Annotated in this window: 92 protein-coding genes, 6 tRNA genes and 2 pseudogenes (1 of these 100 only partly in view); 39 read left to right on the forward strand and 61 right to left on the reverse strand. The window is 65.8% G+C overall.

Annotated elements, in window-relative coordinates:
* The 13 genes from gyrA to ACS5PK_RS15625 form a co-directional block, all read left to right on the forward strand.
* Positions 1 to 1,071 carry the final stretch of a DNA gyrase subunit A gene (gene gyrA, locus ACS5PK_RS15565; RefSeq protein WP_439441171.1) on the forward strand. The gene continues 1,596 nt to the left of window position 1, outside the view, so the window shows 1,071 of its 2,667 coding nt (coding positions 1,597–2,667); the start codon falls outside the window, past its left edge; the stop codon is at positions 1,069 to 1,071.
* 17 nt (positions 1,072 to 1,088) lie between these two features.
* A complete protein-coding gene (locus tag ACS5PK_RS15570; RefSeq protein WP_439441172.1) occupies positions 1,089 to 1,688 on the forward strand; it encodes a DUF2059 domain-containing protein in 600 nt (199 codons plus the stop codon).
* Between the two features lie 36 nt (positions 1,689 to 1,724).
* A complete protein-coding gene (gene serC / locus ACS5PK_RS15575; protein WP_439441173.1) occupies positions 1,725 to 2,846 on the forward strand; it encodes a 3-phosphoserine/phosphohydroxythreonine transaminase in 1,122 nt (373 codons plus the stop codon).
* Positions 2,839 to 3,951: a prephenate dehydratase gene (pheA, locus tag ACS5PK_RS15580; protein ID WP_439441174.1), complete on the forward strand. Its 1,113-nt coding sequence runs from the start codon at positions 2,839 to 2,841 to the stop codon at positions 3,949 to 3,951. The genes serC and pheA overlap by 8 nt, the downstream gene beginning before the upstream one ends.
* A 17-nt stretch (positions 3,952 to 3,968) precedes the next feature.
* Positions 3,969 to 4,853, forward strand: coding sequence for a prephenate dehydrogenase (locus ACS5PK_RS15585; protein ID WP_439441175.1), 885 nt, complete (start codon positions 3,969 to 3,971; stop codon positions 4,851 to 4,853).
* A gap of 50 nt (positions 4,854 to 4,903) precedes the next feature.
* On the forward strand, positions 4,904 to 6,916 hold the full coding sequence (locus ACS5PK_RS15590) for a bifunctional 3-phosphoshikimate 1-carboxyvinyltransferase/cytidylate kinase (RefSeq protein WP_439441176.1): 2,013 nt from the start codon (positions 4,904 to 4,906) through the stop codon (positions 6,914 to 6,916).
* A gap of 254 nt (positions 6,917 to 7,170) precedes the next feature.
* Positions 7,171 to 8,880, forward strand: a complete 1,710-nt coding sequence (gene rpsA / locus ACS5PK_RS15595; RefSeq protein WP_183104340.1) for a 30S ribosomal protein S1 — start codon at positions 7,171 to 7,173, stop codon at positions 8,878 to 8,880.
* 117 nt (positions 8,881 to 8,997) lie between these two features.
* The gene (locus ACS5PK_RS15600; protein WP_439441177.1) at positions 8,998 to 9,303 is read left to right on the forward strand and encodes an integration host factor subunit beta; all 306 of its coding nucleotides are present in this window, start codon (positions 8,998 to 9,000) and stop codon (positions 9,301 to 9,303) included.
* Between the two features lie 138 nt (positions 9,304 to 9,441).
* Entirely contained in the window at positions 9,442 to 9,735 is a 294-nt protein-coding gene (locus tag ACS5PK_RS15605) for a LapA family protein (RefSeq protein WP_439441178.1), read from the forward strand.
* Positions 9,725 to 10,873 carry a lipopolysaccharide assembly protein LapB gene (gene lapB, locus ACS5PK_RS15610; RefSeq protein WP_439441179.1) on the forward strand — a complete coding sequence of 383 codons (1,149 nt, stop codon included), beginning with the start codon at positions 9,725 to 9,727 and terminating at the stop codon, positions 10,871 to 10,873. The genes ACS5PK_RS15605 and lapB overlap by 11 nt, the downstream gene beginning before the upstream one ends.
* Positions 10,873 to 11,619 (forward strand): glycosyltransferase, encoded by a 747-nt coding sequence (locus ACS5PK_RS15615; protein WP_439441180.1) that lies wholly within the window; start codon positions 10,873 to 10,875, stop codon positions 11,617 to 11,619. The genes lapB and ACS5PK_RS15615 overlap by 1 nt, the downstream gene beginning before the upstream one ends.
* Positions 11,616 to 12,590 (forward strand): glycosyltransferase family 32 protein, encoded by a 975-nt coding sequence (locus ACS5PK_RS15620; protein WP_439441181.1) that lies wholly within the window; start codon positions 11,616 to 11,618, stop codon positions 12,588 to 12,590. The genes ACS5PK_RS15615 and ACS5PK_RS15620 overlap by 4 nt, the downstream gene beginning before the upstream one ends.
* A gap of 7 nt (positions 12,591 to 12,597) precedes the next feature.
* Complete coding sequence (locus tag ACS5PK_RS15625) at positions 12,598 to 13,614, forward strand: glycosyltransferase family 2 protein (RefSeq protein WP_439441182.1); 1,017 nt, start codon at positions 12,598 to 12,600, stop codon at positions 13,612 to 13,614.
* 70 nt (positions 13,615 to 13,684) lie between these two features.
* Here the strand turns inward: ACS5PK_RS15625 and ACS5PK_RS15630 are convergent, their stop codons facing one another.
* On the reverse strand, positions 13,685 to 14,827 hold the full coding sequence (locus ACS5PK_RS15630) for a glycosyltransferase (protein WP_439441183.1): 1,143 nt from the start codon (positions 14,825 to 14,827) through the stop codon (positions 13,685 to 13,687).
* A 112-nt stretch (positions 14,828 to 14,939) separates the two neighbouring features.
* On the opposite strand from ACS5PK_RS15630, the gene msbA reads away from it, so the two are divergent.
* Both msbA and ACS5PK_RS15640 read left to right on the forward strand, forming a co-directional pair.
* A complete protein-coding gene (gene msbA / locus ACS5PK_RS15635; protein ID WP_439441184.1) occupies positions 14,940 to 16,706 on the forward strand; it encodes a lipid A export permease/ATP-binding protein MsbA in 1,767 nt (588 codons plus the stop codon).
* Between the two features lie 58 nt (positions 16,707 to 16,764).
* Entirely contained in the window at positions 16,765 to 17,061 is a 297-nt protein-coding gene (locus tag ACS5PK_RS15640) for a ComEA family DNA-binding protein (protein WP_439441185.1), read from the forward strand.
* Here the strand turns inward: ACS5PK_RS15640 and ACS5PK_RS15645 are convergent.
* Together ACS5PK_RS15645 and dnaE are read right to left on the reverse strand one after the other, a co-directional pair.
* The gene (locus ACS5PK_RS15645) at positions 17,033 to 18,292 is read right to left on the reverse strand and encodes a patatin-like phospholipase family protein (RefSeq protein WP_439441260.1); all 1,260 of its coding nucleotides are present in this window, start codon (positions 18,290 to 18,292) and stop codon (positions 17,033 to 17,035) included. The genes ACS5PK_RS15640 and ACS5PK_RS15645 overlap by 29 nt on opposite strands.
* 220 nt (positions 18,293 to 18,512) lie before the next feature.
* Positions 18,513 to 22,022 (reverse strand): DNA polymerase III subunit alpha, encoded by a 3,510-nt coding sequence (gene dnaE / locus ACS5PK_RS15650; RefSeq protein ID WP_439441186.1) that lies wholly within the window; start codon positions 22,020 to 22,022, stop codon positions 18,513 to 18,515.
* 170 nt (positions 22,023 to 22,192) lie between these two features.
* Here dnaE and ACS5PK_RS15655 point away from each other — a divergent pair, with 170 nt between their 5' ends.
* The 10 genes from ACS5PK_RS15655 to ACS5PK_RS15700 all read left to right on the forward strand — a co-directional run bounded on the left by ACS5PK_RS15655 (position 22,193) and on the right by ACS5PK_RS15700 (position 30,798).
* Positions 22,193 to 22,567 carry a VOC family protein gene (locus tag ACS5PK_RS15655; protein ID WP_439441187.1) on the forward strand — a complete coding sequence of 125 codons (375 nt, stop codon included), beginning with the start codon at positions 22,193 to 22,195 and terminating at the stop codon, positions 22,565 to 22,567.
* A gap of 140 nt (positions 22,568 to 22,707) precedes the next feature.
* Positions 22,708 to 23,694 carry a peptidylprolyl isomerase gene (locus tag ACS5PK_RS15660; protein WP_439441188.1) on the forward strand — a complete coding sequence of 329 codons (987 nt, stop codon included), beginning with the start codon at positions 22,708 to 22,710 and terminating at the stop codon, positions 23,692 to 23,694.
* Between the two features lie 8 nt (positions 23,695 to 23,702).
* Complete coding sequence (locus ACS5PK_RS15665; RefSeq protein ID WP_439441189.1) at positions 23,703 to 24,674, forward strand: hypothetical protein; 972 nt, start codon at positions 23,703 to 23,705, stop codon at positions 24,672 to 24,674.
* A 49-nt stretch (positions 24,675 to 24,723) separates the two neighbouring features.
* Positions 24,724 to 25,497 carry a sulfurtransferase gene (locus ACS5PK_RS15670; RefSeq protein ID WP_439441190.1) on the forward strand — a complete coding sequence of 258 codons (774 nt, stop codon included), beginning with the start codon at positions 24,724 to 24,726 and terminating at the stop codon, positions 25,495 to 25,497.
* Positions 25,498 to 25,501: 4 nt separating this feature from the next.
* Positions 25,502 to 26,470, forward strand: coding sequence for an alpha/beta fold hydrolase (locus tag ACS5PK_RS15675; protein WP_439441191.1), 969 nt, complete (start codon positions 25,502 to 25,504; stop codon positions 26,468 to 26,470).
* A gap of 72 nt (positions 26,471 to 26,542) precedes the next feature.
* Complete coding sequence (locus tag ACS5PK_RS15680; RefSeq protein WP_439441192.1) at positions 26,543 to 27,334, forward strand: ABC transporter substrate-binding protein; 792 nt, start codon at positions 26,543 to 26,545, stop codon at positions 27,332 to 27,334.
* 128 nt (positions 27,335 to 27,462) lie between these two features.
* On the forward strand, positions 27,463 to 28,155 hold the full coding sequence (locus ACS5PK_RS15685) for an ABC transporter permease (RefSeq protein WP_439441193.1): 693 nt from the start codon (positions 27,463 to 27,465) through the stop codon (positions 28,153 to 28,155).
* A 12-nt stretch (positions 28,156 to 28,167) separates the two neighbouring features.
* Positions 28,168 to 28,854 (forward strand): ABC transporter permease, encoded by a 687-nt coding sequence (locus ACS5PK_RS15690; RefSeq protein ID WP_439441194.1) that lies wholly within the window; start codon positions 28,168 to 28,170, stop codon positions 28,852 to 28,854.
* Between the two features lie 53 nt (positions 28,855 to 28,907).
* Entirely contained in the window at positions 28,908 to 30,026 is a 1,119-nt protein-coding gene (locus tag ACS5PK_RS15695; protein WP_439441195.1) for a succinylglutamate desuccinylase/aspartoacylase family protein, read from the forward strand.
* Between the two features lie 4 nt (positions 30,027 to 30,030).
* Positions 30,031 to 30,798, forward strand: a complete 768-nt coding sequence (locus ACS5PK_RS15700; RefSeq protein WP_439441196.1) for an ABC transporter ATP-binding protein — start codon at positions 30,031 to 30,033, stop codon at positions 30,796 to 30,798.
* 629 nt (positions 30,799 to 31,427) lie between these two features.
* On the opposite strand, the gene ACS5PK_RS15705 is transcribed toward ACS5PK_RS15700, so the two are convergent.
* Positions 31,428 to 31,679: a hypothetical protein gene (locus ACS5PK_RS15705; RefSeq protein WP_439441197.1), complete on the reverse strand. Its 252-nt coding sequence runs from the start codon at positions 31,677 to 31,679 to the stop codon at positions 31,428 to 31,430.
* Positions 31,680 to 31,895: 216 nt separating this feature from the next.
* Between ACS5PK_RS15705 and ACS5PK_RS15710 the strand changes: the two genes are divergently transcribed.
* From ACS5PK_RS15710 to ACS5PK_RS15720, 3 genes are read left to right on the forward strand one after another with little or no spacing between them, the layout of a single operon-like run.
* Positions 31,896 to 33,770 (forward strand): S8 family peptidase, encoded by a 1,875-nt coding sequence (locus ACS5PK_RS15710; protein WP_439441198.1) that lies wholly within the window; start codon positions 31,896 to 31,898, stop codon positions 33,768 to 33,770.
* Entirely contained in the window at positions 33,751 to 34,629 is an 879-nt protein-coding gene (locus ACS5PK_RS15715; protein WP_439441199.1) for a hypothetical protein, read from the forward strand. The genes ACS5PK_RS15710 and ACS5PK_RS15715 overlap by 20 nt, the downstream gene beginning before the upstream one ends.
* Positions 34,626 to 35,543, forward strand: a complete 918-nt coding sequence (locus ACS5PK_RS15720) for an ATP-grasp domain-containing protein (RefSeq protein WP_439441200.1) — start codon at positions 34,626 to 34,628, stop codon at positions 35,541 to 35,543. The genes ACS5PK_RS15715 and ACS5PK_RS15720 overlap by 4 nt, the downstream gene beginning before the upstream one ends.
* Before the next feature lie 107 nt (positions 35,544 to 35,650).
* On the opposite strand, the gene ACS5PK_RS15725 is transcribed toward ACS5PK_RS15720, so the two are convergent.
* On the reverse strand, positions 35,651 to 36,370 hold the full coding sequence (locus ACS5PK_RS15725) for a DUF599 domain-containing protein (RefSeq protein ID WP_439441201.1): 720 nt from the start codon (positions 36,368 to 36,370) through the stop codon (positions 35,651 to 35,653).
* 52 nt (positions 36,371 to 36,422) lie between these two features.
* Positions 36,423 to 37,160: a pirin family protein gene (locus ACS5PK_RS15730; protein ID WP_439441202.1), complete on the reverse strand. Its 738-nt coding sequence runs from the start codon at positions 37,158 to 37,160 to the stop codon at positions 36,423 to 36,425.
* Positions 37,161 to 37,348: 188 nt separating this feature from the next.
* On the opposite strand from ACS5PK_RS15730, the gene ACS5PK_RS15735 reads away from it, so the two are divergent.
* From ACS5PK_RS15735 to ACS5PK_RS15750, 4 genes and pseudogenes are all read left to right on the forward strand, one after another.
* Positions 37,349 to 38,260, forward strand: a complete 912-nt coding sequence (locus ACS5PK_RS15735) for a LysR family transcriptional regulator (protein ID WP_439441261.1) — start codon at positions 37,349 to 37,351, stop codon at positions 38,258 to 38,260.
* Entirely contained in the window at positions 38,257 to 39,198 is a 942-nt protein-coding gene (gluQRS, locus tag ACS5PK_RS15740) for a tRNA glutamyl-Q(34) synthetase GluQRS (RefSeq protein ID WP_439441203.1), read from the forward strand. The genes ACS5PK_RS15735 and gluQRS overlap by 4 nt, the downstream gene beginning before the upstream one ends.
* A gap of 44 nt (positions 39,199 to 39,242) precedes the next feature.
* A pseudogene (locus tag ACS5PK_RS15745) lies at positions 39,243 to 39,587 on the forward strand (FKBP-type peptidyl-prolyl cis-trans isomerase); the annotation flags it as partial.
* A gap of 24 nt (positions 39,588 to 39,611) precedes the next feature.
* On the forward strand, positions 39,612 to 39,965 hold the full coding sequence (locus tag ACS5PK_RS15750; RefSeq protein WP_439441262.1) for an FKBP-type peptidyl-prolyl cis-trans isomerase: 354 nt from the start codon (positions 39,612 to 39,614) through the stop codon (positions 39,963 to 39,965).
* Positions 39,966 to 39,984: 19 nt separating this feature from the next.
* Here the strand turns inward: ACS5PK_RS15750 and ACS5PK_RS15755 are convergent, their stop codons facing one another.
* Positions 39,985 to 41,064 (reverse strand): GNAT family N-acetyltransferase, encoded by a 1,080-nt coding sequence (locus tag ACS5PK_RS15755; protein WP_439441204.1) that lies wholly within the window; start codon positions 41,062 to 41,064, stop codon positions 39,985 to 39,987.
* Between the two features lie 114 nt (positions 41,065 to 41,178).
* Between ACS5PK_RS15755 and ACS5PK_RS15760 the strand changes: the two genes are divergently transcribed.
* Positions 41,179 to 42,492: a hypothetical protein gene (locus ACS5PK_RS15760; RefSeq protein ID WP_439441205.1), complete on the forward strand. Its 1,314-nt coding sequence runs from the start codon at positions 41,179 to 41,181 to the stop codon at positions 42,490 to 42,492.
* An 81-nt stretch (positions 42,493 to 42,573) separates the two neighbouring features.
* Here ACS5PK_RS15760 and ACS5PK_RS15765 read toward each other — a convergent pair whose 3' ends face one another.
* The 17 genes from ACS5PK_RS15765 to ACS5PK_RS15845 all read right to left on the reverse strand — a co-directional run bounded on the left by ACS5PK_RS15765 (position 42,574) and on the right by ACS5PK_RS15845 (position 65,801).
* A complete protein-coding gene (locus ACS5PK_RS15765) occupies positions 42,574 to 44,811 on the reverse strand; it encodes a polysaccharide deacetylase family protein (RefSeq protein ID WP_439441206.1) in 2,238 nt (745 codons plus the stop codon).
* A gap of 20 nt (positions 44,812 to 44,831) precedes the next feature.
* Positions 44,832 to 46,145 (reverse strand): putative O-glycosylation ligase, exosortase A system-associated, encoded by a 1,314-nt coding sequence (locus ACS5PK_RS15770; protein ID WP_439441207.1) that lies wholly within the window; start codon positions 46,143 to 46,145, stop codon positions 44,832 to 44,834.
* 234 nt (positions 46,146 to 46,379) lie between these two features.
* Positions 46,380 to 47,546 carry a TIGR03088 family PEP-CTERM/XrtA system glycosyltransferase gene (locus tag ACS5PK_RS15775; protein ID WP_439441208.1) on the reverse strand — a complete coding sequence of 389 codons (1,167 nt, stop codon included), beginning with the start codon at positions 47,544 to 47,546 and terminating at the stop codon, positions 46,380 to 46,382.
* A gap of 42 nt (positions 47,547 to 47,588) precedes the next feature.
* Positions 47,589 to 48,911, reverse strand: a complete 1,323-nt coding sequence (locus ACS5PK_RS15780) for a UDP-glucose dehydrogenase family protein (protein WP_439441209.1) — start codon at positions 48,909 to 48,911, stop codon at positions 47,589 to 47,591.
* Positions 48,908 to 50,137, reverse strand: coding sequence for a glycosyltransferase family 4 protein (locus ACS5PK_RS15785; protein ID WP_439441210.1), 1,230 nt, complete (start codon positions 50,135 to 50,137; stop codon positions 48,908 to 48,910). Before ACS5PK_RS15785 ends, ACS5PK_RS15780 begins: the two co-directional genes overlap by 4 nt.
* 56 nt (positions 50,138 to 50,193) lie before the next feature.
* On the reverse strand, positions 50,194 to 51,423 hold the full coding sequence (locus tag ACS5PK_RS15790; RefSeq protein ID WP_439441211.1) for a TIGR04063 family PEP-CTERM/XrtA system glycosyltransferase: 1,230 nt from the start codon (positions 51,421 to 51,423) through the stop codon (positions 50,194 to 50,196).
* Position 51,424: 1 nt separating this feature from the next.
* The gene (locus ACS5PK_RS15795) at positions 51,425 to 53,404 is read right to left on the reverse strand and encodes an XrtA/PEP-CTERM system amidotransferase (protein WP_439441212.1); all 1,980 of its coding nucleotides are present in this window, start codon (positions 53,402 to 53,404) and stop codon (positions 51,425 to 51,427) included.
* Between the two features lie 174 nt (positions 53,405 to 53,578).
* Positions 53,579 to 54,859 carry a nucleotide sugar dehydrogenase gene (locus ACS5PK_RS15800; protein ID WP_439441213.1) on the reverse strand — a complete coding sequence of 427 codons (1,281 nt, stop codon included), beginning with the start codon at positions 54,857 to 54,859 and terminating at the stop codon, positions 53,579 to 53,581.
* Between the two features lie 40 nt (positions 54,860 to 54,899).
* Positions 54,900 to 56,480 carry an exosortase A gene (xrtA, locus tag ACS5PK_RS15805; RefSeq protein ID WP_439441214.1) on the reverse strand — a complete coding sequence of 527 codons (1,581 nt, stop codon included), beginning with the start codon at positions 56,478 to 56,480 and terminating at the stop codon, positions 54,900 to 54,902.
* Entirely contained in the window at positions 56,474 to 57,682 is a 1,209-nt protein-coding gene (locus ACS5PK_RS15810; protein WP_439441215.1) for a TIGR03087 family PEP-CTERM/XrtA system glycosyltransferase, read from the reverse strand. The genes xrtA and ACS5PK_RS15810 overlap by 7 nt, the downstream gene beginning before the upstream one ends.
* Before the next feature lie 160 nt (positions 57,683 to 57,842).
* Complete coding sequence (locus ACS5PK_RS15815) at positions 57,843 to 58,706, reverse strand: XrtA system polysaccharide deacetylase (protein WP_439441216.1); 864 nt, start codon at positions 58,704 to 58,706, stop codon at positions 57,843 to 57,845.
* Positions 58,703 to 59,809, reverse strand: coding sequence for an XrtA/PEP-CTERM system-associated ATPase (locus ACS5PK_RS15820; protein WP_439441217.1), 1,107 nt, complete (start codon positions 59,807 to 59,809; stop codon positions 58,703 to 58,705). The genes ACS5PK_RS15815 and ACS5PK_RS15820 overlap by 4 nt, the downstream gene beginning before the upstream one ends.
* A gap of 4 nt (positions 59,810 to 59,813) precedes the next feature.
* Entirely contained in the window at positions 59,814 to 61,364 is a 1,551-nt protein-coding gene (locus ACS5PK_RS15825; protein ID WP_439441218.1) for a TIGR03016 family PEP-CTERM system-associated outer membrane protein, read from the reverse strand.
* A complete protein-coding gene (locus ACS5PK_RS15830) occupies positions 61,354 to 62,385 on the reverse strand; it encodes an XrtA-associated tyrosine autokinase (RefSeq protein ID WP_439441219.1) in 1,032 nt (343 codons plus the stop codon). Before ACS5PK_RS15830 ends, ACS5PK_RS15825 begins: the two co-directional genes overlap by 11 nt.
* A gap of 2 nt (positions 62,386 to 62,387) precedes the next feature.
* Entirely contained in the window at positions 62,388 to 63,959 is a 1,572-nt protein-coding gene (locus ACS5PK_RS15835; protein WP_439441220.1) for an XrtA system polysaccharide chain length determinant, read from the reverse strand.
* A gap of 101 nt (positions 63,960 to 64,060) precedes the next feature.
* Complete coding sequence (locus tag ACS5PK_RS15840) at positions 64,061 to 64,687, reverse strand: XrtA/PEP-CTERM system exopolysaccharide export protein (protein ID WP_439441221.1); 627 nt, start codon at positions 64,685 to 64,687, stop codon at positions 64,061 to 64,063.
* 238 nt (positions 64,688 to 64,925) lie between these two features.
* The gene (locus ACS5PK_RS15845) at positions 64,926 to 65,801 is read right to left on the reverse strand and encodes a ThiF family adenylyltransferase (protein ID WP_439441222.1); all 876 of its coding nucleotides are present in this window, start codon (positions 65,799 to 65,801) and stop codon (positions 64,926 to 64,928) included.
* Positions 65,802 to 65,957: 156 nt separating this feature from the next.
* On the opposite strand from ACS5PK_RS15845, the gene ACS5PK_RS15850 reads away from it, so the two are divergent.
* Both ACS5PK_RS15850 and ACS5PK_RS15855 read left to right on the forward strand, forming a co-directional pair.
* Positions 65,958 to 67,028, forward strand: a complete 1,071-nt coding sequence (locus tag ACS5PK_RS15850; RefSeq protein WP_439441223.1) for a nitroreductase family protein — start codon at positions 65,958 to 65,960, stop codon at positions 67,026 to 67,028.
* A 192-nt stretch (positions 67,029 to 67,220) separates the two neighbouring features.
* Positions 67,221 to 68,033: a PEP-CTERM sorting domain-containing protein gene (locus ACS5PK_RS15855; RefSeq protein WP_439441224.1), complete on the forward strand. Its 813-nt coding sequence runs from the start codon at positions 67,221 to 67,223 to the stop codon at positions 68,031 to 68,033.
* A gap of 365 nt (positions 68,034 to 68,398) precedes the next feature.
* Here ACS5PK_RS15855 and ACS5PK_RS15860 read toward each other — a convergent pair whose 3' ends face one another.
* The 28 genes from ACS5PK_RS15860 to ACS5PK_RS15995 form a co-directional block, all read right to left on the reverse strand.
* Positions 68,399 to 69,688, reverse strand: a complete 1,290-nt coding sequence (locus ACS5PK_RS15860; RefSeq protein ID WP_439441225.1) for a GNAT family N-acetyltransferase — start codon at positions 69,686 to 69,688, stop codon at positions 68,399 to 68,401.
* A 110-nt stretch (positions 69,689 to 69,798) separates the two neighbouring features.
* Positions 69,799 to 72,573, reverse strand: coding sequence for an XrtA/PEP-CTERM system TPR-repeat protein PrsT (prsT, locus tag ACS5PK_RS15865; protein ID WP_439441226.1), 2,775 nt, complete (start codon positions 72,571 to 72,573; stop codon positions 69,799 to 69,801).
* 31 nt (positions 72,574 to 72,604) lie between these two features.
* On the reverse strand, positions 72,605 to 73,972 hold the full coding sequence (prsR, locus tag ACS5PK_RS15870) for a PEP-CTERM-box response regulator transcription factor (protein WP_439441227.1): 1,368 nt from the start codon (positions 73,970 to 73,972) through the stop codon (positions 72,605 to 72,607).
* Positions 73,969 to 76,086, reverse strand: coding sequence for an XrtA/PEP-CTERM system histidine kinase PrsK (gene prsK / locus ACS5PK_RS15875; protein WP_439441228.1), 2,118 nt, complete (start codon positions 76,084 to 76,086; stop codon positions 73,969 to 73,971). The genes prsR and prsK overlap by 4 nt, the downstream gene beginning before the upstream one ends.
* Before the next feature lie 67 nt (positions 76,087 to 76,153).
* The gene (locus ACS5PK_RS15880; protein WP_439441229.1) at positions 76,154 to 77,536 is read right to left on the reverse strand and encodes a TIGR03013 family XrtA/PEP-CTERM system glycosyltransferase; all 1,383 of its coding nucleotides are present in this window, start codon (positions 77,534 to 77,536) and stop codon (positions 76,154 to 76,156) included.
* 543 nt (positions 77,537 to 78,079) lie between these two features.
* A tRNA-Asp gene (locus ACS5PK_RS15885) sits at positions 78,080 to 78,156 on the reverse strand.
* A 67-nt stretch (positions 78,157 to 78,223) separates the two neighbouring features.
* Positions 78,224 to 78,299, reverse strand: a tRNA-Glu gene (locus tag ACS5PK_RS15890).
* Positions 78,300 to 78,343: 44 nt separating this feature from the next.
* Positions 78,344 to 78,419, reverse strand: a tRNA-Ala gene (locus ACS5PK_RS15895).
* Positions 78,420 to 78,498: 79 nt separating this feature from the next.
* Positions 78,499 to 78,575, reverse strand: a tRNA-Asp gene (locus ACS5PK_RS15900).
* A gap of 81 nt (positions 78,576 to 78,656) precedes the next feature.
* Positions 78,657 to 78,732, reverse strand: a tRNA-Glu gene (locus ACS5PK_RS15905).
* Between the two features lie 44 nt (positions 78,733 to 78,776).
* Positions 78,777 to 78,852: transfer RNA gene (locus ACS5PK_RS15910), tRNA-Ala, on the reverse strand.
* A gap of 114 nt (positions 78,853 to 78,966) precedes the next feature.
* Positions 78,967 to 80,373 (reverse strand): glutamate--tRNA ligase, encoded by a 1,407-nt coding sequence (gene gltX, locus ACS5PK_RS15915; RefSeq protein WP_439441230.1) that lies wholly within the window; start codon positions 80,371 to 80,373, stop codon positions 78,967 to 78,969.
* Positions 80,373 to 81,614 carry an O-succinylhomoserine sulfhydrylase gene (locus tag ACS5PK_RS15920; protein WP_439441231.1) on the reverse strand — a complete coding sequence of 414 codons (1,242 nt, stop codon included), beginning with the start codon at positions 81,612 to 81,614 and terminating at the stop codon, positions 80,373 to 80,375. Before ACS5PK_RS15920 ends, gltX begins: the two co-directional genes overlap by 1 nt.
* Positions 81,611 to 83,125, reverse strand: coding sequence for an amidophosphoribosyltransferase (gene purF, locus ACS5PK_RS15925; RefSeq protein ID WP_439441232.1), 1,515 nt, complete (start codon positions 83,123 to 83,125; stop codon positions 81,611 to 81,613). The genes ACS5PK_RS15920 and purF overlap by 4 nt, the downstream gene beginning before the upstream one ends.
* A gap of 77 nt (positions 83,126 to 83,202) precedes the next feature.
* On the reverse strand, positions 83,203 to 83,691 hold the full coding sequence (locus ACS5PK_RS15930; RefSeq protein WP_439441233.1) for a CvpA family protein: 489 nt from the start codon (positions 83,689 to 83,691) through the stop codon (positions 83,203 to 83,205).
* 4 nt (positions 83,692 to 83,695) lie between these two features.
* On the reverse strand, positions 83,696 to 84,592 hold the full coding sequence (locus ACS5PK_RS15935; protein ID WP_439441234.1) for an SPOR domain-containing protein: 897 nt from the start codon (positions 84,590 to 84,592) through the stop codon (positions 83,696 to 83,698).
* A 99-nt stretch (positions 84,593 to 84,691) separates the two neighbouring features.
* The gene (gene folC / locus ACS5PK_RS15940; RefSeq protein WP_439441235.1) at positions 84,692 to 86,041 is read right to left on the reverse strand and encodes a bifunctional tetrahydrofolate synthase/dihydrofolate synthase; all 1,350 of its coding nucleotides are present in this window, start codon (positions 86,039 to 86,041) and stop codon (positions 84,692 to 84,694) included.
* Positions 86,042 to 86,110: 69 nt separating this feature from the next.
* Complete coding sequence (gene accD, locus ACS5PK_RS15945) at positions 86,111 to 86,983, reverse strand: acetyl-CoA carboxylase, carboxyltransferase subunit beta (protein WP_439441236.1); 873 nt, start codon at positions 86,981 to 86,983, stop codon at positions 86,111 to 86,113.
* Positions 86,984 to 87,076: 93 nt separating this feature from the next.
* Positions 87,077 to 87,886, reverse strand: coding sequence for a tryptophan synthase subunit alpha (gene trpA / locus ACS5PK_RS15950; RefSeq protein WP_439441237.1), 810 nt, complete (start codon positions 87,884 to 87,886; stop codon positions 87,077 to 87,079).
* Positions 87,883 to 89,181 carry a tryptophan synthase subunit beta gene (gene trpB, locus ACS5PK_RS15955; protein ID WP_439441238.1) on the reverse strand — a complete coding sequence of 433 codons (1,299 nt, stop codon included), beginning with the start codon at positions 89,179 to 89,181 and terminating at the stop codon, positions 87,883 to 87,885. The genes trpA and trpB overlap by 4 nt, the downstream gene beginning before the upstream one ends.
* 44 nt (positions 89,182 to 89,225) lie before the next feature.
* A complete protein-coding gene (locus ACS5PK_RS15960; protein ID WP_439441239.1) occupies positions 89,226 to 89,954 on the reverse strand; it encodes a phosphoribosylanthranilate isomerase in 729 nt (242 codons plus the stop codon).
* On the reverse strand, positions 89,902 to 90,690 hold the full coding sequence (gene truA, locus ACS5PK_RS15965) for a tRNA pseudouridine(38-40) synthase TruA (RefSeq protein WP_439441240.1): 789 nt from the start codon (positions 90,688 to 90,690) through the stop codon (positions 89,902 to 89,904). The genes ACS5PK_RS15960 and truA overlap by 53 nt, the downstream gene beginning before the upstream one ends.
* A 168-nt stretch (positions 90,691 to 90,858) precedes the next feature.
* The gene (locus ACS5PK_RS15970) at positions 90,859 to 93,399 is read right to left on the reverse strand and encodes a FimV/HubP family polar landmark protein (protein ID WP_439441241.1); all 2,541 of its coding nucleotides are present in this window, start codon (positions 93,397 to 93,399) and stop codon (positions 90,859 to 90,861) included.
* A gap of 250 nt (positions 93,400 to 93,649) precedes the next feature.
* Entirely contained in the window at positions 93,650 to 94,780 is a 1,131-nt protein-coding gene (gene asd, locus ACS5PK_RS15975; protein WP_439441242.1) for an aspartate-semialdehyde dehydrogenase, read from the reverse strand.
* Positions 94,781 to 94,873: 93 nt separating this feature from the next.
* Positions 94,874 to 95,974, reverse strand: a complete 1,101-nt coding sequence (gene leuB / locus ACS5PK_RS15980) for a 3-isopropylmalate dehydrogenase (protein ID WP_439441243.1) — start codon at positions 95,972 to 95,974, stop codon at positions 94,874 to 94,876.
* A 34-nt stretch (positions 95,975 to 96,008) separates the two neighbouring features.
* Positions 96,009 to 96,659 carry a 3-isopropylmalate dehydratase small subunit gene (gene leuD / locus ACS5PK_RS15985; RefSeq protein ID WP_439441244.1) on the reverse strand — a complete coding sequence of 217 codons (651 nt, stop codon included), beginning with the start codon at positions 96,657 to 96,659 and terminating at the stop codon, positions 96,009 to 96,011.
* Between the two features lie 10 nt (positions 96,660 to 96,669).
* The gene (gene leuC, locus ACS5PK_RS15990; RefSeq protein WP_439441245.1) at positions 96,670 to 98,082 is read right to left on the reverse strand and encodes a 3-isopropylmalate dehydratase large subunit; all 1,413 of its coding nucleotides are present in this window, start codon (positions 98,080 to 98,082) and stop codon (positions 96,670 to 96,672) included.
* A 31-nt stretch (positions 98,083 to 98,113) separates the two neighbouring features.
* Complete coding sequence (locus ACS5PK_RS15995; RefSeq protein ID WP_439441246.1) at positions 98,114 to 99,049, reverse strand: LysR family transcriptional regulator; 936 nt, start codon at positions 99,047 to 99,049, stop codon at positions 98,114 to 98,116.
* A gap of 189 nt (positions 99,050 to 99,238) precedes the next feature.
* Between ACS5PK_RS15995 and ACS5PK_RS16000 the strand changes: the two genes are divergently transcribed.
* The gene (locus ACS5PK_RS16000) at positions 99,239 to 99,982 is read left to right on the forward strand and encodes a hypothetical protein (protein ID WP_439441247.1); all 744 of its coding nucleotides are present in this window, start codon (positions 99,239 to 99,241) and stop codon (positions 99,980 to 99,982) included.
* 22 nt (positions 99,983 to 100,004) lie between these two features.
* Here the strand turns inward: ACS5PK_RS16000 and ACS5PK_RS16005 are convergent, their stop codons facing one another.
* The 7 genes from ACS5PK_RS16005 to scpA are packed head-to-tail and all read right to left on the reverse strand — an operon-like array spanning position 100,005 to position 108,448.
* The gene (locus tag ACS5PK_RS16005; RefSeq protein ID WP_439441248.1) at positions 100,005 to 100,469 is read right to left on the reverse strand and encodes a VOC family protein; all 465 of its coding nucleotides are present in this window, start codon (positions 100,467 to 100,469) and stop codon (positions 100,005 to 100,007) included.
* 8 nt (positions 100,470 to 100,477) lie between these two features.
* Positions 100,478 to 102,553, reverse strand: coding sequence for an acetyl-CoA carboxylase biotin carboxylase subunit (locus ACS5PK_RS16010; RefSeq protein WP_439441249.1), 2,076 nt, complete (start codon positions 102,551 to 102,553; stop codon positions 100,478 to 100,480).
* 54 nt (positions 102,554 to 102,607) lie between these two features.
* Entirely contained in the window at positions 102,608 to 103,171 is a 564-nt protein-coding gene (locus ACS5PK_RS16015; RefSeq protein WP_439441250.1) for a hypothetical protein, read from the reverse strand.
* A gap of 40 nt (positions 103,172 to 103,211) precedes the next feature.
* Complete coding sequence (locus ACS5PK_RS16020; RefSeq protein WP_439441251.1) at positions 103,212 to 104,744, reverse strand: acyl-CoA carboxylase subunit beta; 1,533 nt, start codon at positions 104,742 to 104,744, stop codon at positions 103,212 to 103,214.
* 10 nt (positions 104,745 to 104,754) lie between these two features.
* Entirely contained in the window at positions 104,755 to 105,849 is a 1,095-nt protein-coding gene (meaB, locus tag ACS5PK_RS16025) for a methylmalonyl Co-A mutase-associated GTPase MeaB (protein WP_439441252.1), read from the reverse strand.
* Positions 105,846 to 106,277, reverse strand: coding sequence for a GNAT family N-acetyltransferase (locus ACS5PK_RS16030; RefSeq protein WP_439441253.1), 432 nt, complete (start codon positions 106,275 to 106,277; stop codon positions 105,846 to 105,848). Before ACS5PK_RS16030 ends, meaB begins: the two co-directional genes overlap by 4 nt.
* Positions 106,277 to 108,448, reverse strand: a complete 2,172-nt coding sequence (gene scpA / locus ACS5PK_RS16035) for a methylmalonyl-CoA mutase (protein WP_439441254.1) — start codon at positions 108,446 to 108,448, stop codon at positions 106,277 to 106,279. The genes ACS5PK_RS16030 and scpA overlap by 1 nt, the downstream gene beginning before the upstream one ends.
* Positions 108,449 to 108,590: 142 nt before the next feature.
* Between scpA and ACS5PK_RS16040 the strand changes: the two genes are divergently transcribed.
* Positions 108,591 to 109,241 carry a GntR family transcriptional regulator gene (locus tag ACS5PK_RS16040; RefSeq protein WP_439441255.1) on the forward strand — a complete coding sequence of 217 codons (651 nt, stop codon included), beginning with the start codon at positions 108,591 to 108,593 and terminating at the stop codon, positions 109,239 to 109,241.
* 383 nt (positions 109,242 to 109,624) lie between these two features.
* On the forward strand, positions 109,625 to 110,587 hold the full coding sequence (locus ACS5PK_RS16045) for a class I SAM-dependent methyltransferase (RefSeq protein WP_439441256.1): 963 nt from the start codon (positions 109,625 to 109,627) through the stop codon (positions 110,585 to 110,587).
* Between the two features lie 67 nt (positions 110,588 to 110,654).
* Here ACS5PK_RS16045 and ACS5PK_RS16050 read toward each other — a convergent pair whose 3' ends face one another.
* A complete protein-coding gene (locus ACS5PK_RS16050) occupies positions 110,655 to 111,299 on the reverse strand; it encodes an acyltransferase (RefSeq protein ID WP_439441257.1) in 645 nt (214 codons plus the stop codon).
* A gap of 1 nt (position 111,300) precedes the next feature.
* Positions 111,301 to 112,260, reverse strand: coding sequence for a glycosyltransferase family A protein (locus tag ACS5PK_RS16055; RefSeq protein WP_439441258.1), 960 nt, complete (start codon positions 112,258 to 112,260; stop codon positions 111,301 to 111,303).
* Positions 112,261 to 112,709: 449 nt separating this feature from the next.
* On the opposite strand from ACS5PK_RS16055, the pseudogene ACS5PK_RS16060 reads away from it, so the two are divergent.
* Positions 112,710 to 113,930 (forward strand): annotated as a pseudogene (locus tag ACS5PK_RS16060) (heme utilization protein); the annotation flags it as partial.

Consider the following 113,930-nt stretch of genomic DNA (forward strand, 5'->3'; position numbering starts at 1 on the left):
GAGCGCAATGCCCAGGAGCTGGGGACTGAAGACCTGATCACCCCGACCGACATGGTCGTGACGCTCTCGCACACCGGCTACATCAAGAGCCAGGCCCTCAGCGAGTACCGCGCCCAGCGCCGGGGAGGCCGCGGCAAGCAGGCTGCAGCGACCAAGGACGACGACTGGATCGATCAGCTCTTCATCGCCAACACCCACGACTGGATCCTGTGCTTCTCCAACCGCGGCCGCGTCTACTGGCTCAAGGTCTGGGAAGTGCCGCAGGGCTCGCGCAACTCGCGCGGCAAGCCCATCGTGAACATGTTCCCGCTGCAGCAGGACGAAAAGATCACCGTGGTGCTGCCGCTGACCGGCGAGTTCCGCAGCTTCCCTGAAGATCACTTCATCTTCATGGCTACCGCCCTGGGCACCGTCAAGAAGACCTCGCTGAAGGATTTCAGCAACCCGCGCAAGGCCGGCATCATCGCTGTGGACCTGGACGAAGGGGACTTCCTCATCGGCGCAGCCCTCACCGACGGCAAGCACGACGTCATGCTGTTCAGCGATGGCGGCAAGGCGGTGCGTTTCGACGAAGACGACGTCCGCCCCATGGGCCGGCAAGCGCGTGGCGTGCGCGGGATGATGCTGGAGCCCGAACAGCGCCTGATCGCAATGCTGGTGGCTGAGGACGAAAGCCAGAGCGTGCTGACCGCCACCGAGAACGGCTACGGCAAGCGCACTTCCATCATTGAGTACACCCGCCATGGCCGCGGCACCAAGGGCATGATCGCCATCCAGCAGAGCGAGCGCAATGGCCGAGTGGTGGCTGCCACGCTGGTGCGCCCGGAGGACGAGATCATGCTGATCACCGACAAGGGCGTGCTGGTACGCACCCGCGTCGCCGAGATCCGCGAGCTGGGCCGCGCCACGCAGGGCGTCACCCTCATCGCTCTGGACGATGGCGCCAAGCTGTCGGGCCTGCAACGCATCGTCGAGAACGATGCCAACGAAGCCAGCATCGATATGGGCGATGAGGCCGGCAATGACGTCAGCGCCAACCCGGCCGACGACCAAGACTCCAACAAGGAATGAACGTGAAGGCACCTCGCATGAATGCATTGAAGCTGCTCGTGGCCGCAAGCACCCTGGCCTGCGCCAGCGTTGCGATGGCACAGGGCCCCGCCGCCCCCGCCAGCTCGGCAGCCAAGAAGGAACTGGTCGCCAAGGTCCTGCAGCATCAGCAGCAGGGCGTGGAAATCATGGCCCGCAACATGCTGCAGGCCCCCGTGGCCCAGCTGATGCAGGGCGCCGGCGGCATGCTGCAGCAGATGCCCGCCGACAAGCGCGAGGCCGCAGCCAAGGCCATCGAGGCGGACGTGAAGAAGTTCGTCGAGGAGAACAGTCCCTTCCTGCGCGACAAGGCGCAGAAGCTGGCACCCAGCACCGTAGGCGCCATCCTGGAAGAGAAGTTCACCGAGGACGAGCTGAAGCAGATCCTGGCCTGGCTGGATTCGCCAGTGAGCAAGAAATTCGGCCAGCTGGGCGGCGAGATGCAAAAGGCCCTGGGCGACAAACTGCTGGCTGAGAACGGCGCCGTCCTGGATGCGCGCTTCAAGACGCTGCAGCAGAACGTGGCCAAGCACCTGGGCGTGCCCATGCCCGGCGCAGCGAGCAGTCCTGCCGCCAACAAGAACTCACCCAAGAAGTAAGCCGGCCCCATCACCATTCGCCCAGCCCATCACGCCATGAACCGACGCCCGTTCAATTTCTCCGCCGGACCCGCCGCCCTGCCTGAAGAGGTGCTGCAGCAAGTCGCCCAGGAGATGCTGGACTGGCACGGTTCGGGCATGAGCGTGATGGAGATGAGCCACCGCGGCAAGGAGTTCGTCTCCATCTGTGAACGAGCCGAGGCCGACCTGCGCGAGCTGCTGGCTGTGCCCAGCCAGTTCCGCATCCTCTTCATGCAGGGCGGCGGCTTGGCCGAGAACGCCATCGTGCCGCTGAACCTGTCGAGAGGCGGCAATGTGGATGTGGTGGTGAGCGGATCCTGGTCCCGCAAGAGCGCCCAGGAGGCACGCCGTTATGCAGACGTCCACATTGCCGCAGATGCCAAGGCCCATGGCCAGCGCGCCATCCCGGCGCCGGGCGAGTGGCAGCTGCGACGTGACACCGCCTATGTGCACCTGTGCAGCAACGAGACCATCGACGGCCTTGAGTTCCACGACCTGCCGGACCTGAAGTCCCTGGGCTGCGACGCCCCCCTGGTCATCGACTTTTCCTCCCATGTGCTGTCGCGCCCGGTGGACTGGTCCCGCGTGGGCCTTGCCTTTGGTGGCGCGCAGAAGAACATCGGCCCTGCTGGCCTGACCCTGGTCGTCATCCGGGAAGACCTGCTAGGCCATGCCCTGCCCATTTGCCCCTCGGCCTTTGACTACAAGACCGTGGCCGAAGCGCAGTCCATGTACAACACGCCGCCCACGTTCTCCATCTACGTGGCCAGCCTGGTGTTCCAGTGGCTCAAGCGCTTCGAGTACGGCGGCAAGACCGGGCTGGCCGCCATCGAGCAGCGCAATATCGACAAGGCTGCACTGCTCTACCAGGCCCTGGACCACAGCGTCCTGTTCGAGAACCGCATTGCACCCCAATGCCGTTCCCGCATGAACGTGCCCTTCTATCTGCGCGGGGCCCACGACACCCCCGAACTCAACCAAGCCTTCCTGGACGAAGCCCGGGAAAGGCAACTGCTGCAACTCAAAGGCCACAAGTCGGTGGGCGGCATGCGTGCTTCCATCTACAACGCGATGAGCCTCGAAGGCGTGCATGCCCTCGTGGACTTCCTGAAGGACTTTGAGACCCGTCATGGCTGAGGACAAGCCCCCCGCCCCCATTGCGAACCCCGCCCTGCTGGCCCTGCGCGACCAGATCGACGCCCTGGATGGACAACTGCTGCGCCTGCTCAACGAACGCGCCCATGTGGCCGAGCAGGTGGGTGAACTCAAGCGGCGAGACGGCACGCCCTTCTTCCGCCCCGACCGCGTCGCCCAGGTCATCCACAAGATCCAGGCGGCCAATGCCGGTCCGCTGAAGAACGAGCACGTGGCGGCCATCTGGCGCGAGATCATGTCGGCCTGCCTGGCACTGGAATCCCCGCAGCGAGTGGCGGTGCTGGGCCCCATGGGCACCTTTTGCGAGCAGGCTGCCATCGAGTACTTCGGCGGTGCTGCGGACCTGATCTACTGCAGCAGCTTCGACGAGGTCTTCCACGCCACCGCCAGCGGCAGCGCCCAGTATGGCGTGGTGGGCGTGGAGAACATGACCGAGGGGGTGGTCACCCGCTCTCTGGACCTCTTCCTGCACACCCCCACGCATGTGGTGGGCGAGGTCAGCCTGCTGATCCGCCACAACCTGCTGCGCAAGGACAACAGCCTCAACGGTGTCAAGGCCGTTCTTGCCCACCCGCAGGCCCTGGCCCAGTGCCAGAACTGGCTCAGCAAGCACCTGCCGGACGCCGAGCGCCGCGCCGTGTCCAGCAATGCCGAGGGCGCCCGCCTGGCTGCCGAGAACCCCGATTTCTGCGCCATTGCCAGCGAGCGCGCGGCCACCCTCTTCGGCCTGCACATCGTGGCCCACGCCATCCAGGACGAGGCCTACAACCGCACGCGCTTCGCCGTGATCACGCTGCCGCAGACCATGGCAACGCCGCCGGCCACCGGCCGCGACTGCACGAGTCTCGTGGTCTCCGTGCCCAACAAGCCCGGCGCCATGCACGACATGCTGGTGCCGCTGAAGAAGCATGGCGTGTCCATGACCCGTCTGGAGTCCCGCCCGGCTCGCACCGGTCAGTGGGAGTACTACTTCTACATCGACCTCGACGGCCACCCCAGCGAACCGAACGTCGCCGCCGCCCTGGACGAGTTGCGCGCCCTGTGCGCGTTCTACAAGGTCATCGGCGCCTATCCCCGCAAGGGCTGAGTCAAGCAAAGGACACAATGTTCAATCAACTGGGTGTGATCGGCTGTGGATTGATGGGCGGCTCCTTCGCGCTGGCCCTGAAGAAGGCTGGCCTGGTCAAGCGGGTCGTCGGCTACAGCAAGTCCCCATCCACCACCGAGACCGCCAAGCGCCTGGGGGTGATCGACATCGCGGCCGAGTCCGCCTTGCTGGCAGTGGCCAGTTCAGACATCGTGCTGCTGGCCGTGCCCGTAGCCGCCACCGAAGCCACCTTCCGTGCCGTCAAGCACCTGGTCGACCCCAAGGTCTTGATGATGGACGTCGGCTCGACCAAGTGCGATGTGGTGGATGCCGCGCAGCGTGTGCTGGGCAAGCAGATCGGCTCCTTCGTGCCCTGTCATCCCATTGCGGGCAAGGAGCAGTCGGGCGTGCAGGCCGCCGATGCCGCGCTCTACCAGGGCCGCCAGGTCATCCTCACGCCCCTGCCCCAGACCGACGCCACGCTGATCCAGAAGGCGACCGATGTCTGGTCCGCCCTGGGCTGCCAGGTCCTGAAGATGACGCCTCAGAATCATGACGCGGCCTTTGCCGCCGTCAGCCACCTGCCGCATCTGCTGGCCTATGCCTACTTCAGCACCATTGCCAATCAGGCCGCCGGGCGTGACTACCTCAGCCTGGCGGGACCGGGGTTCCGCGATTTCACCCGCATCGCGGCCAGCGACCCGGCCATCTGGCGCGACATTCTCCTCGCCAACAAGCAGGAGGTGCTTGCCCAGTCCCAGCGCTTCCGCGACATGCTCGCGCGCTTCGAGCTGCTCCTCCAGCAGGACAACGCCCAGGCCCTCGAGGCGCTTCTTCAGCAAGCCTCGGACGGACGCTCGCAATGGCAGATGGGCCAGATGCCCGGCAGCCGTCCCCGCTGAGATGTCGCGCCGCATGCGCTGAGTCCGACCTCCGTCTTTCCGGTCCTCCCATGTACAAGATCCCCTTCCTCGACCTGCCTCCGCTGCAGGCCGCAGCCGGCAGCGTGCGTCTGCCAGGCTCCAAAAGCATCTCCAATCGCGTCCTGCTGCTGGCCGGCCTGGCCGAGGGCGAGACACTGATCCACGACCTGCTGGCCTCCGACGACACCGCCGTGATGCTGGAGGCACTGCGCCAGCTCGGTTGCACCATCACCCAGGACGGCCCGCTGCTGCGCGTGCGCGGCATTGGCGGCCAGCTGTCGGCACCGGTGCGCGAAGCCGGACTCAAGCTCTTCCTGGGCAACGCCGGCACGGCCATGCGCCCCTTGGCCGCGGCCCTGGCCCTGCTGGCGTCCACACAGGGCGGGCAGTTCGAGCTCAGCGGCGTGCCGCGCATGCACGAGCGTCCCATCGGCGATCTGGTGGACGCCCTGCGCGATCTGGGCTGCGACATCGCCTGCCTGGGCCATGAGGGATACCCCCCGCTGCGCCTGAGCGGCCCGACACCCTTGCGCCTCGCTGAGCCGGTTCGTGTGCGCGGCGACGTCTCCAGTCAGTTTCTCACCGCCCTGCTCCTGGCGCTGCCGTTGGTAGCCAGGCAGGACGTGGTCATCGAAGTGGTGGGCGAGCTCATCTCCAAGCCCTACATCCACATCACGCTGGCGCTGCTACAGCGTTTCGGCATCGAGGTGCGCCGCGAGGGCTGGGAGCGCTTCACCATTCCTGCGGGCAGCCGCTACCGCTCGCCGGGCGAAGTGCATGTGGAGGGCGACGCCTCGTCCGCCTCCTATTTCGTCGCACTAGGCGCGCTGGCCGGCATCGAGGCCCCAGTGCGCATCGAGGGCGTGGGATCGGCTTCCCTGCAGGGCGACGTGCGCTTTGTCGAGGCCGCCGCGCTGATGGGCGCCCGCATCGAGCAGGGAGCGAACTGGGTTGAGGTCCGCCGCGGCGCATGGCCGCTCAAAGCCCTGGATCTGGATTGCAACCACATCCCGGACGCCGCCATGACCCTGGCCGTGATGGCGCTCTACGCCGACGGCCCGAGCACCCTGCGCAACATCGCCAGTTGGCGGGTCAAGGAGACCGACCGCATCGCCGCCATGGCCACCGAGCTGAAGAAGCTGGGCGCTCAGGTCGACGAAGGCCCGGACTGGCTGCGCATCCACCCGCTGCGCGACTGGCGCGCCGCCAGCATCCACACCTATGACGACCACCGCGTGGCCATGTGCTTCTCGCTGGCCGCGCTGAACCCACTCATCACCGGACGGCCGGTGCCCGTGCGCATCCAGGATCCCGCCTGCGTTGCCAAGACCTTCCCGGACTACTTCGAGACCCTCTTCGAGGTGGTGCAGGCCCGCCGCGCCGACATCCCCGTGATCACCATCGATGGCCCCACGGCCTCGGGCAAGGGCACGCTGGCCGACGAGGTGGCGCACCAACTGGGCTACATCGTGCTGGACTCCGGCGCCCTGTACCGCACGGCAGGGCTGGCAGCCTTCCGCGCCGGCATCACCCTGGATGACGGTCCTGCCGTGGCTCGCATCGCCGCCGGCCTGGACCTCCATTTCCGCAAGGGCCGGGCCATCCTTCAGGGCGAGGACATCAGCGATCTGCTGCGCGAGGAAGCCACCGGCCTGATGGCCTCCCAGGTAGCCGCACACCCCGAAGTCCGTCAGGCATTGCACCAGCTCCAGCTGGATTTCCGCCGCCTGCCCGGTCTGGTGGCCGACGGGCGCGACATGGGCACCGCCGTATTTCCCGATGCCGGCCTCAAGGTCTTCCTCACGGCCAGCGCCCAGACACGCGCCGAACGCCGCTATAAGCAATTGATTGGCAAGGGAATTTCCGCTAATATGGAGAGCTTGCGTGCGGATTTGGAAGCGCGCGATGCGCGCGACAAGGGTCGCGCCGCCTCGCCACTGAAGCCCGCGCAGGATGCGCAGCTGCTGGACAACTCCGGCCAGACCATCGAGGAATCGAAGGATCTGGTGCTGGGATGGTGGCAGGAGCGCCAGCCCTTCTGAGGCAGGACCGGGGGACGAACCCGGACCCACTCCAGCAGGGCCGGGACGGATCCCCCGGCGATGACAGTTCGCAAAAGGATCCCCGGGATGAGGCTCGCAAGGCCGTCATTCCCCAAAGCGGGCGCACCTGCCCTTCGGACGACAGTCCACCGGGTGCGCTTTGTCTGCAACCTAACCCGCAAGGCAACTTGCACTCACCGTCGGCGCTTTCCAGAGTTTCTTCCTACGCTGTGCGCGCCGATTCAGGAATCAACATGTCCCAAACCCAAACCGCCACCGGCGGCGAATCCTTCGCCGCTCTCTTCGAAGAATCGCTGCAACGCGCTGACATGCGCTCCGGCGAGGTCATCTCGGCCGAAGTCGTCCGTGTTGACTACAACTTCGTGGTGGTGAACGCCGGCCTCAAGTCCGAAGCCTACGTGCCCATCGAAGAGTTCAAGAACGATCAGGGCGAACTCGAAGTCAACGTCGGTGACTTCGTCTCGGTGGCCATCGACGCCATCGAAAACGGCTACGGCGACACCATCCTGTCGCGCGACAAGGCCAAGCGTCTGGCTTCCTGGCTGAGCCTGGAAACCGCTCTGGAGTCCGGCGACTTCGTGACCGGCACCGTCTCCGGCAAGGTCAAGGGCGGCCTGACCGTCCTGGTCAACGGCATCCGCGCCTTCCTGCCCGGTTCGCTGCTGGACACCCGCCCGGTGAAGGACATGAGCCCGTTCGAGGGCAAGACCATGGAATTCAAGGTCATCAAGCTGGACCGCAAGCGCAACAACGTTGTGCTGTCGCGTCGCGCTGTGGTGGAAGCCTCCATGGGCGAAGAACGCGCCAAGCTGCTGGAAACGCTGTCGGAAGGCGCGATCGTCCAGGGCGTGGTCAAGAACATCACCGAGTACGGTGCCTTCGTGGACCTGGGCGGCATCGACGGCCTGCTGCACATCACCGACATGGCATGGCGCCGTGTCCGTCACCCGAGCGAAGTCGTTCAGGTCGGCCAGGAACTGACCGCCAAGGTCCTGAAGTTCGACGCCGAGAAGAACCGCGTCTCGCTGGGCCTGAAGCAGCTGGGCGACGACCCCTGGTTCGGTGTGTCGCGCCGCTACCCGGCCAACACCCGCCTGTTCGGCAAGGTCACCAACATCGCTGACTACGGCGCTTTCGTCGAGATCGAGCCGGGCATCGAAGGCCTGGTGCACGTCTCCGAAATGGACTGGACCAACAAGAACGTGGCACCTTCCAAGATCGTCTCCCTGGGCGACGAAGTGGAAGTCATGGTCCTGGAAATCGACGAAGACAAGCGTCGCATCTCCCTGGGCATGAAGCAGTGCAAGGCCAATCCCTGGGAAGAGTTCGCCGAGAACGTCAAGCGCGGCGACAAGGTCAAGGGCCCCGTCAAGAGCATCACCGACTTCGGCGTGTTCGTGGGCCTGGCACAAGGCATCGATGGCCTGGTGCACCTGTCCGACCTGTCGTGGAACGAGCCGGGCGAAACCGCCGTTCGCAACTACAAGAAGGGCCAGGAAGTCGAAGCCGTGGTCCTGGCCGTGGACGTCGAGCGCGAGCGCATCTCCCTGGGCATCAAGCAACTGGACGCTGACCCGTTCACCAGCTACACCTCGATCAACGATCGCGGCATGACCGTGACCGGCAAGGTGAAGACCGTCGACGCCCGTGGCGCCGAGATCGAGCTGGCTGAGGACGTGCTGGGCTACCTGCGCGCTTCGGAAATCTCCCGCGACCGCGTGGAAGACGCCCGCAACGTGCTGAAGGAAGGCGACGAAGTGACGACCCTGATCGTCAACATCGACCGCAAGACCCGCAACATCCAGCTGTCCATCAAGGCCAAGGACAGCGCTGACCAGCAAGAAGCCATGCAGCGTCTGTCGGCAACGTCCGAGCGTGAGAACGCCGGCACGACCAGCCTGGGCGCCCTGCTGCGTGCCAAGCTGGACAACCAGAACAGCTAATCCCTGTTCCGCAAAGGCCCGGGCTCTGCTAGCCTGGGCCCCAGCCGCCAAGACGCAGGCTCGCTTCTCTCAACGGGGGCGAGCCTGTTTTTCTCCCCAGCCTGGAATTCCATCGTCATGACTCGTTCCGATCTCGTCGCGCACCTGGCAGACCGCTTTGGCCAGCTCACGCAGCGCGACACCGAATTCGCCGTCAAGACGATCCTGGACGCCATGTCCGACGCCCTGGCTCGCGGCCATCGCATCGAGATCCGTGGTTTCGGCAGCTTCTCCATCAACCGTCGCCCGCCCCGCATGGGCCGCAATCCCCGCAGCGGCGAGCAGGTCCTGATTCCGGAAAAGCTGGTTCCGCACTTCAAGCCGGGCAAGGCCCTGCGTGAAGCCGTCGATGCCCAGTTGCCCGTCGAAGAGCCCATGGCCTGAGGGCCGGCTGCGCCTCGAGCGCCCGTACCCCAAATCCCCACATCCCCAGGCCTCCTCGCCCTGGCGTCCCCACACTTTGTGAGCACCCGCTGCGGCCAAGGCTGACGCCCTCGCCACGGCCCCTTAGAATCCGCCACGATGCAATTCATCGTCCGGCTCTTCTGGGCCTTCATCTTCTTCGCCCTGTTTTCCTTCGCGCTGAACAACAGCCAGGAGGTGGCCGTGCATTGGTTCTTCGGCCACGCCTGGCACTCGCCTTTGGTCATCGTGGTACTGCTGAGCTTTGGCCTGGGCTGTGCCTTCGGCGTGCTGGCCATGGTGCCCGCCTGGTGGCGTCACCGTCGCGCCGCCACGCGCCAGATCGAAGCGCAGCAGAGCACGCAGGCAACACCTGACCCCCTGGCCAATCCGGGCGTACACGATGGGCTTTGAACTCAGTGCCCTGCTCATCGCCCTGCCCCTGGTCTTTGCCGTAGGCTGGCTGGCCTCCAAGCTGGACTCGCGCCAGTGGAAGCGCGAGCAGCGCGACGCGCCCAAGGCCTACTTCAAGGGACTGAACCTGCTGCTCAACGAACAGCAGGACAAGGCCATCGACGCCTTCATCGAGGCAGTGCAGGCGGACCCCGACACCTCCGAGCTGCATTTCGCCCTGGGCAATCTCTTCCGCCGCCGCGGCGAGTATGAGCGCGCCGTGCGCGTGCACCAGCACCTGCTGCAGCGCGGAGATCTCCCCAAGTCCGAGCGCGACCGCGCCCAGCATGCACTGGCCCAGGACTTCTTCAAGGCCGGCCTCTTCGACCGTGCCGAGGAAGCATTTGCCGCCCTGCGCGGCACGCGCTTCGAGAGCGAGGCCGAGCTGGCCCTGCTTTCGCTCTATGAACGCTCGCGCGAATGGCGCAAGGCCGCCGAGGTGGCGCGCCATCTGGAGCAAGGCGGCACCGGGTCCTTTGCTTCCCGCATTGCGCACTACCTCTGCGAGCAGGCGCTGGAAGCCCAGGCCCGCAATCAGGACACCGAGGCCCACGCCCTCCTGGCCGAGGCCCGCAAGGCCTCGCCTCAGTCGGCCCGAGCCCATGTATTGGCCGGCCAGCTGCTGAGCCGCCGCGAGCAGCCCGAGCAGGCCATGGCCGCCTATGCCGAGCTGCTGGCGGCCAATCCGGAAGCCTTCAACCTCGTGGCGCGCGACTACGCCCAGGCCGCCCTCCAGACCGGCAAGCAGGCCGAGGCCCTGGGCGCCCTGCAGGCGCAGTACCAGCGCCATCCCAGCATGCACCTGCTGCTGGCCCTGGCCCTGCTGGAGCCCGAGGGCGAAGCCCAGCGCCATCGCCTGCGCCAGCACCTGCAGGCGGAGCCGGCCCTGTCGGCCGCGCGCGCCTTGCTCGTGCAATCGCAGTCGCGCCTCAGCGAAGAGGAAGCCCCGCTGGTTGCAGCCGCCCTGGACAAGGCCGTGCGCCCCCTGCAGCGATACCGCTGCGCCGCCTGCGGCTTCGAAGCCCAGCACTATTTCTGGCAGTGTCCCGGTTGCCTCAACTGGGACACCTACCCACCTCGCCACGTCGAGGAACTCTGATGAGCCCATCCCAAGCCGCGAGCGATCGCATCATCCTGTGCATGAAGTGGGGCACGAAGTACGGCCCCGAGTACGTGAACCGCCTCTATGGCATGGTGGCGCGGCATCTGCGCGGCCCGTTCAAGTTCGTCTGCCTCACCGACCGCAGCGAGGGTATCCGCCCGAAAGTGCAGTGCCTGCCCATCCCCGAGCTGAAACTGCCGGTGGGCATCCCTGAGCGAGGCTGGACCAAGCTCACCACCTTCGAGGCCGACCTGCACGGCCTGCAGGGCACCGCCCTGTTCCTGGACCTGGACGTAGTGATCGTCGATGACATCACGCCCTTCTTCGAGGTGCCGGGCGAGTTCCTGATCATCCACGACTGGAAGCGCCCCTGGCGCATCACCGGCAACTCCTCGGTCTACCGCTTCAAGCTGGGCGCCCATGCCGATGTGCTGGCCAAATTCCGGCGCGAGCACGAGGCCATCCGCGCCAAATTCCGCAACGAGCAGGCCTACCTCTCCGACGAGATCCACCAGCAGGGCAAGCTGCAGTACTGGGATGCCGCCTGGTGCGCCAGCTACAAGTACCACTGCATCCCGACCTGGCCCAGCAACTACTGGAAGCCTCCCCACATTCCCCAGGGTGCGCGCATTCTTATCTTCCATGGCGTGATGAACCCGCCCGACGCCCTGGCCGGCCGCAGCAACGGCAATTGGCGCAAGGCCAGACCCGCCCCCTGGATCGCCGAGCACTGGCGCGAATGAGCCTCCTAGCCTGGCTGGCCCTACTGCCGCTGCTCCTGCTGGCGCTGCTGGGCTGGGAGTTGCTGCGGCTGCTGCGAGCGCAGGCTCCGGCCCAGATCCGCAGCAGGCAGCTGGGAACGGCCGCGCCCTTGTCGGGCGGGGCCCGAATTCCCCGCCTGATCTGGAGCTACTGGAACAGCGAATCCCTGCCTCCGCTGATCCAAGCTTGCGCTGACAACTGGCGGGCCCAGGCGCCCGACCACGAGCTGCGCTTCCTGACGCCAGGCACCGTGCGGCAATGGCTGCCCGCCGGCACGGACCTGAGTCTGCTCGACAGGCTGCCGCCTTTCCGGCAGGCGGACTGGCTGCGCCTGCAACTGCTGCAGACCCATGGCGGGCTGTGGATCGATGCGTCCACCCTGCTAACACGCAACCTGGATTGGGTGCATCAACAGCAGGCCGGCACCGGAGCCGAGTTCGTCGGCTTCTACATCGACCGCCTCAGCAATCGCCCCGAGCTGCCCCTGGTCGAGAACTGGTTCATGGCGGCCGTTCCGGGCAGCCGCTTCGTGGCCGAGCTCAATGCCGAGTTCGTCCGCGCCCTGGCCATGGGCGAGGCGGCCTATCTGCAGACCCTGCGCGACGCCGGACGTTTTGAGCGGGTGATCCAGGCCATAGACCCCAGCCTGCACGAGTACCTGGTCATGCACGCGGCCGCCTCCTCGCTGCTGGATGCCGACGCCAGCCACTACCGCCTGGCCCTGCAGCGCGCCGAGGACAGCGCCTTCGCCCTGCAGCAGGCCCTGGCCTGGAAGAAGCGGCATCTGTACGTCCGGCTGGCGCTGATGGGGGAGCCCCGGCGCGTGCCGGCACTCGTGAAGCTGCGCGGCAATGATCGCCGCACGCTGGAGTCCCAACTGCGCAAGCGCCCGCTGCGCCCGGGCAGCCTTCTGGCCCGCTACCTCCCCACCCTGCCCCGACAGCTGAACTGACCCCGACATGAGCGCTGCCCCCGCCCCCTGGCTGAGCCTTCTGGTGCCGGTCTACAACGTCGCCGAATGGCTCCCTGCCTGCCTGGACTCCATTGGCAGCCAGGACCTGAGCGGCGTCCAGCTGCTGCTGATGGACGACAGCGCCACCGACGCCTCGCCGGCCCTGGCGCAGGACTGGCTGCAGCGCCATCCCGAGCTGGACGCCCGTCTGCTGCGCCATGAACACAACCAGGGCCTCAGCGCTGCACGCAACCATCTCCTGGAGGCCGCGCGGGGCGACTACGTCTGGTTCCTGGACTCCGACGACGTGCTCACCCCCGGCGCCATCGCCTCGCTCCGGCGAACGCTCGACCGCCAGCTGGTGGATCTGGTGCTGTGCGACTTCGCCTATTTGCGCGCGCGGCCCAAGCTGAAGCACCGCCTGCGCGGCGAGCAGCACGTCCGCACCTTCGCCGGGCCCTCGAACTCACCTCTCACTGACACCCCTGGCCTGCTGACCGGCCTGCTTGAGCTGGGCTATCTGCACAGCTGGAGCAAGGTCGCCCGCCGCTCACTTTGGAGCGACGACCTGCGCTTCCCCGTCGGCCATACCTTCGAGGACATGGCAACCACGCCGGACCTCGCGATGCGCGCCCTCAGCTATATCCATGTGCCGGAAGTCTGGATCGGCTATCGGCAGCGCGCCGGCAGCATCCTGGCAGGCGCCTCGCTGAACAAGACCGATGACATGATGCGGGCGCTGCATGACCTGCCGCAGCGGCTGCACCCTTACAGCGAGTTGGAGGCCGGCGTGCGCTTCGCCGCCTCCCATTTCGCGGCACGCAGTTTCATCGGCGCCGTCCGTTTTGCGAACCGCCAGAGCGATGCCGTGCGGATGGGGCACTACCGCCAGGCCTTCCTCGCCGCGCTGTGCATGCCCCTGGATGAACTGATGGCCCAGTACCTGTGGCGTGGATGGTGGTGGCGGGCGCTGCGTCTACGTCACTGGCTGGGGCGCAGCGCAGCGACGCCAATGCCCGGCTGACGAGCCCCGGAGCCCTTGATGGGCCAGGAGGCCCCCTGTAAACGGCCCGCAGCCGCGGCCCGCTGAGCCTTCAGATCGAGGCCAGCAGCGCCTGGTAGCGCAGGCGCATCAGGTCCAGGCCATGAGCCTGCAAGGCCTGCTTGCGGGCCGCCTCGGAGAGCTGCTGGCCGAGACCGGGCTCGCTGAACACGCGTTCCAGCGCCATGGCCAGCGAAGCCGGGTCGGACTCCGGCACCAGCAGGCCCGTGCGCCCGTGCTCGATCACGCCCTCCACGCCGGGCACGTCCGACGCAATGCAGGCACAGCCCGCCGCCATGGCCTCTACCAAGGCCAGTGGCATGCCCTCCCAGTGCGTGGACAGCACGAAGACTGCGGAATTCATCAGCAGCTTGGGCATCTCGGCATGGTGGCCCAGGAACTGCACCTGCTTCTGCAGGCCCATGCGATGCACCTCAGCCTCGCAATCCTTGCGGTAGCTGTCCTTGCCCGCACCAGCCAGCAGCAGGGGCAGCTTGAGCCCGCGCTGGTTGAGGATGGCCAGCGCGCGGATCAGGGTCTTCTGGTCCTTCTGGCGGGCGAAGCGGGCCGACATGACGATGCAGGCCTGCCGCTCCGCGAAGCCGCGGATCTTCGCCTCGGGGAATTTGGAGAGATCAATGCCGTTGGGAATGGCATAGCTGCGATCCTCCGGGAAGCCCAGCTCCACCAGGCGCCGCCGCACGCCTTCCGACACGCCAATGAAGCGCGCCGTGTGCTTGGCCAACCAGCGGGATTGCATCAGGCGCCAGCGGCTGTAGCGCTCACGGGTGTTGTGCTCCACATGCACCAGCGTAGGCACGCCGGCCAGCCAGCCAGCCAGCCGGCCCCAGATGTGGTCGCTGAAGCCATGGGCCACCAGCACGTCCGGTTTCAACTGCTTGCAAAGCCGATAAAGTGACCAGACCGTCAGCAAATGAGACCAGCCTGGCACCACATGGACATCCAGCCCCCGGTCCTGCAGATCCTGCAGGCGGTGGGCATCGGTGTTGCGTTTGCGGCGCAGCACCAGCACGGCTCGCATGCCACTGCCAGGTGACTTGGCGGCATTGCAAAGATCGACGGCAACCTGCGTCGCCCCCGAGAAGCCGCCAGTGACGAAGTGCATCACCACCTGCCCCTGGATGGGCAGGGACCGGGTGAAGGGCTTGGATGGGGAGATGGAAGCATCCGACATGCGAACAGTATAGGCAGGGGCGTCAAGCGGAATCGATCGGTATTCGCAGCGACAATGCAAGCACATGCAAGCAAGCCCGCCCTCAGACCCCCAAGCCTCAGACCCCCAAGCCTTGGACGCGCAGCCCCTGGCGTCCCCGCCCCTGCCGGCGGTCACGTCAACGCCGGGCCTGCGCCAGACCGCACGCCGGCTGCTGCCCTTCTTCTGGCCCCAGCGCTGGGGCCTGGTCTTCACCATGGTGGCGTATCTCGGGGCCGCCGCCACCGAACCGATGATCCCGGCCTTGATCCAGAAGGTCTTCGGGGAAGGATTCCGCGCCGATGCCTTTGCCGTTTGGTGGGTGCCCGTGGTGCTGATCGGCCTGTTCGTGCTGCGCGGGGTCTTCAGCTTCCTGGGCCAATACCTGCTCAACTGGACCAGCTCGCGCACCGTGATGCGCCTGCGCCTGGCCCTGGTGGATGCCCTGCTGCAGGCCGATGCAGCCGTCTACACCAGCTTGCAGCCGGGTGTGGCCGTGTCCAAGGCCGTCAATGATCCGCAGCAGATCATGGAGCGGCTCTCCACCAGCGTGATCACCCTGCTGCGTGATGGCCTGCCGGCCCTGGCCATGCTGGGCTACCTCTTCTACCTGAACTGGCAGCTGACCCTTCTCTCCATGGTGACCACGCCGGTGATGGGTTTGGTGGTGAGCAAGGTCAACAAGCGGGTGCGCGCCATGGGCAGCGCGGCCTACGACGCACAGCTGAGCCTGGTCGGCAAGGTCGAGGACATCAGCCGCGCCTGGCGCGTGGTGCGCAGCTTCGATGCCGCCGAGCACGAGCGCCAGCGCTTCGAGCAGTTGGCCCGCGAGGCCCAGCGCGCGGCACTCAAGACGGCGGCAGCCAATGCCTCGGCCCAGCCGCTGTCGCAATTCGTGGCCAGCATCGGGCTCTCGGTCATCGTCAGCCTGGCCTTGCTGCAGGCCCGCGGCGCGCACACGGGCGTGGGCGAGTTCAGCGCCTTCATCACCGCCCTGTTGCTGCTGACCTCGCGGCTGCGCCATCTCACGGAAGTCAGCCAGCCCATCATCAACGGCCTGGTGGTGGCTCAGGGCTGCCTGCAGCTGTTGGACACGCCTCGCGAGCTGGACAGCGGCAGCGCGACCTTCGAGCATTGCCAGGGCGAGCTTCGCCTGGAAGCCGTCACCCTGCGCTACCCCAATGCCGACAAGCCGGCCCTGGATGCACTGGAGCTCCACATCCCCAGCGGCCGGACCACGGCCCTGGTGGGATCCTCCGGTGCGGGCAAGAGTTCGGTGATTCAGCTGCTGCTGGGCTTTGCCCGGCCGCAGGGCGGTCGCATCCTGCTGGATGGCGGGGACATCGCCGTGCACACCCGCGCCAGCCTGCGACGGCAGTTTGCGGTGGTATCGCAGGACATCGTGCTCTTCGACGGCAGCATCGCCGACAACATCGCCTATGCCCAGTCCCGCGACGACGCCCGCCTGGAGCAGGTGCTGCGCGCAGCGCACCTGTGGGACTTCGTCAGCCAGCAGCCGCAAGGCCTGGACAGCCCGGTGGGGGCCAACGGCAGCCTGCTCTCCGGCGGCCAGCGACAGCGCCTGGCCATCGCCCGGGCCCTGTACAAGGAAGCGCCGATCTGGGTCTTCGACGAAGCCACCTCGGCCCTGGACACCGAGAGCGAACGTGCCGTGCAGCAGGCCCTGGAGCAGTGGCAGGGCAAGAAGACGCTCATCGTGATCGCCCACCGCCTCTCCACCATCCGCCATGCCGACTGCATCCATGTGATGAGCCAGGGCCGCGTGATCGAGAGCGGCACGCACGAGGCCTTGCTGGCCCGGGAAGGCGTTTATGCCGGCATGGTGCGCGCCCAGCACTGAGCGACCGGGCAGAGTCCGGCGTCGGCTCCTGGGCGCCGGAGCTGGACTGGCTCTGTGCGTGGCCTGGACTGCAGCGGGCGGGCAAGACCTGACCCCAACACCGCTCGATCTGAACCGGGCCAGCCGTGCCGAGCTGGAGTCCCTGCCCGGCCTGGGCCCTTCCCTGGTAGGGCGGATGCTGGCCGCCCGTGAGCAGGCCCCCTTCCAGGACTGGCAAGACCTGGCACGGCGCGTGAAGGGCATGGGGCCCAGGATGATGGACCGCCTGTCGGCGGCAGGTCTGCGTATCCAGGGGCAGGCGTTGGGGCTCGCCGCGCAGGACCGACTCAGGCCAGCGTCGTCGCCCCGGCCTTGACGGGCGGCTCGCGCTCGCCGCGGCGCATTCTCGCCGGATCGGGCCGACTACCGTGCGCCGGCCAGCCGAAGAAACGCAGCACATCGCCACGCCTCGCCAGCGTGTCTGCCATGCCCAGGTTGATCAGGTCCATGGTGAAGGACGGCTCGAAGAGCAGGTAGCTGGTCAGTGCCGAGCCGGTCGCGCCCTTGCCCTCGCCGGACACGCCCACGCTGCGCAGCATGGCGCGGATGGGCGGCGGCAGGCTGCCCTGGTGCTCGGCCGCGAGGTCGTCAAGACGACGGCTGGGCGCGATCACCAGCACGTCGATGGGGCGAAGCGGCGTACCCTCGCGCGCGGCGGGCGGCAGCAGGGACAGGGTCTTGTTGATGCGCTGCAGCCGCTCCACATCCACCGCCAGGGCGTCCAGAAAGATGTTGGACAGCGCATGCCCCGCAATCTGTGCCATGGACGGGTGACCTTCCACCAACGTCACCCGACGGCCCGGCGGCTCGTGCATGCGGCCCGCACCGATGACCAGCACGCGCTCGGCGCCCAGATGCACCGCTGGCGAGACCGGCGCGCTCTGGCGCATGGAGCCGTCGCCGAACCATTCCAACTGGCCGTCGAGTTCCAACTGCTGAGCCGGGAAGATGAAGGGAATGGCCGAGGAGGCCAGCAGGTGCTCGATGCCCAGCTTGGCGCGCACGGCGATGCGCTGCGAGCGCAGCCAGGGTTGGTAGGGCTTGTGGGTCTGGTAGAAGGTGACGTGCTGGCCCGATGTGTAGCTGGAGCCGCTGATGGCCAGGGCTTCGAGGTGCTCGCTGTCCAGCATGGCATCCAGCCGGTCGAAGCGGATCCAGCGCTGCAGCAGGTGGGACAGCGGGTCGTTGTCCAGCAGGCTGCGCGGCTTGCTGCGGCGCCAGCGGGCCAGGGCCCAGCCCAGGCTCATCATGGTCATCCAGCGTGCGCCGGTGCGGATCACGCCCAGCGAGTCGGCCGCGTAGACCTGCTCCACATGGATGTTGCGCCAGATGTGGACGAGGCCATCGACGGCCGCATCGAACTCATCGGCCTGGCAGGCCAGCGTGGCCGCATTGATGGCACCGGCCGAGGTGCCAGCGATGACCGGAAAAGGGTTGGGGCCCTGCACGCCCGCGTCGCGCCGCAGCTGCGCGATCGCGGCCAGCACTCCGACCTGATAGGCCGCACGCGCACCGCCCCCGGTGAGGATGAGCCCGGTGCAGGGCATGTGGGCAGTCGCGCTCAAGAAAGCACCTCCGCGAGGCGGGTCCGCAAAAGACACGCCGGGAATACGCCCGGCGCCCCTGCTAAGCCGATCATCGCAGCAAGCCTGCCCGGCTCGGCGAAAAAGAATACCGCGGAATACCCCCAGTCCCGGGGACAGTGGCCTGCGGGCCTCCAGACCTGCGTATCAGTTCAGCGGCAGCCCCCGCTGCGCGCTGAAGGCCTCACTCGTAGCTGATCTGCGCGGGTTCCCCCTTGGGCCCGGCAAACTTCGCAAGGGCCTCGTCGCAAGGCCAGAACTTGCCGGCATCGCCCAGTTCCAGCTCCGCCACCGCGCCTTCGCGCTGCAGACTCAGGCGCAGGCTCAGCCCGTGCGTGAGCCTGCCCTGCTCCGTCTCGACCACCTTGGGGGGCCAGGTCTTGACCACCTCCTGCACCGGCGGCACCGCACCGTTCACCGCCAGGCGAAGGAACTTGCCGAAGCGGGCGCGGGCGCCGGCCAGGTCCCAGACGGCCTGGATGTTCATGCGCAGGCCGCCGGAGAAACGGTCGTTCTGGACCTTGCCGGAAACGATGATGAGCTCGTCATCGGCCAGGATGCCCTTGGCACTGTTGATCAGCTCCTCGTTGGCCACGGACTCGATCACATCGGTCTTGTCGTCCAGCTTGAAGATGGCGACCTTGCCACGGTTGCCGTTGATGATGCGCATGTCGGACACGATGCCCGCCACCAGCACCGGCTCGCGGCTGTCCTGCAGGTCGGCGATGCGCCGGCGCACCATGCGGCGCACTTCCTCGCCGGACTGGTCGAAGAGATGGCCGGAGAGGTAGTAGCCGATGGCCGTCTTCTCCAGGCTCAGCTTCTCCTTGATGCTCCAGGGGGGCACGTTGACCAGGTCCGGCTCGGCGGTGGAAGAGCCGTGGGTGTCGTCGAAGTCGAAGAGCCCGCCCTGGTCGGCATTGGCTGCCAGGTTCTCGCCATAGGTGTAGCCCAGGGCCACGCTGGCCAGCAGGCGGGCGCGGTCGGCCTCCAGGGTGTCGAAGGCACCGGCCTTGATCAGGGCCTCCACCACGCGCTTGTTGACGGCCTTGCGGTCCACGCGGGCGCAGAAGTCGAAGAAGCTCTTGAAGGGACCGCCTTCCTTGCGCGCACGCAGGATGGCCTCGATGGCGCCCTGACCCGTGCCCTTGACGGCGCCGAGGCCGTAGTTGACGAGCTTGTCGTGGATGGGCTCGAAGCGGTAGACGCCGCGGTTGACACAGGGCGGCTGGAACTCGATGCCGAACAGCTTGGCGTCCTCCAGCAGGACCTTGAGCTTGTCGGTGTCGTCCATTTCAATGGTCATGTTCGCGGCGAAGAACTCCGCCGTGAAATGCACCTTGAGCCAGCCCGTGTGATAGGCCAGCAGGGAGTAGGCGGCCGCGTGCGACTTGTTGAAGCCGTAGCCTGCGAACTTCTCCATCAGGTCGAAGACTTCGTCGGCCTTGACCTGGTCGATGCCCTTCTCCGCCGCGCCCTTTCGGAACAGGTCGCGGTGCATGGCCATTTCCTCGGCCTTCTTCTTGCCCATGGCCCGGCGCAGCATGTCGGCGCCGCCGAGGCTGTAACCGCCCAGCACCTGGGCCGTCTGCATCACCTGTTCCTGGTAGACCATGATGCCGTAGGTCTCGGCCAGCACGGGCTCGGTCAGCGGGTGCGGGTACTCCACCGTTTCCTTGCCGTGCTTGCGCGCGACGAAGGTGGGGATCAGGTCCATGGGGCCCGGGCGATACAGCGCGTTCAGGGCAATGAGGTCTTCCAGGCGGGAGGGCTTGGCGTCTCGCAGCATGCCCTGCATGCCGCGGGATTCAAACTGGAACACCGATTCCGTGAGGCCATCGGAGAACAGCTTGTAGACCTTCTTGTCGTCCAGCGGGATGGTCTCGAAGGCGAAGTCCTTCTGGTCCGGGTGCCGGGCCACGATGAACTCCTTGGCCAGCTCCAGGATGGTCAGCGTGGCCAGGCCCAAAAAGTCGAACTTCACCAGGCCAATGGCCTCGACGTCGTCCTTGTCGTACATGCTCACCGCGCTCGTGGAGCCCGGCTGCTGGTACATGGGGCAGAAGTCGGTGATCTTGCCCGGGGCGATCAGCACGCCCCCGGCATGCATGCCGATGTTGCGCACCATGCCCTCGACGCGCGCTGCGAGCTTCAGCAGCTCGGCCACTTCCTCTTCCTGCTGCTCGCGCTCCTCGATCTCCGGCGCCTCGTGGCGGGCGTAGATGACCTTGGACTTCTCGGGGTCGAAGTCCGGCGGAATCTTGGCCAGCGTCACCGTCTTGCCCGGCGGAGCGGGGATCAGCTTGGCGATGGAGTCCACGTGGCCGAAGCCCATGCCCAGCACCCGGCCGATGTCGCGCAGCGCGGCCTTGGCGGCCATGGTGCCGAAGGTAGCAATTTGGCTCACCGCGGGACGGCCGTACTTGTCCTTGACGTACTCGATGACGCGGTCGCGGTTGCCCTGGCAGAAGTCGATGTCAAAGTCAGGCATCGAGACCCGCTCGGGGTTCAGGAAGCGCTCGAACAGCAGGTTGTACTGCAGCGGGTCGAGGTCGGTGATCAGCAGCACGTAGGCGACGAGCGAGCCGGCACCCGAGCCCCGGCCTGGGCCCACGGGGCAGCCGTTCTGCTTGGCCCAGCGGATGAAGTCACCCACGATGAGGAAGTAGCCCGGGAAGCCCATCTTGATGATGGTCTCCAGCTCGAACTCCAGGCGCTCGACATAGCGCGGGCGCTGGGCCTCGCGCTTGGCCTCGTCCGGAAAGAGCTGCTTCAGGCGCGCATCCAGGCCTTCGTAGCTGAGTTCCCGGAAGTAGCGGTCCATGGGCATGGGCTGGCCATCGTCCAGGATGGGCGTGGGGAAGTTGGGCAGCTGCGGCTTGCCCAGCACCAGGGACAGGCTGCAGCGGCGGGCGATCTCCACGGTATTGGCCAGGGCCGTGGGGATGTCGGCGAAGAGCGCCTCCATGTCGGCCTGCGGACGGAAGTACTGGCCCGGCAGGAAGCGCTTGACGCGCTTGGGGTTGGCCAGGGTCTCACCGTCGGCGATGCAGACGCGGGCCTCGTGGGCGTCGTAGTCCTCCTCGGTCAGGAACTGCACCGGGTGAGTGGCCACCACGGGCAGGCCCAGCTCGGCGGCCAAGGGCACGGAGGCCGCCACCACGGCTTCCTGGCCCGGCAGGCCGGCGCGCTGCAACTCCAGGTAGAAGCGGTTCGGGTAGATGGCGGAGAGCTTGCCGGCCCAGTCTCGCGCCCGGGCCTGGTCACCGACCAAAAGCGCCTGCCCAATGGCACCCATCTGTGCGCCGGAGAGACAGATCAGGCCCTCATTGAGCTCCTGCATCCACTCCGGCTTCAGGCAGGCCTGGGTGCGCTGCACGCCCTGGATCCAGGCCCGCGACAGCAACTCGGACAGGTTCAGGTAGCCCTTCTTGTTCTGCACCAGCAGCAGCAGGCGGTGCGGCGGCTTGTCAGCCACTTCGGCCTCGACCCAGCAGTCCGCGCCCAGGATGGGCTTGACACCCTTCTTGCGGCAGGCGTTGTAGTGCTTGACCGCACCGAACATATTGGCGAGGTCGGTGACGGCCAGGGCCACCTGGCCATCCTTGGCAGCGGCGGCGGCGGCATCGTCGATCAGCAGGGTGCCATCGACGACGGAGAACTCGGTGTGGGTGCGCAGGTGAACAAAAGCCATGCCGGATTGTAGAGAGCCGCGCGAGCCGCCCGGGCGCATACGACCCGCCCGCAAGACTGCTGACAAATGCTGTCACCAGCGCCACCTAGCATGGCGGCAGCTCCAACGAGGGAGCCCCAACCACCCGGCGACGCCGTCATTGAGCAACGCCACACACCCAGGAAAATTGCATGAACCTCAGCCCCAGCCTCCAGATCCTTTTCGTGGATCAGCCCGAGCGCAGCGCAGCCTTCTACAGCGAGCATTTCGGCGCCCGCGTGCTGGAGTCGTCCCCCACCTTCGCGATGCTGGCCCTGGGCGACAGCGCCCGCCTGGGCCTGTGGTCCCGCCATACGGCCGAGCCCGGCCCGACGGCGGCTGGCGGTGGCACCGAGCTGGCTTTCGCCCAGCCCGACCGCGGTGCCGTGGACAGCCTGCACGCCGCCTGGACCGCCGCCGGCATCCCCATGGCCCAGGCGCCAGTGGCCATGGACTTCGGCTACACCTTCGTCGCGACAGACCCTGACGGCCATCGTCTGCGCGTCTTTCACCCCGAAGGCAACTGAGCCCTGAATGGCAGGGCGCGCGGGGCGGCTGGTGGGCGCTCAGCGCCCTGCCAGGAGGAACTCAGGGATCATGCGGGGACGCCACAACCGGCGGCCTGCCGTATGCTGCGCCGCCACCCCTGCTGACGCCGAGACTCCCCATGCAAGAACGCCGCCCCTCTCACCGCACCCTGGCCCTGGCGCTCTGCGCCTGTGCCGGCCTGCTGACGCCCACCCTGGCCCTTGCGCAGGCCGCAGCCCCGGCCCCAGCGGCCTCCCAGCCAGCGTCCGCCAAGCCGGCCGGTCCAGCCCCCGGCAAGAAGCCCTCCAGCGCCGACATCCTGGCTGCCTCCAAACCCACAGACTGGCGCACCGTGGACCCTGAGCTGGCCCTCCAGATGGAGCTGCCCGCCGGCAAGGTCATCATCGAGCTGGCCAGTGCCTTCGCGCCGGTCCATGCGGCCAACATCGTCAAGCTGACCCGTGCCGGCTACTTCGACGGCCTTGCCGTCATCCGATCCCAGGAAAACTACGTCACGCAGTGGGGCGACGCCGAAGAGGACGACGCCAAGGCCCGCAGGAAGCCGGACACCCTGGCCAAGGCGCCGGTCGAGTTCTCCCGCCCGCTCAAGGGCCTGAAGCTCAGCGCCCTGCCCGAGCGCGATACCTGGGCCGCCAAGGTCGGCTTCGTGGACGGCTGGCCGGTGGCGGTGGACCCAAAGAAAGGCCGCGCCTGGCTCACCCACTGCAACAGCATCGTGGGCGCCGCCCGCGGCAACGAACCTGACTCCAGCGACGGCAGCGGCCTCTACGCCATCATCGGCCACGCCCCACGCGCCCTGGACCTCAACATCACCACCGTGGGCCGCGTGCTGCAAGGCATGGACAAGCTCAGCAGCCTGCCCCGGGGCACCGGCGCCCTGGGCTTCTACGAGAAGGCCGAGGAGCGCACGCCCATCACCCGTGTCCGCGTGCTGGCCGACATTCCCGAGGCCGAGCGCCCGCGCCTGCAGGTGCTGCGCACCGACACCGCCACCTGGCAAGCCTGGCTCAACAGCCGGCGCTTCCGAGGCGGCGGCTGGTTCGTGCATGAGCCGTCCAAGGTGGAACTGTGCGGCGCGCTGCCCCCGGTGCGCAGCGCGCCCTGAGCCTTCACATGGACCGTAGAACGGCCCTGGGCCTGTTGGTTGCGCTCGACCCGCTGTCAGCCCTTGCGCAAGACCTGACCCCGGCACGCCCCCTGCCCTGGCGGCTGCGCAGCCGCTTCTGGATGAACCTGCACCATGTGCTGGCCGAGCTCGTGCAGGCGGACAGCGAGCTGGCCGCATGGCGCCAGCCGCAGGGGTGGTCCGACGCCGAAGGCCGGGCCTGGCAGGCCGCGCAGCACCGCTACCGCGAGGCCTTTGCCGAGGCCGACATTCCTTTCGACGAGCGCTTCCAGGCCCTGCGCCTGGCTTTGCTGGGGATCGCCGATGCTCAGCCCCTGCCGACACTGGCGCCAGCGCTGCATCCCTTCGGCCAGGCGCTGGAGGAGGCGGCAGGGCCCTATCGCCGCCATCTGTGGAGCGGCCATGCAGTGCTCAACGAGGCCTGGATCCAGCAAGCGCAGCCCTTGCTCAACAGGCATGGCCTGTTGCTGCGCGAGCGCCTGGAGGCCGTGCTCCAGCCTGCCCTGCCTGAGTACATCCCCGTGGACGTGGTGGCCTACGCAGCCAACTTTTCCGGCGCCTACACCCATCCAGGCCCAGCCCACACCATCATGCCCAGCACCCGCAAGAGCTACCAAGGGGCCGCCAGCCTGGAGATGCTGTTCCACGAGGCCTGCCACACAGGCATGGACAGCCGGCTGATCAGCGACATCAATGCCCTGCTTGCCCCACGCGGACTGAGGGACCAGCGAGGTCTCTGGCACGCCACGCAGTTCTTCACCGTCGGTCACCTCGCCCAGCGCGTGCTGGCCGAGGCCGGCCGAGCCTACGTGCCCTACGGCCAGCGCTGGCGCGTGCTGCAACGCGCCTGGCCCTTCGCCATCGCCCCGCTGGAGGCGCACTGGCTGCCTTATCTCGAAGGCCGGAATTCCCGGGATGAGGCCCTTGCAGCGCTGGTCGAGGCCAGCTATCCCGCATGAGGACCCGCCAGGCCGGCCCCTGCGAGGCCACGGCCTAGAATCCGGCGCCATGTCGTCCGCCGCGCCCATTCTCAATATCTCCTGCTACCTCTTCGTCGGCCTGCCCGATGCGGCCGCGCTGCGCGAACGCCTGCACGCCGAGGCCCTGGCCCGCGGGCTCAAGGGCACGGTGCTGCTGGCCGAGGAAGGCATCAACCTCTTCCTGGCCGGCTCCCCCGAAGGCGTGCGAGGCTGGGTGGACCTGCTCAAGGCCGATGCACGCTTTGCGGCCCTGGCGCCCAAGGAAAGCTGGAGCCAGTCCATCCCCTTCCGCAAGCTGCTGGTGAAGGTCAAGCCCGAGATCATCCGCATGAACATGCCCGCGATCCGGCCCGATCAGCTACCGCGGGCGCCCGCCCTGCCAGCCGTCACCTTGCGCCGCTGGCTGGATCAGGGCCATGACGATGAAGGCCGCCCTGTCGTGACCCTGGACACCCGCAACGCCTTCGAGGTGGACTACGGCAGCTTTGACGGCGCCATCGACTGGCGCATCAGCAAGTTCACCGAGTTTCCCGCCGCGCTGGCTGCCCGCAAGGACGAGCTGAAGGGCAAGACCGTGGTGAGCTTCTGCACCGGCGGCATCCGCTGTGAGAAGGCGGCCATCGTGCTGCAGCAGCAAGGGCTGGACGGGCCCGTCTACCAGCTCGAAGGCGGCATCCTGAAGTACTTCGAGGAGACCGACGGCGCGCACTATCACGGCAGCTGCTTCGTCTTCGACCAGCGCGAGGCCCTGGACGCCGGGCTGGCGCCCTCCTCCGAAATCAAGCCGGCAGGCAAGGCCTGACCCCATGAAGACCCTGGGCGCCTGGCTGCTGCGTGGACTGGGGCTGCTGATCCTGCTGCTGGCCGTGTCCGCCGCGGCCTTCAAGGCGCCCGAACGCTCGCTGGAGTCTCTGGTCGCACGCTGGGCGCCGCCCCCCTCCGATTTCATCGAGCTGCCCTGGCAGGGCCGGCGCCAGCTCGTGCATCTGCGAGACCAGGGCCCGCGCGGCCCGGAGGCGCCCCTGGTGCTGCTGCACGGCACCTCGGCCAGCCTGCACACCTGGGAGCCCTGGGTGCGGGCGCTGAGCCAGCAGCGTCGCGTCATCACCCTGGACCTTCCCGGCTTCGGCCTCACAGGGCCCAGCGTACTGGGCGACTACCGCGACGCCAGCTATGTCGACTTCCTGCACGCCCTGCTGACCCACCTGAAGCTGGAGCGCGTGGTCCTGGGGGGCAATTCCCTGGGCGGGCAGATCGCCTGGGAGTACGCCGCCCAGCATGGCGAGCGCGTCCAGGCCCTGGTGCTGGTGGATGCCGGCGGCCTGGCGTTCGAGTCCGAATCCGTGCCCCTGGCCTTCCGCGTGGCACGCCTGCCCGGCCTGCGCAAGATGGCCTCGCAGCTGCTGCCCCGCCAGATGGTGGAGCGCAGTGTGCGCAATGTCTTCGGCGATCCCGCCCGCGTCAGCGAAGCCCTGGTGGACCGCTACTTCGAGCTGACCCTGCGCGAAGGCAACCGTGCGGCCCTGGTGCAACGATTTGAGCAACTGGAGCCCGGGCGTTATGCGAACATGCTGTCCCAGATCCGACAGCCGACGCTCATCCTCTGGGGCGGGCGCGACCGCCTGATCCCGCTGACCTATGGCAGGCAGCTGAAACAAAGCATTGCAAATAGCAGGCTGGTGGTCTTTGATACCCTGGGGCATGTGCCGCAGGAGGAAGACCCGCAGCAGACGCTTGTGCCGGTGCAGGACTTCCTGCACTCGCTCAAACCCTGATGCCAGTGCTGTCTGCGGCCATGCAAGATCGAGTTTTTCTAACCCAGCCTCGCAAGACGAGCAGGAGACCCCATGAAGAAACGCCATCTGATCGCACTGGCCGCCATGGCCACCCTGGGCTTCAGCGCCATCAGCGCCTCGGCCCAGGCCCCCGATTGGAAGAAGATCCGCATCGGCGTCGAGGGCGCCTACCCTCCGTTCTCGGAAGTCGGTGCTGACGGCAAGCTCAAGGGCTTCGAGATCGACCTGGCCATGGCCCTGTGCGCCGAGATGAAGGCCGAGTGCACCTTGGTGCAGCAGGACTTCGACGGCCTCATCCCCGCCCTGCAGGCCAAGAAGATCGACGCCATCATCGCCTCCATGTCCATCACGGACGAGCGCAAGAAGGCCATCGCCTTTTCCAACCCCTACTACAACACCCCGGCCCGCTTCGCCGCCAAGGCCGACGCCAAGTTCGACTTCAGCCCCGCCGGACTGAAGGGCAAGAAGATCGGCGTGCAGCGCGCCACCATCCACGAGAAGTTCGTGGCCGAGACCTTCAAGCAGAGCAACATCGTGCGCTACGCCACCCAGGACCAGGCCTTCCTGGACCTGAAGTCCGGCCGCATCGATCTGACCATCGCCGACCTGGTGGCCGTGGACCAGGGCTTCCTGAAGACCCCGGCCGGCAAGGGCTTCGCCTTCCAGGGCCCCAGCTATGACGACGTGAAGTACTTCGGCATCGGCTCCGGCGTAGGCATGCGCAAGGCAGACGAGAAGTCCCTGGCCAAGAAGTTCAACGACGCCATCGCCGCCGTCAAGGCCAATGGCACCTTCAAGAAGCTGAACGACAAGTACTTCGAGTACGACATCTCGGCCAAGTAAGGCCGGAACGGGGCCTGGGGCCCCAGGGTCCGGATGCGCAGATAATGCGCCCGGACCTCGATTTCCAGGAGGCGCCCGCCGTGATCCCCGGGGGCGCCTCGGTTTTTCTATCTGCAGCAGTTCCAGCGATGTTCTTGCACGGTTTCCTGCCCAGCCTGCTCCAAGGCTCGGTGATCACGCTCAGCGTGGCCCTCGCCTCCATGGCCCTGGCCATGGTGCTGGGCCTGCTCGGTGCCATGGCCAAGCTGTCCCGCTGGCGCTGGGCCAAGACCCTGGCCTACATCTACACCACCCTGATTCGCGGCGTGCCGGACCTGGTGCTGATGCTGCTGATCTTCTTCGGCGGGCAGGTGGCGGTGAACTCGATTGCCCAGTCCTTGGGCCACGAGGACTACATCGACATCGACCCCTATGTGGCCGGCGTGCTGACCATCGGCTTCATCTTTGGCGCCTACCTCACCGAGGCCTTCCGCGGCGCCTTCCTGGCCGTGCCGCCCGGGCAGCGCGAGGCGGGCCTGGCCTATGGCATGTCGTCGGCGCAGATCGCCTGGCGCATCACCTTCCCGCAGATGTTCCGCCACGTGCTCCCCGGGCTCTCCAACAATTGGCTGGTGCTGATCAAGAGCACGGCCATTGTCTCCGTGATCGGCCTGCATGACCTGATGACCCGCGGCTCGCAGGCCGCCGGCACCACGCGCGAACCCTTCGTGTTCTACGCCGCGGTGGCGGTGATCTACCTGGGCTTCACTACGCTCTCCGAGCTGCTGTTCAACTGGCTGCAGAAGCGCCTGTCGATCGGCGTGCGTCAGAGCCATTTCTGAGCGGAGCGCCTCATGAACTTCGAAGCCATCCTCGAGAACTGGCCCCACTACCTCGAAGGCGCCTGGGTCACGCTGCAGTTGCTGGCCATCTCCCTGGTCCTGGGCCTGAGCGCCGCCATCCCCCTGGCCGTGCTGCGGGTGAGCCGCAGGAAGTGGATCTCGGGCCCGGTCTGGTTCTACACCTACGTCTTCCGCGGCACGCCCATGCTGGTGCAGCTCTTCCTCATCTACTACGGCCTGGGCCAGTTCGAGTGGATGCAGCAGAGCTGGGCCTGGACGTACTTCAGTTCCGCCTGGTTCTGCGCCTGCCTGAGCTTCGTGCTCAACACCTGTGCCTACACGGTGGAGATCATCGCGGGTTCCATCCGCGCCCTCCCGGCCGGCGAAGTCGAGGCCGCGCGTGCCCTGGGCATGAGCCCCTGGGTGATGTTCCGCCGCATCGTGCTGCCCTCGGCCCTGCGCCGTGCTCTGCCGGCCTACAGCAACGAAGCCATCTTCATGCTGCATGGCACCTCGCTGGCCAGCATCGTGACCCTGATGGACCTTACCGGCGTGGCCCGGGAAGTGAACTCGACCTACTACATCCCCTTCGAGGCCTTCATCACCGCCGCAGTCTTCTACTTCCTGATGACGCTCACCCTGGTCGGCCTCTTCCACAAGGCCGAGGCCCGCTGGCTCAAGCCCCTGATGCCGCGCTGACCCTGCGCTGAACGCCGGGCGCGCCCGTGGCGCGCTCCGCTGGAGCCCTCACCATGCAGATCCAGACCCATTCCCTTCTCTCTCCCGCCCCGGGCACTCAGCGCGAGCTGGTCTCCCTGCACTATGGCCAGCCCGGCGCCGGGCCCAAGGTCTACATCCAGGCCTCGCTGCACGCCGACGAACTGCCCGGCATGCTGACCGCCTGGCACCTGCGCCGCCACCTCGATGCGCTGGACGCCGCCGGCCAGGTCAAGGGCGAAATCGTGCTCGTGCCCATGGCCAACCCCGTCGGCCTCTCGCAATGGCTTCTTCAGGGCCATCTGGGGCGTTTTGAGCTGCTCTCGGGCGAGAACTTCAACCGCCACTACCCTGACCAGATCGAGGCCGCGGCGCGCGCCGCCGAACCCGAGCTGGGCCCGGATCCTGCCCGCAACGTGGCAGTGCTGCGCCGCGAGCTGAAGAAGGCAGTGCTGGCCCAGCCCGTGGACACCGAGCTGCAAAGCCTGCGCCGCACCCTGATGGGCCTGTCCTGCGATGCCGATGTGGTGCTAGACCTGCACTGCGACGCCCAGGCCGTGCTGCACCTCTACTGCGAGACGCCTGCGGCCGAGCTGTGCGACCCCCTCGCCCGCTTCCTGGGCTCGCGCGTCACCCTGCTGGCCACGGACTCGGGCGACAACCCCTTCGATGAAGCCTGCTCGCAGGTGTGGTGGAAGTGGCAGCGGCATTTCGGCGATCGCTTCCCCCTGCCTCAGGCCTGCCTGTCGGTCACCGTGGAGCTGCGCGGCCAGCAGGACGTGGAGCATGCGCTGGCCGGACAGGACGCCGCCAACATCATCGACTACCTGCGCTGGCGGGGTGTCCTGGCCGGCGAGGCCAAGCCCGTGCCGCCTGCCCAGGGCGATGCCCGCCCGCTGGCAGGCTCCATGCCCATCAAGACGCCCGTGGGCGGTGTACTGACCTTCCTGAGGCAGCCCGGCGAGGAGGTCCGCGAGGGCGATGTGCTGGCTCACGTGATCGACCCCGTGACCGCCGAGCTGACCGAGCTCAAGAGCCCGGTGGACGGTCTTCTCTTTGCGCGGGACAACCTGCGCTTCGTCACCGCTGGTGCACGCATCGCCAAGGTGGCCGGATTGAATGCATTGCGCAGCGGCAAGCTGCTGGGAGCCTGACGAGATGAGTGCCAGCCTGAAAGTCGAGAACCTGCACAAGCGCTACGGCGATCGCGAGGTGCTCAAGGGCGTTTCGCTGACGGCCAACAAGGGCGACGTCATCACGCTGATCGGCTCCAGCGGCTCCGGCAAGAGCACCTTCCTGCGTTGCCTGAACCTGCTGGAGCAACCCTTCGAGGGCCAGCTGTGGCTGCATGACGAGGAACTGAAGCTGGTGCGTGACCGTGACGGCAGCCTCAAGGCGGCCGACGCGAAGCAGCTTCAGCACTGGCGCTCGCGCCTGGCCATGGTGTTCCAGAACTTCAATCTATGGGCTCACCGCACCGTGATCGAGAACGTCATCGAGGCGCCGGTGCATGTGCTGGGCGTGCCCAAGGCCCAGGCCCTGGAGAAGGCCGAGGCCCTGCTGGCCCGTGTAGGGGTGGCGCATCGCAAGGACGTCTATCCGGCCCAGCTGTCGGGCGGCGAGCAGCAGCGGGTGGCCATTGCACGCGCCCTGGCGGTCGAGCCAGAGGTGATGCTCTTCGACGAACCCACCTCGGCCCTCGACCCCGAGCTGGTGGGCGAAGTCCTGAAGGTGATGCGGGACTTGGCCGCCGAAGGCCGCACCATGATCGTCGTGACCCACGAGATGGGCTTTGCCCGCGAGGTGTCCAATCACACCCTGTTCCTGCACCAGGGCCGTGTGGAGGAACAGGGGCACCCCAAGGAGATCCTCGTCAATCCGCAATGCGAGCGGCTCAAGGCCTTCCTCAGTGGTGGATTGAAGTAGCCCCCCCCTACCGGCTGCGCCGGCCCCCCCAGGGGGGCGAGCCCGTAGGACCGGCGGAGCCGGATCCTCGGGCTCCGTGCAGGGCAAAACGGGACCTTGGACGGGTCCCGTTTTGCCTTCTGGGAGTGGCGTGTGTTCGACGGACAGATCGCCCGCGGGCTTGCGCCGTCGGAACCACGGGGGCAGATCATCGGGCCCCGTGCGGGGCAAAACGGAACCTTGGACGGGTCCCGTTTTGCTTTCTGAGAGTGGCGTGCTTTCGGCGGACGGATCGCCCGCGGGCTTGCGCCGTCGGAACCACGGGGGCGGATCATCGGGCCCCGTGCAGGGCAAAACGGGACCTTGGACGGGTGCCGTTTTGCTTTCCGGGAGTGGCGTGTGTTCGGCGGACAGATCGCCCGCGGGCTTGCGCCGTCGGAACCACGGAGGCGGATCATCGGGCCCCGTGTAGGGCAAAACGGGACCTTGGACGGGTGCCGTTTTGCTTTCCGGGAGTGGCGTGTGTTCGGCGGACGGATCGCCCGCGGGCTTTGCGCCGTCAGGACCACGGAGGCGGATCCTCGGGCTCCGCGCTGGGCAAAAGGGGTCCTTGGATGGTTCCCGTTTTGCCTTCAAGGCTTGTCGCGCGCTCAGCCGGGAGGCTCACCTTCAGGCTTGCGGTAGGCACCGTCAACCCCAGGGGCCTGCTGCAGGCGAGCCAGGGCAGCATCAAGGTCGCCGGAGCCTGAATGACTGAGGGTGTACCAGCCTTCCAGCGTGGGGTCGGTACTGCCCGGATGCATGGGACTCGCGTCCAGGCCCAGTTGCTTCAGCAAGGAATGCAGCGGGGCCAAGGCAGCGCCCGGCTGCAGCAGAAGGACGGCTTGTGCCGGTGTGTCCATACAAGTCTCCTGAATCGTCAATGGCACAGCATCGGTGCCGCATCCCCCGAAAGAGCCCCCTAGCCTTGGGGCCCCTCCCCGCGAATGCCGGGCCTATGCCTTAGGGGTTTGGGTCCTGGGCGTCCTCAAGCTTAAGGACTGAAGGGACTTGAGAGCAGCCTCACTGCTTTTGACACTGAGCCTATGCCGGCGCCTGCCGGTCTACAAGGAGGCTCAATGAAAGACACCTACTCCGCCCCCGAGATCATCGTGGTGGCCAAGACATCCGCCGCGCTGCGATCCCCCAAGGGCATGCCCGCAGTCAGTGCCGGGCCGGGCGCCAAGGTCAGCGGGCTCAACAGCCTGCTCAAGAGCAGCAAGCTCAGCCTGGAGCCTCTGTTCGGCGACAACGAGGCCGCCGTCCGCGCGGTCATGAGCGAGCCCATGATGAAGCACGCTGGCGGCGAGACGCCCGACCCAGGCAGCTACTACGTGGTCAGCGGCGAGGTGAAGAACCCGAAGAAGCTCATCGCCGACCTGCTGAACGAAGAAACCATCGAAGGCGCCTACCTCAAGCCAGGCGGCGAGCCGCCGGTCTATCGCGAGGAAGGCGAGGCAGACGGCATGCCCGCGCCCACGGACGGTGCCCCTGCGCCCACGCCCGACTTCAATGCACGGCAGATCTACCTTGGCGCCGCGCCAGCCGGCATCGACGCCCGCTTCGCCTGGACCAAGCCCGGCGGTCGCGGCGACGGCGGCCGCGTCATTGACCTCGAATGGGGTTGGAACTTCAGCCACGAGGACCTGCTGGCCAATTCCGGCGGCCTGCTGGACGGCACCAACTCAAGCAACAACCACCATGGCACCGCCGTGCTTGGGGAGATCGGCGGGGACCACAACAGCCTGGGCGTCATGGGCATTGCCCCCAATGCCAAGCTCTCCACCATTTCTTTCGTGACCAACCCCTCCGCCGCCGCCATCCGCAAGGCAGCCGACCGCCTGGGGCCGGGTGACATCATCCTGCTGGAGATCCACCGGGCGGGGCCGCGCCACAACTTCCAGGCCCGCGACGACCAACTCGGCTACATCGGCATCGAATGGTGGCCCGATGACTTCGCCGCTATCCTCTATGCCACCTCCAAGGGCATCCTGGTGGTAGAGGCGGCCGGCAACGGCGCGGAGAACCTGGATGACGCGCTCTACAGCGTGCGTCCCAATGGCTTCCCGCAGAGCTGGCGCAATCCCTTCAACCGCAACAACCCGCAGTGTGGCGCCATCCTGGTCGGGGCCGGTGCTCCGCCCCCGGGGACCCATGGCCGCAACCATGGCGCCGACCGCTCACGCCTGGGCTTCTCCAACTACGGTTCGGCCGTCGACTGCCAGGGCTGGGGCCGCGAGGTGACCACGACCGGCTATGGCGACCTGCAGAACAACAGCAGCAATACCCAGTACACCGATACCTTCTCAGGAACCTCCAGTGCCTCGCCCATCGTCGTGGGCGCCCTGGGCTGCGCCCAGGGTTGGCTGCGCGCCGCCGGCAAGCCCCTGATGACGCCCGCCAGCGCACGCCAGATGCTGCGCAACACCGGATCCCCCCAGCAGGACGAACCCGGCCGCCCGGTCAGCCAGCGCATCGGCAAACGACCCAATCTGCGTGAGATCCACGGCAAGCTTTTCCCCAAGCCCATCCTCAAGGAGACGCTCAAGGAGATCAAGGACAAGGACCTGAAGGAAAAGGACCTCAAGGACCACCTCAAGGACCACAAGGAGAAGGACAAGGACATCAAGGAAATCAAGGACAAGGACCTCAAGGACAAGGACATCAAGGAAATCAAGGAGAAGGATCTCAAGGACGTCAAGGAGATCGAGAAGCCCATCAAGGAGAAGGACAAGGACAAGGATGTCTTCGAAGGCGGCTTTGACGGCGGTGTGATCCGCACGCCTGCGGAAGCCAGCGGCAGCGAGGCACGCCTGGCAGCCCTGGAAGCCACGGTGCAGAGCCTGGCCCAGATGCTTCAGCTGCAAGGCCTGGGCAGCCAGGAGCACTTCATTCCTGAATCCCTGCGGCCCCTGGTGGGCGGTGGAACGGACGATGGCAGCCAGGACCAGTGAGGACGCCCCTGCCGCCGCAGACATGCCGAGCGATGCGCCACTGTGGCTGCTGCTGCACGAGCTGGACGATGCCAGCGCCGAGCCCCTGCGGCGCTGCCTGGCACCGGCCGCCCTCGCGCTGGGCGGCCAGCTGCTGTGCGTACCTGCCCCCGCACTGCTGCAGGCGAGGCGATGGTCGCTGCGCATGGACAGCGCGGGCCGGACCCAGACCTCGCTGCAGCTGGGTCCGCACTGCATCGAGGGCCCTCGCGTGCGCGCAGTGCTGAATCGCCTGGCCTCACCGCAGTTGGCGGGACGCCATGCGGATGCGGACTACCAGCAGCAGGAATGGCAGGCCATCCTGTCCTTCTGGTTGGCCAGTCTGCCCTGCCCGGTCCTCAACGCCGCGCATCCCACCGGGCTCAGCGGACCGCAGGCCTCGCCGAGCTGGTGGCGTCTGCAAGCCAGTCGCGCCGGCTTGCCCGCCCGGCCCGAGGATGGGCGCATGCCGGCACGACAGGAGCAGCGGCGCCTTCTGGTGATGGGCCGGCGCTGCCTGCCTGATGCTCAGGACCGCGCAGGCGCCGACCCCGACCTGCGCCTGTGGATGGAGGCTCTGCCAGCCTTTGCAGCAAGGCTGGGCCTGGCCATGCTGGAAGTACGACTGTGCCGGGACAACGGCAGCGGCTGGGTGCTGGACCATGCCGATCCCCGGCCAGACCTGCGCCAGTTGGACGCCCCCATGCAATCCGCTCTGCTGGCCTGCATGGGACTGGCCCCCGACTACAGGGGTCAGTCCTTGCCAGCCTCGTCAGGTGCCGAGGCCGGCGCCTGGCTGCACCCGCCACCCACCCTGCCTGCCCAGGAGTTGCACCCATGAGCCACGACCACGTGCTGATCATCGGTTCCGACAGTCCTTGCGAACTGCTGGCACGCTCGCTGCGGCACCAGGGCGTCCAGCCTCTGTGGCTGCGACCAGCCGCCGAGGCGCAACAGCTGCCCGCTCACGCCCTCGTCGCCGGACGGTTGAGGGGGCACTTCGTCCATGAGGGTCAAGCCCATGCGCTTGACACCGTCCAGGGCCTGTACCTGCGCCCCTTTGGCCGTCCGGCCAACGACAGCGAGGCCGCATGCCGGCAGTACCTTCAGTGGTGCCAGGCCTGGACCGAGCTGGGTGAGCTGTTCCAGGGCATGGTGGTCAACCGCGTCTCAGCAATGGGCTCCAATGCCTCCAAGCCCTTCCAGCTGCGCCTGCTCGCGGAGCTGGGCTTCGCGGTACCGCCCAGCCTGGTCAGCAACGACCCGGCAGAGGTACTGGCCTTCGAGGCAGCGCAGGGGCCGCTGATCTACAAGTCCGCCAGCGGGGTGCGCTCCATCGTTCGAGAGCTGGATGCGCAGGCCAGGTCCCGGCTGGACCGTCTGAGGCACTGCCCCACGCTCTTCCAGAAGCGGCTACGCGGCAGCAATGTACGGGTGCATGTGGTGGGCCAGGAGGTCCATGCCACCGAGATCGACGCGGACGTGGTCGACTATCGCTACGCGTCGCGCCAGGGCGGGGACGCCCACCTGAGGCCTACCACGCTGGAGCCCCGCACGCACGAGCGCTGCCTGCGGGCTTCCCAGGTACTGGGCCTGCCCTTCGTGGGCCTGGACCTGATGCTGGCGGATGATGGGCAGACTTACTGCTTCGAAGCCAACCCCAGCCCCGGATACAGCTTCTTCGAGGACGCCACCGGGCAGGACATTTCCGGCTCTCTGGCCCGTCTGCTGCGCGGCGCTGAGCCCCTGCATTGAGGCGCCCCTCGTGGTACACCCCGGCGGCAGCGCCCCCTGCAACAGGCCGCCGGCATTCACGGCCGGGCAATCACTACCGGGCGTTCACTCCCCAGCTCGCGACAGGCTCAGTGCCGTACCGCCTCACGCAGCACGCCCAGCACCTCGGAGTGGAACTCCCGCTGGTAGAGGATGTAGATCACGCCCACCGTCGCGGCCAACATGGCCCAGGGCGAGAAGAACCAGGCAATGGCGGCAAAGGCCAGGTAGTAGGCCCGCAGGCCATCGTTGAAGGTCTCGGCAGCCATGCCGACCACGCGGCCCGCCCGGTCCGCGAAGGCATCGCGGTCCAGCCCCTCGCTGAGGTACTGCTCGGACTCCGGCGCCGAAGCCACGAGCAGCGCGCCGAAGGTGTACTGGCGCATGCTCCACGTGAAGCGGAAAAAGGCGTAGATGAAGATGGCCGTCAGCAGCACCAGCTTCAGGTCGAAGACCAGATTGCTGGTGGTAGCGGCAAAGGGCAGCTCCTTGACCAGCTCGCTGGCCTTGTCGCTGGCCCCCAGGGCCGCCAGCAGGCCGCCCAGGATCAGGATGGTGGTCGAGGCGAAGAAGGAGGGGCTGGAGGCCAGGCTCTGCACCACCACACCGTCGATCACCCGCACCTCACGGTAGGTGACCTGCATCATCCAACGACGCCTGACCTGGTTGGTGATGGCCAGCAGCGAGCCCTTCTGCTGGGCCCTGCGCTTGGCGAACTGGGCATAGCCCACCCAGGCCACGAAGAAGCCGACGAGTGCCAGCCAGTCGGCCAGGGGTAGCAGGCCCAGATGCGAGAACAGCTTGTGCATGGCGGCAGTGTAGCGAGGGCTCAACAGGCTGGGCTGGCACCCAGCCGGCCATTCAAGGCGCCAGGTCGAAGACCAGCACCTCGGCGTCCTCGCCCTCGGCCAGATGCAACTGCGCAGCGTCCTTCAGCTGCAGGGCATCGCCGGCGGCCAGACGCTGGCCATTGGCGCTGAGCTTGCCGCGGATCAGGTGCACATAGGTCAGTCGGCCAGCGGGCAGGGGCAGGATCTCGCTTTCCGCACCATCGAACAGGCCGGCATAGACCCGGGCGTTGGCGTGGATCATCACGGCATCCGCCGCGCTGGCCTCGCCGGCCGGAGCTGCGATCAGGGTCAGGCGACCGCGCTTGCGCTGCGCTTCGATGTGCTTCTGCTCGTAGCCCGGCGCCACGCCGCGCTGGTTCGGCTGGATCCAGATCTGCAGGAAGTGGGTGGCCCGGTCCTTGGCGTGGTTGAACTCGCTGTGCAGCACGCCAGTGCCGGCACTCATGCGCTGCACATCGCCGGGGCGGATCACGCCCTCATTGGCGGCGCCGGCATCGCCGTTGCCCATGCTGTCGCGGTGAGCCAGCTCGCCGTCCAGGACATAGCTGATGATCTCCATGTCGCGATGGCCATGGGTGCCGAAGCCGGTGCCTGGGGCGATGCGGTCCTCGTTGATCACCCGCAGCGCACCGAAACCCATGCGGGCCGGATCGTAGTAATCGGCAAAGGAAAAGCTGTGGAAGCTCTTCAGCCAGCCGTGGTCGGCATAGCCTCGGTCGCAGGAACGGATCAGCTGGGTCTGGGACATGGTGCGGTTTCTCCTGGCCTCACTTTACGGATCCCTGCCCCTGCCTGGGGCGAGCAAGCTTGAAGCCATCATTCAAATAAGATGAAGCCATGTCGCAGAAAGAACCCGCCAGCCCCTATGCCCTTGGCACGCTGTCCTTGGAGGCCCACCAGACCAGCCGGCGGGTGCTGACACCCGAGGCGCTGTCCATGATGGACTGCATCGCGCGCACCGGCAGCTTCGCCGCCGCCGCGCGCGAAATGGGCAAGGTGCCCTCCGCCCTGACCTACAGCGTGCGCCAGCTGGAAGAGGCCCTGGATGTACTGCTCTTCGACCGCAGCTCGCGCCAGGCTGTGCTGACGGCCGCGGGCCATGAGTTGCTGGCCGAGGGTCGACGCCTGCTCCAGGAAATGGATGCCGTGGCTAACCGCGTGCGCCGCGTGGCCACGGGCTGGGAAAGCACGCTGACGGTGGCCATCGACGACGCCATTGCTCGCCGGGCGGTCTACGACCTCATGGAAGCCTTCTTCCAGCTGCGCGAGAATGGCCAGCCCCCACCCACCCGGTTGAAGCTTCGCACCGAGGTGCTGGCCGGTACCTGGGAGGCCCTGAGCTCGGGCCAGGCCGATCTCGCGATCGGGACCACCACCCAACCCCCAGGCAGCAGCTTCCACTGCGAGCCCATGGGCGAGATGGAGATGATCTTCGTCGTGGCGCCGCATCACCCGCTGGCCGACCATGACGGTCCTCTGGACCCAGGCACCATCGCCCAGCACCGCATCATCGCGGTGGCCGATACCGCCCGCCAACTGCTGCCCATGACCGTGGGCGTCATGCCAGGCCAGGAGGTGCTGACCATGCCCTCCATGGCCGCCAAGCTGGAGGCCCTGCTGCGCGGCCTGGGCTGCGGCTCCCTGCCCCGCTCCATGGTTCGACGCCACGTGGAGGCCGGTCGGCTGGTCCACAAGGCCTATGCCCAGGTGCGTCCGCCTGTGCCCTTGAACTACGCCTGGCGCGCTGGCCCGCAGCCAGCGCGAGCGCTGGCCTGGTGGCTGCAGCAGCTACGCAGTCCGGTCACACGGCTGGCCCTGCTCGAGCAGCATGAAGGTTTGCTGCTGTGAGCCTGCGCACTGGAGCTTGCCGTGTCTACCGCGGCCGTTTCGCACCGTCGCCGACCGGCCTGCTGCATGCGGGCTCCCTTGTGGCTGCACTGGCCAGTTGGCTGGACGCGCGCGCCCATGGCGGGCAATGGCTGGTACGCATCGAGGACCACGACCAGGGGCGCTGCGTCAGCGGCGCCGGTCAGGCCATCCTGGGCCAGCTGCAGGCGCTGGGACTGCAAGCTGACGAAGCCCCGAGCTGGCAGTCACAACGGCAGGCGCTGTACACCGACGCCCTGCAGCGGCTGGTCGAAAGCGGCTGGGCCTATGGCTGCGACTGCACGCGCAAGTCCATTGCAGACGCCCTGGCCGCACAGGCGCTGGAGAAGCCAAGGCATGGCGAGCTGGTCTATCCCGGCACCTGCCGGCAGCGCCATCTGCTCCCGTCGCAGGCGCGGGCGTGGCGCCTGCGCAGTAGCGCTGACCTCAGCGGGACGCAAGACCTGACCCTCAGTTGGCAGGACCGCCGTCTGGGCGCTCAGCAGCAGAACGTCACCCAGGCCGTGGGAGACTTTGTGCTGCGGCGTGCCGATGGGCTCTGGGCCTACCAGCTCTGTGTGGTGGTGGACGATGCCGAGCAGGGCATCACAGACGTTGTCCGCGGCGAGGACCTTGCGGACAACACGCCGCGCCAGATCCGTCTCCAGCAGCTCCTGGGCCTGCCCGGCTTGCGCTACCTGCACACGCCGCTGGTGATGGGCCCCAACGGCGAAAAGCTCTCCAAGCAGAACGGCGCAAGAGCGCTGGAGCTGGAGGATCCGCTGATGGCTCTGCAGCGTGCAGGCGCGCTCCTGGGGCTGCCTCGACTGCCGGGCACCACGACGGCTGACTGGCTCGCCGCCGCAGTGACTGCCTGGACCGAACTGCAGCTGCGCAGGCCCGGCGGCGCACCTCTTTGATGGCATGATCCCGGGATTCGCATTTCTCCCACGAGGCAATATCCATGATCACCACCTCCACCGGCCTGCAGTACGAAGACACCCAGGTCGGCGACGGCGCCGAAGCCAAGTCCGGCCATGACGTGCGCGTGCACTACACCGGCTGGCTCTACCAGGACGGCGTGAAGGGCGCCAAGTTCGATTCCAGCAAGGACCGCGGCCAGCCCTTCGAGTTCGAGCTCGACGGCGGCATGGTGATCAAGGGCTGGGATGAAGGCGTGCAGGGCATGAAGATTGGCGGCACCCGCGTTCTGGTGATTCCGCCGCAGCTGGGTTATGGCGCCCGCGGCGCCGGCGGCGTGATCCCGCCCAATGCCACGCTGATGTTCGAGGTAGAGCTCTTGGGCCTGTCCGGCGGCTCAGAGCCCCTGGACTTGACACTGCAGACCACCGCCAGCGGTCTGCAGTTCGAAGACGTGATCGTGGGTGACGGCAGCGAGGCCGTCTCCGGCAAGCGTGTCACCGTGCACTACACCGGTTGGCTCTACAAGAACGGCCAGCGCGGCAAGAAGTTCGACTCCAGCAAGGACCGCAACGACCCGTTCAAGTTCCACCTGGACGCCGGTCAGGTGATCAAGGGCTGGGACGAAGGCGTGCAGGGCATGAAGGTCGGCGGCAAGCGCATGCTGGTGATCCCCTCGGACCTGGGCTACGGCCCCTACGGCGCAGGCGGCGTGATTCCGCCCAATGCGACGCTGCTGTTCGAAGTGGAGCTGCTGGCCGTCTGAAGCCCTGGTCAAGCCGGGCTCAGGCAGCGTCCTGGGCCGTGTCGACCGCGCCTGCGCCCGCCCTGTGCGGGCGCAGGCGTTTCAGCAGGAACTTGGGCAAGCGCTTGAGCGCACGGCCACCGAAATGCCGCAGCGCGGGCATCCATGCCTCGGGACACCGCAGGTCCAGGGCCAGCAGCCCCACGAACTCACGCCGTTCGCTGACCCAGTCGCGCTTGTAGGGTTCGGAGCCATTGAGGTAATCGATGAGATGCACCTCGCCGCTGTCCAGGGCATCCTGGAACAAGGCGGCCGACAGCACCGTTCCCACGCCCAGCTTTGCTGCGCTGTCACGGTAGGCCAGCTTGTAGATGCTGGCCACACCCTCGTGCACCCACCACAGCTGGGCCGCCTGCGCCACGCCCTGCAGGCGGAGCACGCCCAGGCGCAGGCGCCCGTCGGCCGCCAACAGACGGATCAGCTCGCGGATGAATTCCGGCCGGGCCTCACCCAGCTTCCAGCTGTCCTGGTAAACCGACTCGAAATCCTGCAGCGCCTGCTCCAGCGCCGGGCCGGGCATTCTCACGATCTCTATGCTCAGCGCGTGCTCGGCAAGCAGGCGTTTGCGGGCCCGGCGCTCCGTGTTGCGCAGCTTCGTGGGGCGCGCAGCCCAATAGGCCTCGAAGCCCAGGCCTTCGCAGGGCAGCACCCAGTTCTCGAAACAGTGGTAGAGGTCAGTGCAATAGCCCGCTGACTTCAGCCCGCTCTGCAGCAGGCGCAAGACGGCGCTCCCGGCCTCCAGGGGCTGCAGGCTCAGCACCGCGCCTTGAGGATCCGCCCGCAATTGCCGCCCCAGAGACGCGGCAGCGCTCACGGCCTCGGATGAGTCCCAAGGGGGGGACAGCGCATCCGCCAGCGGCCCGAAGCGGGGGCTGTAGTAGTTGCCCAGCGCCGTGAGCCGTGCCCCCGCTGGCGCAACGGGGCCGGCGTGCCGGCACAACCACAGTGACAGCTGCCTCCCCGGCCCGGCTTCGGCGCTGAACAGGACGGGCTCGCCCTCCCCCCCCAGACCACGGGAGGCCATGAGGCGAAACCAGGGCTCGGTTTGGAACAAGGACATCAGAGAATCAGAGGTTGTAGCCGGCTGCCATCAGCCGCATCGCTGTGCCTGCTTGTTGTCGGGGCACGGGCGCCTTCACCAGATCGCAATGCCATCATCGCCCCGTCCATGTCCATGAAAGCCCGACGACTGTCCCTCATTGCTGCGGCGCTGCTGCTGCTCGTGCTCATTGTCTCGTTCAAGCTGGTCTATGCGGACCTGGATAGGCTGGGCGGCACGCCCTGGACCTCCAAGCGCGGCAACGACTACGCACGCTACCTGCTCAAGCGCCTGGAAGGCCACCCGAAGCTGGAGGCGGTCTTCCAGCCCATGCTGCTGGGCTGGCAATCATGGCTGGAACCGGAGGTGGACCTGAGCCAGCATCCGGACCACGGACGTGGCGCACGCGCTGAAAGCGCCCGCAGTGTAAGACAGCAGGCCCTGGCCGCGCGCGGCAAGATCGACGAGAACCTGGGCCGGCGCATCCGCAGCGTGGACAGCCCGGCCGCCCTGGAGCTCAGCCTGCAGGAGGCCCGCGCGGGCGATGTCATCGAGCTGGCTGACGGCCGCTACCCCATCACCCGATCACTGTGGACACGTGCCTCGGGCACGGCCGAGCAGCCCATCACGCTGCGCGCAGCCCATCCGCGCGGCGCGGTGCTGGTCGTGCAGACCGCCATCCTGTTCGAGGTCACGGAACCCCACTGGCATTTCGAGGACCTGGACATCGAAGGTCACTGCCGCCCGCCCGGCTGCGAGCACGCCCTTCATGTAACGGGCAAGGCCAGCCACTTCCGGGCCGAAAACAATGTCATCAGTGACTTCGATTCGCACATCAAGGTAAACGGCAGCAAGGGGCTGTTCCCCGACCACGGCCGCCTCACGCACAACACGCTGCGCAATCAAGGAGACCGCGTGAGCGCAAGACCTGCCAACCCGGTCGACATCGTGGCGGCCAGCCACTGGGTGGTCGACGAAAACATCGTGCGTCACTTCGTGCACCCCGATGACAAGACCAGCAGCTACGGCATTTTCATGAAGGGCGGCGGCAGCGGCGGGCGCATCGAACGAAATCTGGTCATCTGCGCTGCCCAGGGCGTCTCCGCGCGCGGCACGCGACTGGGAATTTCCTTCGGCGGTGGCCTGACAGGCCCCAGCTACTGCCGGGACCAGCTCTGCCGCACCGAGCATGAGAACGGTCTTGCACGTGCCAATATCGTGGCCAACTGCAACGACGCCGGCCTCGACATCAATCACTCCACCAGCATCACGCTGGAGGGCAATGTGCTGGTCAACACCGCCGGCATCAATGTGCGCGGCGTCAGCCCGGCGGCTCGGCTGATCAGCAACCAGGGCGACGGCTCTGTGCGCACCTTCGCCAACAAGGACGTCAGCAGCGATGGCCTGGGCCCTGCGCCGCTGGACTCCCAACTGAGAATCAAGCCCTGAGTCCGCCACGCCGGGGCGCGAGCCCCGGGCTGTGACGTCGCCCCATCAGCTCGGCGTCCTGGCCGCGCGCTGCCCAGGTGCTCAGCCCCGCAGGGGCGCATCATTGCTGCGGGCATCAATGGAGATCATCAGCTGCGCCAGCTGCCAGGCTCCATGCTGGCGGGAGGTGTGCGACACCGTCTCCAGCGCGCGCACCGGCTGGCGGTAGGCCTCCGGATCTGCCACGAAGGCATCGTAGGACTGCAGCAGGGCCGCCTCGATGGCCTGTTCGTCCAGCACGTCGGCATTGCGCACGCCCTCGAACTGCGACAGGCGCTGCGCGGTGATGCCCTCGCAGTCCACCAGGGCCAGGATGGGACGCAGCGCACGCAGGTACTCGTAGATCTTGGCCGGAATCTGGTTGTTGAAGGCTGAGCCCTGGAACACCAGCAGCAGGTCCGCGCCCATCATCTCCTGCAGGGCCTGGCGGTATGGCACGGGGCCGGCCACGTCGACCATGTCCTCCACGCCGAACTTCTGGGCCAGCTCGCGGATGGCCTGATCGGCGCCGGGTGCACGGAAGCGCACGCACAGCCGCGAGGCCTCGATGCGACCGCTGTCACGCAGGCGGGCCATCACCCGGAACAGATTGCTGGGATCGCGCTCCTTGGGGTAGATGGCGCCGCTGTGCAGCATCAGCAGACGCTCTGGCGGCATGTCGATGCGCTGGGCCTCGGCGCCCACGAAGGACCCTTCGTCGTAGCCGTTCTCGATCACATGGACCCGGCCGCGGGCCTCGGGGTAGCGCCGCTCGAAGAGCTGGCGCGCCCCGTCGGTCGTCACGACGCAGCAAGTGGAGCGCCGCACAACCCATCCCTCCAGCCGCGGCAGCAGCCAGCGCTTGAGGCGGCTGGCGTCCCAGTCCTCGTGGTAGACGGGATCGCGGAACTCGGCGATCCAGGGGCGCCCCGTCCAGCGGGCCACCATGCCGCCGATCAGGTGGGCAGACAGGATGGGATAGGTGCTCCAGACCAGCTGTGCCTTGCGGCTGCGCACCAGGCGGATGCCGCGTCGCACGCCACCAAAGAACCAGCTGGACCAGCGGTCGGGCATCGCCAGCAGCTCAGGGTACTTGCCCCGGATGGACAGGTCACGCCGCACATCCAGCGCCAACGCACGCTCCAGGCGGATGTCCGGCGGCACCTGCGCCATGAGGTCGACGCTGGTGCGTTCGTAGGCGCTGGCACTGGCCGACAGCAGGCTGACGTCCCAGCCCGCCTCCGGCAGGACCTTGGCGAAATTGAGGCTGCGCAGCACACCACTGGAGCCAGCCTGTGGCGGGAAGTGAAAGGCCACCATCAAGGCGGCGTGGGGCCGTGCCGGGCGGGCCAGATCCGGCTCCGGCTGCCGCAGCAGATTGCCCAGGAGCTGAAAGGCGCGTGAGCTGGCCGTGGCCCCCCAAGGCGTGAAACGACGCAATTGCAGGAAACAGTTCTCCAGCGTGGCATAGCCCTTCTGCGTGCTCACCCCGCAGGCATAGCCGGCGCGGCGCACCATCTCCACATGGCGGCTGGTGTAGTCCTTGCCCGGCTCGCCATTGGGATACGCGAAGGGCATGCGCTGAGGACCGAGCACCGCCTCGATGTCGGCACGACTTTCGCGGATCTCCCGCTCGGCCTCGTCCTCGCTGCAGCAGGACAGGATGGGATGGTTGACCGAATGGGCGCCGATCTCCATGCCCATGGCCTGCAAGGCCTTCAGGTCCTCTGCGCCAAAGCAAGGCGGCCCGGCGTAGTCCGGCCCGCACAGGCGCTCCAGCTCGGCCATGGCCCCGCGGCGTTGGTCCTGGGGCTGGTACTTCAGCGCGGCGGTCACGAGCCGCACGGCATCAATGCGGCGTTCACGGCTGCTGACATCCAGCCCCGGCGTGGCGCCCGGGACGCCGGTCAGCATCTGCAGATCGGCAGGCAGATGGTGGATCGCATGCTCGATGCGCTCGTTCCACAAGGGCTGGCCGCGCAACTGCGCCGTGGTGATGAAGAAAGTGCCGCGCAGTCCTTGAGACTGCAACCAGGGCGCCACATGCTCGATCCAGCTCTTGTAGCCGTCATCGAAGGTCAGCACGACCGACGGTTCCTTCAGCAGGCCAGCGCGCAGCAAGTCCACGGCTTCGGTCAGCGCGAGGATGCGGAAGGAAGCGCGCAGCTCGCCGACCAGGTCCTTGAAGCGCTCGAAGGAGTACTCGTGCGGATCAAGCCGCTGAGCCTCGCAGGGCAGGCGATGGAAGGAAAGGATGGTCAGCTTGCCGCGGCCAAAGCTGCGTGTGAGAGATAGCATCATGGGCATGGCGCGGGCTCGGCTCAGGGCCGCAGCGCCGCCGTGGATTTCCGGGGATTGACCTGCTGGCGCACATGGCGGCGCACACAGTCCGCCAGCGCCACCAGCATGTAGTGGAAGTCGTAGAAGGCGGCGCTCAAGGCAGCACCGGTGATCAGGAAGATGAACATGGCACCGGCCAGCGCATTGACCATGTCGGCCGCCCAGAGCAGATCGTCGCGCCCGGACTTCTTCACCAGGCTCTGCACCTCGCCTCGCGCACTGAAGGTGGTCCACATCAGGGCCACGAAGATGAGCAGGCCTACGAAGCCCATGTCACCCAGCACCTCGAAGTAGATGCTGTGGGCGGCCGCCGGGTAGTTCACGTTGGGCGTCTCGACAAAGCCAAGCAGGCCCTGCTTGTAGCGGAACTGCTCGAAGATCACCGGCGCCTGCACGGCACGGAAGCCGCCGCCGAAGACCGGGTTCTCCACGGCGATGGCACTGGCACGCTTCCAGGCGGTCACGCGCCCCATGAAGGAGGCATCCTCATTGGCCGATTGCAGCGTCTCCATGCGCTCGAACCAGCTTGCCGGGGCCGCCGCATAGATGGCCAGGCCGATGGCCAGGAAGATCATCAGGCCCTTGAACTTCTGCCGCCCCATCAGGACCATCCAGACCCCGAAGCAGACAAAGCCGATCAACCCCCCGCGCGACTTGGTGGCAATCACGGCCATGGCCACAAGGAACATGAAGCCCAGCAGGGCATATCGCCAGGCCCTGGACTTGCTGTACTGCCACAGGTAGAAGGCCAGCGGCACGGACAACAGGACCGACTGCGCGAAATGGTTGTTGTCCCCCAGCTTGGCATTGCCCAGCACGATGTGGGCGCCGCCGGAGGCCAGGAACTTCAGGCCCTCCACCACGCCGTGTCCGCCCAGGCCCAATGCCATGATGATCACCATGGCCACCAGGCGCGTCCGGTTGACGACCAGCAAAGGCATCAGCAGGCACAGCAGGATGTTCTTCAGCAGATTGGTCGCGATCTCCCAGTTCCGCTCAATGCCGCCGTAGGCGAGACTGGCCACGAACAGGGCATGCAGCGAGAACAACAGGAACAGGATCTGCGGCCCGCCCAGCTCCCAGGGCCCGACGATCTGCTTGCGCTGCGTCATCATCAGCACCAACGTCGAGATGGCGAAGAGCATCACGTAGGGCACGCCTGCCATGAAACCGTACATGTAGAAGCCCAGGGCCGAAAGATTCGCCCAGGACCACATCAGCAAGGATGCGAAGGCGCTGCGGACCACCAGCGGCGCCAGCCCCATCATGAAGAGCAGGGTGATGATGTCACGCATGCGGCCCCCTCCCCTCGCTGGAGCGCGCCCCGGCAGCAGGCTTGGGATGCGGGGGGGGAGTCATCCGGGGCCCCTGTGGGGGTTTGGGTGCCTTGGGCACTTTGGGCGCCTTGCCTCCCAGGCGGATGTCGAACCAGCCCAGTTCCTCATCATCCAGTCTGCCGCGTGCCTTGGACATGGTGCGCAAGAGCCAGCCCACGCAAAGCAGCTGCGCAAAGATGACCAGATACTCCTTCATTGCACGACCTGCCCTTTCCGGCTGGCAAACAGGCGCTCATAACGGGCCAGCATGGCCTGCAGAGAGTAGGCGTTCATGGCCCTCTCACGCGCGGCTTCCTGCTGGGCCTGACGCGCAACGGGATCCAGCCGCTGTGCCAGGGCTTGCCGCAGCCCCTGGGTCAGCGCCATTGTGTCCGAGGGAGGCACCAGATGGCCGGCTGAGCCTTGGCCCAGCACGGCGGCATTGCCGCCCACGGTCGTCGCGACAATGCCCATGCCCGTTGCCAAGGCCTCCTGCAGCGCGCAGGAGGTGCCCTCGGTCACCGAGTTCAGCACGAAGACATCCAGCGCGCGCAGCACGGCCGGCACGTCCTGCCGCTGACCGGCGAAGTACACGCGGTCCTGCAGGCCCAGCTGTGCCACCTGCTCGCCCAACGCCTGGCGCAAGGGACCTTCGCCCACCAGCACAAGGCGGGCACGACGGCAGGCCTCCTCGCCCAGCGCCTGCAGCCGGGCGAAGGCGTCGATCAGCCGTGCCTGGTCCTTGACCGGGTCCAGCCGCCCGACAGTGCCTACAAGCAGATGCTCCCCACGCTGGAAAGGCAGGCCGGCGGGCCAGGCGTCGCTGGTCTGCATCGGGCGGAAGCGCGCTGTGTCCACGCCGTTGGTGATGAGCTGTATGCGCGCAGGCGGCACCTGGATGATGTCGCGGAGGTAGTCCCGCACCTGGTCTGAAACGGCCACGAAGTCCTGCACGAAAGGCGCCATCAGGCGCCTGTTGCGGCGGTTCTTGAGATTGCTGCCACCCGGATCGCTGACGTCCCAGCCGTGCTCGGCATGGATGCGGCGCGGCACAGCGGCCAGGGCCGCCATGGGCAGGAAATCCATCGCGGCCAGATTGCAGCTGTGCAGCACGTCCGGCGCCTGCTCACGGAAAAGGCGCCAGGCCCTCGGCCAGTAAGGCAAGGGACCGCCGGGCTGCTTGTCCAGGGCGATGCACTGCACGTCCGGCGTCTCGATGCGGCTGCGGTAGACAGGGTCGACCTCGGTGAGCGCGACCAGGGTGTGGCGAAAACGATCCCGCGGCAGGCCATTGATCAGCTGGGTGACGACATTCTCCAGGCCACCGCTGGAGAAGCGGTAGACCAGGTGCATGACGTGCAGACGGGAATCGGTCTTCATGAACGGGCGAGGAAGCCTGGGGCGGTGAGAAAGCCGGACCGCTCAGCGGCCGATGGGGAAGTACTCGAGCCCGAGCAGGCGCACCAACTGGGGGTCGTAGAGGTTGCGACCGTCGACGATGACGGGGTGGCGCAGCGCCGTGCGCAGGGTGTCGAAATCCGGACTGCGGAACTCTTTCCATTCGGTGGCGATCAGCAGTGCATCGGCCCCCTCCACCGCCTGCATGGCGCTGGCCGCGAAGTGCAGGCCTGGCGTGGGACCGAAGACCCGGCGGGCCTCGTCCATGGCCACGGGATCGTAGGCCACGATCTCGGCGCCGGCGGCCAGCAGGTCAGCCACGAGCACACGGCTGGGCGCCTCGCGCATGTCATCGGTATTGGGTTTGAAGGCCAAGCCCCACAGCGCAAAGCGCAGGCCACGGAGGTCCTCCCCGAAACGGCGGCGAACCTTGGCCGCCAGCACATGCTTCTGCGCCTCGTTGGCCGACTCGACGGCCTTGAGCACCTGCATCTGCAAGCCTGCCTCGACATCCGCGGTGCGGATCAGGGCCTTGACATCCTTGGGGAAGCAGGAGCCGCCGTAGCCGCAGCCGGGATAGAGAAAGTCGTAGCCGATGCGCGGATCGGAGCCAATGCCCCGGCGCACCATCTCGATGTCGGCGCCCAGGCGCTCGGCAAGGTTGGCCATCTCGTTCATGAAGCTGATGCGTGTGGCCAGCATGGCATTGGCGGCGTACTTGATCAGCTCGGCGCTGCGCACGTCGGTCAGCACCAGGCGCTCGTGGTTGCGCTGGAAGGGAGCGTACAAGGCACGCATCAGTGCGATGGCCTGTTCATTGGAGGCGCCGACGATGATGCGGTCAGGCCGCATGAAATCCTCGACGGCAGCTCCTTCCTTCAGGAATTCGGGATTGGACACCACCGCGAAGGGATGCGTGGCGCCCTGAGCCTTCAAGGTGGCGGCGATCTCGGCCTGGACCTTGTCGGCCGTCCCCACGGGCACGGTGCTCTTGTCCACGATCACCCGGAAGCCCGTCATGTGGCGGGCAATGCCACGGGCGGCGGCCAGCACGTACTGCAGGTCCGCGGACCCGTCTTCGTCGGGCGGCGTGCCGACGGCGATGAACTGCATGGTCGCGTACTCGGCCGCTGCCTGAACGTCCGTGGTGAAGCTCAGGCGGCCGGCCGCCATATTGCGCCGGACCATGGCCTCCAGCCCTGGCTCGTAGATGGGCACCTCGCCGCGCTGCAGCCGGGCGATTTTGTCGGCATCGGTGTCGAGGCACAGCACGTGGTTGCCGACTTCAGCCAGGCAGGTGCCGCTCACCAGGCCAACATAGCCCGTGCCAATCATCGTGACTTTCATGACTTGCTCCGTGCAGGGGACCTGGCCGCGTGAGCCTCCACCAGGCGACGGAACAGCTGGTACTGCTGCTCGCTGGTGGCGTCCCAGGAAAAGTCCTCAGCATAGCGGCGTACGGCCGCGCGGCCGGGATGGGCTTGCCACAGGGATGCCACCGCCTCGGCAATGCCGGCGCCGTCGCGCGAGGGGATGAGCCGCCCGGCGACGTCGCTCCGCACCACCTCGGGCGAACCACCCACTGGCGTCGCGGCCACGGGCGCGCCGCAGGCCATGGCCTCCAGCAGCACATTGGCCCAGCCCTCGCGGCTGGAGGCCAGCAGCAGCATGTCTGCAGCGCTGTACCAGCGCAGCAGCTCGGTGTTGGGCAGCGCGCCGGTCATGCGAACCTTGCCCTGCAGTCCCAGGCGCTGGATGGTGGCCTCGATGCGGGGTCGGTCCGCGCCCTCCCCGATGATCACCAGCCGTGCCTGCGGGAAACGTGGCAACAGCAGCGCCAGGGCCTCGACGCACAGATCGTGGCCCTTGAGCGGCACCAGATGCCCCACCGACACCATCAACGGTGCGCCCTCCAGTCCCAGCTCGCTGCGCATCTGCGCCTGGTCCAGGGGCTGGAAGCGCTGCAGGTCCACGCCGTTTCGGAAGACATGGAGCTTCTCGCGCGGTTCACCGAGCTCGTGCAGGCGCTCCATCAGGTCGGCACACACGCCGATGGACGCGTCGGCCTGCCTGGCAGCGCCCTGGATGAGGCGGCGCGGCCAGCGGAAGGTGGGGAACAGGTTGAGGTCGGAGCCGCGCGCCGTGATGGTCAGGGGCTTATCGAAATAGCGAGCCAGCCAGGCTGCGGCCACGCCATCGGGGTAGTAGTAGTGGGCGTCGATGACGTCGAACTCGAGCCCCTCCCGCATCCATTGCCGGATGGCCAGCGCCGAGCGCAGCGCCAGCAGGCAAGGCGCTACGTTCATGCCCACCTTGGGCGGCAGCAGGTAGCGCGGGTAGCGCACCTCGATGCCGTGATGCACCGCCTGACGCGGTGTGGCGGCCATCTTCGCCCAGGCGCCGAAGCGCGGGTTCGTCGAGGGGAACCAGGGCACCGGGGCCAGCACCTTGGCCTGAACCTTGCCCGCTTTCAGCAGCTCGCGCAGGCGCGTCTCCACGAAGATGCCATGCCCAGGCCGGCTGGCACTGGGGTAGAGCGTGGAGAACAGCAGCGTGCGGAGGGGACGGTCCATGCGGGCAATCGTGGCAGTCGTGGCAATCTCGGCGATGGGGGCAGGCGCGAGGCGTGTCAGATCACCGAGCGGCCGAGCAACCGTTCGTAGACCGGCACATAGTTCGCCGCGCTGTTGCGCCAGTTGCGGACGTCCTCGACGAAACGACGTCCGTTGGCCTGCACGCGCGGCCAGTCTCCCGGCGCGCCCAGCACCTTGAGCACCACGTCCGACAGCGATTGGCGGTTGCCGGCCCGGAACAGGTGACCCGTCTGGCCGTCCTCGATCAGCTCTTTGTGGCCGCCGACGTCCGAGGCCACCAGCAGACGCCCCTGCGCCATGGCTTCCAGGGGCTTGAGCGGCGTGACCAGCTCGGTCAGGCGCATCGGGTGACGAGGAAACACCAGCACATCGATCAGGTCGTAGTAGCGCTGCACCTGGGCATGCGGCACACGGCCGGTGAACACGACCTTGTCAGCCAGCCCCAGGGCCTGGGACTGGGCCTTGAGTGCAGCGTCCTGCGGGCCACCGCCGACCAGCAGCAGCCGCACGCTCGGGTCACGCTGCAGCATCTGCGGCAGCGCCTCCAGCAGCAGGTCCAGACCTTCATAGGCGTAGAAGGAGCCGATGAAGCCAAGCACCTTGGCCCCCTGCAGCCCCAGCTGTGCCTGCAGTGCGGGGTCCGGCTGGCCACCGGGTTCGAAGCTGGCGATGTCGACCGCGTTCGGGATCACGCTGACCTTCTGCGCCGCAATGCCGCGGTCGAGGATATCGCCACGCAGGCCCTCGCAGATCGTGAAGACATGATCGACGCGCTGCATGGCGCGGGTCTCAAGGCCGCGCGTGGCACGGTAGCGCAGGCTGCCCTCGGTGGTCGTACCATGATCGACGGCGGCATCCTCCCAGAAAGCGCGGATCTCATAGACCACCGGCAGGCCGGCACGTCGCGCGGCGCGCGCGGCGGGCAAGGCATTGAGTACCGGCGAGTGGGCATGCAGGATGTCAGGCCTATGCTCGCGGACCAGGGCGTCGATGCGGCGCTCCAGCGCGCGCATCAGCTGCATCTCCTTGATCACGGGAAGCTTGCTGGCCTCGGCCAGGGGCGTGCGGTGGAAAGTCCAGGCATCCACCTGTTCCTGCAAGGCACCGTCATGTTTGCCGGAGCTCTGCTCATGTTTGGGGCTGGTGAGGTGCAGCGTCTCCCAGCCCAGCTTGCGCTGCTCGCGCAGCAGCGAAGCCGTCCGGAAGGTGTAGCCGCTGTGCAGCGGCAGCGAATGGTCGAGGATGTGAAGGACGCGGACGGTCATATCAGGGGGCAGTCGGAGCGGCAGACGAAGGAGCGTGGACCGGCGCGGTCTTGCTGGCGATGGCGTGGTCGGGCACCACGGGATGCGGGCCATCCACAACGACGCGCAGAAAGGCCTCGAACATCGTCAGGGACCACAGCGCTGTGCTGTGGTCGGCTCGGCCGGACTGGTGCTGCTCGACGAGATCGCGCAGGCAGTCCGGATTGAACCAGCCGGTGTCAGCCAAGCGAGGGCCCAGCACGGACTCACGCACCTTGTCCTTCAGCGGCCCACGGAACCAGTTGGCCAGGGGCACGGAGAAGCCCATCTTGGGCCGGTACAGCACTTCGTGCGGCAGCTGGCTCTCCATGCTCTTCTTCAGCAGGTATTTGCCCTCTTGGCCATGCAGCTTGAGCGAGGACGGCAAGGTCGCCAGCCACTCCAGCAGCTCGTGGTCCATGAGCGGCTCGCGCACCTCCAGCGAATGCGCCATGCTGGCGCGGTCCACCTTGGTGTTGATGTCCCCGACAAGGTAGGTCTTGGTGTCAAGGTACTGGATCAGGGCCAGTTGGTCGTCGGTGTTGGCGTGCTTCGCATGGCGGTGGAAGACCTGGTCGGCGCTGTAGCCTGCAAGGGCCTGGCGCATGGCAGGGCTGAAGAGCCGCTGACGCAGCGGTGCCTTGTTCTGCGAGACCGAATGGCAGTAGGCGCTGACCGGATCCATGGCCATGCCCTGGAAGGTCGTCTTGGCGCGCAGGAAGCGTGGCGCCCAGTCCAGCTTGGGATACGCGCGCCCGAGCGCACCGAACACCCGCCGGCCCATGCGCCCCGGCAACATGCCTCGCAGGCCGGATTCCAGCATGTGCAACTTGTAGCGGCGGTAGCCGCCAAAGGCCTCGTCGCCACCATCCCCCGACAGCGCCACCGTGACATGCCGGCGGGCCATCTCGCAGACGCGATAGGTGGGGACGGCCGAGCTGTCGGCATAAGGCTCGTCATAGAGCCTCGCCAGGGTATCGACCAGATCGAAATCATTGCTGCCGACGGTGTGGCAGACATGCGCCGTGCCATGGCGTTTGGCGACCATGTCGGCGAATTCGGACTCGTTGAAGCGCGGATCGTCAAAGGCAATGGCGCAGGTGCGCACCGGCTGGTCCGACAGCCCGGCCATCGTGGCGACCACGGCGCTGGAGTCCACGCCTCCGGACAGGAAGGCGCCCAGCGGCACCTCGGCGATCATGCGCAGGCGCACGGACTCACGCAGACGATCCAGCAGCTCGGCCTGCGCATCGGCGAGGCTGATGCGGCTGTCCAGCGTATAGCGCAGGTCCCAGTAAGGCTTGGAGGCAGGAATGGGGGCTCCGCGCTGGATGCGCAGGGTGTGGCCCATGTCCAGCTTGTGGATGCCCTTGAAGATGGTTCGCGGCTCAGGCACATAGCCAAAGGCGAAATACTCCTCCACCGCCTGAGGCTCGATCTCGCGGCGCAGCTGCGGGTGGGCCAGCAGAGATTTCAGCTCGGAGCCGAAGAGCAGCAGGCCGTCGTCAAGCACCGTCCAGTACAGCGGCTTGACGCCCAGGCGGTCGCGCGCCATGAACAGGCACTGCTGCTGGCGATCCCAGATCACGAAGGCGAACATGCCGCGCAGGCGCTCTACGCACCGTTCGCCCCAGCTCTCCCAGGCGTGGACGATGACCTCGGTATCACTGCGCGTATGGAACTGGTGCCCCAGGGCCTGCAGTTCGGGGATCAAGGCCTGGTAGTTGTAGATCTCGCCGTTGAAAACGATGGCGACGCTGCGATCCTCGTTGAACAGCGGCTGCTGCCCGCTGGCGATGTCGATGATGGAAAGGCGGCGGTGTCCAAAGCCCAGCCCCGCTTCCAGGTAGAGGTCGCCCTCATCCGGACCGCGGTGGTGCTGGGAGTCGTTCATGCGACGCAGCACGCCGGCGTCGACTGTGCGCGCCTGGCGGGTGTCAAAAATGCCGGTGATGCCGCACATGGTCTGCCTTCATTCCGCATTGCCGCTGTCCGAACCGCAGTGCTCGATCTGCCCTGGTCCGGAAACGAGCTTGCCGAGCAAGCTCGGCAAGCAGTTCTTCATTGTCATGGGTGGCGGCCATTTGCAGGCCGGGCACCGCGCCCGAGCGGCCCCGCAGGGAGGCCGCCGCGAACATCACAGGCGCCAGACGCGGTAGCCCGCGGCCTTGAGCGCCGCCTCGTCAAAGGCTGCCTTCACATCGATGAAGGCGCCGCCGTCAACCAGCTTCTCACCCAGCTGCACCACACTCAGGGCAGCGAACTCGCGATGGGACACAGCTGCCACGATGGCATCGGCCTGGGGCAGTTCGCTCCAGGGCGTGAGACTCACGCCGTATTCGTGCTCGGCCTCGGCAGACTCGGCCTGCGGATCGGTCACGATCACTTCGACGCCGTAGGTCTTGAGTTCGTTGATGATGTCGATGACCTTGGAGTTGCGCAGGTCGCCACAGTTCTCCTTGAAGGTCAGGCCGAGCACGTTGACCTTGGAACCCTTGATGTGCGAGCCACTGGCGATCATCTGCTTGATGGTCTGCTCGGCGATGAACTTGCCCATGCTGTCGTTGATGCGACGCCCCGCCAGGATGACTTGCGGGTGGTAGCCCAGCATGTCGGCCTTGTGGGTCAGGTAGTAGGGATCCACGCCGATGCAGTGCCCCCCCACCAGGCCCGGCTTGAACTTCAGGAAGTTCCACTTCGTGCCGGCGGCTTCCAGCACCTCGCTGGTGTCGATGCCGATCTTGTCGAAGATGATGGCCAATTCGTTCATCAGCGCGATGTTCAGGTCGCGCTGGGTGTTCTCGATCACCTTGGCGGCCTCGGCCGTCTTGATGCTGGAGGCGCGATGCACGCCCGGCACGATGATCATCTCGTAGAGCTTGGCCACACGATCCAGGGTCTCGGGGGTGTCACCCGAGACAATCTTCAGGATCTTGGTGAGGGTGTGCTCTTTGTCGCCCGGATTGATGCGCTCGGGGCTGTAGCCCACGAAGAAGTCCTGCTTCCACTTCATGCCGGATTCGCGCTCCAGCACGGGGATGCACACCTCTTCGGTTGCGCCCGGATAGACGGTGCTCTCATAGACCACGATGGCGCCCTTCTTCATATGGCGGCCGGCACTGGTCGAGGAACCAATCAAGGGCTTGAAGTCGGGGATGTGGGCCTCGTCCACCGGCGTGGGAACGGCAACGATGATGATGTCCGCCTCGCCCAGCATGGCTGGATCGGAGGTATAGACCGCATGCTTGGCGGCCTGGACCTGTTCGTCGGTCAGTTCGCGCGAAGGGTCGGTGCCACGCTTGCACGCGTCCACCTTGCCTTGGTGGATGTCGAAACCGATGGTCTTGATCTGCTTCCCGAACTCCACGACGAGCGGCAGGCCCACATAGCCCAGACCGATCACTGCCAATGTCGTCATACAAACGCCTTTCTAAAGATTCTCGAATTATCGCGAGTCATCAGCGCTGAGACTGTGACTGCAGGTAGCCCTGAATTGCGGGGGTCAGGGCCGGCAGCAGATCTGCCAACCCGGCGCGCCCCTCCTCCGCTTGCGGTGCATAGATGAACACGGCGGCAGCGTTGTCGACGCGACCTCCCAGGCGGCACCGTGCCGTCAGCAGGCGGGCACGAACAGACGAATTGGTGAACTGGCCGTCCACCCAGTGCGTCTGCTGCACCTCCAACTCCTCACGGTTGCCGGACATGTGCAGGCGCTGGCGCAACTGCGCCGTTCGCCAGACACCCGTGGCATCGTCGCGGCCGGCAGCGTGTGAGGCCACTTCCACCCAGTCGTCCTTGAAGCCCGCGAGGCGGTTCTCCGAGTTCATGACCTTGCGCTCATCGTCCTGCCCCCGATAGAACATCACCCAGAGGCAGAAAGACCGGCCATCCTTCAGGTAGCAGGACTGCTGCTGTGCGCTGGTGCCGCCATAGGCCGGCCTCCAGCCGCCCTGCCCCGCGCTGTCGATGAGGCTCCAGCCCTGCGCCTCCAGGCGCAGCGGAGCGAGCGTGACGGGCGCATCCGCCTCCGGCAGGTGCTCGACGTGATAGGCCCAGGCCGCCGGCACAACCAGCAGCAGCAGCGCCAGTACCGTCTGCAGCCAGGGCGAACGGACACCCGTCGCCTGGGCAGGCACGGCCGGCTGCGGCTCCGCAAGCGGCGCATCCACATAACGGATGCCCACCATATACAGCAGCAGCATCACCAGACCAAAAAAGACCCAGCCATAGATGATGTGATCCACCCCGGTGGCCAGTTCGTTGCCTGACAGGTGACCGATCATCACGATCAGGTAGGCCCGCAGCCAGTTGGCAATGAGGGGCACCACCAAGGAAACCAGCACGAAGATCCAGCGGCGCCAGGCGCTGCGGTAATTGATGTAGGCGAACAGGGTGCCCACCATGAAGGAGGCAATCAGGTAGCGGATGCCGCTGCAGGCCTCCACCACGGACCAGTGCCCACTCGGAATGACGAACTCCAGACCTTCGCGGTAGACCGGAATGCCGGTGGCGCGCAGCGCAGCCACGGTGAAGTCCGCCGTGGAGTTCATCAGTGTGGGCAGCAGGAACTCGCCGAAGGGAACTGCGAAGAAGCTGAAGCTCAATGGGAAGAGCAGCCGCGTGCCGACCGCCCGACCGAAGACCAGGGGCACCAAGAGCACCAGAAGCGCGACGATGGCGAAATGCTCGGCCGCGTTCACATGAGCAAGACGCACGACAAGCCAGCCCGGCAGCAGCAGCGCCAGGCCCAGCAAGGCTGGCCACCAAGGGCGAGGCGTGAGCACGAGGCAGTCGTAGCGGCGGCGCCAGACCAGCCACAACACGGCGGGAAAAACCAGGTAGCCATGCGCGAACGTGTCCGAGCGGGCCCAGATGCCCACCATGGACTCGAAGGACGGCCACAGCAGGACGATGGCGGCCAGCGTGCACAGCAGCCAGGCCAGCAGCGCCGAGCGCCAGCCGACGCGTAGTTCTGCCGGCAGGCTGCGCCAGAAGCTGCGCGTGTCGTGCACCCAGTCCTGCAGCAAATCCTTCAGCATGTCCCCCCCGTGGCCAGGCTCAAGGCACCGTCGATGGCGGACAGGTGCGCGTCCCAGCTGTAGTGATCCAGCACATAGCGGCGTGCAGCCTGGCCGATGCGTTGCGCCCGATCGCGATCACCCAGCAGCGCCTCGAGCGCGGCCAGGTACTCCTCTGCCGTCTCGGCCTCATAAAGAGCCTCGCCGTGTGGCGCCCCGATTACCTGCGCACAACCCCGCGCAGACACCACGGCCTTGCACATGGACATCGCCTCCAGGACCTTGTTCTGCACCCCGCGAGCCAGGCGCAGGGGAGCGACGACGGCATCCGCATGCTGCAGATAGGGCCGCACATCAGGCACGGTGCCCGTGACCCGCACATGCATGCTGGCCAAGGCCTGCACAGCCGGCGTCGGGCTTCGCCCGACGATATGGAACTGCGCCTGCGGGTGCCTGGCCAGCACTGCGGGCAGGACAGCCTCGGCAAACCAGGACACCGCGTCTACATTGGGCCAGTAGTCCATGGCACCCGTGAAGACCAGGTGCGGTCCCGGGCCGCTGAAGGGGCTGGCGCTGTCCTGCTGTGGCTGGAAAAAGTCGCTGTCGACGCCATTGCACAGCGCCTGGATCTTGTCATCCAGCCCGGGGGCCAGGCCCAGGAACAACTGTCGCTCGGGTTCCGTCACCAGATAGCTCATGCGGGCCGCGCTCACGATGCGGCGCTCATAGTCCAACAGGGTGCGCCCCTCCCGGTCATAGACCCAGGACATGGGCCAACGATGGGCCTTGGCATAGCCCACCCACTTCTGCGAGTCGACATCGATCAGATCGACCAGCATAGGCAGCGGCAGGTCCAAGGCGTACTGCGCCATGGTGGAGGAAAAGACGATGCTGGCCGCCAGATCCTGGTTCTTCAGGCAGCCTTGCACCCACGCGCTCATCGCTGCATCGCGGTAGTAGGGCAGGCCCAGAGGCTCTCCGTTGATCAGGCCCCTCAGGCTGCGCAGCTTGCCAAGCCTGGGATTGAGTGGCAGCGCACAGACGTCCGCGCAGACCGCCCGCAGCTTGTCGAGGTACTGCCAGTCCTGCGCATCGTCCACGAAGGTACCCAGAAAGACACGGTGGCGCTGCGCCAAATGCTTCAGCAGGTGCCAGGAGCGGACCTTGTCGCCCTTGTTGGGCGGGTAGGGCAGCCGGTGAACGAGATAGAGGATGTTGGCCATCTCAGCCCCCCGCCTGCATGAAGACCTGTGCAGGACTCGGCACGGGGCGCGACCGGGCATGTCCGTCGGCACGGCCAGCGCCAGCACACGCCGGACGCGCATACCCATCCCGGACCTGAGCCACGGACACCAGGCCTTGGACTTCCAACTCGAATGACATTCAGTGCTGACCCGCTGCTTGAGCCGTCAATCGAGGTTTGAGGAAAACCTCGTCCATGCGGCCCCAGTTGAAATCTTTCAACAGACGGGCAATACGCCCCTCCGTGCGCGAAAGATTTACATAGTGGCGAAAGCGGGATTTGGCATCAATCCCCTGAACGCGCGGCTGATCCGGATCGATTTCCCAGGGATGGAAATAAAACACCGCCGCTTGCGACTCATGGGCATTGACCCGCTGCAGCATCCAGCGAGAGAGGCCGTAGGGAAACAGGCGGAAATAGCCCCCACCGCTGCTGGGCAGATTGCGCTCAAAAAGGCGCAGCGTGGTAATCGGAATCTCCAGCAATCCTTCACGGACGAAATACGGCGTACGCGGCGAATCGGGCATTCCGTAATGGTCGTGCGCAATGGGGTAGACGCTGGAGCTGTACTGATGGCCCGTCTCGCGCAACACGTCAAAGGCCCAGAGATTGCTCTTGCCGATCGAGAAACTCGGGGCCCGGTAGCCCAGCACCGGCAGGCCACCAAGGTCCTCCAGCACCTTCTTCGCACGGGTGAGATCCTCGCGGAAGGCCTCCGGGCTCAGGTCGCTGGCGCGCTCGTGGCCGTAGCCATGGCTGGCCAGCTCATGCCCCCCAGCGACGATGCGCCGGACCAGCGCCGGGTAGCGTTCGGCAATCCATCCCAGGGTGAAGAAGGTGGCCCGTGTGTCATGCTCAGCCAGCAAGGAGAGGATGCGATCCACATTGCGCTCGACACGGCATTCCAGCTCGTTCCAGCGCTCGCGGAGGATATAGGGCGCAAACGCGGAGACCTGGAAGTAGTCCTCCACGTCAATGGTCATGGCATTGACCGGCTTCATCATTCAGCCCCTTCCCGTCGGTCCCTGCTGGTGGCCGCATCCACCAGCTTCTGCAGCAGGGCCAGTGTCTGTAGATTGATGCGTTCCAGACGCATCAGGCTGCGCTCCAGCCGCTGCAGGCGATCGGTGTGATGGTCCTGCGCCAGGCTCAGGATCTGCGCCGACATGCCCTGCCCTGCCGAGGCCGTCAGGTTGATCTGCCCGATATCGATGTCCAGGCCAGCCTGCCCCAGATGAGCCGCCGGCATCGACGCCGGGCTGCTGGACAGCGCAGCATGCGCCGAGTCAGGAATCGCCGCCTCCTCGCGGAAGTCCTTGACGACCTCGTCGACATCCGCCTGGGTCAGCAAGGTGCGGCCCGCCATGAAGCCCAGCAGCAACAGCCGATCACACAGACTGTTGATGCGACGCGGAATGCCGCGTGACGCCTTGTGGATGGTGCTGAAGGCCGCTGCCTCGAAGCTGGGACTGCCCGTACTGCCTGCACACTTGAGCCGGTGCTCGATGTATCGCTGAGTCTCTTCCTCATCCAGCGGGCCGATATGGCAGGTTGCCGCCACGCGCTGACGGAACTGCTCCATTTCCGGCCGCTGCAAGATGGCACGAAACTCGGGCTGCCCCACCAGAAAGGTCTGCAGCAGGGACTGATTCCCATACTGGAAGTTCGAGAGCATGCGCAGCTCTTCGACCGCGCGGGCACTGAGATTCTGCGCCTCGTCCACCACCAGCAGGCAGCGCTTGCCCTGAGCCGCCTGGCTGACCAGGAAGGCCTCCAGGGCCATCAGCAGCTCGGACTTGGGCAAGTCCTTGACCCGCACACCGAAGGCCGCGCCGACCAGGCGCAGGGTGTCCTCGGCATCCAGCTGGGTGGTCACCAAGTTGCCGATGACGGTATTGCTGCGATTCAAGCTGTCCAGCAGACCACGCAGCAGCGTGGTCTTGCCCGCGCCCACCTCGCCGGTGATGACGATGAAACCGTCATTGCGCAGCACGCCATAGTCCAGGTAGGCCTTGGCACGCCGGTGCTGCTTGCTGCCGAAGTAGAAATTGGGGTCCGGGCTGAGCTGGAACGGCTTGCTCGTCAGCCCGTAAAAAGCTTCATACATGGAACTAGAACAGTTGCTGCAGAGTGCCCGTCACGGCGTTCTCCACATAGGGCTGCAAAGGGCTTTCCATCTCGGCCCGACGCACGCTGAACGACAGGGTCCGCGACTGGGGCAGACGCATGCTCAGCGCTGCGCTCCATGTGCGAAGGTGTGTGCTGCTCACGAGGCCTTGTTCAGTGTGCGTGCGCTGATCGGTATAGCCCAGCGACAAGGTGCTCATGGACGTCAAGCGGTGCGACATGGCCAACACGCCACCCTTTTGTGAGATGCGCTCGCCCAGGCCGAGATCATCACCAGGGATGCTCACAGCGCCGAGACGCTGATTGCTGGTGTGCGCCAGAGACAGGCTCACGGTGGTCCGCGGCCCTTGCCAGAGTGCTGCCACCTGGCGCGAACGCGAGAGACTGACGGCCGAACTGAGGAAGCCGGGTGCCGACACCGCATCCGGCGACAGCCCGCTGGCCTTGAGCGTGGCCAGCACCAGTTCCCGGCGCTTTTCGGCGTCCGGCTCCAGAGATGCCAGCATCTGGAACAGCAGATCGTAGTTCGTCCGCGTGCCGAGTCCGCCCTGCACACCCGGCGGAGCAATCTGCTGGATGTCCGAGAAACGCAGGGCAAGGCGCGGCCAGCGGTACTCGACAGCCAAGCTGTGCGTGCTGCCATAGGAGCGGCGATCTGCGGCAAGATCGGCTGAAGTCCGAGGCGACGGTTTCCAAGCCAGCTGGAATCCATATGCCGCCTTGCGCTCCTTGCCCTCGCTGGTGTAGTTGTTGGCGTCCGTACCAAGGTTGACACCGGCCTGCCAATCGGGATCGGGTCGGTAGCTCAGCATGCCGATCAGGCGATCGCTTGCCACGCGTCGGCCGGCCCGTGGCTGACTGGCCTGCACATCGGCCATGACCTGCCAACCGAGCTGGGCTCCGGCCCGTGCAGGCTTCAGCACCGCGCCTGCGGCATAGCCACTCTGATCCCCGAGATTGGTGTCCTTGGCGCGCGTCAGCGTGAAGTTCACCTGCGATTCAAGCACCGCAGCGCCTCCGAGACGCAGGCGCAGGCCCGGCATCACGCTGAGGTTGGCCACCTGCGTCGAATTCGGGTTGGGCAGATTGGGATCCACACTGCGCGGCCCCAGCACACTGAGATTCTGCTGCGAGATGCCAGCCACAGCCTGCACGAACATGGAGCCGTCCGTCGGCGCCCAGCGTAGCTGTGAACTCAGCCGGTGGTAGATGCGATCAGGCTCCGCGGACTTCTGGTAATAGGAGCCGTTCAGCGAATAGTCCAGGTTGCCGTTGAGCTCATGGCCACGAGCACGCAGGGACAGCCCCGGAGCCAGGGTGGTGACCAGGGCGGCATCGGGCGAATGGCTCGAGAGCTTGAGGTTGCTGGTGTAGCCCTGGGACAGCAGCACCCGGGGCTCCAGCGCGATCAGGCGGTGGCCCGCTGCACCCGGGCCGTCGCCGGACTCCTGGGCCGCCGCCGCGCCAAGCAAGCCGGACGCCATGCAGACGCCCACCAGCAGAGGCCACGAGCGCTCCAGCGTTTTACTGCTCATGTCCAGCCACCTCGGCAGGCTGCAGGCTGGTAGAGCCATCTGGCGACTCGCTGTGCTCGTAGCCATAACCATAGCCGTATCCATAGCCATAGCTGCCATCAGCATCCACGCGCGCCTGGTTCAGCAGCATCAGCCTGACGGGGCAGGACTCGATGGTGCCCAGCGCACGGCGCACGGCGGACTGCGGCGTGCTCTCGGCATGCACCACCACCACAATCTGGCCCATCTGGGAGGCCAGCACCGCGGACTCAGTGGTCAGCAGCAGAGGCGGCGAATCAAAGATGATGATGCGATCGGGGTAGCGCCGCGCCATGTCGTCCAGCAACTTGCGCATGGCATCGCTGGCCAGCAGCTCGGTCGCTCGGGCATGCGGCGTCCCGCTAGGCAGGACGGTCAGCTTGTCGATGCTGGTCCGCAGCAAGGCGTCGGCCAGATCCACGGACTCGTCAAGAACGTCCAGCAAGCCGGGCCCCGGCGGCAGGCCCAGCATGCGCAGCACGGAGGGACGGGCCACGTCGGCATCCACCAACATCACCGTGTGGTCGAGCTCCGCAGCGATGCTCATGGCGAGGTTCAAGGAGGTGAAGCTCTTGCCCTCGCCGGCCAGCGCACTCGTGACCATGATCAGGTTGCCATGGTTGAGCATCTCGGCGCCACGCCCGGTGGCATTGCGAATGAGCGGCCGCTTGATGACCCGGTACTGGTCCGCCATGGGCGTGCGCGGCGCATTGGGCGTCACCAGGCCCATGGCGGCGAGCGCCTCCAGGTCCAGCTCGACGCGCTTGGAAACCGCAGGCGCAGGCGCCGACGTGGCGCGGGCTGCCGAGCCAGCCATGGACACGCTGGCGACGGCGACCGGCTGCGCAGCCGGAGGATGCGCGAGCGCGGGAATCGGCGAGGCCACGTCCTCTGCCACCAGCGGCGGCGGGGCAGGAGGAGGCGTCAGTTGGTCGATATCCACGCCCGCCTGTCGCAGCTGTTCCAGGCGCTGCGCCGCTTGTTCAATCAGACTGCCAGCCATGCTCAAGCCCCCCGATTCGCAATGACAGCCATCGCAGCGATGCCGACGGCAAAACAGATGAACAGCAGGCTGCCAGCCGACCAGAAACGCAGCATGCTGCGGCGCGATCGCGACACTTCCGCCGGTGTGTTGAGCCGCCCGACCACCCCCAGAACGGGCAGTTCGGTCACATCGCGCAGTTCGAGGGTGTCATGGAACACGGGGCGCAGCTGGCTGGCAATGAAAGAGGTGCCAAGGCCGGCAGCCACGGACAGGCCCCAAGCCGCAGCCAGCAGGACCAGCCGATTGGGAGCGACCGGCTGATTGGAGGCGCGAGGCGGGTCGATCAGGCGGAAATCAGCCACCCCGGACGCCACGTCCAGCTCGCCGGAAATGGCCGCCGACTCACGGCGAGCCACCAGCTCCTCGTAGTTCTTCTTGTGGACTGCGTAGTCCCGATTCAGCTGGGCAGCCTCGGCTTCCAGCTGTGGCGCCGTCTTCAGTGCGGCAAGCGCCTGCTGATAACGCGCCGAGTACTCACCCACCCGCGCCTGAAGCTGCGCCACCTGCACCTCGGTGGTCGCCAGCATGCGCGACAGCTCCTGTTGCACGGGCGTTCCCGCACTGCCGCCGCTGGTGCTTGTGCCGCTGCTGTTGCGGCGCATGTCGGCCAGCTCGCGCTTCTTCTGGTCTTCCAGATCCTTGATCAGCTTGCGGGTCTGAATGACATCGGGATGCTGGTCCGTGAATCGCTGCAGAAGCACGTCCAGATTGCGTTTCTGGGCGTCGATGCGCGCGTCCATCTCGGGCATGGCAAAGGCGGACGGATCCTGCAGCGCCGTCTGCGCTGCGCTGTCCAGGCGGGCACGTTCGGCCGCGAGCTGCTGCTTGGCCGCACTGCGGGCATTCTCGGCTTCACGCAACTCCAGACGGGCACGGTCCAGTTGGTTGCTCAACTCGCCCAGGCGAGAGGCAGCGTCCTTGCCCTCGCTGGCCGTGAGCTCAAGGTTGCGCAGGCGGAATTCCTTCAGACGCGCCTCCGCCTCTTCGAGCTTGCCTTCGTAGTTTTTGATCTGCTCGTTGATGAAGGTCGTCGCGGTGGCAGTTTCCTTGCGGCTGGCCCCCAGGCTGGACTCCACGAAAATGGACACCAGCGACTGCACGACACGCTTTGCGGTGTCCGGATCCTTGTCGCGGTAGGACAGGGTGTAGAGATTGTCCTTGGCGGTGCTGCGGATGGAGAGCTCCCGAGTCAGCATCTCAATCAGCGCTTCCTGCTGCGCCTTGCTCTGGTTCCCCAAATCCAGGTCTGCCATGCGGACGAGCTTTTCCATATTGGGCCGGCTGATCAGCGTACGGCTGAGCATCTGCACCTGAGTGTCCACATTGGGTTGGACGGCCAAGCCACTCATCAGGGGCTTGAGGATGGACTGGGTGTCCACATAGATGCGAGCACTGGCCTCGTAGCGATTGGGCAGCAGCAAGGCCACCAGCACCCCCAACGCGCCCACCAGCCAAGCCGCCAGCAGCCCTGCCCAGCGGTACTTCCACATGCGCCGACCCAACGTCAGCAACTGAGCGAATAACTGTTCCATTGTTGTCTGCTTGTCGGAAGCAATCAGCGGTGATCGCCTGCGCGACCACCGCCGTCAAAGGGTGTCTGGCCTCGGCAAACTCATGCCGCCAGCCATAAGACTCAGAAGAAGCTCTGGGGAATGATGAGAATATCGCCAGGTCGCATCTCGACATTGGCAGAAACGTCCCCCCGCTTGATAAGGTCCTTGAGGCGCACAGAATATTGCTTGTTGCCCTCAGAGGAACGCAGGATGGTTGCTTCGTTGCCAGCCGCGAAATCAGTGAGGCCGCCGACGGCGATCATCACGTCCAGCAGGGTCATCTGCTGCTTGTAAGGCAGGAACTGAGGCTTGGCAGCCTCGCCCACCACACGAATCTGCTCACTGTAAGGGCCGACAAAGCTGGTCACGATCACGGTGACGACAGGGTCGCGGACATACTTGGACAGCTGCTTCTCGATGTCACGCGCCACTTCCACGGGATTCTTGCCCTGAGCAAGCAGCTCATCAATCAGCGGCGTTGCAATCTTGCCGTCAGGGCGGACAGGGACGGTCATGGACAACTCTGGGTTGCGCCACACAATGATGTTCAGATTATCCCCGGCGCCAATGATGTAGCTGTAATTGCCTTCACCGACCTTGGCGGGCGCCTGCGGATACTTGCCCGACGTGGCACAGGCCCCGAGCAGGCTCAGGACTGCGCCAAGCGCGACAACGACGAACCCACGCAGGGCAAGGGCTTTGAACATAGAGCTGTCCTTCTTCGCTGATCTACGGAAAGGGATGGCGACAAGCGCACTGCGGGCCGAGCGGCTACAGGGCCGCAGCTCATCATGCCATAGGGATCCGGGCAGCCGGCGGACCTTCCCTCAGCCCCACCGTCGCCCATGACCACCTCGTGGCCTTTTCCCAGGCGGAGATTGCACACCAGCCGAGCGCCCCTGCCCATCCCTCGTATGAGTGCAGCATCAGCGGGCTAACAAGTGCTTACGAGTTCGTGCCGCGCAGCACCGGGCGAATGAACAACATCAGCAGTTTCTGCAGCGGATTGGCATTGCCGCCGGGTCGCCACGTGAAGCTCAATTTCTGCCGATAGGCATCAAACTGCATCGCCCAGGGCGCCGGCCGCAACTCCCCACGCCCAAGCAGCACTTTCAGCACAGAGGTTCCCATCACGCCGGCGCACAAATCACAGGCCATCATGGTGGACGGCCCTCTTCGCTCGGCGAAATTGACGGCCAGAGGCGCCACCAGATAAGGCCGCTGCAGCATGGCTGGAGACAGGCCCGCGATGAAGCGGGCATATTGCTCCTGTCGAGGTTGACCGTCGACCTTGAAATACTCCTCAAAGCTCATGGCCCCTGGCTTGAAGTACAGCAAAGCCACGCCCATTCCCAAGGGAGCAGCCGTCAGCGCCGGGATGCCTCTGCGTGCGCATTCAGCGAAAAGCAGGCGGCGTGCGTCCACGGCGAAGAAATCGATCCCGTCAACATAGACAGCCACGCCCTCAAGAAAGTCAGCGACATTGGCCTCGGTCACCCCTTGATCAAAGGTGCGCACCTCCGCTTCCGGGTTGATGGCACGGACCATCTCCTCCATCACCTTGACTTTGGGGCGGCCAATGGTCTCCATGGAGGATCCGACCTGCCGATTGAAGTTATGCACTTCGAACTCATCGAAATCGGCTAGGCGAAAGCCGCCGATGCCCAGCCGGGCCAGGGTCAGGGCGTGCGCACCACCCACCCCTCCCTGCCCTGCAATGGCTACCGTCGAACGCCGCAGCTTTGCCTGCTCCGCCTCGGTCACCCAACCGATATTTCTCGAAAAGGCCTTGCCGTAATCGAATCCAGACTGATCTTGCATATGTTTTCCCTGTTTGTGCCCATGCAGCGCTGGCGGCCTGGCGCATTCAGCGCCTGTTGGCAGGCAGGTTTGCCAACGCCCGCCAGTTTGCGCCAATCCGTGCAAGCTATGTCAAGATTCCAGCCGCCCCGGCAATTCACCAACAGGGAGACTTGAATGACCGAGCCCGACATGCTGGACCGACTGCTTGACCTGGCCCGTTGGGCACCCAGCGGGGACAACACCCAGCCTTGGCGTTTTGAACGCCTCAGCGAACGGCAAGTCCGCCTCCATGGCTTCGACACCCGGGACCACTGCGTCTACGACCTGGACGGCCATCCCAGCCAAATCAGCTTTGGCACTTGGTTGGAGACCTTTTCCATTGCAGCAGCCAGCCATGGCTGGCAGATGTCCATCGATCGCATGGACTTCAGTCAGGAATCACGTCCGCAGTTTGACATCAGCATCCATCCAGCCCCGAGCGCAAGCCAGGAACAGTTGGCCGCCCAGATCGAAAAGCGCAGTGTGCAACGGCGCCCTTTGCATCGAACCGCCCTCACCCACAAGGAAAAGGAAGCCCTCCAATCTTGCCTGCCCCAAGGCATGGCCGTGCACTGGCTGGATCAGCGCTTCGACCGGCTGAAGACAGCCAAACTACTGTTCCACTCCGCCAAGTTGCGCCTCACCATCGAAGAGGCTTACGAGGTCCACCGTGACATCATCGAATGGCACGCGCAGTTCAGTATCGACAAAGTTCCGGATCAAGCCCTAGGCGCCAGCCCCCCAACGGTACTGCTGATGCGTCAGGTCATGAAGAGCTGGCAACGTGTCAAGTTTTTCAACACTTTTCTCGCAGGCACCTGGGCGCCACGCATTGAATTGGACTTTCTACCTTCCCTCTGCTGCGCCGCGCATTTTGTGATTCACGCAAGCAAGGCTGCGCAAAGTCCTGAGGACTATGTACAGGCTGGACGCGCCATTCAACGCTTCTGGTTGCAAGCGACCGCCCTACAACTACAGCTGCAACCGGAAGTGACTCCATTGGTATTTAGCAGGTATTCACGCGAATCGCGTCAGTTCTCAAAGGCTGCTCACGCCATGCCGATGGCCAAGGACATCTGCCGGCGTATGGAACGGTTGCTGGGCCAGGACCTCGCAGGCCGCGCCGTCTTCATGGGACGCATCGGTCACGGATCGGCCGCCAAAGCGCGCTCCGTGCGAAAGCCCTTGAGCACGCTCGGCGTCTGATACATACGCAGCGAGCATGTGTCGGCGCACTTTACACCGCGCCCTCCCGGACGCCTCAGGCCCATCCACCAAAATCGCAACCCATTGCTTTTAAAGGAATTTTTTTTCCTGGCACAGGGTTTGCTGACAACACTGCAGGCGGCTCAGCGAATCGCACAGCTGACCAACCTGAAACAAGGAATGGAGAGAAACATGAACTTCAAGCACGTTTTGCGCACTGCAGCCGCTGCAGCTCTGGTCGCGGCCAGTGCCTCGGCTTCCGCTGGATACGTGGTGTTGGATGGCTGGCAGCTTCAAACGCCCACCACGAGCAAGACCAACATCGGTCGTCTGAACCTGACCAGCGGCACCGCGGTGGTGGAGCAGCAAGTGAATGGCCTGGGCCAGGCCTTCGTTGGCGCCAAGTTCGTTGAGAGTGGCGCGGTCTACTCGATGAGCTACACCATGGAAAATTCGGCTGGTGGCGGTGACTCTGGCCCTCCGAGCGGCCTGGGCGACACGCTGACCATCTCGTTCTCGAATGTGGCCGGCAAGGTTGTGGCCCTGAACCCGGGCGGTGGATTCAGGTACCAGTTCACTTCCGGCACTTTCCTGATGTCTGGCAATGGCGGCAACTACGCTTCCGGCAGCATCGTGGGTCTGGGCGGCAATGCTTCCTCGACGGCAGTGATCGGCGGCTTCAACGGTGACTCCACGCTGCTGGCCATGGTGCTGAACACGCTGAACCCCAGCTTCGCCATCAAGGACAGCCTGGGCATCAACCTGGCCGCTGACATGGCTTCGGGCAAGGTGCTGTTCCAAGCAGTGACCAACAACAACACCACCGGCTTCCTGGGCACTGGTGCCTGCTCTTTTGACGCAACCAAGATTTGCTCCAAGGTGACCGTTGCGTCGGGTGGTGATGCCTACCTGGTGCGTGACATCCCCGAGCCCGCAAGCATCGCCCTGGCTGGCGTCGCTCTGCTGGGTCTGGGCGTGGCCCGTCGCCGCAGCGAAAAGAAGTAATCAGCTCTCGCTGATAACAACGGAAGGGGTGCCGAAGGCACCCCTTCTTCGTTTGGCTCGGCCCCAGAGTTGACTCCTGTCATCTTGCACACAGCGATACAGCCCGCCCCCTCCATCGAGGCGCGCCATCTTGCGCGACGACGAGCAGCCTGGTGCATGAGCGGACGCACAAGGGCAGGAACCCAAGGTGCGTGTTCGAGGCAAGGCAGCATGGAACGCCCCCCGCGAAAACACCGCTTCTGATGACTAGCCGCCGCGCACCGAAGGCTTGATTGACAGATGCCGGCCTAAGCCGGGCGTGCACTCAGCATGCGTAGTGCATCGCCCAACACCTACACTTGCACGAACTGAACTTTGGTACACGTTCAAAGGTCACGGTGAGTCTGCCCCGTCTCGAAGGCAGCAACGCAATCACGCCAAGCTGCATCGGGCTCATCAACCAACCTGAAGCCGAAGAATCGACCTTGCTCGCTTTCCCGCTTGCGCACAACCTGCGCACGCAACCTGGCCCGCTCATGCTCGCCAAGGTCGACCACCACGTCGCCAACAAGTTCCAGGGTCAGGTCATTGCCGCAACGGGCCTGAAAGCCGGAGGCTGAAATCTCCATGATGTCCAACACGCAGACACGCTCTCCGGTGGCTGACACCAGGCGCATTTCAGCAGGGCAACGAATCGAGTAGCGCTGATGCCGGCGCAGTGGATGGTGCTCCAGCGCCTGCCCGGAGAGCATGGGTAGCACCTGGCGATACTCCGGTGTGTTGTAGATGGACCAGAGCAAGGCCTTCTTGCGGTCATCCAGGCCTTGCAACACTGGGCTACACCGATTGAAGAAGTGGTCCAACAGCGCGGGCGTCAGCACGGGATCATTGGTGGTGAAGTACCGCCGGCTGGGCAACACGATGTTGTCCAAGGATTGGCGATAGAAGAAGTGGTGCAGATTCTTGCGCAAGGGTCTGAACTGGTAGACCGCTCGAAATAGCGCTTCGGATTGGCTGAGATCCAAGGTGGCACCCACCGCAGGCGCCCCATTGGCAAAGTCATAGGCATCAACGGTGCGTGCCTGCAGGCGCTCGAAGAACAGGAGCGCTTCATAAAGCTCAATCTTGTCCGGATTGACCGCAATCACCAGATGCCGTGTATCGAAATACTCGGTGCAATACTGGTGCATGAATTTCATCAAGGGGAACAGGACCGCTCCTCCCGTCTTGCGAAATTCCGGGTGAACCGCCAGGGCAGAAATCTCTGCGATATTGCCGCGCTTTCGGCGCACGCCAGCAAGATCAAAGACGCTTTGCAGGGGAAAGCCGAAAACACCCTCCCGAATCATGGAAATGGTGCCAACGACACGCCCTTCCCATTTGGCGCAAATCGTCGTCGTCGTGGGCAATGCATGGTAGATCGTGATGCGCATGCCCGAAGGGTCCGGCTTCATGAAGCCGGCAGCAACATAGGCGTCGTGGAGAATCCGGAAGCAGGCCTCGAGTTCTTCCTGCGTCTCGGCGATCTTGAGTTGCAGCCTTGCATCAGGTTGCGGGTCACAATCCACCATGCGCCGATAAATGGCAAAGCGCAGTTCGCGAGGCAAGCCTCCGAACAATGCCCGCAACGCGGTATGGAGACGCTTGCGCAAGCTAGAGCGCTTGATACCGGCCATGATCGTTCCTCCCTGCCCGACTTCAGCGAAATCGGGCTACACGCACACCTTACTTCAAGAAGACCACCCCGACAGCAGCCCTCGATCGCGGCAAGCATGCCAGTGCAAGCTCACAGCTGACGCTGGAGTTCGCTCAACAGGCCTTTGAGATCACCCGACAAAGTGGCAGCGTCCACCTTGCCCAATTCTGCCTTGGCGCCGCTCTTGTCCCCGGTCGCCAACAGGGCCTGAGCCATGTGCAGACGAGCCGCCGATGCCCCCGGATTCAGTTGAACCGCCTTCCGTGAGGCCTCAAGAGCACGCGCTGGTTCACGAGCAGCCAATTGGGCCATGGCCAAGGTGTCCCAGAACTCGTCGATGTCATCACGCACCTGAACAGCCCGCTGCGCATACTCCACAGCGCCGGACTTGCCTGCTTTCAGCAGCAGCCAGGCCATGTTGTTCAGGGCCACCGAATGGCGAGGTTCCAGAGCCAGCACCTGATTGAACATGGATTCCGCCTCGGAGAGCTTGCCCGACTGCAAAGCCAGAGAGGCCAGATAGCTGAGAAAGTGAGCATCCTTTGGATGTGCCGCCATCCAGCTGGAAGCCAGGCGCGCAGCCTCGGCAGACTGCCCCGCCTTCTGCAAGACTGAGTGCAGCTTGATGGCGAGCATGGCGTCGTCGCGCTGCAGATCCAGCGCCGCCTTGAATTGACGTGCTGCCTCCGCCCACGCCTTCTGCGCGTAGGCCACGTCGCCTTGAGCAGCCAGGATCACTGACTTGGGCGCGCCCGCCACTTCCATGTCCTTGAGTGCAGTGCGTGCATCGCTGAACTTGCCCTGTGCCACCTGAATCGCAACCAGCTTGCCCAAGATTTCGGCATTGCGAGGTGCAAGCGCCACGGCACGACGCAAGTCCTGGGCAGCACCTGCCAAGTCCTTCGCCTGAGCATGCACTTCCGCCATGCGCAGGTAAGGATCGGGCGAATTCGGCATCTTGGCCACCAGCTTGTTCAGGGTGCTGACCGCCTGGTTCAGGTCCCCACTCAGCGCCTGCACCTGCCCCATGGCCAGAAGCATTTCGGCACTATCGGGAACGGCACTCAGCCCTTCCTGCGCTGCCTGCAAGCCCTGTTTGACGTCGCCTTGCGCTACACGATGCCGGATCAGGGCAAGCCTGGGCTCGGCAGCGTCGGGTGAGGCCTTGATGGCTACCTGCAGCAACTGTTCATATTCGATAGCGCTGGCACCCGCCCGGACACGCAACTCTATGGAGGCCATGCGCGCACGGATGTTGCGGGGGTCTTTCTCGACCATCGCGTCAAAGCGCTTGATGGCATCCGCAATGCGCCCCGAATCAACGTCCAGCATGGCCAGCGACACGGCCGCCTGGAAGTGGCTAGGCGCCAGCTGCAATGCCTGCTCGAACGACGCCCGCGCCTCCGGAAAGAGCTTGGCCTTGAGCTGGACACTGCCGCGTAGATAGGGAGCGTCTGCGAGCTTGGGCTGCTTTTGCTCCAACTGAGCAATTGCCTGCAAGGCGCCAGCGGAATCACTTCGACTCAACAGCGCGCTGATCAGGGCCAGGTCGGCGGTGTAGCCCGCCGTGTCTGCGGCGGCAAGGCCCTTTAACGTGCCCAGGCCCTCGTCAATGCGCCCCTTCTCCAGATCCACCACCGCAAGGGCTGTCTTGCTGCGCACGTCCTTGGGATCCAGATCAACAGCCTTGCGGAAAGCGTCGACTGCCTTGCCGGTTTCCCCTTGCACCAGGTAGGCCTGTCCAGCCAGCGCCATAGCTGCGTGGCTGCGCCCCTGCTGCTCCATCAGGGGCTGCAGGGCGCTGAGTGCCTTGCCAGCCTCGCCGACCTTCAGCAAGGTGTGCGCGAGCAGCAGGCGGGCAGAGGGGTTGTCTGCCGACTGGTTCAAGGATTGGCTGAGGTATTTTTCTGCGACCAGCAGCGCTCCGGATTGCGCGGCAATGGCACCAGCCAGATGCAGGAACCGCGCATCCTCGGGGCCCAGCTTCAGCATGGCCTGAGACTCTTCGTTGGCTTGCTTGAGGTCCCCCGCCTCCAAGGCAACCAAGGCAGCAACAAAGCGGGTTTGCGGGTGATTGGGTAAAGCCTTGCGCATCAGCTCGACCTGCCGACGAGCCGCCTCCAGATCGCCCTTGGTGAGGCGGAAGGTGGCCAGGCCCACATTGGCCCCCACAGACTTTGGATCCAGGGAAAGCGCCTGCTCATAGGCCACCACGGATTCAGCGTCGCGTCCCAGGCCAAAGCGCAGGAACTCGGCCTTTGCCAGCCAGGCCTTGGCATTCTTGGGCTCGTCTGCCAGCACCTGGGCCACCCGCTGCAGCGCCGTGTCATAGTCTCCGTTGTAGCCTGCCACGTTGGCCGCCACCAGCAGGGTTCGAGGCTGCTTGGCATCCAGAGCCAGGGCAGACTGAATGAAACGCTCGGCATATTCCTTGCGTTTGAGTAACAAGGCGGACTCCGCCAAGGTGGTCATCAGATCAGCCTGGGCCGTGGGAACATCCAGCTGCGTTCGAGAAAACTCGCTGAGCACTTTCTCGTACTCGCCGTAGATGAACAGCACACGGGCCAGCGGGGGCACGAGTTGGTCAGCTGGATAGCCGAGCTCCCGCGCCTTCTCCAGCTCGATGCGAGCACTGATGGGATCGCCCTGCGCCAGCAAAGTGGTCCCCAGGAGGAAACGTGCCTCCGCCATGGACGGGTCGCCCTGCAGGGCGCTCTTCAGCTCAATTGCAGCGCTCTTGCCGTCGTTCTTGGCAAGCATGGCCTTGGCCGCGGTCAGGTGCTGCTCAGGCGTCTTGCTGCTGCAGGCGCCAAGAAGGGCTGCCGCCAGTGCCGCAGCGAGAATCGTTCTGGAAAATGCCAGCAAAGCTGCCTCCTTTAGGGCGGTCTTTGGCCGCTCACTTCAATTGCAAGCGGTTCATCAAATCGTAGAGCGTGGGCCTGCTGACCCCCAGCAACTCTGCGGCTCGGACGATGTTGCCATCCGTTCGCGCCAATGCCTTGACCACAGCCTCCCGCTCCGCTCGCTCGCGCACCAGCCGCAGATCCAACTCTGCATTGACAGGCTGCCGGCCGTCATCCTGCACACCACGGATAGACAGGTCTGATCCAGCGATGCGCTCGTGCTCAGCCATGATCACGGCGCGCTTGATCACGTTCTGCAGTTCGCGGACGTTGCCCGGCCACTTCCAGCGCTCGATGATCGCCTGGGCGTCCTCACCCAAGCTCAGCCCTGGACGCCGAAGTTCCGAGGCGAATCGCTTCACGAAGGCGTGAGCCAGCAGCACCGCGTCACCCATCCGCTCGCGCAGTGGCGGCACCTCGACCACGATCTCAGCCAAGCGGTAGTACAGGTCTTCACGGAAGCGTCCCTCGGCAATCAGCGCCTGCAGGTCCTGGTGCGTCGCGCCAACCACGCGCACGTCGACGGCAATCTCGCCGCGCCCGCCCAGACGTTCTATGCTGCGCTCCTGCAGGAATCGCAGCAGCTTGGCCTGCAAGGCCATGGGCAGGTCGCCGATCTCATCCAGCATCAGCGTGCCGCCATGGGCCGTCTCGATCTTGCCGACGGTGGTCTTGGTGGCCCCCGTAAAGGCGCCCTTCTCGTAGCCGAACAGCTCGCTCTCCAGCAGCGCCTCGGGAATGGCAGCACAGTTGATGGCAACGAACTTGCCGCTGCGTCGAGAGGCCGCATGCAGCCCCTGAGCCAGCACTTCCTTGCCAGTGCCACTTTCGCCCAGGATCAAGACCGTGGCATCGCTGGGGGCCACGCGCTCAACCATGCGGCAGACCTTCACCATCTGAGGATCACGTGTCAACAGTCCGCCAAGCGCATCATTTGGCTGCCCGCGCTGCAGGCGGCGGTTTTCTTCCTGGAGTTCGTGCAGACGAAAGGCACGCTCCACGGTCAGCGAGAGTACGTCCGGGTCCACGGGCTTGGAGAGGAAGTCGTAGGCACCCAGGCGGATCGCTCGCAGGGCATTGGCATGATCATTCTGGCCTGTGAGCACGATCACCTTCGTGGCGGGCTCCAGCTCCAGCAGACGCTCCAGCAGCTTGAAGCCCTCACTGACCGAGTCCTGGTCCGGCGGCAGGCCCAGGTCCATGGTGACCACGGCTGGCTGATGGCGGCGGAACTGCTGAACGGCGCTGGTGCCGTCGCTGGCCAATATCGCGTCGAAGGCGTCGAGCGACCATTTGAGCTGCTTCTGCAAGGCGAGGTCATCCTCGACGATCAGCAGCTGACGTGTGTTCTCATTACTCATGCAGCATCCACCATCCCCAAGCCCTGGCCTTCCTGTGTCAAAAGCAACGGCAGGCTGATTGTGAGGCGTGTGCCCTGCCCCACCGCGCTCGCCACCTCAATCTTGCCCCCCAATTCCTGGACATACTGAAAACTTTCGAAGGCACCGATGCCCATGCCCGTCTCCTTGGTGGTCTGGAACGGACGGAAGAGTTTGGTCTGAATGAACTCCTCGCTCATGCCCTCACCCGTATCCGTGACAGTGACCACGGCATTGCTGCCGTGGCGATGCAGAGTTGCCCAGACTCGGCCCTCAGGGGGGGTCGCGTCCAGCGCATTCTGTACTGCGTGGCCTAGCACGCGCTCGACGCGGTCTTCCTGACCTCGGCACTGGATGGCCTCGAGCTCACCCAGCTCAAGGGTACGCCCCTTCTTCGCTGCCAACGCCTGGAGGCGCCGCAGCAGGGCCGGCAGGTCAACGCCCCCTTGCGCCCCCAACGGCCGTTGACCGTCCCGCAGTTGCATCAGCAACTGCCGCATCTTCTCAAGGGAGTTCTCGACCGTGGCCAGCATGTCGTCCTGAAACTCAGGATTGTCACGATGCTTCTGCGCGTTCTTCATCATCAGTGAGAGCTGGGTGACGATGTTCTTGAGGTCATGCACCACGAAGGCCGACATCTTGTGGAACGCATCGAACTTGCGGGCTTCGAGCAAGGCCTCAGTGGCTTGCACCTGAGCAAGGAACCCAGCGGCCTGCGCGCTCGCCGTCTTGAGCAGATCCCGGACTTCCCAGTTCACGTCCAGGCTTGCGCGCGAACGTTCCAGCACGACAAAGGCAATCAGCCGCGGCCCCGCCAGCAAGGGAACGATCAGCCAGTGCCTGGGCTCGTCCAACAAGGCCTGCGGCGCACGCACCCAATGCTTCCCGGTCTCCACGCCACCGGCGCGAAGTTGGTCAAGATCCAGGATCCAGCCGCTGCTAGACAGAAACTGTATGAATTCGTCCTGTTCCTGAACCACCAGCGAGTTGCGGACCGCATTGTGCCGAACCGCCTGGACAAACCCTCCCTGAACCTGGGATGGCAACCACAGGGAGCCGCCCAGACTCTCGACCAAGTTGGCCAGACCTTCGATGATGGACTGGCCCAGCGCCTCGGGAGAGTTCTGGGAAGACAGCATCGCGGTGAAGCGCAGCCATTCCTCGCGGTAGTCATAGCGATAGCTGAAGAAGTTCTTGCTGATGTAAACGCGAAGCTTGGCACGCAGTGCGCCGGAAAAGAACAGCAGCAGCAGCCCGACCAGCGAGACCACCAGCAGCCCGATCTGCAAGGCTCGGCCCCAGCCGCCACCGGTATAGCGCAGGTAATAACCCACAGCGGACACGGCGAGAAGATACAGGCCGCTGAGTATCAGCGTCGCCGAGTGAAAGACGGCGGCACGTGACACATGCAGCTTGGCAATCCAGTCCCTATGCCTTCGCGCAGCCACGAAAAGCAAGGGGACGGCAATCGCATGAACGCCCGCACGGATGCTGACGGCATCCAGATCCGACTCCCGGAACAAGGCCATCTGGGAGTAGAGATAAAGGTCAAAGGCGAAGATGACCCCTAGAGCGATGCACACAGGCTTGGCGTTCCATCTTGCACTGGCCTGCACGTTCTGATGCAACTGTTCGACCAGAACCAAGCCCAGCACCGCCAGCGCTAGGCAGTCAAACGCGGCCCAGTGATTCAGCACCGCTCGCGGGGCGGGAAGCAGCTCGGGCAGTCCTTCCAGCACGGCCTTGCCCAACAGCAGGGCGATGGCCAGCCACTGAGCGCTGCGATGGATCAGGCGCCTGTCATTCGAGCTTCGGCCCTCATGCAGCAGCCAACGCATGAAGCCTAGCCAAGCCAGGTATCGGGCTGCATCCAGCAAAGGCGCGATGGCCTGCAAGGTGCCGCCACTGCTCTGCAACTCCTGCGCGAGCCCCACGGCCGCCCAGGCCACGCTGCACAGCAACCCTGCCCAGAAAAACCAGGCCCCCCGGCGCTGCTCGCCCTGCAAACGCCGCAACTGCAGGCCATACGCAGCCGCGAACGCCCCATAAAAAAGCAAGGCCAGCAGATAGCCGGCCACGCCCAGATCAAATGACATCAACGATGTGCATCAATGAAAGAAAAGCGCCGCGGCGAGGCCGGGCACCCGCATGCAGAAGCGCCGCTCAGCGAGCGCCCTTGCCCGTCAAGACCACGGCGACAGTTTCCAGCAGGATCAGCAGATCCAGGAACAGCGTGTGATTCTTGACGTAGTACAGATCGTATTGCAGCTTCTCGACCGAGTCTTCCAGCGTAGAACCGTACTCATATCGGACCTGGGCCCAGCCAGTCACACCGGGCTTGACGCTGTGGCGGACAGCGTAATACGGAACCTTGGTCGTCAGGTCGTCGACGAAGAAGGGACGCTCAGGCCGGGGGCCGACCAAGCTCATCTCGCCCCGGAGCACATTGAACAGCTGCGGCAGCTCGTCGATGCGGACTCGACGGATGAAACGACCAACGCGCGTCACGCGATCATCGTTCTTGCTAGCAAAGCGCGGCTTCCCATCCTTCTCGGCATCGGTGCGCATGCTGCGGAACTTCACCACATCGAAGGTTGTGCCGTTCAGGCCCACACGCTCCTGCTTGTAGAAGATGGGCCCCCGCGATTCCAGGCGAACCGCCAGTGCTGCCAGGAGCATGATGGGGCTGCTCAGCACGAGCAGCAGTCCAGAGAACAGCAAATCAAAGCTGCGCTTCACGAAAGTCCGGAACATGCCTTGATTGAAGCCGTCTCCAAAAATCAGCCAGCCTGCGTTCACGTGGCTGATCTTGATCTGGGCCAGCGTCTTTTCGAAGTGGGTGGCGATATCCACCACGCGCACGCCGTAGATCTTGCAGTCCAGCAATTCGCGCAGTGGCATGCTGCCACCACGGCGCTCGCTCAGCGCCACGACGATTTCATCAACACCCAGGCGAAGTGCTGTCTCCGTCAGGGTGCCCTGCGGCTGGATGATGTCAGCCTGCGCAACTGACGCTTCCGTTTCATTGGGCCCCACGAAATAACCCACAATTTCTGCGTGCGGGTCAGCCGAATGCAGGGTTGCACCCACGGACTTGGCGACAGGGCCTGCGCCAAATATCAGAATCTTGGTCCGCGAGCGCGTATGGACGGATGAGTGTGCGGCATAGACGCGATGCACCATCACCGCCGCGATCGCTGCCATGGCTGCAAGCACGAGCAGGTCGCGATGAGGGATGGAAGCAGGAACCAGACGAGAGAAACCGTAAGCCAGCGGCAGGGCCACCAGTGTCGCCAGCAGGGCACGGGCACAGGACTGAGTCAGCGAGCGGTTATGCGTATGCTGATAAAGGCCAGATGCAGAATTGATAACGAACATGAAGCCGGCCAGCGACAAGCCCTGGGAGGCGGCGAACGGAATCAGCGCATCGGCCGAATCGCCTTTGGCCATCACGACGATCATCGTCGCAAGAAGGATCAGGCCCAGGTCGAGCGCGACTTGCATCAGCGTGCGCCGATGAAGATAGTGGTTAAAAATTCTGATCATGCCAATCCCCAAACACGCTTCCCGATCGCACGGGCTGCCCCTATGGCTTGCTGCGCCATCAGGACTCCGCCGGACTTGCAGTGCGGTGCATCATGCCTCCAGGCCTCCGCCATGAAAGCCCCCTGTTTGGAGGGGCGCCCCCTGAGTTGGTGCGGTAGTTCACACAGGCGCATGGATACCTTTCGTTTCACCGTGAGGCGATGAATATGAAAGATGTCACATTGAAATCGTCTGCAAGGTTAGCCCTCATCCATGAAGGATTATTGACGCCGGCCACATTCACTGGGCTGCCACCCTTCAATGAGGGTGAAAAGGTGAAAACTGATTCAGCTTGCCGTCTCGGCACTGATACTGGTCAGCGATCGCAGAACAGGTAGCTCTCATAGGCCATCGGCAAGGAAGCGCGGCAAATACTGTTCACCGCAACCGTAAACAGCGTCTAGGGCAAATGGCATACCCGCAGGAAGTGCCTAGAAAACCGTCAGCGAATTCGAAGAGAAAAAGAAAAAGCCCCGGCTGCATAAGCAGCCAGGGCTTCAAATTTGGCGGAGTGGACGGGGCTCGAACCCGCGACCCCCGGCGTGACAGGCCGGTATTCTAACCAACTGAACTACCACTCCAGATGCCAGCCTTTGCAGACCAGCACAGGACAAATTCCAGAGCGATGCTCTCAAGCCTTGTCAAACTTGGCGTCCCCTAGGGGATTCGAACCCCTGTTACAACCGTGAAAGGGTCGTGTCCTAGGCCTCTAGACGAAGGGGACTAAACCTTCTACCTTGAACTGCGCGCCACCTATTCAATTGAATTTGGTGGAGGTAAGCGGGATCGAACCGCTGACCTCTTGCATGCCATGCAAGCGCTCTCCCAGCTGAGCTATACCCCCATTGAGCCTTGCCCAATAACGGCGCGCCGTTCAAGCTTTATATATTATACACAGTATTTATTCACTGCATACAAATTGTTGGCGGAGTGGACGGGGCTCGAACCCGCGACCCCCGGCGTGACAGGCCGGTATTCTAACCAACTGAACTACCACTCCAAATATTGCAGCATATTATAACCACAATATTTAACAAGTTTGCAATCTGTTTTTCAACAAACTGCCAAGCCTCGTCAAACTTGGCGTCCCCTAGGGGATTCGAACCCCTGTTACAACCGTGAAAGGGTCGTGTCCTAGGCCTCTAGACGAAGGGGACTAAACCTTCTACCTTGAACTGCGCGCCACCCATTCAATTGAATTTGGTGGAGGTAAGCGGGATCGAACCGCTGACCTCTTGCATGCCATGCAAGCGCTCTCCCAGCTGAGCTATACCCCCATCGAATCTCTTCTTTGGGCAAACATCACTCAACACTGTTGCCACCTTGGTGACTGCCGCGTTGCGCTTTGTTTGTTGCGCCGTTCAAGCGAGAAAAAGATTATAGAACGCTTTTTAGAAGGAGCGCAAGCGGTTCACAACAATTTCTTTGTCGAAGAGCTCCAGCACGGCGTCGACCGAGGGCGTCTGCGCGCGCCCGCATACCAGCACGCGCACGGGAATGGCCAACTGCGGCATCTTCAGGCCGTGGGTGCCGATCACTTCCTTGATCGCTGCCTGGATGGATGCCTTGGTCCACTCCAGCTCAATGAACTTGTCGGCCAGGGCCTTCAGCGCCGGGCGCACGGCATCGCTCAGATGCTGGGCCCGTTCTTCCTCGCTGGCCTGTACATCGGCCACATACATGGCCAGCCAGTCGGCCAGAGCGACCGTGGTACTGCAACGGTCCTTGAACAATGCGCACATCCGGGCCAGAAGCCCGGCTTCAGGCACGACCTGACCCCGCTTGCTCAGCAGCTGAGCCACCAGGGCAGCCAGACGCGAGTCGTCGGCTTGCTTGATGTACTGGCCATTGACCCATTCCAGCTTGGCCGCATCCCATTGAGCCGGGCTCTTGGATAAGTGGCTGCCATCGAACCAGCTCACCAGCTGTTCGCGGCTGAAGAGCTCGTCATCACCATGGCTCCAGCCCAGGCGGGCCAGGTAATTGAGCATGGCCTCAGGCAGATAGCCGTTCTCTTCATAGGCAGTGACGCTGACGGCGCCTCGCCGCTTGGACAGCTTCTGACCGTCGTCGCCAAGGATCACCGGCACATGGCCAAACTTGGGCAGCGGTGCCCCCAGGGCCTCGAAGATGTTGATCTGCCAGGGCGTGTTGTTGACGTGCTCGTCGCCACGGAAGACATGGCTGATGCGCATGTCCCAGTCATCCACCACCACAGCAAAGTTGTAGGTCGGCACACCGTCGGCCCGCATGATGATGAGGTCGTCGATTTCCTTGTTGCCGATGGTGATCGGGCCCTTGACCAAGTCGTCCCAGGTGACAGCACCGTCCACCGGATTGGCGAAGCGGATGACCGGCTGCACGCCCGCAGGGATGGCCGGCAGGGTCTTGCCAGGCGCCGGACGCCAGGTGCCGTCATAGCGGCGCTTCTCTCCGCGCGATTCCTGGGCTGCCTTCATGGCCTCCAGTTCCTCGGGCGTGGTGTAGCAGCGGTATGCCTTGCCTTCGGCGATGAGTTGGTCGACGACAGCCTGGTAGCGGTCCAGGCGCTGCATCTGGTAGACAGGGCCTTCATCGTACTCAAGACCCAGCCAATGCATGGAAGCCAGGATCTGGTCGACCGAGTCCTGCGTCGAGCGTGCGACATCGGTGTCCTCGATGCGCAGCACGAATTCACCGCCATGATGGCGGGCAAAGGCCCAGGAGAACAGCGCCGTGCGGGCGGTGCCCAGGTGCAGGAAGCCAGTAGGAGACGGCGCAATGCGGGTGCGCACAGGAGTGGATGCAGAGGTGCTCATCAGTGATTCAAGGTGGAAAGTCCGCGCAGCAGGTCGTCGATGATGTCGTCGACATGCTCCAGCCCGACCGACAGCCGGATCAGCCCCTGGCCGATGCCGGCTGCCTGGCGTTGTTCTTCGCTCAGGCGGCCATGCGAGGTGGTCGCGGGATGGGTGACGATGGACTTGGTGTCACCCAGGTTGGTGGCGATACTCAGCACGCGAGTGCTGTCGATCACGTGGAAGGCCGCCGCCCGGGCGGCCTCGGGCGTGTCGCCCTTCAGTTCGAAGGACAGCACCGCCCCGCCCTGCCCCGATTGCTGGCGCATGGCCAGTTCGTGCTGTGGATGCGAGGGCAAGGAGGGGTAGTAGACGCGCGCCACCTCCGGGCGGGTCTCGAGCCAGCGAGCCACGGCCAAGGCCTGTTCGCTCTGGGCCTTCATGCGCAGGCCCAAGGTCTCCAGACCCTTGAGCACGACCCAGGCGTTGAAGGGTGACAGCACCATGCCGGCCGTGCGCACCACGGGACCGAAGACGTCCTTGATCAGCTTGCTCGGGCCGCACAAGGCGCCGGCCATCACCCGGCCCTGCCCGTCCATGTACTTGGTGGCCGAATGCATGATCAAGTCGGCGCCCATCTTCGCGGGCTGCTGCAGCACGGGTGAGGAGTAGGTGTTGTCCACCACCAGCAAGGCATCCGCGGCGTGAGCGATGTCGGCCAGCGCCTGGATGTCACAGACCTCGGTCAGCGGGTTGGTGGGCGTCTCGGCGAAGAGCAGGCGCGTGGATGGGCGGATCGCGTTCCGCCACTCCTGCAGATCGGTCTGTGAGACAAAGCTGGTCTCCACGCCGAACTTGCCGAACTCCTTGGCGAAGAGATTGATGGTGGAACCAAAGACCGAGCGTGAGCAGACCACATGGTCCCCCGCCTTCAGCAGCCCCATGCACAGCAGCAGGATGGCGCTCATGCCGCTGGCGGTGGCGATGGCGGCTTCCGTGCCTTCCATGGCAGCCAGTCGAGCCTCCAGACTGCGCACCGTGGGATTGCTGGTGCGCGAGTAGGTGAAGTCCTCCGACTGCGAGAAGCGCTGGGCCGAGGTGGCGGCATCGGGCTGCACATAGGCACTGGTCAGGAACAGGGCTTCGGAGTTCTCACCGTGCTGGCTGGGTGCCAAGGCCGTGCGCACGGCCAGGGTCTCGGGGCGCAGGCCCGCGGGCAGTTGGGCACGCGCCAGTCGGCGCGCTTCCTCGTTCTGGCTCATTGGGCATCGCCCCCGCTTTGCAGGGCCAGGCGGGTGCGCGCCGGGCCGTCTTCCTCGTCGCCCTGGCTCTTGCGCTGGGCCTGGATGGTGGCGAAGTCCTCGGCCGACACGTCGCCGGTGATGTAGGTGCCATCAAAGCAGGAAGCCTCGAAGCCCTTGAGGCCCGGCCGCAGGGCGGCCACGACACGCTTCATGGCATCCACATCCTGGTAAATCAGGGCATCGGCCCCGATGTACTGGCGCACTTCCTCGATGCTGCGGCCGTGGGCGATCAGCTCTTCCTTGGTCGGCATGTCGATGCCGTAGACGTTGGGGAAGCGCACCGGCGGTGCGGCCGAAGCCAGATAGACCTTGTTGGCACCGGCCTCGCGGGCCATCTGCACGATTTCCTTGGAGGTGGTGCCGCGCACGATGGAGTCGTCCACGAGCAGCACATTGCGCCCCTTGAACTCCAGGCCGATGGCATTGAGCTTCTGGCGCACCGACTTCTTGCGCGCGCCCTGCCCCGGCATGATGAAGGTCCGGCCCACGTAGCGGTTCTTCACGAAGCCCTCGCGGTAGGGCTTGCCGATCTTGTGCGCCAGCTGCATGGCGGAGGGGCGGCTGGATTCGGGGATGGGAATGACGACATCGATCTCGCTGGGCGGCATCGTCGAGATCAGGCGCTGAGCCAGGGTCTCGCCCATGTTCAGCCGGGCCTGGTAGACCGAGATGCCGTCCATCACGGAATCCGGCCGAGCCAGGTAGACGAACTCGAACATGCAGGGATTCAGCGAAGGGTTCTCGGCGCACTGCTCGGTGTGGACCTGGCCCTGGGTGTCGATGAAGATGGCCTCGCCAGGTGCCACGTCGCGGTCCAGCTTGATGCCGGTGCCTTCCAGGGCCACGCTCTCGCTGGCGACCATCACGTCACCATTGGTGCCATGGCCGAAGCACAGGGGGCGGATGCCAAAGGGATCGCGGAAAGCCAGCAGGCCATGGCCGGCGATCAGGGCGATCACGCCATAGGAACCCTTGATGCGCTTGTGGACCGCGCGCACGGCCTTGAACACGGCCTGCGGCGTCAGCGGCAGTTCGCGGGCGACCTGCTCCAGCTCGTGCGCCAGCACATTGAGCAGGACCTCGGAGTCGCTCTCGGTGTTGATGTGGCGGCGGTCGACAGCAAAGAGCTCCTGCTTCAAGGCATGGGCGTTGGTCAGGTTGCCGTTGTGCACCAGCACGATGCCAAAGGGCGCGTTGACGTAGAAAGGCTGAGCCTCTTCCTCGTTGTAGGCATTGCCGGCGGTCGGGTAGCGGACCTGACCCAGGCCTACATTGCCCGGCAGCGCGCGCATATTGCGGGTGCGGAAGACGTCGCGCACCATGCCGCGGGCCTTGTGCATGAAGCACTTGTTGCCCTGCATGGTGACGATGCCGGCGGCATCCTGTCCGCGGTGCTGCAGCAGCAGCAGCGCGTCATAGATCAGCTGGTTGACCGGCGCCTGGGATATCACACCAACGATGCCACACATGTTCTCTTCCTCGACTTGTCGGCTTCCTGAGCTGGAAGCACTCGCTACGATACACAGGGCCTGGGCGCTTGTGGCGCTCAGGCTGGGATGAATTTATTGACCGACTCCGGCAGCATTGGATGCAGCACCCGCAGCCCCGACCGCAGCCAGGGCGCCAGCGCCGAGTCTTGCCAGGGCTCGGACTGTGCCAGGGGCGTCATGCCCACCAGCAGGGCCACGAGCAGGCCGATGAATAGCCCGCGCAGGGCACCGAAGCCTCCGCCGCCCAGCCGGTCCAGCCAGGACAGCGGCGAAGCCTGGATCAGCGCACGGACCAGCTTGGCGACCAGGCTCCAGACCACCAGGATGGCGACGAAAGCGAGCACCAGGCCGGCCGCATGACTCAGTGCCGGGCCCAGGCGTCCCTCGGGCAGCATGCCCTGCAACATCGGCGCCAGCCACGGCGACAGCAGGTAGGCCACCAGCCAGCCGGCCAGCGCGAGCACCTCATACACGAGCCCCCGCCACAGCCCCACCGCGACGGACAGGCCCAGCACGGTCAGCAGGGACAGGTCGACCCAGCTCATCGGGTCAGAGCGTCAGCACCGTGCCGGACAGGCCGCCGCCTCGCAGCTTGGCGGCGGCGCGGTCAGCCTCTTCACGACTGGCGAAGGGGCCCACGCGCACACGGATACGCTTGCCTTCGGCCGTTTCGATCGCCTGCGTGTAGGTCTTCAGGCCCAGCTTCTCGACCTTGCCACGAACATCCTGGGCTGCCTTGGCCTCCGCAAAGGCGCCCACCTGCACGATGAAGCGCGCACCTGCCACAGCATCGACTTTCCTGTCTGCCGGCTTGGGCGGTTCACGCCCCTCCAGCAGAGCCTGGGCGCGGGCGGCGTCGACATCGCGGGCATGGTCGGCTTGCTGACGTGCGGGTACCTTGTCCTGAGGCTTCTCCGCTGGTTTCTCCGCGGGTTTCTCTGCTGGCTTTTCTGAGGGCCTGGCTGCGGCCTTGTCCTGGGCCTTGTCAGCGGGCTTGCGCAACTCCGGCCTGGCCTCAGGCTTGCTGGCGGCCTCCTTGCGGGGCTCAGGATGCGTTTCCGGCTTGGGCGTTTCGGCAGGCTTCACCGGCTCGGCGATCGAAGCCCCGACGGGCGGCGCTTCGTTCACGATGCCCGCCCCCTGCTCGGCTGGTGCCGCGGCATGGCGTTCAGCGCTGGCGACCGGCGTGGCGGCGGCCGGCACGTTCAAGGGCGGCAAACCATCCTTCTTGGGGATTTCGATGGGCAGGTCCACCGGCACGGGGCGAGGCTGGGTCTCGAACACCAGCGGAAAGGCAATCACGCCCGCTGCCACCAGCACGGCCGCCCCGATCAGGCGCCGCCGGGCGCGCAAACGCAGCTGCTGAACGGCATCCAGCCCCTCGGCCACCGGCTTGGCCGCCGTCCTGTTGTCCTCGGCACGCTTGAAGAATGACAGCAAACCCATGTGTGATGTGGCACCTTGGAGAGCCGGAGATGGACGGCGCCAGGGCCGCAAGAAACAGGCTTCGGGGCCCGGCCAGCCCGGTGGCGGGCAGGAGCAGGCTCAGGGCTTGGCAGCCGCTGCACCAGCCGTCAGCCTGGGCACACCGTCCCTCAGCACACCGCCCACGGTGTAGAAGGAACCGAAGACCAGAATTCTATCAGCGGGGTCTGCCCCGGCCGCGGCTGCCGCGAGGGCGGTCTGCGGGTCCGGATGCAAGGACACATTGACATCCTTCGGCGTCTTCAGGGCGCCCTGGACCTGCAAGGCGGCAAAGCGCTCGGCCAGGGCGGCGGCCGTCGCGGCACGGGGGAGCGGCAGGTCACAGAAGTACCATCGGTCGACCAACGGTGCGATGCGCGCGAGGATCTCGGCCAGGTCCTTGTCCGCCATGGCACCGAAGACGGCATGGGTGCGCGGGAAGAAGCCCATCTGGTCCAGGTTCTGGGCCAGGGCCGCGATGGCATGGGGGTTGTGGGCCACGTCCAGCACCAGGGCCGGCTGGCCCGGCACCACCTGGAATCGACCCGGCAGCTCCACCAGCGCCAGACCCGTGCGCACAGCCTGGGCACTGATGGGCAGTTGCTCATACAAGGCCTCGAAGACCGCCAGCACTCCCGAGGCGTTCAGCAACTGGTTGACACCGCGCAGCGCCGGGAAGGCCAGACCGCTGTATTTGCGGCTCCGGCCGGCCCACTGCCATTGCTGGCGATCACCGCCGTAGCTGAAGTCCTTGCCCAGTTGGCGCAGGTCCGCCCCCACGGCCGCGGCGTGGGCCGCCAGGCTGGCCGGCGGCATGGGGTCGCTGACCACCACCGGCTTGCCTGGACGCATGATGTGGGCCTTCTCGCGGCCCACGGATTCGCGGTCCGGTCCGAGGTATTCGACGTGGTCGAGGTCGATGCTGGTGATCACCGCGCAGTCGGCGTCGATGGTGTTGACAGCATCCAGCCGTCCGCCCAGTCCCACCTCCAGGATGACCAGGTCCAGCGGTTCGGCAGCCAGGCGGCTCAGGATGGCCAGGGTGGTGAACTCGAAATAGGTCAGGGCCAGTTCGCCCCGTGCGGCCTCGACGGCCTCGAAGTGCGGCAGCAGGCTGTCGGCGTCGACCGGGGCGCCACCGACCCGGCAGCGCTCCTGGAAATGCACCAGGTGCGGCTTGATGTAGAGCCCCACACGATAGCCCGCCTGCAGCGCGATGGACTCCAGCATGGCGCAGGTCGAGCCCTTGCCATTGGTGCCCGCCACCATCACCACCGGCGCCTGGAAGCGCAGGCCCAGCCGGTCCCGCAGCGTGTTGACGCGGGCCAGGGTCATGTCGATTTCCTTGGGATGCAGACGCTCGCAGTGGGCCAGCCAGTCGTCCAGTCGCTGTTGGGAGGCACTTGCAGCGGCACTTTGAGCGGTAGTCATGGGCGGGGAAGAATCGGAATGCAAAACGGCCAGGCACACTGCCTGGCCGCAAGGGGCGATGGCGCCGGATCAGGCGACGGCGTCAGAGCTCTGGCGCTGCAGCATGGCCAACTGGCGGGCGATGGTCTCGCGCAGCTGGCGGCGGTCCACGATCATGTCCACAGCGCCCTTTTCCATCAGGAACTCGGCACGCTGGAAGCCAGGGGGCAGCTTTTCGCGCACGGTGTTCTCGATCACACGCGGGCCGGCAAAGCCGATCAGGGCCTTGGGCTCGGCGATGACGATGTCACCCACGAAGGCGAAGGAGGCCGACACGCCGCCCATGGTCGGGTCGGTCAGCACGCTGATGTAGGGGAGCTTGGCCTTGGCCAGGCGGGTCAGCGCGGCATTGGTCTTGGCCATCTGCATCAGGGACAGCAGGCCTTCCTGCATGCGGGCGCCGCCGGTGGCGGTGAAGCAGATGAAAGGCGTCTTCTGCTCGATGGCGGTCTCCACACCGCGGGCAAAGCGCTCGCCCACCACGGAGCCCATGGATCCGCCCATGAAGTCGAACTCGAAACAGGCGGCCACGACCGGCACGCTCATCACGGCGCCGCCGAGCACCACCAGGGCGTCGGTCTCGCCCGTGGTTTCCAGGGCTTCCTTGAGACGGTCCGGGTACTTCTTGCTGTCCTTGAACTTCAGGGCATCGACCGGGATGACCTCCTGGCCGATTTCATAGCGCCCTTCCCCGTCCAGGAAAGCATTCAGGCGCGCACGAGCCCCGATGCGATGGTGGTGGCTGCACTTGGGGCAGACGTTGATGTTCTGCTCCAGATCGGTCTTGTAGAGCACCGTCTCGCAGGACGGGCACTTGATCCACAGCCCCTCAGGCACCGTGCGACGCTCGGCGGCCTCGCTTTGCTGCATCTTGGGCGGCAGAAGTTTCTCAAGCCAACTCATGGGCAGACTCCTTCGTCTCAGGTCTCGTTGTCAGGTGCCCCGGGGCCTTTGGGGCCACCGGGCGCAACAGGGGCAAACGCCGCATCAACCGCGTCAGCCGCGCGGCAAGGCGTCCAGCGCCTCGCGGATCTCGCGGATGAAGGCCGCCCCCGTGGAGGCGACATTATCGCGTGCTTCGACCTCCAGCAGCTGAACCAGGCGGGAACCGATCACCACGGCATCGGAAACCCGGGCCACGGCCTGCGCCGTGGCGGCGTCGCGGATGCCGAATCCCACCCCCACCGGCACCGAGACCTGGGCGCGGATGCGCGGCACCATGCGGGCAACGGCGTCCGTGTCCAGGTGCCCTGCCCCGGTCACGCCCTTCAGCGAGACATAGTAGACATAGCCGCTGGCCACCTTGCCGACGCTGGCCATGCGCTCGTCCGTGGACGTCGGCGCCAGCAGGAAGATGGGGTCCAAGCCGGCAGACTTCATCAGGCCGGCGAAGGCCTCGCACTCCTCGGGCGGATAGTCGACGATCAGCACGCCGTCCACTCCGGCCGCCCTGGCATCGGCCACGAAGGCCGCCTGCCCGTAGCGCTCCACCGGATTGGCATAGCCCATCAGGACCACCGGGGTCTGGGCATCCTGCTCGCGGAAGGCGCTCACATAGGCCAGCACCTGCTTCAGCCCGATGCCATGGGTCAGCGCCCGTTCAGCGGCCTTCTGGATGACGGGGCCGTCGGCCATGGGATCTGAAAATGGCACGCCCAGCTCGATGACATCGGCACCGGCCCGGGCCATGGCCAGCATGAGCTCGACCGTGCAGTCCGGGTAAGGGTCGCCAGCGGTGACATAGGGAATGAGCGCCTTGCGGCCCTGCTCGGCCAGGCGGGCGAAGGTGGCCTGGATGCGGCTCATTGCGCACCTCCCTTCGCAGGGACATTGACAACGACGGTGTCGGAGCCCTTCACCGACTGCCCGCGGCAGGACGGCCGGCAATAGAAGTCCGCCTTGGAGAGGTCGGCCACCGTGCCGATGTCCTTGTCGCCCCGGCCCGAGAGGTTGACCAGGATGTGCTGGTCCGGACGCATCGTCGGCGCCAGCTTCATGGCGTGGGCCACGGCATGGCTGGATTCCAGCGCGGGGATGATGCCCTCGGTACGGCACAGGCGATGGAAGGCGTCCAACGCTTCCTGGTCGGTGATGCCCACGTACTCGGCGCGACCGATGTCCTTCAGGTAGGCATGCTCGGGGCCGACGCCGGGATAGTCCAGGCCAGCGGACACGGAGTGCGTCTCGATGATCTGGCCGTTCTCATCCTGCAGCAGGTAGGTGCGGTTGCCGTGCAGCACGCCCGGGCTGCCCAGGCTCAGCGTGGCGGCATGCTTGTGACCATCCAGGCCTTCACCGGCGGCCTCGACACCGATGAGGCGCACCTGCTCATGCGGGATGTAGGGATAGAAGATGCCGATGGCATTGGAGCCACCGCCCACGCAGGCCACGACGGCATCCGGCTGGCGGCCGATCATGGGGGGCATCTGCTCTAGACACTCGTCACCGATGATGCGCTGGAAGTCGCGCACCATCATCGGATAAGGGTGCGGGCCGGCCACGGTGCCGATGATGTAGAAGGTCGACTCGACATTGGTGACCCAGTCGCGCATGGCCTCGTTGAGGGCGTCCTTGAGCGTCTTGGAGCCCGAGTCCACCGGCACCACTGTGGCGCCGAGCAGCTTCATGCGGTAGACGTTGGGCGACTGGCGCTTGACGTCCTCGCTGCCCATGTAGACCACGCATTCCATGCCGTAGCGGGCGCAGATGGTGGCCGTGGCCACGCCGTGCTGGCCGGCGCCGGTCTCGGCAATGATGCGCTTCTTGCCCATGCGGCGGGCCAGCAGGGCCTGGCCGATGGTGTTGTTCACCTTGTGGGCACCAGTGTGGTTCAGGTCCTCGCGCTTGAGGTAGATCTGCGCTCCGCCCAGCTCGCTGCTGAGGCGATCGGCGTGATAGATCGGGCTTGGACGCCCCACGAAATGTGCCAGCTCCTTCTTGAACTCGGCAATGAAGTCCGGGTCCTGGCTGTAGCGGGCGTAGGCCTCGTTGAGCTCGTCCAGGGCATGGACCAGGGTCTCGGCGACGAAGCGGCCGCCATAGACCTGACCGTTCACGGGACCGAAGTGCCCGCGGGCATCCGGCATGTTGTAGCTTGACATGATGAGTCTCTCTTCAGGGGCCGAGCCGCCCGTCCCGGGTTGGCTCAGCCGGCATCCTCGATACGGGCGTCCGCCTCACGGACGGCCTCGCAGAACTGACGCATCAGCAGGGGGTTCTTGAGGCCCTTGGCCTCCTCTACCCCAGAGCTGACGTCAACGGCCCAGGGCCGGACGCGAAGAATCCCTTCGATCACATTTCCGGCATGCAACCCACCAGACAAAACGACTGGAGAGGGCACGTTTCGAGGAAGCAGTGACCAATCGAAGACCTTTCCACCCCCACCATAGCCCTCGACATGGGCGTCGACGAGCATGGCCTGGGCACTAGAGAACTGTTGGGCGAAGTCTAGCAAATCAAAGCCAGGACTCATGCGGGCCGCGCGGATATAGGGCCGCGCCATGCGCTCGCACTGCTGCGGCGACTCGTCGCCATGGAACTGCAGCAGCATATTGGGCAGCGCGGCCATGGCCTCCGCCAGCAGCTCGTCACTGGCATTGACGAAGAGCCCCACGGGCGTGACGAAAGGTGGCAGGCGCCGCGCCAACTCGGCAGCCCGCAGCGGGCTGACATGGCGCGGGCTCCTCTCATAGAACACGAAGCCGATGGCATCTGCGCCAGCCTCGACGGCGAAGTCCAGGTCCTGCTCACGGGTCAGGCCGCAGATCTTGATGCGTGTACGGGTCATTGCAGCACTCCTTGGGCGCCTCAGCAGGGACGACTCAGGGCAACCAGTCCATGGCCGCCGTGCGCTCTGGCAGGCCCAGAGGAGCATCGTAGTACGGCCCGAGGAAATAGAGCCCTGCCGGCGAGAAGGTGGGCGCTGCCGCCTGTCGGCTGCGCGCAGCCAGCACCTCGGCCATCCACTCAGGCGGCTTCAGCCCGCTGCCCACCGTGATCAGACAGCCCATGATGTTGCGCACCATGTGGTGCAGGAAGGCCGAGGCATCAAACTCGAAGCGCCAGTAGGCACCGCGGCGATGGATGTCGATGGCACGGAGCACCTTCACCGGCGACTTGGCCTGGCACTCTGCCGAACGGAAAGAGGAGAAGTCATGCTCGCCCAGCAGATACCTCACCGCGGCCCGCATGGCGTCCCCATCCAGCGGGCGAAACACCCAGCCGCAAGCGCCACTTTCGATGGCCGGCCGCACGGCGGATTCCAGCAGCAGGTAGGCATAGCGCCGACCACGGGCGTGGTTGCGGGCATGGAAGTCGCCCCCCGGGAAGGCGCACCACTGGACGGCGATGTCCGGCGGGAGATAGCGATTGGTCCCGCGCACCCAGGAAAAGGGTTCGCGGATGGCATCGGTGTCGAAGTGCACGACCTGGTTGAGCCCGTGCACGCCTGTGTCCGTCCGCCCAGCGCAGATCGTGCGCAGGGGCGCATCGGCGAACTGGGACAGCGCTTTCTCCAGGGCATCCTGCACGGTCCGGCCATTGGGCTGGGACTGCCACCCCAGGTAGCCATCCCCGCGGTAACTGACCCCCAGGGCCACGCGCTGCGTCATTGAATCATCCTCACAGGAAATGCAGGGCCGGCCACCCCGCCCTGGTCGCCTACCAAAGCTCGCAAGCCCGTTGACGGGGTCAGGTCTTGCGTCCAAGAAAAAAGGCGCCCGAAGCTCGGGCGCCTTGCGATTGTCGCGGACATTGCGCCGCGGTTCTGGATCGCACGCTCAGCGCAGCTCGTCCAGCATGGCCTGGGCCTTGGCGCGGAGATTGCCCTCCGCCTTCATCACCAGTTCCTGCAGCACGTCGCGAGCCCCCTCGACGTCGCCGATCTGGCGGAATTCCTCGGCCAGCTCCAGCTGACGCTGCAGGGGGTCACCGTCGTCGTCGGCCAGGGCGTCGATAGCGTCGGCAAGTTGGTCAGCAGCGCTGCGGCCCGAGGCTTCCAGCCCGTGCGGGTCTACGACCGTCGCCGTCGGGGCTGGAGCGTCGGTCGCGGGCAGATCCAGGTCAATGGACGACAGATCGAAGTCCAGGCTCTGCGCATCCGGCGGCAGCGGTGCGGCTGCCGTGGCGGCGTCGAAGTCGCCCAGCTCATTCAGGTCGAACTCCAGATCAGCCGCCGCGGCCTGAGCCGACTCCGGCAACTTGGGCGCCCCCAGGTCCACGTCCATGCGCAGCGGCGCCTGGGCAGCGGACACCGGCAGCGCCTGCGTGGCCTGCATGGAGGAGCTGGAGCCACCCAGGTCAAGGTCCAGATCGAGATCCAGGCTGCTGGCCGGACCAGGATCCGTCGCCGGCGTGCCCAACATGCCGGCAGACGCCGGCAGCGTGGTCGCATTCATGGGCTCAGGGCGCTGCTCGGCATCACCAGCAGCCAGTGCCGCGGGCATGCCGCCGGGCTGGTACAGGGGGTGCTCGGGGTCGATCTGGCGTCCCAGCTCCTGCACCTTGGGCCAGTCCTCACCCTGCCCTTGGGTCTCGGCATAGAGCTGCGAGGCGAGTTGCTCGTAAGCCTTGGTGTCTCGGCGCTTGGCGTAGACCTCCAGCAGCTTCAGGCGGATGGCGAGGCGCTCAGGATTCGCGCGCAGGGCCTCCTTCAGGATTTCCTCGGCCTGGAGGTCACGGCCATAGGCCAGGTAGACGTCGGCTTCCGCCACCGGATCCACGTCACCGATGGCGTCCAGTTGACTCAGCGAGTAGCTCATGGAGCTCTGGCTCGAATTGCCGGACTCACGGGTGTCGATACGTTGGCCACCGCTGGCACCGAAGAAGGAGTCCGGCTGCAGGCGACTTTCGGTGAAGGCCGTCTCTGCCTTGAATTCCGGACGGCGGTTGCGCAGCCGCATCAAGCCCAGGCCACCCAGGGCCACCACCAGCACACCGGCCAGTATGGGCAGGATGGGGCCATCGGTCAGCGAGTCGATGAAACTGGGTTCGGGCGCGGGGGCCGGCGCCGGCTTGGGACGGGAGGCGGCTGGCTTAGGACGGCTGGCGGCAGAGGCCACCTCCGAGACGGCCGGCGCAGGCGCAGCGGCAGAGGCCGCCGGGCTGGGCACGCTGGCAGGCGCGGGCAGCGCAGCCGGCAGGGTCACGGCAGGTGCAGGTGCAGGAGTCGGCGCAGCTGCGGGGGCTGCGGCGGGCTTGGTCTGACTGGACAGCTTCTTGAGCTCTTCCACATTGCGGGTCAGTTCAGCGACGCGCGCGGCAGAATCCTTCTTCTCAGTGTCCTTGGAGGCCTTGACCTCACTGCCAACCGAGGCGCTGGGCTTGCTGAGGGTCAGCTTGTCGGGCGCGGCTGCGGCGGCAGGCTTCTTGTCAGCGACCTCGGCCTGCACGCGGCCCTTGGCGGACTTGTCACTCTCATCCTGATGGATCAGCGGCGCACCCGAGGCGAGGCGCTGACGGTAGCTGTTGAAATCGGCGCTTTGTGCCTGGATGACCTGACGGGCTTCCGCCGGACTCAATTCACCGAGCTTGTCGCTGCCAGGCACCTTCAACACCACCCCAGCCTTGAGCCGGTTCATGTTGTTGTCGACGAAGGCGTCTGGATTGGCGCGATAGAGGCCCACCAGCATCTGGTCCAGCGAAATGCCGTCGACCTGGGTCTTGTTGGCGATGCGGGACAGCGTGTCCCCCGGCTTGACGGCGTAGTCGCTGGCGGCCGTCGGGTTCACGGGCGCGGGCGCCGGCTTGGGCTCGGCGCGTTGTGCCGGGGCCGGTGCCGGCACCGCAGGGCGCTGGGCAGCAGGACGCTGGGTCGGCTGGCTGGCCACAGGCCTGGACTCCGCCGGCGCTGCAGCGATGACCGGCGCCGTGGTGACTTCACTGGGCGGGGCCGGACGAGCCAGAGCAGGAGGATCGAACAGCAGGGTGTACTCGCGCGTCAGCCTGCCGGTGGACCAGTTCAGCTCCAGGATCAGGTCAACGAAGGGTTCCTGGACCGCACGGTCGCTGGTGATGCGCAGATAGGGGCGACCATCGGGCCGACGCAGCAACTGAACCTGGGTCGATGTCAGCACCGCATTGAATTCGACCCCGCTGGCACGGTAGACGTCCGGCGTGGCGATGCGCACCTTCAGCGAGCCGGCCTCGTCGGCCGTCATGCTGCTCACATCGATCTCGGCCTTGAGCGTTTCGCCCAGCGCGGACTGGACTTTTGAGCTCCCCAGCCCAAGGCCCCAGGCCTGCAAGCTGGCCAGAGACAAGGCGGCCACCGCAACGCGGGTCAAGGCAAAGCGCCCGAAAGCGCGAGAGTACTTGTTCAAGGCGTCCCCCAAAGCAACAAAGCGGGCACCCCAGGGTGTCCGCCTGTTTCGACGATGTTTGTTATGTGGTTCACAGCCCTCGGGATGCTGTCGTACACGGCTTCAGCGCTGCAGAAATCACAACAGCGTCAAGCATATACGCCCGACAACTCATGCAAAGGCTGAATTTCACCCTTGACAAGCGTCTGGTTCACCAGCCGTTACCAGCTGTCGCATGTGGACAACGGGTAACGGCGCACAAACAGGGATTTTACTGAGCCAGAAGGATGCGCAGCATGCGGCGCAGCGGCTCGGCGGCGCCCCACAGCAGCTGGTCACCGATGGTGAAGGCACCGAGGTACTCGGGGCCCATGGCCATCTTGCGCAGGCGGCCGACGGGGATGGTCAGCGTGCCGGTGACGGCGACGGGGGTCAGGTCCTGGACGGTGGCTTCCCTGGTATTGGGGACAACCTTCACCCACTCGTTGTCCGCGGCGATCATGGCCTCGATGTCGGCCAGGGGCACGTCCTTCTTGAGCTTGAAGGTCAGGGCCTGGCTGTGGCAGCGCATGGCACCGACACGCACGCAGAAGCCATCCACAGGCACCGCCGGGGCGCTGAAGCCCTCGCCCTGCCCAAGGATCTTGTTGGTCTCGGCCATGCCCTTCCACTCTTCGCGGGAGATGCCGTTGCCCATGTCCTTGTCGATCCAGGGAATCAGCGAGCCCCCCAGGGGCACGCCGAAGTTGGCGGTCTCGCTGGCGCTCAGACCGCGCTGCTTGGCGATGATCTTGCGGTCGATCTCGAGGATCGCGCTCTTGGGGTCGGCCAGCAGCTCGCGGACCTCGGCGTTCAGCGTGCCGAACTGCGTCAGCAGCTCGCGCATGTGCTGCGCTCCGCCACCGGACGCGGCCTGGTAGGTCTGGGTGCTCATCCACTCGACCAGGCCGGCCTTGTAGAGCGCGCCCACACCCATCAGCATGCAGGAGACCGTGCAATTGCCCCCCACCCAGTTGCGACCGCCCTTGGCGAGCGCGTCCTTGATCACAGGCATGTTGACCGGATCCAGGATGATGACGGCGTCATCCTTCATGCGCAGCGTGGACGCCGCATCGATCCAGTGGCCGCTCCAGCCCGCAGCGCGCAGCTTGGGGAAGACCTCGGTGGTGTAGTCGCCGCCCTGCGCGGTGATGATGATCTCGCAGCGCTTCAGCTGTTCGAGGTCGTAGGCATCCTGCAGCCTGGTTTCGTTCTTGGCCTGGGCCGGGGCGGCACCTCCGGCGTTGGAGGTGCTGAAGAACAGCGGTTCGATCAGGTCGAAATCACCCTCGGCCGTCATGCGGTCCATGAGCACCGAACCGACCATGCCGCGCCAGCCCACCAAACCTACGAGAGTCGTCATCTTGCTTCCTTTGTCATCTCACACCACAAACCCTTCCGGTCCTTCTCCGGCTCGTTCGCCGGGTTTGTGGAGGCGAGACGAACCAGAGCTGGATCAGCCCTTAATGGTTTTGGTCATGGTGCTGCCCGTGATGGCAGCCACCACGGCATCACCCATCTCGCGGGTGCTCACCTTGCGCGAACCTTCCGAATAGATGTCGGCGGTGCGCAGGCCCTGCGACAGCACGGACTGCACCGCGGCCTCGATACGGACGGCGGCTTCCGGCTGGTTGAGGGAAAACTTGAGCATCATGGCAGCGGAGAGGATGGTAGCCAGGGGATTGGCGATCCCCTTGCCGGCGATGTCTGGCGCGCTGCCGTGGCTGGGCTCGTAAAGGCCCTGGTTGGCCGCATTCAGCGAGGCCGAAGGCAGCATGCCGATGGAGCCCGTCAGCATGGCCGCTTCGTCGGACAGGATATCACCGAACATATTGCCGGTTACCACCACATCGAACTTCTTGGGCGCTTTCACGAGCTGCATCGCGGCGTTGTCGACGTACATGTGCTCCAGCTCGACGTCGGGGTACTGGGCATGGACCTCGGTGACCACATCCTTCCAGAACTGAAAGGTCTCCAGCACATTGGCCTTGTCGACGCTGGTGACCTTCTTGTTGCGCTTGCGGGCGGCCTGAAAGGCGACGTGGGCGATGCGCTCAATCTCCGGGCGCGAGTAGCGCATGGTGTCGAAGGCCTCCTCGGCACCGGGGAAATGGCCATCTGCAGCGGTGCGGCGGCCGCGGGGCTGGCCGAAATAGATGTCGCCGGTCAGCTCGCGGATGATGAGGATGTCCAGGCCGGCCACCAGCTCAGGCTTGAGGCTGGAGGCGTGGGTCAGCTCGGGATAGCAGATGGCCGGGCGGAAGTTGGCGAACAGGCCCAGTTCCTTGCGAAGGCCCAGGATGGCCTGCTCGGGGCGCAGGCGGCGCTCCAGGGTGTCGTACTTCCAGTCGCCCACGGCACCGAAGAGCACGGCGTCCGCGGCCTTGGCCAGGGCCAGGGTGCTCTCGGGCAGCGGATGGCCGGCGGCCTCGTAGGCGGCGCCACCCACGGGTGCGGTTTCCATCTCTAAGCTGAGGTCCAGGACCTTCAGCACCTTCACGGCTTCGGCAACGATCTCGGTGCCGATGCCATCACCGGGCAGGACTGCAATCTTCATGGGACTCTTTCGTGTCGAGGGCCGCGCAGCGCGCTCAGCCCGGGATGCGGTGGTTCAGCCAGGGTTTGGTGGCCAGACGCTCGGCCTCGTAGGCCTTGATCTTCTCGGCGTGGCGCAGGGTCAGGCCGATGTCGTCGAAGCCGTTGAGCAGGCAGTACTTGCGGAAGGGCTGCACCTCGAAGGACAGCTCGGCGCCGTCCGGCTTGATCACGACCTGGCGCTCCAGGTCCACCGTGAGCTGGTAGCCCGGGAAGGCGTGAACTTCGTCGAACAGGCGTGCCACCTGGCTTTCGGGCAGCACGATGGGCAGCACACCGTTCTTGAAGCAGTTGTTGAAGAAGATGTCGGCGAAGCTCGGTGCAATCAGCGCGCGGAAGCCGTACTGCTCCAGGGCCCAGGGCGCGTGCTCGCGGCTGGAGCCACAGCCGAAGTTGCTGCGGGCGATCAGGATGGAGGCGCCGGCATAGCGCGACTGGTTCAGCACGAAGTCCGGATTGGGCTTGCGCGAGGCCGGGTCCTGGCCGGGCTCGCCCTTGTCCAGGTAGCGCCATTCGTCAAACAGATTGGGGCCAAAACCGGTGCGCTTGATGGATTTGAGGAACTGCTTGGGGATGATGGCGTCGGTGTCGACGTTCTCGCGGTCCATGGGCGCCACGAGGCCCTTGTGGAGGGTGAACTTTTCCATGGCGGGGTCCTCAGGCGATTTTGCGGACGTCGACGAAATGGCCCTGCATGGCCGCCGCGGCGGCCATGGCCGGGCTTACCAGATGGGTACGGCCACCCGCCCCTTGCCGACCTTCGAAATTGCGGTTGCTCGTGGAGGCGCAGCGCTCGCCAGGCTCCAGGCGGTCTGCGTTCATCGCCAGGCACATGGAGCAACCCGGCTCGCGCCACTCGAAGCCCGCGGCCTTGAAGACCTGGTCCAGGCCTTCGGCCTCGGCCTGCGCCTTCACCAGGCCCGAGCCCGGCACGACGAGCGCCAGGCGCACATTGCTGGCAATGCGACCGCCCAGGCGCTTGACCACGGCGGCAGCCTCGCGCATGTCCTCGATGCGGCTGTTGGTGCAAGAGCCGATGAAGACCTTGTCGATGCGGATGTCGCTGATGGCCTTGTTGGGCTCCAGGGCCATGTAGGACAGGGCGCGCTCGATGGCGCCGCGCTTGACGGCGTCCTTCTCCTTGTCCGGGTCCGGCACGCGGTCCTCGATGGACAGCACCATCTCGGGCGAGGTGCCCCAGGTGACCTGCGGGCGGATCTGGGCGGCGTCCAGCTCGACCACCAGGTCGAAATGCGCACCCGGATCAGAATGCAGCGTGCGCCAGTAGCGCACGGCCTGCTCCCATTCCACGCCCTGCGGCGTGAAGGGGCGGCCCTTGACGTAGTGGATCGTGGTGTCGTCCACCGCCACCAGGCCGGCGCGGGCGCCGGCCTCGATGGCCATGTTGCAGACGGTCATGCGGCCTTCCATGCTCAGTGCGCGGATGGCCGAGCCGGCGAACTCGATGGTGTAGCCCGTGCCGCCAGCCGTGCCGATGCGACCGATGATGGCCAGCACGATGTCCTTGGCGCCAACGCCAGGCAAGACCTGACCCTCGACCTTCACCAGCATGTTCTTCGCCTTCTTGGCGAGCAGCGTCTGCGTGGCGAGCACATGCTCGACCTCGGAGGTGCCAATGCCATGGGCCAGCGCGCCGAAGGCGCCGTGGGTGGAGGTGTGGCTGTCGCCGCAGACCACGGTCATGCCGGGCAGCGTGGCCCCCTGCTCCGGGCCGATCACGTGCACGATGCCCTGGCGGCGGTCGCTCATCTTGAACTGGGTGATGCCGTGGCGGTCGCAGTTGGCATCCAGGGTGTCGACCTGCAGACGCGAGATCGGGTCGGCGATGCCGGCACTGCGGTCGGTGGTCGGCACGTTGTGGTCGCTCACCGCCAGGTTGGCGGACAGGCGCCAGACCTTGCGGCCAGCCATGTCCAGCCCTTCGAAAGCCTGCGGGCTGGTCACCTCGTGCACGAGGTGGCGGTCGATGTAGAGCACGGCGGTGCCGTCTTCCTCGGTGTGCACGACGTGCTCGTCCCAGAGCTTGTCGTAGAGGGTGCGTGCGCTCATGGCGGGCTTCCTGTCAGTGGTGCGGCGGCGCTCAGGCCTTGCCGCGCAGGGGTTGGGTGGGGGCGGTGGTCTCGGTCCGTGTCTCGGGCGGGCACAGGGCGTCCACGAATCGCTGGACCACGGTGGGCAGGCGCTCCTGGCGCAGCACGCCCAGCACGTAGTCGCGCCGGGCCCAGTCTTCCTCGAGCCGCAGCTGTCGGACCTTGAAGACCTGGGCAAAACGTTCAGCGGGCGCCTGGGGCAGCACAGCCACGCCCAGGCCAGCTTCCACGAGCTGGGCAATGGCATCAAAGCCGCGCACCTGCAGGCGCGCGTTGAGGGTACGGCCACGAGCCAGGGCCTGCTCGCGCATCAGCTCCTGGGCCGCGGCGCCAGCATGCAGGCCGACAAGGTCGTAGTCCAGGAGTTCGTCAAAGCTGATCGAGGCACGGTCCGCCAGGGCATGGCCTTCGGGCACCAGCACGGCCAGGCGGCCCGAGCGGTAGTTGAAGGTCTGCATGCGGCTGTCCAGCAGCGGCGCGGTGAACACGCCGATGTCGGCGCGCCCTTCGGCCACGGCGGCCTGCACCTCGGCGCTGGTGAGGTCTTCCAGGCTGATACGGATCTGCGGGTGGGCCTGCGAGAAAGCCACAAGGTCGGGCGGCAGGGCCTCGGCGATGGCGCCGCTGTTGGCAACGATGCGCAGATGCCCCTTGATGCCGCGGGCGAACTCCATCACCTCGCTCTCCAGGGCATGCAGCGAGGCGTGCAGGGAGCGGATGTGGCGCACCAGGGCGCGGCAGGCCTCGGTGGGCTCCACGCCCCGCGCGCGGCGCTCGAAGAGCTGCACCCCCAGGCGCGTCTCCAGGTCGGAAATCCGCTTGGAGGCGGCGGCCAGCGCGAGGTGCTCGCGCTCCGCGCCGCGGGTGATCGAACGTGTCTGTTCGATCGCCAGCACGAGGTTCAGGGTGGTGAGGTCGAGTCGCATGGTGAGTGGCCTTGGCAGTAATTTAGTCTTCGCGGAAGACTTTGTTACTACCCAATCACCCAAACAAGCCTTCGCGCAAAGCGAAGCATACACGATGGGGCTCCTGGCTGGCGTACAAGTGCACCATGGCTTCACTGCCCCGCCGCCTCACTACAATTTGCCGATCCCTGCTCCCCCCAGGAAGAGCCCATGCACAGATCGCTGCCGGGTGTACATCTCTTGGCCGCCGCCTGCCTCTGGCTGGCCCTGGGCACCGCGGGCCCGCCCGCCCGGGCGGCGGACTACACGGTGGGCATCGAAGACCTGAACCTGTATCCGATTGCCCGGGTTCGCGCCGGCACCTACGAAGGCTTCGTGAGGGACCTGCTGGACGCGTTTGCCCGCTCTGCCGGCCATCGCTTTCACTACAAGGTGCTACCCGTGCAGCGCCTGACGGCCGCCCACCTGGCCGGCGAGGTTGATCTCGTCTTCCCCGACGAGCCCAAATGGCATGCCGAGCAGAAAGGTCAGGCCCCCCTGCTCTATTCCTTTGATGTGGTGGCCTTCCAGGATGCGGTCATGGTGCGCCCGCCGCTTGGCCAGCCTCTACGCTCGCTCGGGCTGGTCCATGGATTCACGCCCTGGAAGTTCCAGGAACGCATCAGGGCCGGCTCGCTTCGAACGGAAAGCGCCATCGAGCCAGGCAATCTACTGAAGATGGTCATGCGCGGCAGGATAGACGGGGCCTACATGCCCCTGGAAGTCGCCAGCTACCAGCTCCAGGAAATGGGCACGCCCGGCGCCCTGGTGCCAGACACGGTCCTGATGCCGCTGAAGACCTCCCATTACCGGGCATCCAGCCTGCACCAGCACGAGCTGATCAGGACGCTGAACCGTTTCATCACCGAGGAGACCGGCCTGATCACCCAGTTGCGTGAGCGCTACCGCCTCTGATCAAGCCAGGCAGGTATGGACCTCAGCCCAGGGCCGCCACCACCTCCGGCGGCGCCTGCACCAGCTCGATCAGCACCCCTTCCCCGCCGATGGGGAACTCGTCATTGCTCTTGGGGTGGATGAAGCAGATGTCAAAGCCCGCAGCGCCCTTGCGGATGCCGCCCGGCGCGAAGCGCACGCCGTGGGCGCTCATCCACTCGACGGCCTTGGGCAGGTCGTCGACCCACAGGCCGACGTGGTTCAGCGGCGTGGTGTGCACGGCGGGCTTCTTCTCGGGGTCGAGCGGCTGCATGAGATCAACCTCGACCTTGTGCGGGCCGCTGCCGATGGCGCAGATGTCCTCGTCCACGTTCTCACGCTCGGAGACGAAGTTGCCGGTCACCGTGAGGCCCAGCACGTCGACCCACAGCTTGCGCAGGGCCTGCTTGTCCGGTCCGCCGATGGCGATCTGCTGGATGCCGAGGATTCGGTAAGGCTTGTTGCTCATGGCGGAATTCATTCGAAGCGCAGGATGGGCTGATCGACGGAGAGGCTCTCGCCGGTCTTGGCCAGCACCTCTGCCACTTTGACGTCGCGCTCTGCCACCAGGATGTTCTCCATCTTCATGGCCTCGATCACCGCGAGGCGCTCCCCAGCCTGCACCAGCTGCCCTGGCTGCACGGCAATGTGCACCAGCAGGCCCGGCATGGGCGAGAGCAGGAACTTGCTGGTGTCGGGCGGTGCCTTGTAGGGCATGAGCTTGAGCAGCTCGGCCGCGCGCCGGGGCAGCACGGTGACCTCCATCGCAAAGCCGTTGTGGCTGATGCGGTAGGCCAGCGGGTTCTTGCCGGCGCCGCGCTCGGCCTGGGCCACGAAGAGCTGGCCATTGACCGTGCCCTCCAGGCGGATGTCATTGAGGCGCGAGTTGCAGACGATCAGATAGCGCTGGCCGCCCACCTCCACCGTAGCCTCACCCTTGTGGCCGACGAACTCGGACACATGGACCGGGTGATGGGTGTGCTTGCCGGCCCCTTCGTTGACCACGGCCACGCAGTCGCTCTCGATACGCACCTCATGGCCACGCAGCTGGCCGCTGATGCCGGCCGCACGTTCACGGGTCTTGCGGCGAATGAAGGCCGCCAGCGCCACGAGGAATCGCGGGTCCGCATGCGGCACGTCCTCGGCGCGAAAGCCAGCGCCGTAGTGCTGGGCGATGAAGCCGGTGTTGAAGTTGCCGCTGACGAAGTCCGGGTGGGCCAGCAGGGCCGCCTGGAACGGGATGTTGCTGGAGATGCCACGGATCACGAAGCCGTTGAGCGCCTCGCGCATCTTGGCGATCGCGTCACTGCGGTCCTTCCCGTGCACGATGAGCTTGGCGATCATCGAGTCGTAGAACATCGGGATCTCACCGCCCTCGTAGACGCCGGTGTCCACGCGCACGCCGCCGAAGGACGCCAGGGCATAGGGCTCGCCCTGCAGCGTCGGCGTGCCCTGCTCCAGGTTCGCTGCGGGCGGCTGGTACTTCACCAGGCGGCCGGTCGAGGGCAGGAAGTTGCGGAAGGGATCCTCGGCGTTGATGCGGCACTCGATGGCCCAGCCTTCCTTGCGGATGTCGGCCTGGCCGAAGCCCAGCTTCTCGCCAGCGGCCACGCGGATCATCTGCTCCACCAAGTCCAGGCCGGTGATGCATTCGGTGACCGGGTGCTCCACCTGCAGGCGGGTATTCATCTCCAGGAAATAGAAGTCCTGGTTCTTGCCGACCACGAACTCCACCGTGCCCGCGCTCTGGTACTTCACCGCCTTGGCCAGGGCCACGGCCTGCTCGCCCATGGCCTTGCGGGTGGCGTCGCTGATGAAGGGCGACGGCGCCTCCTCGATCACCTTCTGGTGGCGGCGCTGGATGGAGCACTCGCGCTCATGCAGGTAGACCACGTTGCCGTGCGCATCGCCCAGCACCTGGATCTCGATGTGGCGCGGCTGCTCGACGAACTTCTCCATGAAGACGCGGTCATCGCCGAAGCTGTTGCGCGCCTCGTTGCGGCAGGAGCTGAAGCCCTCGAAGCATTCCTTGTCGTTGAAGGCCACGCGCAGGCCCTTGCCACCGCCGCCGGCACTGGCCTTGATCATGACCGGGTAGCCGATCTTCTTCGCGATCTCGACGGCCTCCTCGGGCGAGAGGATGGGCTCGTTGTGGCCGGGGATGGTGCTGACCTGGGCCTCGTTGGCGAGCTTCTTGGAGGCGATCTTGTCGCCCATGGCCGCGATCGAGTAGTGCTTGGGGCCGATGAAGACGATACCCTCCTCCTCGCAGCGGCGGGCGAAGTCCTCGTTCTCGGACAGAAAGCCGTAGCCCGGGTGCAGCGCCTCGGCGCCGGTGGCCTTGCAGGCGGCGATGATCTTGTCGGCGACCAGATAGGACTCTCGGCTGGGCGCCGGGCCCAGCAGCACGGACTCGTCGGCCAGCTCGACGTGGCGGGCGTCCTTGTCGGCCTCGGAATAGACGGCGACGGTCTTGATACCCATCTTGCGAGCCGTCTTGATCACGCGGCAGGCGATTTCACCGCGATTGGCAATCAGGATCTTCTTAAACATGGTGCCTCCAAGCTGGCGCCAGGCCAGCCTTTGATTCGAGTTTCAGACAGTGATTCATGGGCGCGACTCCATCCCGCGCGCCTGCAGGCAGCGCGCCACCCAACGCAGCTGCCGCTCGCGCATCCAGGCGCCCGCGGCGCCCTTGCGCGGACCGGCGCCTTCGTAGCTGAAGCGCAGCATGGCCTCGGCCCGCGCGGCCTCGATGCCATCGGCCGCGGCCGCCGTGCCTTCACGCAGGTCTCGCTGCGCCTCGGGCAAGGCCACGCCGTCGGCGCGGTAGAGCAGGATCACGGGCAGCGTGTCGAGGTCCGACCCGCACAGCGCGCGCTGCTCGGGCCGGCTCTGGGGCGCGATACGGGCCGCGCAGCGCTCGAAGCCCTGCTCGGCCCAGCGGCGCAGCTGGTCGCCGTCCGCGTCCTCGGCTTGCGCCAGCTGCTCGCGCCACCAGGCCTGGTCCTCTGCGGCCACGCCCTCGGCCTGCGCCAGCGTCATCAGCGCCTGGCGGCCTTCCTCGGTCTGGCGAGCCTCCAGCAGATCCAGGCTGTGCACCGGCAGTGCCCGCAGCGCCACGCAGGCCGCCACGTCCGCGAGCGATGCGGTCCGGGCAGGGGCAGGCATCAGGGCAGCCATGAGCAGGAGCGAAGCCAGCATCGGTGCGTCAGAGCGGGATGTTCCCGTGCTTGCGCCAGGGGTTCTCGAGCTTCTTGTCCTTGAGCATCACCAGCGAGCGGCAGATGCGCTTGCGCGTCTCGTGCGGCTGGATGACGTCATCAATGAAGCCGCGGGCGCCGGCCACGAAGGGGTTGGCGAAGCGGGCCTTGTACTCGGCCTCGCGGGCGGCCAGCTTGGCCGGATCGCCCTTGTCCTCGCGGAAGATGATCTCCACCGCGCCCTTGGCGCCCATCACCGCGATCTCGGCATTGGGCCAGGCGAAGTTGACGTCGCCGCGCAGGTGCTTGGAGGCCATCACGTCATAGGCGCCGCCGTAGGCCTTGCGGGTGATCACGGTCACCTTGGGCACCGTGCACTCGGCGTAGGCGTAGAGCAGCTTGGCGCCGTGCTTGATGATGCCGCCGTACTCCTGCGAGGTACCGGGCATGAAGCCGGGCACGTCCACGAAGGTGATCACGGGGATGTTGAAGGCATCGCAGAAGCGCACGAAGCGCGCAGCCTTGATGGAGCTCTTGATGTCCAGGCAGCCGGCCAGCACCAGCGGCTGGTTGGCCACGATGCCCACCGTCTGGCCATCCATGCGGGCGAAGCCGGTGAGGATGTTCTTGGCGTACTCGGGCTGCAGCTCGAAGAAGTCCCCGTCGTCGACGACCTTCAGGATCAGCTCCTTCATGTCGTAGGGCTTGTTGGGGTTGTCAGGCACCAGGGTGTCCAGCGACATGTCCATGCGGTTGCCCGGATCGCCGCTGGGGCGGCTCGGCGCCTTCTCGCGGTTGTTCAGCGGCAGGTAGTTGAAGAAGCGCCGCAGCATCATGATGGCCTCGACGTCGTTTTCGAAGGCCAGGTCGGCCACGCCGCTCTTGCTGCTGTGGGTGCCCGCGCCGCCCAGTTCCTCGGCCGTGACCTCCTCGTGCGTCACGGTCTTCACCACCTCGGGGCCGGTGACGAACATGTAGGAGCTGTCCTTCACCATGAAGATGAAGTCCGTCATGGCGGGCGAGTACACCGCACCGCCGGCGCAGGGGCCCATGATCAGGCTGATCTGCGGGATCACGCCGGAGGCCAGCACGTTCTTCTGGAACACGTCAGCATAGCCGCCCAGGGAGGCCACACCTTCCTGGATGCGCGCGCCGCCGGAGTCGTTGAGGCCGATCACCGGGGCGCCGACCTTCATGGCCTGGTCCATGATCTTGCAGATCTTCTCGGCATGCGATTCCGAGAGCGCGCCGCCGAAGACGGTGAAGTCCTGGCTGAAACAGAAGGCCAGGCGGCCGTTGATCATGCCGTAGCCCGTCACCACGCCATCGCCGGGGATCTTGTTGTCGGCCATGCCGAAGTCCACGCAACGGTGCTCGACGAACATGTCCCATTCCTCGAAGGTGCCTTCGTCGAAGAGCAGCTCGATGCGCTCGCGCGCCGACAGCTTGCCCTTGGCGTGCTGGGCGGCGATGCGCTTCTCGCCACCGCCCAGCCGCGCCTTGGCGCGCTTCTCTTCAAGCATTTGTTGGATGTCGTGCATAACGGTCCTTTCACGGGGCAGCGCCAGAGGCCGCCTCGGAGGCAAGACCTGGCACAGGGGAACTGGGAGAAACGGAATTCGGGGAAGACGACCCAGGCGCCAGGGCCGGGCCATGAAAAGCGCTGAGCAGCGCGCGGGCAGCGGACGAGGGCGCCAACTGGCCAGCGAGCACGCGGGCGGTGGTGGCGGGCAGTTGCGCACGCACGGCGGCATCGGCCATGAAGGCGGCCTTGAGCCCCCCCTGGATGCGCTCCCACATCCAGGCCAGGGCCTGCTGCTGGCGCTTCTCATCCCAGCGTCCGCTGGCGGACTGCAGCCGGCGGAACTGCTCCACCGCCAGCCAGAACTCGCTCAGGCCCTGGAACTTGAGCGCGCTGAGCTGCAGGGCCTGGGGGTGCCACAGCGTCTCGTCATGGGCCGCATGCTCGGGCCGGCCGTGCATGCCGAGAAGGCGCAGCGAGGACATGATCTGGGCCTGTGCCCGCGTCGCTGCGGCCGGGTCCACGTCCGCCTTGTTGATCACCACCAGGTCGGCCAGCTCCATCACGCCCTTCTTGATGGCCTGGAGCTCGTCGCCGGCATTGGGCAGCTGCAGCAGCACATACATGTCCGTCATGCCGGCCACGGCGGTCTCGCTCTGGCCCACGCCCACAGTCTCGACGATGACGATGTCAAAGCCCGCGGCCTCGCAGACCAGCATGGCCTCGCGGGTCTTCTCGGCCACGCCGCCCAGGGTGCCGCTGCTGGGGCTGGGGCGGATGTAGGCGCGCTCGTCCATGGAGAGGCGCTCCATCCGGGTCTTGTCCCCCAGGATGGAGCCACCCGAGACCGTGCTGGACGGGTCCACCGCCAGCACCGCCACGCGGTGCCCGCGCTCGATCAGGAACAGGCCCAGGGCCTCGATGAAGGTGCTCTTGCCCACACCCGGCACGCCGGAGATGCCCAGGCGCAGCGAGCGGCCCGTGTGCGGCAGCAGCTCGCCCAGCAGCGCGTCCGCCTGCGTGCGGTGGTCAGCGCGGGTGGATTCCAGCAGCGTGATGGCCTTGGCCATGGCGCGGCGCTGGGCCGGGCCGGGGCCGGCGAGGATGGCGGTCGCCAGGCTCATGCGGCCCCAGCTTTCCAGCAGTAGTCGATGTCGAAGTCGCTCTCGCCCACCGGCACGAAACCCTCGCGCAGATAGAAGCGGTTGGCGTCGCTGCCCTTGAGTGCGGCCAGGTGGATGTCCCGCCCCCGGCGCTTGAGGCCGTCCAGCACCCAGCGCCCCGCACCTTGCCCCTGCGAGCCCGGGCGGATATAGAGGTGCTCGAGCCTCAGCGCGCCGTCGGCCAGCGGCTTGACGGTCACGAAGCCGATGCGCTGGCCGTCGCGCTCGATGTGCTGCATGGCGGCAGGCTCGAACTGCGAGGCCAGGCGCTCGCGCGCACGCTGCGGATCAAAGCGGCCGAGCCGCTCCAGGCTCTCGCGCAGGGCGTCGATGCGAAGCGCCAGCATCGCCTCGAAGTCCTCGGCCGCAACCGGCGCCAGACTCAGCATCAGGCGGCCACCGCGGCTTTGCGGATCTGCTCCAGCACGTCCTTGGCGCTGGCGGGGATGGGCGTACCGGGGCCGTAGATGCCTTTCACGCCAGCTTCATAGAGGTAGTCGTAGTCCTGCTGCGGGATCACGCCGCCGACGAAGACGATGATGTCGTCCGCGCCCTGCTTCTTCAGCTCGGCAATGATGGCGGGCACCAGCGTCTTGTGGCCGGCGGCCAGGGTCGAGACGCCCACGGCGTGCACATCGTTCTCGATGGCCTGGCGGGCGCATTCCTCGGGGGTCTGGAACAGCGGGCCCATGTCGACGTCGAAGCCCAGGTCGGCGTAGGCGGTGGCCACGACCTTGGCGCCGCGGTCATGGCCGTCCTGGCCCAGCTTGGCGATCATCACGCGGGGGCGACGGCCCTGGGCCTCGGCGAAGGCCTGGATCTCGGCCTGCAGCTTGGCCCAGCCCTCGGCGGAATCGTAGGCAGCGGCATACACCCCGGTCACCTTTTGCGTATCGGCACGGTGGCGACCATACACCGACTCCAGCGCATCCGACACCTCGCCCACCGTGGCGCGCAGGCGGATGGCCCGGATGGACAGGTCCAGCAGATTGCCCTGCCCGCTCTTCGCGGCCTCGGTCAGCGCGGCCAGCGCGGCCTGCACGGCGGCGCTGTCGCGGCTGGCCCGGATGGCCTGCAGGCGGGCGATCTGGGCGTCACGCACCTTGAGGTTGTCCACCTCCAGGATCTCGACGGGGTCTTCCTTGGCCAGGCGGTACTTGTTGACGCCGACGATGACGTCCTTGCCGGAGTCGATGCGGGCCTGCTTCTCGGCCGCGCTGGCCTCGATCTTGAGCTTGGCCCAGCCGGAGTCCACGGCCTTGGTCATGCCGCCCATGGCCTCGACCTCCTCGATGATGGCCCAGGCCTTGTCGGCCATGTCCTGCGTGAGGGACTCCATCAGGTAGCTGCCGGCCCAGGGGTCGACGACGTTGGTGATGTGGGTCTCTTCCTGGATGATCAGCTGCGTGTTGCGGGCGATGCGGGCGCTGAACTCGGTGGGCAGGGCGATGGCCTCGTCCAGCGAATTGGTGTGCAGGCTCTGGGTGCCGCCGAAGACGGCCGCCATGGCCTCGATGGTGGTACGCACCACGTTGTTGTAAGGATCCTGCTCCGTGAGGGACCAGCCCGAGGTCTGGCTGTGCGTGCGCAGCATCAGGCTCTTGGGATTCTTGGCGTTGAAGCCCTTCATGATCCGGCACCACAGCAGGCGCGCGGCCCGCATCTTGGCGATCTCCAGATAGAAGTTCATGCCCACGGCCCAGAAGAAGGACAGGCGGCCGGCGAAGTCGTCCACGTCGAGGCCCTTGGCCAGGGCGGTCTTCACGTACTCCTTGCCGTCGGCCAGCGTGAAGGCCAGCTCCAGCGCCTGGTTGGCGCCCGCTTCCTGCATGTGGTAGCCCGAGATCGAGATCGAGTTGAACTTGGGCATGTTCTGGCTCGTGTACTCGATGATGTCGCCGATGATCTTCATCGACGGCTCGGGCGGGTAGATGTAGGTGTTGCGGACCATGAACTCCTTGAGGATGTCGTTCTGGATGGTGCCGCTCAACTTGTCCTGCGAAACGCCCTGCTCCTCCGCCGCGACCACATAGCCAGCCAGCACGGGCAGCACGGCGCCGTTCATGGTCATGGAGACCGAGACCTTGTCCAGCGGGATCCCGTCGAACAGGATCTTCATGTCCTCCACGGAGTCGATGGCCACGCCGGCCTTGCCCACGTCGCCCGTCACGCGGGGGTGGTCGCTGTCATAGCCGCGATGGGTGGCCAGGTCGAAGGCCACCGAAACGCCCTGCCCACCCGCGGCCAGCGCCTTGCGGTAGAAGGCGTTGGACTCCTCGGCCGTCGAGAAACCGGCGTACTGGCGGATGGTCCAGGGGCGCACCGCATACATGGTTGCCTGCGGGCCGCGCAGGAAGGGCTCGAAGCCTGGGAGGGTGTCGGCATGCGGCAGCTTCGCCGTGTCAGCCGCGGTGTAGAGCGGCTTGACGGTGATGCCCTCGGGGGTCACCCAGTTCAGGGCCGAGACATCGCCCCCGGGGGCCGACTTGGCGGCGGCCTTGTGCCACTGCTCCAGCGTGGCGGCGGCGAATTCTTGCTTGGCGTTGGACGAATCAGACATTGACAACTCCTGAAGGCCACGCATCATAGCGCCTTCGTTATTCATAATTATGAATTCAAATTTGACTACACTCTGACAGCAACGGCGCCCGCCACCGCTTTTGTGCGGTCGCGCCCCAGACCTTCCAACCTTCCGCCTCACCATGCCGGCCACCCCCCCGTTTGCCCAGCGTCCGCTCTATGAGGAAGTGGCCGAACAGCTGCGCCAGCGCATCTTCGGCCGCCTGCTTGAGCCCGGCAGCTGGATCGACGAACTCAAGCTCTGCGGCGAGCTGGGCATCAGCCGCACGCCCATGCGCGAGGCACTGAAGGTGCTGGCCGTGGAAGGCCTGGTGACCATGCGCCCGCGCCGGGGCGCCTACGTGACCGAGATGTCCGAGCGCGATGTGCGGGAGGCCTACCAGCTGCTCGCGCTGCTGGAGAGCGATGCCGCGGCGCGCGTCTCGGAGCGGGCCAGCGCCGAGGAGCTGGCCGAACTGCAGGTCCTGCATGCCCAGCTGGAAGCCGCCATCGATGAGCGCGAGCGCTTCTTCGCCCTCAATGAGGCCTTCCACCTGCGCCTGCTCGAGCTGGAGGGCAACCGCTGGCGCCAGCAGATCGTCACCGACCTGCGCCGCGTGATGAAGCTCAACCGCCACCATTCCCTCTTCAAGCAGGGCCGCCTGGCCGAGTCGCTGCAGGAGCATCGCGAGCTGATGCAGGCCCTGGTCGAGCGCCGCCCGGACCAGGTGGCTCAGCGCATGAGGCTGCATTTTGAGAACGGGCTGAATGCGGCCGCACCGCAGGCGGCTTGACTCATTCGCGGCGCTCTCTTTTCCAGCGTTGCGAGACACGGCCCTCACCCCGACTCGGTAGAGCCTGAGCCTGAGCCTGAACCGGGCTGCCTGCGCATGGGATTGCGCAGGTCAAGACACCGTCCTGCATCAAGCCCCCGCCGGCCCCATGCGCTCCGGATCGAAGGGCTTTCCGGACTTGAGGACCCTGTAGGCAATAGCCAGCGGCTTGTGCATGCAAGAGCCCCAACACCGCCCCAACACCGCCCCAAACGCTGGAATTACCGCCTCCCCCGCCCTATCCTGCGCGGATCAGCCGCCCCCACCGAAGGCAGACTGCCAGGATGCAGCGCAAAGCCCCGCAGGCGGCGCCGCCCCCAAGTCCACGGACAGGAGCCCCTCCCATGCTCAGCAACGAAGAACTGGCCCAGGCCGCCAAGGAATGGTGGTACTACACCGTCGAGCTCTCCCCCGGCCTTGTCGCCCAGGGCACCTATCCGCCCGACTTCCCCTACATGCCCCGCATGCTCATGCGCCAGGCCCACCTGCAGGGCCAGGACTGCCTGGACCTGGGCAGCATGGAGGGTGTCATCCCCGTGCTGATGAACCGCAAGGGCGCCCGCCGTGTGCTGGCAACCGACGCCGTGCCCCACTGCGCCCAGAAGATGGACTGGCTCAAGAAGGCCTACAAGGCCGACTGGGACTTCCGCGAAGTCGGGCTGATGTACGACCTCCACCAGAAGCTGGCCGACGAAGGGACCTTCGACTACGTCAACCTCTCCGGCGTGCTCTACCACGTGTTCTCGCCCATGCATACGCTGGCCTGCGCCCGCCCGCTGGTGAAGAAGAACGGTCTCTTCATGCTCTCGACCAATGTGGTCAACGAGCAGTCCGACGTGATGCACTTCAACACCGCCGGCAAGCTGCAGACCGAGCCCAACACCTTCTGGTACCCCTCGATCCCGCTGCTGGAGTACATGCTGCGCTACTTCAACTTCGCGCCCATCGACTGCCTCTACAGCCGCCACCCCTCCGATGCCGCGCTCTACGTGCCGGGCAAGGAATGCGGCTTCATCTCCATCGTCTGCCGTGCCGTGGAGCGCGGCGGCGCCCTCCCCGCCGATGACGGCTGGGCCCGCCGTTCCATGCTGGGCAGCTGGGAGTACACCGGCCTGTCACCCCAGAAGCATGGTGCCGAGCAGCCGGCCTCGACCATAGGCTATGACATCCCCGAGGCCCTGCAGGCCCAGGTGGCTCAGAAGGGCTCGATCGACCTCTATCTGGCCGTCAACGAGCATGGCCGCCGCGTCGTGCGCGCCACGCGGGCGCAGGACACCTACCTGCTGCGCCTGACCGACGAATCCTGAGCGACTACCCCGCAAGCACAAAGGGCGCCTCGGGCGCCCTTTGTGCTTGCCATCGCCGCCGCCGCCGTCAGTCCTGCGGCACCGGCCCCAGCACCCGCGCCGGATTGCCGCCCACCATGGTCATCGGCGGTGCCTCGAAGCCCGGCGTCAGCACGGCGCCGGCGGCAATGATGCAGCCGTCACCGATCTTCACGCCCTTCAGGATGGTCACCCGCGCGCCGATGAAGACCTGGTTGCCGATCTCCACCCCCCGCGGCTTCGGATCCGGCGAGCGGCGATGCGCCAGGCGCAGGTCGTGCAGATGGCTGTCGAAGACCTGCAGTTCCTGGCCGACCAGGCAGTCCGCGCCGAAGCGGATGAAGGCGCCTTCCGAGATCAGCACACAGCGGTTGTTGAAGACCGTGCCCGGGCCGATGTCGATCAGCGACTCCGGCGTGCGTGACTCGAAGTAGCTGCAGGACAGACTGCCCGGCGAGCGCGGCACGCCGAAGACGGCCCGGTTGCTCAGCCGAAATGCGCCAGCGCCCTTGAAGACAGTGGGCGTCAGCACATTGACTGTGCGCGGGCCTTCGCCTACCAGCTCCACGCGCTGCTTGTCCGAGGTATGGAAGAAGAAGTGCACCAGCAGGGCCCGCACCGCGCCCTCCAGTTCCAGGGGCGGCAGGCGGCTGATCAGGCCGCGCCAGCGTTCCAGGCGTTGCATCAGGCTCATTTCAGAATCCGTGCTGCATCAGGAAGGCCTGCCAGGCCATGACGAAGGCTTCCTGCGCCTGCGCATCCTGCTGAGCCATGCGCATCAGCAGCGCAGCAAACGGTTGCATGTCTTCCTGTCCACCATAGCGGGCCATCAAGGCCTGCGCAATGCCTTCGTAGCAGAGCTTGGCCTGCGTCTCGTTCATGCGCCCCAGGCGCTGCAGCCCCACGCCCAGGGCAGCGTAGCCCAGGTGAGCTGCCTTCATGTGCTTGCCGTTGACCTGGGCCGAATGCCCCTCGCCACCCGCACGAAAGTAGCCCAGCCGGTCCTGGATGTAGGCGATGGGCTGGCGCAGGCTGGCGGCGATGAAGAAGCCCAGGTCCCACAGCCCGGCATAGGACACGCCGCCAAACTGCGTGTCCGACAGCAGGTCGGCATGCTCGCTCCGTACGACGCAATTTGAAAATTCTCCCAGCCAATTCTGGCAATAAGGCACGGTACTGGAGATCAGCGCCATGGGGCCGACCGACATCATCCGGGCCTGAGCGTGGAAGATGCCCTCTGGGATGGGCATGCCTTCGATCGGTTGCCCCTTTTCGTTTGCCGTCCAGCGCGCGCTGATGCTGCAGGAGATTGCCTCTCCGGTGGCATGGGCCAGGCGGTGTTGGGCATAGAAGTCGGGATAGATGACGTCGTCGTCCAGGTGGATATGGAAGAGCTCGGTCTGACCTCCCCAGAGCTTCACCAGGTGCTTGAAGTTCTCATAGGCACCCGCCCGCGGCCCTGCGTGGATCTCCAGCGGCAGGCGGGATGCAAACCTTGCCAAAGGCCCCTCCCTCAGCAAAGCGGCAAAGCTGCCGTCCGGGCTGTCGTCCGACACGATCACCCGCTGGCTGGGGCGCGTCTGCGTCAGCAGCCCCGTCAGCAGTTCCGCCAGGTACTTGGTCTTGTAGGCCGGGATGAGTGTGGTGATCTGCATAGGTGCGTCAAAGGGTCGGGCCGAACGCATGGCGGACCCCATCGTCCACGCCATTGGAGCCGGATGCAGCCCCGACCATGGCGGGAACAGGCAAGTATTGCAGCAGCTTTTGACGGCTTTGCCACAGCCCGCCCGCCCCTAGCATCGCCGGGCGAGCCATTCAAGCTGCGTCCAGGCCAATGCCTGCCCAGCCAGGAATCCAAGCTGTGAAAGATATCCGCCCCGCCCCGCCCACTGCCCCGTCCCTGTTGTCGGGGGCGCACTTGCGCTCAAGTTTGCTCGGCTCGGGTCGAAATCCGACGGAAGCGGGAAGTGTCCCGCGTACCGCATTGTTTGAATTTGATTGGTCAGGAAGCAGCGTGCAGGCGACTCAGAAGGCGCCTAAACCCGCATTCCGGAGGTCCCCGGCTCCTCGGTCGGGCGTCCAGCAATAACCAAGTGAGCACACCATGGCGTCATTGATTTCCACCCTGTCGACCGACCAGATCGCCGCGCTGTCCACACAAACGCTGGCCAAGCTCACGACGGAAGACTGGGCTGCCTTCAACAGCGACCAGATCATGGCGCTGACGACCCGGCAGGTGTCCTCGCTGGGCACTTTTGCGATCAACTCCCTGGCCAGCGACCAGATCGCGCACTTCGAGACCGTGGATCTGCGGGTGCTCAGCACGGCGGCCCTGCGCGCGATGTCCGACGTCAAGCTCGGCGCCCTGGACTCCGACCAGATCGGCGCCTTGACCACCACGCAGGTGGCTGCGCTGAGCAGCAGTCAGATCAAGGGACTGGGCAGTGACGATCTGCAGGCCCTGAGTACCGATCAGTACAAGGCCTTGACCTCGGTCCAGGTCGCGGCGCTCACCTCTGACCAGATCCCGCTGATCCAGACCGACGATCTGCGTCAGATCTCCACGGCTGCCCTGCGCGCCATGAGCTCCGACCAGATCGTGGCCCTGGGCTCCGACCAGATTGCAGCGCTCACCACCACCCAGGTCAGCAGCCTGACCAGCGCCCAGATCCGCGGCATGGGCAGCGATGACCTGAACGCCCTGGGCAGCGACCAGTTCAAGGTACTCACCTCGGCACAGGTCGCGGCCATCGGTACCGACCAGATCCGCACACTGCAGACCGAGGACTTCGCCGCCATCAACACCGCAGCCCTGCGCGGGATGAGTTCGGCGCAGATCGGCGCGCTGACCACGGACGAGGTGGTCGCTCTCACCACGGCCCAGGCCGCCGCACTGACCAGTGGACAGGTCACCGGCTTCAGCAGCGACCAGTTGGCCAAGCTGGAGTCCGATGACCTGCGTGCCCTGAGCACGAGCGCCCTGCGCAGCCTGAGCACGGACCAGATCCACAGCCTGAGTTCGGACCAGATCGCCCAGCTGACGACAGCCCAGACAGCCGCCCTCACCAGCAGCCAACTGGGCGCGCTCAACACCGAAGACGTCGTCGCTTTGAGCACAGCTCAGGCCGCGGCCTTGAACAGTGCCCAGGTCAAGGGCCTGAGCACAGACCAGATCGCCGTGCTGGAAACGGATGACCTGCGCGCCCTCAGCACCGCCGCCATCAAGGCCCTGAGCACCGACCAGATCGGCGCCCTGGGCTCTGACCAGATCGGCGCGCTGACCACCGCACAAGTCGCCGCGCTCACCACCGCTCAGATCCGCGGC

The sequence above is a fragment of the Roseateles sp. DB2 genome (genome assembly GCF_051857535.1).
In the GTDB taxonomy this organism is placed as follows: Bacteria; Pseudomonadota; Gammaproteobacteria; order Burkholderiales; family Burkholderiaceae_C; genus Roseateles_B.

What these genes read in the sequence shown, in the direction of transcription:
- ACS5PK_RS15570 (WP_439441172.1), top strand. Translation starts at nt 1,089, where the DNA reads ATGAATGCATTGAAGCTGCTCGTGGCCGCAAGCACCCTGGCCTGCGCC.
- serC (WP_439441173.1), top strand. Translation starts at nt 1,725, where the DNA reads ATGAACCGACGCCCGTTCAATTTCTCCGCCGGACCCGCCGCCCTGCCT.
- pheA (WP_439441174.1), top strand. Translation starts at nt 2,839, where the DNA reads ATGGCTGAGGACAAGCCCCCCGCCCCCATTGCGAACCCCGCCCTGCTG.
- ACS5PK_RS15585 (WP_439441175.1), top strand. Translation starts at nt 3,969, where the DNA reads ATGTTCAATCAACTGGGTGTGATCGGCTGTGGATTGATGGGCGGCTCC.
- ACS5PK_RS15590 (WP_439441176.1), top strand. Translation starts at nt 4,904, where the DNA reads ATGTACAAGATCCCCTTCCTCGACCTGCCTCCGCTGCAGGCCGCAGCC.
- rpsA (WP_183104340.1), top strand. Translation starts at nt 7,171, where the DNA reads ATGTCCCAAACCCAAACCGCCACCGGCGGCGAATCCTTCGCCGCTCTC.
- ACS5PK_RS15600 (WP_439441177.1), top strand. Translation starts at nt 8,998, where the DNA reads ATGACTCGTTCCGATCTCGTCGCGCACCTGGCAGACCGCTTTGGCCAG.
- ACS5PK_RS15605 (WP_439441178.1), top strand. Translation starts at nt 9,442, where the DNA reads ATGCAATTCATCGTCCGGCTCTTCTGGGCCTTCATCTTCTTCGCCCTG.
- lapB (WP_439441179.1), top strand. Translation starts at nt 9,725, where the DNA reads ATGGGCTTTGAACTCAGTGCCCTGCTCATCGCCCTGCCCCTGGTCTTT.
- ACS5PK_RS15615 (WP_439441180.1), top strand. Translation starts at nt 10,873, where the DNA reads ATGAGCCCATCCCAAGCCGCGAGCGATCGCATCATCCTGTGCATGAAG.
- ACS5PK_RS15620 (WP_439441181.1), top strand. Translation starts at nt 11,616, where the DNA reads ATGAGCCTCCTAGCCTGGCTGGCCCTACTGCCGCTGCTCCTGCTGGCG.
- ACS5PK_RS15625 (WP_439441182.1), top strand. Translation starts at nt 12,598, where the DNA reads ATGAGCGCTGCCCCCGCCCCCTGGCTGAGCCTTCTGGTGCCGGTCTAC.
- ACS5PK_RS15630 (WP_439441183.1), bottom strand. Translation starts at nt 14,827, where the DNA reads ATGTCGGATGCTTCCATCTCCCCATCCAAGCCCTTCACCCGGTCCCTG.
- ACS5PK_RS15645 (WP_439441260.1), bottom strand. Translation starts at nt 18,292, where the DNA reads ATGCCCTGCACCGGGCTCATCCTCACCGGGGGCGGTGCGCGTGCGGCC.
- dnaE (WP_439441186.1), bottom strand. Translation starts at nt 22,022, where the DNA reads ATGGCTTTTGTTCACCTGCGCACCCACACCGAGTTCTCCGTCGTCGAT.
- ACS5PK_RS15655 (WP_439441187.1), top strand. Translation starts at nt 22,193, where the DNA reads ATGAACCTCAGCCCCAGCCTCCAGATCCTTTTCGTGGATCAGCCCGAG.
- ACS5PK_RS15660 (WP_439441188.1), top strand. Translation starts at nt 22,708, where the DNA reads ATGCAAGAACGCCGCCCCTCTCACCGCACCCTGGCCCTGGCGCTCTGC.
- ACS5PK_RS15665 (WP_439441189.1), top strand. Translation starts at nt 23,703, where the DNA reads ATGGACCGTAGAACGGCCCTGGGCCTGTTGGTTGCGCTCGACCCGCTG.
- ACS5PK_RS15670 (WP_439441190.1), top strand. Translation starts at nt 24,724, where the DNA reads ATGTCGTCCGCCGCGCCCATTCTCAATATCTCCTGCTACCTCTTCGTC.
- ACS5PK_RS15675 (WP_439441191.1), top strand. Translation starts at nt 25,502, where the DNA reads ATGAAGACCCTGGGCGCCTGGCTGCTGCGTGGACTGGGGCTGCTGATC.
- ACS5PK_RS15680 (WP_439441192.1), top strand. Translation starts at nt 26,543, where the DNA reads ATGAAGAAACGCCATCTGATCGCACTGGCCGCCATGGCCACCCTGGGC.
- ACS5PK_RS15685 (WP_439441193.1), top strand. Translation starts at nt 27,463, where the DNA reads ATGTTCTTGCACGGTTTCCTGCCCAGCCTGCTCCAAGGCTCGGTGATC.
- ACS5PK_RS15690 (WP_439441194.1), top strand. Translation starts at nt 28,168, where the DNA reads ATGAACTTCGAAGCCATCCTCGAGAACTGGCCCCACTACCTCGAAGGC.
- ACS5PK_RS15695 (WP_439441195.1), top strand. Translation starts at nt 28,908, where the DNA reads ATGCAGATCCAGACCCATTCCCTTCTCTCTCCCGCCCCGGGCACTCAG.
- ACS5PK_RS15700 (WP_439441196.1), top strand. Translation starts at nt 30,031, where the DNA reads ATGAGTGCCAGCCTGAAAGTCGAGAACCTGCACAAGCGCTACGGCGAT.
- ACS5PK_RS15705 (WP_439441197.1), bottom strand. Translation starts at nt 31,679, where the DNA reads ATGGACACACCGGCACAAGCCGTCCTTCTGCTGCAGCCGGGCGCTGCC.
- ACS5PK_RS15710 (WP_439441198.1), top strand. Translation starts at nt 31,896, where the DNA reads ATGAAAGACACCTACTCCGCCCCCGAGATCATCGTGGTGGCCAAGACA.
- ACS5PK_RS15715 (WP_439441199.1), top strand. Translation starts at nt 33,751, where the DNA reads ATGGCAGCCAGGACCAGTGAGGACGCCCCTGCCGCCGCAGACATGCCG.
- ACS5PK_RS15720 (WP_439441200.1), top strand. Translation starts at nt 34,626, where the DNA reads ATGAGCCACGACCACGTGCTGATCATCGGTTCCGACAGTCCTTGCGAA.
- ACS5PK_RS15725 (WP_439441201.1), bottom strand. Translation starts at nt 36,370, where the DNA reads ATGCACAAGCTGTTCTCGCATCTGGGCCTGCTACCCCTGGCCGACTGG.
- ACS5PK_RS15730 (WP_439441202.1), bottom strand. Translation starts at nt 37,160, where the DNA reads ATGTCCCAGACCCAGCTGATCCGTTCCTGCGACCGAGGCTATGCCGAC.
- ACS5PK_RS15735 (WP_439441261.1), top strand. Translation starts at nt 37,349, where the DNA reads ATGATGGACTGCATCGCGCGCACCGGCAGCTTCGCCGCCGCCGCGCGC.
- ACS5PK_RS15755 (WP_439441204.1), bottom strand. Translation starts at nt 41,064, where the DNA reads ATGTCCTTGTTCCAAACCGAGCCCTGGTTTCGCCTCATGGCCTCCCGT.
- ACS5PK_RS15760 (WP_439441205.1), top strand. Translation starts at nt 41,179, where the DNA reads ATGAAAGCCCGACGACTGTCCCTCATTGCTGCGGCGCTGCTGCTGCTC.
- ACS5PK_RS15765 (WP_439441206.1), bottom strand. Translation starts at nt 44,811, where the DNA reads ATGATGCTATCTCTCACACGCAGCTTTGGCCGCGGCAAGCTGACCATC.
- ACS5PK_RS15770 (WP_439441207.1), bottom strand. Translation starts at nt 46,145, where the DNA reads ATGCGTGACATCATCACCCTGCTCTTCATGATGGGGCTGGCGCCGCTG.
- ACS5PK_RS15775 (WP_439441208.1), bottom strand. Translation starts at nt 47,546, where the DNA reads ATGAAGACCGATTCCCGTCTGCACGTCATGCACCTGGTCTACCGCTTC.
- ACS5PK_RS15780 (WP_439441209.1), bottom strand. Translation starts at nt 48,911, where the DNA reads ATGAAAGTCACGATGATTGGCACGGGCTATGTTGGCCTGGTGAGCGGC.
- ACS5PK_RS15785 (WP_439441210.1), bottom strand. Translation starts at nt 50,137, where the DNA reads ATGGACCGTCCCCTCCGCACGCTGCTGTTCTCCACGCTCTACCCCAGT.
- ACS5PK_RS15790 (WP_439441211.1), bottom strand. Translation starts at nt 51,423, where the DNA reads ATGACCGTCCGCGTCCTTCACATCCTCGACCATTCGCTGCCGCTGCAC.
- ACS5PK_RS15795 (WP_439441212.1), bottom strand. Translation starts at nt 53,404, where the DNA reads ATGTGCGGCATCACCGGCATTTTTGACACCCGCCAGGCGCGCACAGTC.
- ACS5PK_RS15800 (WP_439441213.1), bottom strand. Translation starts at nt 54,859, where the DNA reads ATGACGACATTGGCAGTGATCGGTCTGGGCTATGTGGGCCTGCCGCTC.
- xrtA (WP_439441214.1), bottom strand. Translation starts at nt 56,480, where the DNA reads ATGCTGAAGGATTTGCTGCAGGACTGGGTGCACGACACGCGCAGCTTC.
- ACS5PK_RS15810 (WP_439441215.1), bottom strand. Translation starts at nt 57,682, where the DNA reads ATGGCCAACATCCTCTATCTCGTTCACCGGCTGCCCTACCCGCCCAAC.
- ACS5PK_RS15815 (WP_439441216.1), bottom strand. Translation starts at nt 58,706, where the DNA reads ATGATGAAGCCGGTCAATGCCATGACCATTGACGTGGAGGACTACTTC.
- ACS5PK_RS15820 (WP_439441217.1), bottom strand. Translation starts at nt 59,809, where the DNA reads ATGTATGAAGCTTTTTACGGGCTGACGAGCAAGCCGTTCCAGCTCAGC.
- ACS5PK_RS15825 (WP_439441218.1), bottom strand. Translation starts at nt 61,364, where the DNA reads ATGAGCAGTAAAACGCTGGAGCGCTCGTGGCCTCTGCTGGTGGGCGTC.
- ACS5PK_RS15830 (WP_439441219.1), bottom strand. Translation starts at nt 62,385, where the DNA reads ATGGCTGGCAGTCTGATTGAACAAGCGGCGCAGCGCCTGGAACAGCTG.
- ACS5PK_RS15835 (WP_439441220.1), bottom strand. Translation starts at nt 63,959, where the DNA reads ATGGAACAGTTATTCGCTCAGTTGCTGACGTTGGGTCGGCGCATGTGG.
- ACS5PK_RS15840 (WP_439441221.1), bottom strand. Translation starts at nt 64,687, where the DNA reads ATGTTCAAAGCCCTTGCCCTGCGTGGGTTCGTCGTTGTCGCGCTTGGC.
- ACS5PK_RS15845 (WP_439441222.1), bottom strand. Translation starts at nt 65,801, where the DNA reads ATGCAAGATCAGTCTGGATTCGATTACGGCAAGGCCTTTTCGAGAAAT.
- ACS5PK_RS15850 (WP_439441223.1), top strand. Translation starts at nt 65,958, where the DNA reads ATGACCGAGCCCGACATGCTGGACCGACTGCTTGACCTGGCCCGTTGG.
- ACS5PK_RS15855 (WP_439441224.1), top strand. Translation starts at nt 67,221, where the DNA reads ATGAACTTCAAGCACGTTTTGCGCACTGCAGCCGCTGCAGCTCTGGTC.
- ACS5PK_RS15860 (WP_439441225.1), bottom strand. Translation starts at nt 69,688, where the DNA reads ATGGCCGGTATCAAGCGCTCTAGCTTGCGCAAGCGTCTCCATACCGCG.
- prsR (WP_439441227.1), bottom strand. Translation starts at nt 73,972, where the DNA reads ATGAGTAATGAGAACACACGTCAGCTGCTGATCGTCGAGGATGACCTC.
- prsK (WP_439441228.1), bottom strand. Translation starts at nt 76,086, where the DNA reads ATGTCATTTGATCTGGGCGTGGCCGGCTATCTGCTGGCCTTGCTTTTT.
- ACS5PK_RS15880 (WP_439441229.1), bottom strand. Translation starts at nt 77,536, where the DNA reads ATGATCAGAATTTTTAACCACTATCTTCATCGGCGCACGCTGATGCAA.
- gltX (WP_439441230.1), bottom strand. Translation starts at nt 80,373, where the DNA reads ATGAGCACCTCTGCATCCACTCCTGTGCGCACCCGCATTGCGCCGTCT.
- ACS5PK_RS15920 (WP_439441231.1), bottom strand. Translation starts at nt 81,614, where the DNA reads ATGAGCCAGAACGAGGAAGCGCGCCGACTGGCGCGTGCCCAACTGCCC.
- purF (WP_439441232.1), bottom strand. Translation starts at nt 83,125, where the DNA reads ATGTGTGGCATCGTTGGTGTGATATCCCAGGCGCCGGTCAACCAGCTG.
- ACS5PK_RS15930 (WP_439441233.1), bottom strand. Translation starts at nt 83,691, where the DNA reads ATGAGCTGGGTCGACCTGTCCCTGCTGACCGTGCTGGGCCTGTCCGTC.
- ACS5PK_RS15935 (WP_439441234.1), bottom strand. Translation starts at nt 84,592, where the DNA reads ATGGGTTTGCTGTCATTCTTCAAGCGTGCCGAGGACAACAGGACGGCG.
- folC (WP_439441235.1), bottom strand. Translation starts at nt 86,041, where the DNA reads ATGACTACCGCTCAAAGTGCCGCTGCAAGTGCCTCCCAACAGCGACTG.
- accD (WP_439441236.1), bottom strand. Translation starts at nt 86,983, where the DNA reads ATGAGTTGGCTTGAGAAACTTCTGCCGCCCAAGATGCAGCAAAGCGAG.
- trpA (WP_439441237.1), bottom strand. Translation starts at nt 87,886, where the DNA reads ATGAGCCGCATCCAGGCCACCTTCGCCCGCCTGGCCGAGCAGGGCCGC.
- trpB (WP_439441238.1), bottom strand. Translation starts at nt 89,181, where the DNA reads ATGTCAAGCTACAACATGCCGGATGCCCGCGGGCACTTCGGTCCCGTG.
- ACS5PK_RS15960 (WP_439441239.1), bottom strand. Translation starts at nt 89,954, where the DNA reads ATGCTCCTCTGGGCCTGCCAGAGCGCACGGCGGCCATGGACTGGTTGC.
- truA (WP_439441240.1), bottom strand. Translation starts at nt 90,690, where the DNA reads ATGACGCAGCGCGTGGCCCTGGGGGTCAGTTACCGCGGGGATGGCTAC.
- asd (WP_439441242.1), bottom strand. Translation starts at nt 94,780, where the DNA reads ATGACGACTCTCGTAGGTTTGGTGGGCTGGCGCGGCATGGTCGGTTCG.
- leuB (WP_439441243.1), bottom strand. Translation starts at nt 95,974, where the DNA reads ATGAAGATTGCAGTCCTGCCCGGTGATGGCATCGGCACCGAGATCGTT.
- leuD (WP_439441244.1), bottom strand. Translation starts at nt 96,659, where the DNA reads ATGGAAAAGTTCACCCTCCACAAGGGCCTCGTGGCGCCCATGGACCGC.
- leuC (WP_439441245.1), bottom strand. Translation starts at nt 98,082, where the DNA reads ATGAGCGCACGCACCCTCTACGACAAGCTCTGGGACGAGCACGTCGTG.
- ACS5PK_RS15995 (WP_439441246.1), bottom strand. Translation starts at nt 99,049, where the DNA reads ATGCGACTCGACCTCACCACCCTGAACCTCGTGCTGGCGATCGAACAG.
- ACS5PK_RS16000 (WP_439441247.1), top strand. Translation starts at nt 99,239, where the DNA reads ATGCACAGATCGCTGCCGGGTGTACATCTCTTGGCCGCCGCCTGCCTC.
- ACS5PK_RS16005 (WP_439441248.1), bottom strand. Translation starts at nt 100,469, where the DNA reads ATGAGCAACAAGCCTTACCGAATCCTCGGCATCCAGCAGATCGCCATC.
- ACS5PK_RS16010 (WP_439441249.1), bottom strand. Translation starts at nt 102,553, where the DNA reads ATGTTTAAGAAGATCCTGATTGCCAATCGCGGTGAAATCGCCTGCCGC.
- ACS5PK_RS16015 (WP_439441250.1), bottom strand. Translation starts at nt 103,171, where the DNA reads ATGCCTGCCCCTGCCCGGACCGCATCGCTCGCGGACGTGGCGGCCTGC.
- ACS5PK_RS16020 (WP_439441251.1), bottom strand. Translation starts at nt 104,744, where the DNA reads ATGCACGACATCCAACAAATGCTTGAAGAGAAGCGCGCCAAGGCGCGG.
- meaB (WP_439441252.1), bottom strand. Translation starts at nt 105,849, where the DNA reads ATGAGCCTGGCGACCGCCATCCTCGCCGGCCCCGGCCCGGCCCAGCGC.
- ACS5PK_RS16030 (WP_439441253.1), bottom strand. Translation starts at nt 106,277, where the DNA reads ATGCTGAGTCTGGCGCCGGTTGCGGCCGAGGACTTCGAGGCGATGCTG.
- scpA (WP_439441254.1), bottom strand. Translation starts at nt 108,448, where the DNA reads ATGTCTGATTCGTCCAACGCCAAGCAAGAATTCGCCGCCGCCACGCTG.
- ACS5PK_RS16040 (WP_439441255.1), top strand. Translation starts at nt 108,591, where the DNA reads ATGCCGGCCACCCCCCCGTTTGCCCAGCGTCCGCTCTATGAGGAAGTG.
- ACS5PK_RS16045 (WP_439441256.1), top strand. Translation starts at nt 109,625, where the DNA reads ATGCTCAGCAACGAAGAACTGGCCCAGGCCGCCAAGGAATGGTGGTAC.
- ACS5PK_RS16050 (WP_439441257.1), bottom strand. Translation starts at nt 111,299, where the DNA reads ATGAGCCTGATGCAACGCCTGGAACGCTGGCGCGGCCTGATCAGCCGC.
- ACS5PK_RS16055 (WP_439441258.1), bottom strand. Translation starts at nt 112,260, where the DNA reads ATGCAGATCACCACACTCATCCCGGCCTACAAGACCAAGTACCTGGCG.